This is a genomic window from Sphingobium phenoxybenzoativorans, assembly GCF_018286635.1.
Taxonomy (GTDB): Bacteria; Pseudomonadota; Alphaproteobacteria; order Sphingomonadales; family Sphingomonadaceae; genus Sphingobium; species Sphingobium phenoxybenzoativorans.
The window spans coordinates 1,871,792-1,983,732 of record NZ_CP073910.1 but is presented as its reverse complement, the minus strand read 5'-3'; the positions used below and the strand labels follow the sequence as shown (position 1 = coordinate 1,983,732).

Genomic DNA, 111,941 nt, shown 5'->3' with positions numbered 1-111,941 from the left:
GCGCCAATCGCTTTTGCCGCGATGTTCCCGCTGTTCTTTGCGGTGATGGCGACGCTGGGCATCGGCAACGGCGCGGTGTTTCAGCTGGTGCCGCAGCGCTTTCGCCATCAGGTCGGCATCATGACCGGCCTCGTCGGCTTTGGCGGCGGCCTTGGCGGGTTCTACCTCGCCTCCTCGCTCGGCCTTGCCAAGCAGTGGACAGGCAGCGCCTCGTCCGGTTTCCTCATCTTTGCCGCGCTGGCGCTGATCGCGCTTGCCGGCCTCACCTCGGTCAAAAAGCGCTGGCGCACGACCTGGGGTGCCGCCATCCAGGGAGTACGCATCTGATGTCATCGAAACAGAAACTCGTCGTCATCGGCAACGGCATGGCTGGGTGCCGCGCGGTGGAGGAAATTCTCTCCCGTGCGCCCGATGCCCATGCCATCACCATCTTCGGCGCCGAACCGCGGGTGAACTACAACCGCATCATGCTGTCGCCAGTGCTGGCAGGCGAAAAGGCATTTGAAGACATCGTCATCAACGATGCCGCCTGGTATGCCGACAACGTCCTAGGTCGGGAAGCAGCTGTGGGACAAGGCCAGCAGGTCTCGTTGCGCCGATCATGACCGGCGCAAATGTCTTTTTGATCCAGATGGCTTCCATCGTCAAGGAATGCGCTCTCGGCCATAGCAAACACAGGATCCAGCGGCCGCATCGGTCGTGGTCCTAACCGTCCTTAAAATGAGATGCGGATGCCAGATGGAAGGCCCGAACATTATCTACAGGGTCGCAGTTGCGCCCTCACGGCACAGCAGAGAGGGGTCCTTCCATCTGGTGTCCGCCCGTTCGAGGAACGGGCGGTACTCGGTTCCCGTCTTGATGACGGCGTGCGCGACGCGCGCCATCTTGGCGGTGAGTGCAGTCATTGCCTTGCGGCGGCGATCGGGGTCGTTGGCGTGTCCTTCCATGTATCGGCCCAGCTTATCGCGAAAGCTGTTGTCGCGTTGGCGAGCGGCGACTTGTGCGGCCATCCAGAAAGTGCGGCGCAACCGAGCATTACCATACTTGGAAAGCTTGGTCCGACCGCGGAATGTGCCGGACTGGCAGGTGGCCAGATCGAGCCCGCAGAACTTGAGGAACTGGCGATGGTGGGCAAACCGTCGAAGGTCCCCGGCCTCGGCGAGGATGGTCAGCGCGTTGATCGGGCCGATGCCAGGGATCATACGAAGCAGCTGGTAGTCACGGTTCTCGCTGAGCATGGCATGGGCGGCTCGCTCGATCTCGTCACGTTGGCGGATCAGACTGCGCGCTTGCGCGATGACCATGCGAAACATGGCAATCGCCACAGAATCCTCATCGACCGGCAGTGCGACGGATGCGCAGGCGGTCTCGTAAATATCGTTGATTAATCGAGCCTTGGAGACCTTGCGACCGACCAGTGACCACGCCTCGCGCGTGAATGCTTCCTGGCCAAGCGCTGTCATGCTCCCGGGCGTCGGAAACCGCTCGAGCAAGGCAAGAAACCAATCAGACCTGCTGTTGCCGGCGAAGCGCTCGATCTCTGGGAAGTAGAGCGGCAGGTAATGGGTCAGGATCCGGTGCCAGGTCTGGGTCTTGGCTTTGGAGATGGCCTCGTGTGTCTTCGACATCTCCTGCAGATCGTTAATCCCGGCGGCAAGCGGATCGACGTAGCGCTGGGTGGCGCCAATCCGCAGCATATGCAGGATCACCTGCGCGTCCTTGGAGTCGTTCTTGTCCCAGCCATTATGTAGAGCCTCTCGGGTCCGGGCCAAGGCTACGGACGAGATCAGGCGCAGCTCGAAACCTGCTGTGAGCAAGCGGTGCGCCAAGGTGCGGTGATAGTTACCGGTCGCCTCGAAGCCGACGACAATCGGTCTGCCAATATCAGCCAGAACGGACGCAAGGCGGTCGTAATCGGTCTTCGTCGCCATCACTGTCATACGCCGTCGCCGCCCGCCCTCCGGGCGTTCGATGAGGACCTCCTGGCGGTGCTTGGACATATCGATGGCTACCAGCACGGCATCGGCGGGTGTAGAACTGAGCTTGGTCATGGTCGGTCTGCCTCCAAAGTGTTGAGTCGACAACTTCACTTTAGAGACCTGATGACCGGTCATGACCGCCTTGATGAAGCCTGCGGGCGCTACGCGCCCTTGTCTCCATCAAGGCGAGCGCTGCCTTCGAGAGGCAGCTTCCCAATGTGCTACGGCATCGAATTGGTCAGCGGCGATCCGGTGACTGCGATTGACCGCGCGGCCAAGGTGGTGACCGCGAAGTCGGGCAAGCAAGTCAGCTATGACAAGCTGCTGATCGCTACGGGGTCCGATCCGTTCATCATCCCCGTGCCGGGCAAGGACCTGCCCGGCGTGGTCACCTTCCGCGATCTGGATGACGTCGACCGGATGCTCGATGCCGCCAAAGCTGCTGAAAAAGCGGGCGGCGGCGATGCCGTGGTGATCGGCGGCGGCTTGCTTGGCCTCGAAGCGGCGCATGGTCTGGCCTTGCGCGGCATGAAGGTGACCGTGATCCACCTGATGCCAACACTGATGGAGCGCCAGCTGGATGAAGCGGCGGGCTACCTGCTCAAGAGCGAACTGGAGCGGCGCGGCCAGACCATCCTGACCCACGCCGATACCGGCGAAATCTATGGCAATGGCAAGGTCGAGGGTGTGCGTCTGAAGGACGGGCGCGAAATCCCTTGTTCGATCGTAGTCATGGCGGTCGGTATCCGCCCCGCGACCGCGCTGGCACGCGAGGCCGGACTTGAGGTCAATCGCGGCATTCTGGTTGACGACCACATGGTCACTTCCGATCCCGATGTGCTCTCGGTCGGCGAATGCGTCGAGCATGACGGCATGGTCTATGGCCTGGTCGCGCCGCTGTGGGACATGTGCCGCAGCCTGGCCGATGGCCTGCTGGAAACCCCCAATCCCTATCGCGGATCGGTCACTTCAACCAAGCTCAAAGTATCTGGCATCGATGTGTTCTCCGCCGGCGATTTCGCGGGCGGAGAAGGCTGCGAGGACATCGTGCTGCGCGATGCGACGCGCGGCGTCTACAAGCGGGTGATCGTCAAGGACGACAAGGTCATCGGCGCGGTGCTCTATGGCGATACCGCCGATGGTTCGTGGTATTTCGACCTGCTGAAGCGCGAGGAAGACATTGCCGGGGTCCGCGATGCGCTGATCTTCGGGCAGGCTTTCGCCTCGGGCGGAGGTGCCTCCGCAAACCCTCTTGACGCCGTTGCATCGCTTTCGGACGAAGCCGAAATCTGCGGCTGCAACGGCGTTTCCAAAGGCAAGGTCGTCGCCTGCATCAATGGTGGCGCTCAGGATCTCGACGCGGTGCGGGCGGGATGCAAGGCCTCGGCGAGCTGCGGCCAATGCACCGGTCTTGTCGAAAACCTGCTGGCGCTGACGCTGGGTGATGGTTTTTCCGGCGAACGCCAGAACAAGCCGATGTGCAAGTGCACCAGCTTCACCCACGAGGACGTGCGCCAGCACATCCGCGATATGGAGCTGAAATCGATCCCGCAGGTCATGCAGGAAATGTCGTGGTCGACGCCCGATGGCTGTTCGTCCTGCCGCCCTGCCCTCAACTACTATCTGCTGAGCCAGTGGCCGGCGGAGCACGAGGAAGACCCGCAGAGCCGCTTCGTCAACGAACGCATGCATGCCAACATCCAGAAGGACGGCACCTTCTCGGTCGTGCCGCGCATGTGGGGCGGCGTCACCACGCCCGATGAACTGCGCGCCATCGCCGATGCCGCCGACAAGTTCGGGGCAAGGATGGTCAAGGTCACCGGCGGCCAGCGGCTCGACCTGTTTGGCATAAAGGGCGAAGACTTGCCCGCGATCTGGGCGGACCTGAACGCGGCCGGGATGGTCTCGGGCCACGCCTATGGCAAGGCGCTGCGCACGGTGAAGACCTGTGTGGGATCGGAATGGTGCCGCTTTGGCACCCAGGATTCCACCGGCCTTGGCATCAAGCTGGAACAGATGACCTGGGGTTCGTGGATGCCGCACAAGTTCAAGATCGCGGTTTCGGGCTGCCCGAGGAACTGCGCAGAGGCCACGATCAAGGACTTCGGCGTAATCTGCGTCGATTCGGGCTATGAACTGCACATCGGCGGCAATGGCGGCATCCACCTGCGCGGCACAGATCTGCTGTGCAAGGTTACGACCGAGCAGGAGGCGATGGATTACTGCGCTGCCTTCATCCAGCTCTACCGCGAAGAAGCCCGCTATCTCGATCGCACCGCCCCCTGGGTGGAACGGGTCGGGCTGGACTATGTGAAGCAGCGCATTGTCGAGGACGCGGTGGGGCGCGAGGCACTGCGCTCGCGCTTCCTGTTCGCCCAGACGTTCCTGCAAGTCGATCCCTGGGCCGAGCGCGCCGAGGGCAAGGAGGCTCATTTGCACAAGCACATTGCCGAAATCCGTCCCTTCGCCGTGGTGGGAGCCTGAACCATGCCAGATGCATTGAATGGCAGGTGGCTCGACATCGGCCCGGTGGACCAGTTGCCCTCACTGGGTGCCCGCACGCTTCCGGTGCGGGGCGGCAAGGACATCGCCATTTTCCACACCGCCAACGGCGAGGTCTATGCCCTGCTCAACGAATGTCCACACAAGCAGGGACCGCTGAGCCACGGCATCGTCCATGACACGACCGTCACCTGCCCGCTGCACAACTGGCGGATCAGCCTCAAGACCGGCCAAGCGCTGGGCGAGGACGAAGGCTGCGTACCGACCATCCCGGTAAAGATCGACAATGGCCGCATCTTCATCGGCCGCAGGGAAGCCTTGCAGGGGATGGCATGATCGAGGCCGCGACAGACGGTGTCCGCACGACCTGCGCCTATTGCGGCGTGGGCTGCGGCATCGTGGCGACGCGACAAGGGGACCGGGCGGCGCGCATCCAGGGCGATGCCGCGCATCCCGCCAATCATGGCCGGCTCTGTTCCAAGGGCACCCATCTTGGCGAGACGATCGGCCTCGAAGGGCGGCTGCTCCACCCCGAAATCGGGGGCAAGCGGGCGAGCTGGAACAAGGCGATTGCCCATGTCGCGCGGAAATTCGCCGACACCATCGCCGAGCACGGACCGGACAGCGTGGCCTTCTATGTCTCGGGCCAGCTGCTGACCGAGGATTATTACGTCGCCAACAAGCTGATGAAGGGCTTCATCGGTTCGGCGAATATCGACACCAATTCGCGCCTGTGCATGTCGAGCGCGGTGGCCGGGCACATCCGTGCCTTCGGCGAAGATGTGGTGCCCGCCAGCTATGAGGATTTCGACGTAGCCCAGCTGATCGTGCTGGTCGGCTCCAATACCGCCTGGTGCCATCCGGTGGTCTATCAGCGGATCATGGCCGCACGCGCCGCGAACGGCACGAAGATCGTCGTCATCGATCCGCGCCGCACCGAAACCTGTCAGGATGCGGACCTGCATCTGCCGCTGAAGCCGGGCAGCGACGTGGCCCTGATGAACGGACTGCTCGCCCATTGCCGCGCGGCGGGGATTGTCGACGAAGCCTTCCTGTCCGCCTCTGTCTCCACGCCGGAGGGTTTCTGGGATGCGCTGGAAGGCTGCACGCCCGAAGCCACGGCCGAGGCCTGCGACCTGCCGCTGGAAAGCCTGCGCGCCTTCTTCGACCTCTTCGCCGCCAATCCGCGCACGATCACCCTGTTCAGCCAGGGCATCAACCAGTCGATCCGCGGCACCGATCAGGTCAATGCGATCATCAATGTCCATCTTGCCACCGGCCGCATCGGCAAGCCGGGGGCCGCGCCCTTCTCGATCACCGGCCAGCCCAACGCCATGGGCGGGCGCGAGGTCGGCGGGCTGGCCTCGACGCTAGCCTCTCACATGGATTTTGCCCCGGAAAACCGCGATACCGTGAAGCGTTTCTGGTCCTCCCCCGCGATCTCGCCCAAGCCGGGGCTGAAGGCGGTCGACCTGTTCCGCTCGATCCGCGAAGGCCGGGTCAAGGCGCTGTGGGTGATGGCGACCAATCCCGCCGTCTCGCTGCCCGATGCCGGTCTTGTGCGTGATGCGCTGGCCACCTGCCCCTTCGTCGCCGTGTCGGATTGCATCGCCGATACCGACACCACCCGCTTCGCTCATGTGAAGCTGCCCGCCACTGGCTGGAGCGAGAAGGACGGCACCGTCACCAACAGCGACCGCTGGATCAGCCGCCAGCGCGCCATCTTCCCGCCGGCGGGCGAGGCGCGGCACGACTGGTGGATCATCGCGCAGGTAGCGCAGGCCATGGGCTGGCGCGATGCCTTCGCCTATGACAGCGCCGCCGATGTCTATCGCGAACACGCCCGGCTTTCCGCCTATGAAAACCACGGCAAGCGCCTGTTCGATCTGAGCCACCACGCCGCGATCACCAACGCCGCCTATGATGCGATGGAGCCGGCGCGCTGGGGCGGCGCCCCCTTTGCCGATGGCCGCTTCTCCACGCCGGACCGCAAGGCGCGGCTGGTGCCGGTTACGCAGATCGCGCTGCAGAACACGCTGCCGCACTATCCGATGACGCTGAACAACGGCCGCTACCGCGATCAGTGGCATACCATGACGCGCACCGGCCTGTCGCCGCGCCTGTCGCAGCACCTGCGTGAGCCGATGGCCGAGATCCACCCGATGGACGCCCGCGCGCTGGGCATCGCGGATGGCGATCTGGTGACGGTTTCCACCCCCAGCGGCAGCAGCGTGTTTCGCGCCACGCTCAGCGACGGGCAGCGGCGCGGCGAGGTGTTCACTCCGATCCACTGGACCGACCGCCAGTCCACCGGCGGTCGCACCGGCCTGCTGCCGCGCCCGCTGGTCGATCCGCATTCCGGCCAGCCCGGCTTCAAGAACACCCCCGCACGGGTGGAAAAATTCGCCCCCGAATGGCGCGGTTTCGTTATCGCAAGCGCACTGCCCGACGCGATCCCTGCCGCCTATGCCACCAGGGTCCGCGTGCAGCAGGGCTGGCTGGTCGAGGTTGCGGGCGATGGCGATCCGGCAGCGCTGGCCAAGGCCCTGCTGCCCAGGGGTGAGCGCATCGAAAGCATGGACGCCGCGCGCGGCACGCTGCGCGTGGCGGTGCTGGACCAGGGCAAGCTGCGCGCCGCGCTCTATGTCACGCGCAGCGGCGGCCTGCCCCCGCGCGAATGGCTGGTCGCCCAGCTTTCGCTGTTCGAGGCCTCGACCATGGAACTGCTGGCGGGCCGGCCCGCCTCCCCGGCGCCCGATCGCGGGCCGATCGTCTGCGTCTGTTTTGATGTGGGCATGAACACGATCATCGAAGCGATCGCCAGCCAGTCGCTGGTAACGGTCGAACAGATCGGCGCCGCGCTCAATGCCGGGACGAACTGTGGTTCGTGCCGACCCGCGATCGCGCGACTTCTGGCGGACAGCCCCGCAACCGGCGAGCCCGTGCCCGCCTGATGCCATCCAAAAGGACAATTTGTGAGCAAGCTTCATCTCGTGATGGGCGGCCGCGTGGCCGATCCGCAGGGCCTCGATTTCGAGGATATCGATGCAATCGATGTGGTCGGCATTTATCCCAACTATGCAAGTGCCGAATCAGCGTGGAGGGGAGCGGCCCAACGCACGGTCGATGACGCGGCAATGCGCTACGTCGTCGTTCACCTGCATCGGTTGATCGAACCTGCCGCATCAGGCTAGAGGCATCCAATGAAACGTGCGGTGGTCATAAGGCATCTGGCATTCGAAGATCTCGGAGCGTTTACCGCTCCGTTAAGGGATGCCGATTATTCCGTTCACTACCAAGACGCCGGGGTTTGCACGCCTGACGCCGGACCCGAACCATGGGACTCTGCGAAAATCGATTTGCTGATCGTCCTCGGCGGTCCTATCGGCGCATATGAGGAACATCTCTACCCCTGGCTTACCGATGAGATCGACGGGATCGCCTCGCGATTGCGCAAACGGCTGCCCACAATGGGTATCTGCCTTGGCGCGCAGCTCATTGCGCGTGCGCTTGGCGCCAAGGTTTATCCGAGCGGAATCAAGGAAATCGGGATCGGCAATATCACACTGACCGACGCCGGCCTTGCCAGTTGCCTCGCTCCCTTCGCGGATGCTCCTGCAACACTTCACTGGCATGGCGACACCTTTGACCTTCCCGAAGGCGCTTCACTTCTGGCTTCGACCGACCTGTGCCGAAATCAGGCTTTCTCCGTTGGCCCCAATATCATCGGCTTCCAGTTCCATCCGGAAGCCGATGGCACGACATTCGAGCGTTGGCTAATCGGTCATGCCTGCGAACTCTCAGTCGCGGGCATCGACATCCGAGAACTTCGGGCCACGATGGCAGTCGTGTCACGCGAACTCACCGACAAGGCCAAAACACTTCTCGAATGCTGGCTGCGCGGCCTGCATGAGCAGTGACCCGATATTGAGGCGTCTGAACTCCGATGCTCGTCAACGAGCCGCAGGAATGGCATACGCCCGTTTCGACAATTGGGACCGGTCGGGGCCTGTTCATGTCGTTGCCGAGACTGACTTGCGAAGCTCAGGATTTTGCGCTCTATCGCATCGGCCATGACCGTATCCCTCGTTTCCCGAACTGATTGGACCCGCGATGAAATCGCGGCCCTCTACGAACTGCCGTTTACAGAGCTGGTTTTTCAGGCCGCCGAGATTCATCGCGCCTGTCACCCGGCGAACGAGGTCCAGCTTTCCACACTGCTTTCGATCAAGACCGGCGGGTGTCAGGAGGATTGCGGCTATTGTTCGCAGTCGGTGAAAGCAGGCAGCGGTGTCAAGGCGACCAAGCTATTGGAGGTGCAAGCCGTCCTCCAGCGCGCCGCACAAGCGGCCGACCAGGGTTCCACCCGCTTTTGCATGGGCGCTGCCTGGCGCGATCCCAAGGACCGCGACATGCCTGCCATTATCGAGATGGTTAAAGGCGTGCGCGCGCTTGGCATGGAAACCTGCATGACGCTGGGCATGCTTACACCCCGACAGGCCGACATGCTAAGCGAAGCGGGGCTCGACTACTATAATCACAACATCGACACCTCGCCTGAACGCTATGACCAGGTCATCACCACGCGCACGATGAAGGACCGGCTCGATACGCTGGCCAACGTCCGTATGGCCGGCATCAGCGTCTGCTCAGGCGGTATCGTGGGCATGGGCGAGACCCGTGAAGACCGAGTGGGCTTCATCCACACCCTCGCGACTTTGCCCGATCACCCGCAGTCAATACCGATCAACGCACTGGTCCCGGTGAAAGGCACGGTGCTGGGTGACATGCTGGCAGATACCCCACTGGCGAAAATTGACGATGTCGAATTCGTGCGAACAGTCGCTGCGGCGCGTATCACCATGCCTCACTCCATGGTGATGCCTCACTCCATGGTGCGCCTTTCCGCAGGGCGTGAATCCATGTCAGATATGACGCAGGCAATGTGCTTCCTCGCCGGAGCGAATTCAATCTTTACCGGCGACAAGCTGCTTACCGCGCCCAATGCAGGCGATGACAGGGACACAGAAATGCTATCGCGTCTGGGCTTGAAGGCAATGGCTCCCCTGAAGGGCGGCGTCGAAGAAAGAAGAACACCGGCCAGCTCGTCGTAGTTCAATCCTCTGTTGCCCGGGACCGCCCGTCCACGAGCTTGACCGCATAGAGCTCCATCTTGTGGTCGACGAGCCGGTAGCCCAACCGTTCTGCAATCAGACGCTGCAGTGCCTCGAGTTCCGGGTCCACGAATTCGACGACCTGACCTGTTTCAACGTCCACCAGATGATCATGATGAGCATCGGGCGAAGGTTCATAGCGAGCCTTTCCGTCACCGAAATCGTGCCGTTCAATGATCCCGGCCTCTTCGAACAGCCGGATTGTTCGGTAAACCGTTGCGATGGAAATACCAGGATCGATTACTGAGGCACGCCTGTGCACGGTATCGACATTCGGATGATCGACCGCATCGGACAGTACGCGCGCAATGACGCGGCGCTGCTCGGTCACCCGCAAGCCACGCTCGATGCATAGCGCCTCAAGATCAATCCTCGAGCCCATTGTGAAGCGTCCCGGGTTTCCCGGAGGCTCCTATCTGTGAGAAGGAGCTATAATGAGCAACGCAAGGAACAAGTTTTCACCTGAGGTCCGCGAACGCGCGGTTCGGATGGTTGGTGAGCACCGTGCCGATTACGGTTCGGAATGGGCGGCAATGACCTCCATCGCTGGGAAGATCGGCTGCACTGCGGAAACGCTGCGTCGGTGGTGCCGTGAGGAGGCGAGCCGACGAACGGGGCCAGCGGCGCAAGCCGCTAGCGAACGGGAACGGCTCAAGCTTCTCGAACGCGAGGTGAAGGAGCTTCGCCGTGCCAACGAGATCCTGCGCAAGGCGTCGGCATATTTTGCGCAGGCGGAGCTCGACCGCCACGGCAAATGGTGATGTCGTTCATCGACGCTCATCACGAGGAACTGGGTATCGAGCCGATCTGCCGCGAACTGCGGGTCGCCCCATCGTCCTACCACGAGCACGCCGCAAGGCTTGCCGACCCTGACAAGCGCTCGGCGCGTACCCGGCGCGATGACGAGATCAAAGAGCAGATCAAGCGGGTCCACGATGCCAGCTTCGGCCTCTACGGCACCCGCAAAGTCTGGCACCAGCTGCGCCGCGATGGGATCGACGTCGCCAAGTGCACCGTGGAGCGGCTGATGCGCGCGATGGGCTTGGCAGGGATAAGGCGCGGTAAAGCCTGCGTTACCACCGTCAGTAATCCGAAGACACCGTGCCCGCTGGACAGGGTCAACCGTGCGTTCAAGGTCAAGCGGCCCAACGCGCTGTGGGTCGTCGACTTCACCTATGTTCATACCTGGACCGGCTTTGTCTACGTGGCCTTCGTGATCGACGCCTTCGCCCGGCGGATCGTAGGCTGGAAGGTCAGCACCAGCGCCACAGCAGGGTTCGTGCTGGATGCCCTGGAGCAGGCAATCCATGCGCGCAGGCCAAATGCCGAGGATGGCCTGATCCACCATAGCGACAGGGGTGTGCAATATCTGGCCATGAGCTACACCCAGCGGCTGTCCGAAGCCGAGCTGGTGCCCTCTGTGGGCAGTGTCGGTGACTCGTATGACAACGCCCTCGCCGAGACCATCAACGGGGACTGTCAGGATTTCCGTGTGTGGGCGGGCGGTTAAACATTACGCCGCCATGGCCTTGATGAAGCGTTCGCCGAACAGGACGGCGAACTGGGCCTTGGCCATGGACCACTCACGCGGCGGCATTTTCCACTCTTTCTCGGATCTGTTCAAGATCAGATAGAGCAACTTGGTCGCGGCCTCGTCGTTGGGAAAGTGTCCTCTGGCTCTGACCGCCCGCCGGAGCTGGGCATTCAGGGCCTCAATGGCATTCGTGGTGTAGACGATCCTGCGGACCTCGTCGGGGAAGGCGAAGAAGGGAATAACTTCACTCCACGCCCGCCGCCAGCTCTGGCCGATTGCAGGGTAGCGCCGCCCCCATTCGCTGTCCTCGAAGGCCGTGAGTGCTTCCTCGGCGGCCTTGGCGTCGACGGCGCGGTAAATGCCCTTCAGTGCCGTGGCCAGCGGCTTGCGGTCCTTCCAGGAGACGAAGTCCATTGAGTTGCGCAGCAGATGGACGATGCACGTTTGGACCACGGCTTCTGGGAACACGGCGGTGATTGCGTCAGGGAAGCCCTTGAGGCCATCGACAACGGCCAGCATGATGTCCTCGACGCCACGGTTCTTCAGCTCGTTCATGACGCGCAGCCAGAATTTGGCGCCTTCGTTCTGCTCGATCCACAGGCCCAGAACGACCTTGGTGCCATCGGCCAGCACACCCAGCGCGATGTGGATCGCCTTGTTGCGGACCATGCCCTCATCGCGGATCTTGACCCGAATGGCGTCGAAGAAAACCAGCGGATAGGCCGGATCGAGCGGGCGGGCCTGCCAGGCGGCGACCTCCTCGAGCACGGCGTCGGTGACGGTCGATATGAGGTCCGGCGAAACGTCGATGCCGTATAGCTCGCGCAGATGCCCGGTGATCTCCCGCGTGCTCATGCCGCGCGCGTACATCGACACGATCTTGTCGTCGAAGCCGGGGAACCGGCGCTGGTACTTGGCGATCAGTTGCGGATCAAAGCTGCCCTGCCGATCGCGGGGTACCTCGATCTCGATCTTGCCGGTGTCCGTGACCACCGTCTTGCGGCCATAGCCATTACGGTTGTTGCCGGCCTGGTCGCCGTGCCCAAGATGATGATCCATCTCAGCATTGAGGGCGCGTTCGGCCAGCGCCTTCTTCAGCGAATCCAGAAGGCCACCCTGCTGAAGGGCTGCCGTGGCATCGCCGCCAGCCAGAAGTTGATCCAGTAAATCAGCCGGAATTACCGGCTCCTTGCGTCGGGACATAGTGGGACTCCTTCTTGCCCATTATGCCCGCCCACACACGGAAATCCTGACAGTCCCCATCAACGGCCTCTACAAGGCCGAAGTCATCTGGCGGCAACGATCATGGCCAAACGCTTCAGCGGTGGAAATGGCAACCCTGCGCTGGGTAGATTGGTTCAACCATCACCGCCTGTTTGGCCCAATCGGACACATCCCGCCCGCCGAGGCCGAAGCCAATTACTATGCAGCCACCGACAACCTCAATATGGTTGCATGACCCAAATGAAACCGCCTCCGGGAAACCCGGGACGCTTCAGTAGCCGCAATGGGGCGGGCCATGGCTGACGCAGAGATTTTTCCCAGGAAAACGGAATACTTCCCCGAAGCGAAGGGCTGCACCAATGAGTGACCGGATCAAGGAAAAGGCCCGCCTCGCGCCCTCCGCCATATTGACTGTCGAACAGGTTCGCTCGGTCCGTCACTGGAACGAGCATCTGTTCAGCTTTTCGATCAGCCGCCCAGCCAGCTTCCGGTTTCGGTCAGGCGAATTTGTGATGATCGGACTGCAGGGTGAATCGCGACCACTGCTGCGCGCCTATTCAATTGCCAGCCCGTCTTACGCTGAGGAACTGGAGTTCCTCTCGATCAAGGTGCCCAATGGCCCCCTCACCTCGCGATTGCAGCGGATCGAACCGGGCGACGATGTCTTCCTCGGCCGCAAGCCGACAGGGACGCTGGTCGCTGACGCGCTTCTTCCCGGCAACCGCCTGTTCCTCCTATCCACCGGAACCGGTCTGGCTCCCTTCCTCAGCCTGATCCGCGATCCCGACATCTACGATCGGTTTGGGCAGGTGGTCGTTGTCCACAGTGTTCGACAGGTGAGCGATCTCGCATTCCGGGTCGATCTTGATTCCCACTTGGCGGGTGATCCGCTGGTGCAGGATCAGGCATTGGTTCAACTGAGCTACCTTCCCACAGTCACACGCGAGTCGTTTCGCACCCAGGGCCGCATCGCCACGCTGATGGAGGATGGCCGCCTGTTTGAGGGTGTGACCGGCCCTCGTCGGCTCGATCCCGCCACCGACCGCGTGATGATGTGCGGCAGCATGGCAATGATCCGGGATTTCTCAGCCCGGCTCGCTGCGCTGGGCTTTGCCGAAGGCTCGAACGCCAAACCGGGGCATTTCGTGATTGAGCGTGCTTTCGTCGACTGAAGCTGCATCCTGCCACACATGACAACCGAAAGCCGGCGGGCAGAATAGCACGCCCTGCCAGATCGCTTCTTACCGAGGCAGGATTGATCCGCCTGAAACGGATCACCAGTCCAGGATTTCAACAACTGCCTCGCCGCTACCACACGAACGGCCAGCGCCTTTTTCGAGAAGATCGATCGCCCACTGCACATGGACGGCCGCCATGTCCTCGTGCCCAGCATCCAGCAACAGCAGAACCTCGCGCATCAGCAGGATGGCCCGGTCACGGCTTGGGTCGCGATCGGTCACAGGGCACCGCTCAGACCAAACGCTTTGGGAGGGAACCGGGCCAGAAACGACCACAGCACTCTTGGCCTCGACCTGGCATCACGATCTTGCGCCAACAGCTTGTCCAGAAGAGGTGAACACATATCGGCCCTTTGCTCCAGCATTGTGCACCGCCCCTCCAGGCAGCCGACGGCACGTCTCCGCAAGGAGACGTGCCAGCCCTGGAACCGGGTGTTGGAAACCTGAAGATAGTCAGGCGCGAACGCCTTTGGGCCGGGTGGCCTTGGACATGCGCGTCCGCCACCCGGTAGCCTAAGCTGCCGGCTCTATCTTCAGAAGGTTTCCACGCCTCCGCCCGCGTCTCCGCGAGCAGGGTCATGGTAGGGCAAAAGCCCCAGGAATTGCAACCGCCACCCATGAATGGCGTTTGTCCGTGGAAGGCGGCGAACGACGCCTCGTCATTCCTGTTCAATCATCTGCGCGGAATCACGCCGAATCGGTCGACGGCAATGACCCTATGCTGCATCCTTTACACCGCCCCTACAAACCGCGTTGAATCAGCAGAATGCTACACCGAGTTCAGGCGGCGTGAACAAATTTAAGCCAGTATCTGGCGATGGCGAAATGGCCCCTTCCACGGAAGCTGACGGGATATGAACTCAACGCGTTCGAGGATAAAGAAACGCCCGATCAGAAACCGGCATTCCAAGTTTTTGGTAAAAGCCAACCGCATCAGGTGCAGAGACAAGCAGCAACGTTGCTTCTTCGCCAGCCAGAACTCGCGTTTCCTCGATCAGTTGCCTGCCGATTCCGCGACCTTTGAAAGCAGCATCGACAGCCAAGTCAGAGAGATAAGTGGCATAAGACCAATCAGTGAGTGAGCGAGCTATTCCCACCAGTCGCCCTGTCTCGGCTATCCTTGCAGTAACAATCAGATTAGCATTGTCGAGCATCCGCTGAAGGCGGCGAACGTCGTTCGCAGGCCTCCTTGAAGCAAGGCCAGATTTATCAAGTAAATCGGCAAACTCCGAAACCATTACGCGTTCGCGCTCATATCGAAATTGCATTTCGCCGCCCTGCTGTACTGTATTTTATGATTCACGGAAACGCTGTGGAAACGGGCTGTCATTAGCAGAAATTGTCCACGCCGCCTAATCTGCTTCTCGAAAGAGGAGATCAGGACTGATCCCAAGCCCATTGGCGATCCTCTCGATATTATCGACCGAGACATTACGCTCGCCGCGTTCAACGCCGCCGTAGTATGTCCGATCCATTTCGATTTCGAGCGCGAAATCCTGCTGGCTGAGGCCGCGCGCCATACGAAACCGGCGAACATTCGTCGCCAGAATGTTTCGAAGCAATCCGGGATGGGTGCGTTTCACTCCGCATAAATCTGCCCAAGATGGTTTTAAGGCGACGGGTTTTAAGTATCATTTAACCCGAACCGCATAAAACAGCGGTGCAACAACAGCCTTACTATTGCAGGGCCTGTATGGCCAACCTCGCGTTCAAAAACGCGGTGCACGCTTTGTAACAGGCCGCGCTCTGTAAATCAACTTGGGCATGATCACCATGTCACCGAAGCACATCAACTAGGGAAAGTGAAAACCTATCGTTTAGCAAACGCTTAAACACATGATGATATGGCCGTTTCAGAGCCGTCTCGTCTCAATCGGGCGTCAAATTCACGGGAACAGGAACAGACTTGCTCGGCTTGCGAAACACCATCCTCGAAATGATCGCCACAGGCGCCGACCTTCAGGGGACGGTTGACCGACTGTGCGCTGAAATCGAGGCATTAACGCCCGGCGTCATCTGCTCGGTACTCACCGTTGATCCTGAAGGTTTCCTCCACCCCCTTTCCGCGCCGAGCCTGCCTGATGAATATTGCGCAGCGCTCGACGGCTTGCTGATCGGTCCGGAAGTGGGCTCGTGCGGCAGTGCCGCTTACCTTCGCGAACCCGTGACCGTTACCGATATCGCCAGCGATCCACGCTGGGCAGATTTTCGGAACGCTGCGCTCCCCCTTGGTCTGCTGGCCTGCTGGTCGACACCCATATTCGGTGAAGCAGGCCGAGTCATCGGCACGTTCGCGCTCTATTACCGGGAAGCGCGATCGCCGACCGAAGGCGAACGGGCCCTTGTGGATGCGTGCATCCATCTCTGTTCCATTGCGCTTGAACGCCATGGACGGGTTCTGGAGCGCGAGCGGCGGGCAAATATCGATCTGTTGACCGGACTGGGAAACCGGACAGCGTTCAGCACGGCGCTTTCAGAGCTATCGTGTGATGCACCCGGAGCATGGGCGCTGCTCATCCTCGATCTGGACAATCTCAAAGTCATCAATGATGGCTTCGGACATCATGCTGGTGACTCGCTGATCCGGGCAGCAGCAGTCCGCGCCGAAGCCGCCGCGTCACCCGACAAGGCATTTCGCATCGGCGGCGATGAATTCGCAATCCTCGCCCAGTCACCAGAAGCGTTGCGCGATCTCGACCTGTTTGCGGCAAAAATCCTCGAAAGCCTGACCGAGCCTCTGAACTGCAACGGCCACATGGTCGTGCCCAAAGCCACCATCGGCTGCGCCGTGCTGGCACCTGGCGACCGCACCGCCGATACTGTACGGCAAAATGCGGATTTTGCGCTCTATCACGCCAAGGAGACCGGGCGCGGCGGGTTCGTTCGCTACTGGCCAGGCATCGACACCCGTATCATCCATCGCATTTCCGCCATTCGCGATGTCGATGCAGCGTTGCGCGAAGGCCGGATCGAGGCACATTACCAACCGATCGTCCGTATCGACACAGGCGAGGTCGTCGCGATGGAAGCTCTGTGCCGTATACGGATGGGCAATGGCGGCCTTCTTGCCGCGGCCGCCTTCCGTGAAGCCACGGCCGATGTCCATATCGCCATGGAAATGACCGGGCGCATGCTTGAGATTGTTACTGGCGATTTGCGGCGCTGGACCGACTGGTCGGTTCCCGTCGAGCATATCGGGCTCAATGTCTCACTGGCCGATTTCCATGGCGGTAAACTCGACCAGCAGATTTCTTCTGCCCTCGCCGGACACGGGTTGCCGCTCGAACATCTGGTGATCGAGATAACGGAGAGCGCCTATCCGGCCCTTCGGGACAAGGCTGTCCTTGAGGCTATCGAAACGCTGCGGGCAAAAGGTCTGCGCCTTGCGCTCGACGATTTCGGAACCGGCGGGGGACTACTCATGCCCCTGCTGACGATGCCGGTCGACATGATCAAGATCGACAAAATACTGGTAGACAGGCTCGCGCCGGAAGGAGCTGGCGCGGCGGTTATCGGCGGACTGCTGCACACCGCCCAAAGACTCGGCATTGCTGTCGTTGCCGAGGGGATCGAGAGCGCGGTACAGGCAACCCATCTTGCCGAACTCGGTTGCAAGCTTGGCCAGGGCTATTTCTTCTCCAGGCCGCTCGATCGTGAAGCTGCGACAAGCCTGCTGCTATCCCGCAAGTCCAGCAATATTACCCCGCTCAAGCAGCGCCACTCTTGAACCAGCGATGGCTCCCGCGTCCCTCATTTCGTTCGACCTGAATTTGCGGTGCCGGTCGCGGATCAGCTCGGCGGTCGGCGAACGACCCCAAAGCCAAGCGTCCTTACCGCCGGAGTTGCGGTCTGCCCACCAGTGGCGCTCGCCTCTGCCGCAACGGGTGTAGCGGTCGGTTCGGCCTGAGTCCGCGCGGCAAAAAGATCCCGCCCAAACCGGCGCTGCATGTGGCGCGCTACGCTCTGCGCATAGCGCCGTTGCCGCCAGGCGGTCGGACTGTGATAAACCCCGACGGCCTCCCAGAAATCCCCGGTTGAATGCAACGCCGCCAGGAATATCCACCGGGCGGCATCGGCATTGAAACAAGGATCAAACCTCAACCAATGTCGCACCTGCCATTCAGGCCGCTCAATGAGCCCGGCCAATTTGGGCACCCACCAGCTGTTGATCTGCAGCGGCCCCAGATCATGGCTGCCATTGGTGTTGCGCACCTCGGCACCGATCCAACCGCCTTCCTGGTCACGCAGGCCCCAGAGCGTCTTTTCCAGCCAGGGCTTGTCGCCAGCAGCCTGTCGAATGCAGTGGGCGATACGGGTCTCGCCCTCTCCTTCGGCGCGGGCCTGTCCCGGGATTGCGGCAAGGAGGGCTATCCCCGCACACATTGGCAAGATCATGTTGACAATGCGGGAGCGGGAAATGCTGATCCAGTTGGGATTGGGCATATTGAGTATCCTTGGCTGAGAATTTCCCGATCATCGATCGGGGCCGTGGTCGGGCTGAGGTTGAGACTGGGGCTGGTGGTGAGGCTGATGCTGTTCGGGCCGCGCTTCGGGAACGGACTGGGCCGTGCGCCCAGGATCCCGCTCCGGTCCGGATCGGCGATCGAGCGCGGACTGCAGGATGCGATCAAGAATATCGGCAATCCCGCGCGCGCCTTCGGCCAGCCGCTCACCCAAACCTTCAGGTGAGCGGCCACGATCAAGTTGCCGCTCCAAGGCTCCGTCTCGTCGCTCCTGTCGCATACGTGTCTGCTCGTCGCGGGCCTGCGCCAGGCGATCGGCATGGCGGTCAGCATAGGAGCGCGCAGAATCCTTCTGCAGCCGCCCCAGCCCTTCGAGCGCCGAGGTCTTCTCGCCCGACCGCTGTTCCAGCTTTTCGATGAGACGCTTCTCGTCCTCGGTCCAGAGCTTCACCCCGAACCGGGCGCGGGTGATGGCGGTGTAGTAATTCTGGCCGTTGACGAGGGGGGAGCCGACCGGTGCCAGCACATAGACGCGGGCGTAGGTTTTCGACTGCGCCGAATAGACGGTTTCGGCATAGCCATGATCCCAGGTCTTGTGGCTAGCGAGGTCGATCGTCTGCACCTTGTCGGTGCGATCCCAGCGGATCGTCGCCTGTGCGCCCTCCAGCTTCTCGACCGTGCCGCGTTCGGCATTTTTGAGATCGAGCGTCTTGTTGGCCAGCCGCCACTGGATGCGGTCGCCTTCGGATAGCTCGCGTTCCTCGCGGTTGAACACATTGATGTGGCGGGCCTGCCCCAGCCTTGGATCCCAACGGATCACCCGGCCATGCTCATCGACAAGGCGTACAACCTGGCGGCCATTGGCCTCGCGCCCGACGCCTGCCACACGATATTCGGCATCGCGCGCAATCCCGGCGCCGGTGACGTCGCGCGCGAACGTCACCACCTGCCCGCCTGAATAGAAGCGAGCATAATGCTTCTCCTGATCGCTCATACCCGATGAGGTGAGCACTTGCAGTCGTGCATCCTCGGCGGCGATCGCGCCTTCGGATTTGAGGGTCTCGCGGATCGTGGCATTGACGAGCAGGCGGGTGGCATTTTCGAGCACGAGGATATTGGTGGAAGCCCGGCTCCCGGGGCTGAGGCGCGTCCATTCGGCGACCAGTCCGCGCGCAAGTGCTTCCGCATCCCCCCCGCTCACAACCTTGTCGAGGCGAGCAAGCGAGCCCGCATAGTCGCCCGAACGCGCCGCGGTGACGGCCCCCTTCATGGCTCTGGTTTCCTGGCGCATGGATTCGGTGAGTTGGGCGGTGGGAAGCCCGAGCTTCTGAAGCAGCCAGAACGGCTTGCCCTGCTCGATCGCGCCGGTCTGCTTGTTGTCACCCAGCAGGATCAGCCGAGCCCCGGTCTCGCGGCTGATCTCGAGCATACGCAGTGCCTGCCGGTTGCCCAGTTGCCCGGCCTCATCGAGCACCAGAACATGGCGGTCGGTAATGCCGTGCCCGCCCCCTGCCAGCAGACTGGCGACAGTACGCGCCTCGATCCCGGCGATCTGGCCAAGATTTGCGACGGCAGACGATGTTGGCGCCAACGCAATGAGCGTCGTCCCCGGTTCCGCCGCCTCATTCAAACTCTTCATCAGGGTCGATTTACCCGCACCGCCGACGCCGTGGATACCGGTCACGCGGTCGCGCGAGGTAGCGGCCGCCACCAGCGCTTGTTCCTGCGCCGGAGTGAGCCCTGCACCATCCAGAACCGCCAGAAGCCGATCTGACGAGGCGATCGGCCGGGCGTCATCAAGGGCAAGCGCCAGGTGCTGGACAATCGCCTGTTCGAGCCGGGCGCTGCGCCGCGTCGTGCGCCCCCGCGTCAATGTCTGGTCGCCGGTCTGCGCCCGGGTCGCGAGCAGCTTGCGCCGCTCCTCATGCCCTGCGATCAGCGGGCGGATATCAGAGAAGCGGACCTCCCCGACATGGGACGCGAGCGCATGACGGTACAGGGTCCCAAGGTTGCTGACGGCCTCGCGCGTTTCAGCCTGGCGGATGCCGAACAGGGCGGCCCGGCTGGCCGTCTGCCGTTCCGGTTCGATCGCCCGTTCTCCCCGCTCCCCGGCTCTGGCTGTGACTTGGGCAAGATCACGGGCATAGGGCGCCGCCCGCGCGCTCCATTGTTCGTGCAGAGCTTCAAGCCCGACCTTCGCCTTGGGACCTCTGGTCTGATAGAAGGACGCCCGTCGCGCAGCCTGGCCGGTCAGGCCATGTTCTTGCGCATGGGCATTGATCTGCTGCGCGCGCTGCGAGGTCTCATGGATAAAATCCTGCGGTACACCGGTAATCTCGAACAGGCCACGCCTGGGATCGAAGTCGATCTCGAACCCCTTCTCGCGCAGGGAATGTGCCAGGTCATTTCGATAGATCTGGCCCGCGACCATCTGCTCGCCGTACATGGCCCGGCTTTCGAGGCTGGCCATGGGTGCGCCCTCTTGCCCGTTGGTCATGTTGAGGACGACGACGTGGGTGTGGAGGTGGGGATCAAGCTCGCGGCTGGCATGTTCGGTGAACCGCGCGAAGAGCAGCCGCCCGGTGGTCTCGTGGACGATCTCACCATTTTCGCGGCGGCGCAGCGCGGCATGTTCTTCCATGTAGGAGAGCGCGGTGGTGACGGCCTGCTCGTGCGCAGCAATGATCCGCTCATCCCCCGCCACCAATGCCATGATCGACACCGACTTAGGGGCATTGACGGCAAAGTCCCATCCGGGGTGATGCTGGATTTCGCCGCCCACGCGGTGGCGACCGAGTTGCTGCCCGGCAACCTTACCGGCGAGCAGTTCCTGGAAGACAGCCGGGTCGACCTTGCCTGCAAGACCCAGCTCCGGGGCAAGCCTACCGCCCCATTCGCTGGGTTCCTCACCGCCCTTGGTGTAATAATCGCCCACCGTATAATAACGGGCGATATTGCCGGACGTACCTTTCAGGCGACGGGGATGGATCATGCCGGCCGGGCCTTCTTCGCGGGGCCATTCTCGCGGTCATAGACATCGATCTCGATGCGCTGGTTGCCCCGGCGCGGTGCCAGTGTGAAGTCCTGCGGCGACATGTTGGGCGTGTCCGGCTCGTTACCAGTCGCCCCCCCGGAAGATGGCTTCTCGCCTGCCACAGGCGACGGTTCTTCCAGAGGGGTTCGGGTAAAGAGGTCGGGCCGGTCCAAGGGCTTTTGCTTGGCTTTGGGCGCGGCTTTGGCAGCTCTTACCGGCATTTTCTGATCCGCACGCTGGCGTTCTTCGGCCTCGCGGGCATCCGAGTCCGCATGGACGGCGTCGATAATCGCCTTGCCATCGGTATCGCGCACCGGGGGTTCCGTCCGCTCGACAAAGGCTTCGGCGATGGTAGCCACCGTATTGAACCGATCGTCGAACCGCACCACCGGCAGATTGCGCCCGAACCGCAAATAACCCGACAAGTTGGGGAGATTGGTGACCTCGGTGTGCATGACCAGAGGGCGTGTAACCTGCATGCGCGAGAGGTTGACCCCATCGCGCATGTCGTTGACGCCGTAGCTCATACCCTCATTGGCCTCGACCTGTTCGACCTGGCCGAGGTTTTCCGAGACATGCTTGGCGGTGGGGGTGTCGTTGGCCCTGAGCGCCACCCAGGTCGAACAATAGCCGGTGATCGCGGCCGCATCCTGGATACCGTAGGTCGCTTCGAGCTGCGGGTAGGACTGGAACCCCAATATGCCGCAGCCGCCATATTTGCGGGCACGGGCGAGGAAGTCGGAGAGCGAGGGCAGTTTCTGCAAGGTCGGCAGTTCGTCGATGACGCAATAGAGGCGGCGTTTGCGGTCCGGCGTCAGACTCATGATCGCCGAAATCGCGATGTCGAGCCAGACCGTGATCAGGGGACGGAGCGAGGGCAGTTGGTCGGCCTTGACCGTGATGAACAGCCAGTTGTCGCCCTCCTCATTCTGCACCCATTCGCGGATCGACAGCCCCTTCCTCGTGTCATCCAGATAGGAGAAGCTGCGCATCACCGAAGCCAGTTCAGCCTGGATGCCCGCCGAGGTTCGTTCCCCTTCCATGCTGATGAATGCGGCGGCATCGGTGCCCGCAGCATAGGCGGCAAGGTCCTTCAGCTTGGAGCGCAGCAGCCGGTCCAATAGCACCGAGACCAGCATCTCGCCCTCGCGCGCAAGCTTGCGCAGCACCGCCACCAGCGTCCCGCGCGCAGCCTTGGCCCAGAAGGGATCGCCGGTCTTGTCGGGGATCGTCGATTCCGCGATCTGGTCGTAATGATATTCGCGCGGGACATCCCCCCAGGGCGACCAGCAAGCGGTGCGCTTGTCGAGCGGGTTGAGGATGATGTCCTTCCCCGGCCGGTAGAATTTTTCGACGAAGGTGCCGGCGGTGTCATAGATGATCGCCCGCTTACCCTCCTTGCGGATGCCCTCGAGCATCTTGACGATGAGGTTGGTCTTGCCGGTGCCGGGTGCTCCGCACAGCAGGATATGTTCGGGCTCGAAGGCATCGGGCACGGGGACGCCCCCGATGGAAAAACTCCCTCGTCGCTGCCGCCAGAGCGCCCGCTTGATCTGCCTGACCGTGCCGAAACGGGCACCGCGAATATATTCGTTGGAGCCGAGGCCCCTGCCCGTCCGGGTAAAGCTGAACCAGGCGAAGGCGAGCGCGGCGAGCGCGAACACACCGGAGAGCAGCGCGCCGTGGATCAGGTAAAGCTCGAAGCTGTGCAAGGTCTTCTTCGCCAGGCCCGAAGCCAGCAGCCAGTCCGCCGAGGTCCAGTATTGCTGCCCGGCTGGGGTCTTAAACAGGATCGGATCATTGGTGCCGGGTGCGGCATTCGACTTGAAACTGGCTTCGGCCAGCTTGGTGAGGACGAAGCGCTCATAGCCGGTGGACTTCTCCATCGCATACCAGCCTACCCCCATCACCCAGAGCACGAAGCAGGCGATCACGGTTTGGAAGAAGACCTGGGTGGTCATGCGGACATTGTGAACGATCGACTGGCCGCCCCTCGTCCAGGATCCCAATGTGTCGTTGCGGAAAATGCTCATGACTGCTGCTCCCTGGCCAGGCGGCGCACCCGGAGGCGGACGCAGATCCCCAGGACCAGGAGCGGCGTGAAGCCAAGGTCCCAGGGATGACGGGATATGGCGGCAGAACGTAGCCTTCCGGGCATGCCGCATCGGCTCTGCTGTCAGGAGCCCCGCTCACCGGTCCTGCTCTGGATCGAGCAGGCCCCGCTCGCGCAGGATAGCGCGCGCATCGCCCATCCCCCGTTCGAGTATCTCGGGTGAGCCTGCACCGATCGATGTGGCAAGCAGCGTCAGTATCTGGATGCTGATGCCAAGCACCTCGTCTTGCGAGGAATAGATATAGCGCCCGCGCGGGTCAGCGGCCTGCGCAAGGATGGAGCGAATGAAGGTTGAAAAGGAGAGATCGGCGCCCACCGCGCGGCGGTTGAGGCGGTCGTAGAGGGTGTCGTCCACCCGCACGCTAACTCTGTGCATGTCAGCTTCCCAAGGAGAAGCCCGACGATGAGAGTCATGAAGCAGTGACTTATTAGCGCGAACCGGCGGAAAACTCAAGAAAAATGGCTGTCTTCCATGGCACCCGCGCCACAATGGCGGAAAACCGCCACGCGGCGCGGGTCACGACATCGCTCGGAAGCCATGGGTGCCAGAAGGTGTGTCCGGCGGGTGCCATGGCACCCAACGCAACCCCATGATTTACGGCAGTTTATCGCCGCAGCACCCGTGCGTACGGTGCATTACAATACGGCCACGGCCGTGCGTCCTTTCTTGCGCAGCGACTTCATCGCTGCGTCGCCTCGCACCGGAAGGGGCGCGGCCCTTTCCCGGCACGGGGAAGGCTCTGTTCTTCCCGCCGGCGGCACGCAGGTGAGCTCATTCCAGCGCGGCAAAATTGTGCGCGATGACGTCATGGTGCCTCCTCGATTTGCGCCCCGATCCGGGGATTGCGAACGACTTCCTGTTCCCCGATATTGGGGGCGGCGGGCAGACCATCGACCAGGAAGATGGACATGCCCAAGATGACCGACAGAGAACGCCTCGCCGACCTCGAAGCGCGCCAGCGCAAGATGGTCGAAGAGGTGGAAAAGACCCGCCGCGCGCTGCGCGGCAAATATGCCGCGATCGTGCCCGAGCTAGCGGTGGAGACCCTCACCGAGCGCGAATTTCGCGATGTTCTGGCGGCCGCGATCCGAGTGGGAGGCGGTGCCGCGGTTGCCGCGCTCAAACCCCTGCCCGAGAGTAGCGACAATCCAAAACCGCCCGCGAAGCGGGTCCCTGCGACGAGCATGGCGTAGCCACGCGCAGGAGGCCGGAGCCGCTCTTGCGGCTGCGCATCGCCGCCGCGACGGACCCGGGCCGAAGGTCCGGGCTCCCGAGCGGGGGCGACCTCTACGCCAGCAAAAAAGGAGGACCGGCCGAGCCGAAGCCCGACCGGTCCCCCTCGCCTCACCTGCTCACGCCGCCGCTTGTCCCCCGTGCTGATCCTTCAGGGCGAAGAAATGCGCCGGCACACCCTTCGCCCTCACCTCACGGGCAAGATGAGACTGAAGCCCCGAACCTTCGCAAACGATCGCCTCGACCGGACGCAGCGCGAGGAGCTGTTCGTTGCGCGCGAACCCAGCCCGCTTGCCCAGGCGCCGGTCGAGCATGAAGGCGATGAGCATGGTACCGCTCCGTGCCGCCCAGGCCGCCGCGATCGCGTCGCACCCCTTGTCCTGCGCGGTCGTTGCCAGCACCATCGCCGGGATCCGCGCCTTCACCGCATCCAGCCGTTCGGTCAGCAGCGCATGATCTTCCCAGACCTGTCCGCCCGAAAAGATTACCACCGGGCCTTGCGGGCTGTGCGCTTCCGCCCGGCGTTGCCTGCGCGCTGCGAGGAAGTCCTGCGCCGCGATCACCGAGGCCGTGCGCTTGGAGGAGACCAGCGATCCGCGAGGGGAAGACCAGGGCCGCCCGGTTTCGGCAAGGTAGGTCTGGGCCGCATGGTCGCGCATGCAGGCAACCGCCTCGCGCGCTTCGTCGAGCGACTGGCAGAGGAGCTGGGCTTCTTCGAGTTCCCCCATCATCACCTCGCTCCCGTCAGCGCTGCGGATCAGCTCCTTGATCTTGAGCGTCGCCTTGTCGGCCTCGCCATCGAGTTGGCCCGCGACCTTGTGGAAGCTGTGGACGATCCCCCAGGCGAGCCGTCCGGCGATGCTTTCCATCCGGGTATCGCGGAGCACGTCGAACATCGTGCGCACCAGCATCTCTGTCGCGAGCTGAGCTTCCGTCGCGTCGGGCATGTCCGAGGTCAGCTCCTCCTCGCCGAACCCGATCCGGCTGACATCCTGCCCTGCCTCGAAGGCCGCGCTGAAGCTGTCGCTGGTCGTCATCGTCTCGGCCGCGATGAGGTCGGCGATTTCTGAAAAGTCACGGATCGTGCGGGTTACCTTGGTCATGTCTGCCTCCTTGAATTGAATGAAAAGAGGCATTTTCAAAGGCACGGGCTGTGAGCGCCGGGGTCAAGGATCGGGCGCAGCCCGACCGCGCAGCGGCGATGGGGGGCACGATTTTCTTTGGCGGCCACCAAGGCGAGAGAGGAAGCGCCGACGCTCGCTCCGCCAAAGAAAATGGTGGGGCCCCGTCGTCCTTGAGGCCGGTGCTGTCCCCGTGCCATACTTGGACTTGTTGTAGAGAGAATTATACACCACCCTCGCCCCACGCACCCAAGGGACAACGCGGGCTCGATGCCCGTGTTGTCCCTTTTTCGCGACGGGAGAGAGGGCCCGCAGCGCCAGGAACTCGTCCACTGACCACGTCGCCGCTGATGCAAACGGTGGGGTCGGCGAGTTTCCCTCACAGCACAAAAATGGGCCGGAACGCGGGGGGATGCGTCCGGCCCGATTGTGTCGATGGTTGTGCGGAAAGAAGGATCAGGCTCGCATTCGCCGCACGGCGGTATCGGCCACCTGATCGACCTTGCGGAAGGCATGAATCGGGACATTGGCCTGCCGCAGCATCTGATAGAGATTGGCCTGCAATCCCGACCCCTCGCACAGCAGGGCCTCGACCGGCTGCAGCTCGGCGAGCTTGCGATTACGGGTAAAGGCAGTCTTGCGGCCGTTGCCGTAAAGCCCATAGGCGACCAGCGGCACATTGTTCTCCGCGCGCGCCGCCCAGGCCGCCGCGATCGCATCCGCCCCCTTGCGCTGGCCGGTCGTGACCAATGTCATGTGCGGAATGCGCGCCTTGATCTCGTCGAGCTTGGCCCAGAGCGTTTCCCAGTCGTGCCATTGGGCAGGCCCCGAAAAGACCACCACAGGTCCGCGCGGCAGATGCTTCTCACGGGCGGAGAGTTCCCGCGCCCGCAGGAAATCGAGCGCGGCGATCTGGCTGGCACTCGACGCCGAAGACGCCTTGCTGCCGCGCGCCGGCGACCAGGGCCAGCCCGACTGCACCCGGTACATCTCGGCCGCATAGTCGCGCATGCATTCGATCGCTTCCCGCTGTTCGGCGGTCGACTGACAGAGGAGTTGCTTCTCCTCCAGTTCGTTGTTGTAGATCTCGCTCATGTCGGGATTGCGCGCCAGATCGCCGACTTCCATCGCCAGCGAGTCTTCGCGCCGCTCGAGTTTGCCGGCGACGAAGTGGAAGCTGTTGACGAAGCCCCAGGCGATTTCTGCAGCGAGCGGTTCGAGCCGCGTGTCGGCGAACAGGTCGAAGATGGTGGCAATAATGCCGCCGCATTCGGCCTGTGCGGCGAAAGGCTCGGGCATCTCATATTCGCCGGGCTGTTCACCCGGCTCGACGATGGAGAGGGCGAGCGGATCGCCGAACGCGGCCTGGAATTCAGGGGTGGCGGTCATTTCGGCATAGAGGGTCTTGAGGTCGGCGAAGCGCCCGACGCTGGGGGATTTGACGGTGCTGGTCACGGTGACGGCCTTTCAGAATCTGGGAGAAGAAAAGAAAAAGGCCGGAGGCGCATGCGCACCCCCGGCCCTTCCCGGCTTGCCGTTGCGGATCAGAACGGCAGGTCTTCGCCTTCCTCGGCTCCCGCGCCCATCAGCGCGCCATCGGCGCCTGCGGTGCTGCCGCCAAAGCCTTCCTGCGTGCGCTCGTCATACGAACGCTGCGAGGTGCCGAACCCGCCCGCGAACTCGGCGCGAACGGTCTCGCGCCGCCAGGCGATGGTATAGCCGCCATCCTCGGTGGGGAAGAGCGCGACGGGCAGCGGCTCGGGCAGGCCCGGATCGTCAACCGAGCCCGCCAGGAAGGCTTCGCCGGTCTTCTTCGAGAAGGCCTCCCACAGCGCCCCGATCTGCACCCAGCGCCGGGCGACGTTGAGCGCGAGGATCTCATAGACCGGCGCGCGGTCGCTCGTGCTGTCGACCTTGCGCAGGCCGATGCGCGGCAGGTCGATGGTGCGCGTGGCGATCGAGCCCGTGAGGCGGCCGTTGACGTTGCGGATTTCACCAATGTTCATGATCTTCACTCCTAGACGATGTCGCTCTCGAACCATTTCTTCGCGACACCCTCTTCGAACCTCCTCTTCTCTGGTGTCCCGCCGTCGCGGCCCGCACCGAGCATCGACTGGCGCGCTCCCCTTTCCGCCTGCGCCACTCCCCATCGCCCGCCCGCGCGGGCCGCGATTGGCTGGCGTCCGAACATCGTCATGGCTATGATGCGGGCATGGACTCGACGACGCTCCGCACCGTGGCCGAACTCGCGCGCAAGCGTGCCGCGCGCGGCTGCTCCGGGGCGCAAGGCGATGGCATGATGCGGCTGGGCGCTGCGCGCGCCCTCAACCAGCTCGCTGCCGACCTTGAAGCGAGCGCGACCGCATGCGAGCACCGCCCCTCCTCCCGCCGCTCCCGCGCCTGAACCGGTCGCCGCACCGCGTTGCTCTCCTCTGCGAAGTCGTCCAGCTCCCGCCGCTCCCGCGCCTGAACCGGTCGCCGCACAGCACCGCCATCCGGTCCCACAACCGACACACGAGCCTTCCCGCGGCAGGAATATAAGTCCCGCCAGGGAGCGAGACCCGCGACAGCGGGGCTCGAGGCGCAGCCCGTTAGCCCGGTGCCCGCGAAGCGGGCAGCCGCCACACGCCGAGATCTCCCCTTCGGCACCACATTCCCCATCGTGCAACGGCCGTGCTCACCTCAGGCCTACGCCCAGGCGACTGGACGAGTGGCGTCGGCGAAGACGGAAAGTCCATCGAAAGCCTTGTGGCTGACCTGACCGCAGAAGCGGTTCGGATTTCGGAGCCGGGACTCAAACGGGTTCCTGCACCCTTTCCTGCCGATCACCCCCATGGTGACCTGCTGCGCCGCAAGGGTTTGACGACCTGGATCGATTTGCACGATGCGGCATTGGCATTCGGCGATTCGGGACCGGCCAACTGCGTGCAGAGCATGTGGCGCCTCCGGCCCATCATTGACCTTCTCGCGGCCTTGGGTTGAGTCGGCGGCTACGCTGCCCGCACTCATCTGGTGCCGCGCGTTTATGCGCTGAAGTGGTCGATCGACGCTAACGAGGAGCAGGTATGATTGGACAAGACTCCTGCTCGCGCCACGCGCGCCGAAGTTGGCGAAGCGACGGCGCGAAGCGCTCGGAAAGGAGGTTCCCCTCGATGATCCGGTCGGATCGAAAGTTGCGGAACGCACCGCGCAGTTCGCACCAGCCGACGATGAGGCGTACCCGCTCGAAATAGCCGATATGGATCGGCCAGACGATCCGTTCGCTCGTCCGGCCCTGTTCGTCGCCATAGACGATGGCGAGCTTGCGCCGTTCGGGGATCGCACGGCGCAGGGCCTGCATGTCGATGGTGTCGGGCACCATATCCCGCACGCAGCCCGCCGCGAGCAGCCCGGAACTGTCGGTCAGATGCCGCATGTCGCCGGGCAGGACCGCATCGAGCTTGGCAAGAAGGTCGCGAGCGCCACGGACGAGCGCCGGGTCCCCCCGCTCCATCACCCATTGCGCGCCGAGCAGCGCGGCTTCCAGTTCGTCCGCTGTCAGCATCAGCGGGGGAAGATCGTAGCCCGCCTCCAGGACATAGCCGACCCCGGCCTCGCCGCGCACCGGCACGCCGCTGGCGACAAGGTCGGCCATGTCGCGGTAGATGGTGCGCGGATCGCGCTCCAGCTCGTCGGCCAGTTCCCGCGCGGTCAGGGGCCGCCGGGCGCCGCGCAGGATCTGGATGATCTGGAACAGGCGGTCGGCCCGGCGCATTGCGTCTCCCGTCAGGTCGCCATGGCGTGCGCCATCAGTCCTTCAGCAACGGCCACGCCCTTCATCGCCCCCATGCCATCATACCATGCGGAAATCGAGGGCGTCGCTGGGCGTGCCTGCGCAAGCACCAATTGCGACAGACAGGAGAAGACCGCGAGATCGGCGATGGTGGGCGTTGGGCCGGCGACATGAGCGGACTTGCTCAGCCGCTCCTCAAGGATGGGCGCTAGGCCGGCGAGCGTTTCGTGCCCTTTCGCAACCTCCGCTTTGTTTCCTTGTTCCCTCAGAAACACGGTGTTGAACACGATGTCGCGGGTCGCGGGCGCAAGCCTGCATTGCGTCCAGTCCAGCCAGCGGTCTACCTCGGCGCGTGCCCACGGGTCGCCGGGATACCAGTCGTCGAGGCCATGCCTGTTGCACAGGTAACGCAGGATCGCGTTGCTTTCAGCCAGCGCCAGGTCGCCGTCGACCAGCACGGGCACCTGCCCGTTGGGGTTGAGCGCGAGGAAGGCGTCACTGCGATGCTCGCCCGCCATCATGTTCACCTCGCGCAGATCGTGGGGCAGATCACACTGGGCCAGCAGCGCGATCACGCGGCGCGCATAGAACGACCAGGGATTCATGTGGAGCGTGTACATTGGCGTTGTCCTTTTGTCGGATTGGGCATCCCTGGATTAGCGCAAGGCTCCTGACAGCATTATGTCAGGATGATCGAGCTGCGTCGAGCTTGACCCTTGCCCTTCCTCATCGCAGGCGGGCATGGAATGCGAATGGAAACGATACGACATACCGCGCCGCTGTGGCGCTGGTCGGGCAGTAGCGGCGGAAACTGGTTCTTTATCACTATCGACGGCGAAGCGGGCGAGATGCTTTCGGCGACCAGGCTGATGCGGCGGCTCGAAACCGGGACCGTGCGCGGCTTCGGTTCGATGAGGGTATTCGCCCGGATCGGCGAAAGCCGTTGGAGCACATCCGTCTTCCCGCAGAAGGAGGGCGGCTGGCTGCTGCCCGTGAAGGCCTCGATCCGGTGCGCCGAAGAGATCGGCGAAGGGGACAGGGTGGAATTGGCCTTGGAATTCTGACACGCGGATTATCCGGCTACCGGCAAGCCGGACGAGACGCCCTGCACGATGCCTCTCCCGATCCAGTCACCGAGCATGGCTCCGGCTTCGGCGGCCGCCTGATCGGCCGGCAGTTCCTCCGCCAACGCGGCGCAGATCTCTCCGAACGAGGAACCGGCCCGCATCGCGGCGAGGTGGTTGCCGTCGCGCGCCGGAACTTGGGCAAACACGGGTTCCAGCCCCTCGCGCCAGACGATGCAATGCATCGGAGATTCTGGCAGAGGAGCATTGGCCGGCGGTTCCTCACGCTCCAGCGCCCGCCACAGGGCGCCGCAGTCGCGCGACACCGCTCGCACATGGAGCGAGGGCATGAAGGCGAGCCGCATCGTCGCCCAATCCTCCTCGCCGAAATCGCTCGTCGCTTCGGCAAAGCCGGCCGCGTCCATCGGCGGGCAATCGGGCGCGGTGAAGGCCAGATGCATCGCCCATTCAAGCCAGGCGAGATCGGCCACGTCGGGATCGGCGGCGAACAGTTCCTCCAGCGTTTCGACGAAGCCCTCGCCGATCAGGTCCAAGGTCCAGCCCTGCGGCGGATGGAGGATCAGGCGGTGCGCGGCGGCCTGCGCGAAGGCCTCGTCGCCAACCCATAGCGCCGTCTTTGGGGAGGTTTCGCGCAGGGCATCGATCAGCCGGGTGCGATAGGCGTTGCGATAGATCGCAAGCCCCTCGCCCATGCGCGCATCCCAATGCCGCGGCAGCGGGCGCTCCTCGTCGAGCACATGGCCCATGAACTCCTGCTGGAGCGCGGCGAGGCTCATGCCGCCCGCCTTTCCGTCTGGGCGGCGATGTCCCGCGCGACGTCCAGTTCCGCCAGCAGTACGGGAAGCGGCGGGATCGCATCGTCCCGCTCGATCATGGTGGCGACCGGCCCCGTCATGGCGATGGCCTCGGCATAGAGCGCCCAGACATCGTCGCAGACTTCCCGATCATGCGTGTCGATCAGGATGGCGCCCGGCGTGTGGCCGGCAAGATGGATCTGGCGCACGCGCTCCATCGGTATGCCGGCGAGAAAGTCATCCGCGGCAAAGCCGTGGTTTCGCGCGCTGACATAGACGTTGTTCACGTCGAGCAGCAGATGGCAGCCGGTGCGGCGGCAGACTTCGGAGAGGAACTCCCATTCGGCCATCTCGTCATCGGGAAAGCTGCAATAGCTGGAGGGGTTCTCCAGCAACAGTTCCCGCCCCAGTGCATCCTGCGCGCGAGCGAGGTTGGCGCAGACCACGTCGAGTGCTTCCGCCGTATAGGGAAGCGGCAGCAAGTCGTGGCTGTTGTGGGCGCTGGTGCGCGTCCAGCACAGGTGGTCGGACATCCATAGCGGCTCGATCCGCTCTGCCAGCGCCTTCAACCGGGCAAGGTAGTCCCAATCTACCCCCTGCGCCGAACCTACGGACAGCGAAACCCCATGCATCGCTACCGGATAGCGCTCACGCACGGCATCAAGCACCGCGAGCGGGCGGCCGCCGTCGACCATGTAGTTTTCCGAGATGATCTCGATGAAATCGACCGGCACATCGCCTGCCATGAAGGCGGAATAATGGGGACGGCGAAGGCCGAGCCCGAAGCCGTGAAAGGAAGGGATCCCGCTCATGCGATACTCCGTGGCAGCGGGCCGGCTCCAGCTGGAACCGGCCCGCTCTGCTTAGCCGAGGTCGCCGATGGTGCCGCCGCGCGTCAGGCACTGCCCCGCCGCCATAGCCTTGAAGCCCTGCCCCTTGCAGCTGTTCATGCCCTTGCATTCGTGCGTGGTGGTCTTGCAGTCAGCGCTGCCCTTGCAACTGTTGACGCCATAACAATGGACGGCATCGTCCTTGCCGATGGCGCGGCCGGTGCTGCCGGCGGGCGGCTCGGCCGCAAAGGCGCTGGCGGCCGAAAGCGCGAGCGCGGCGGCGGCCGAAGCGATGCTGGCGGTCTTGCGGGTGATCGTCATGGAATGTCCTTTCAAGCGAATGGTCTTGCCCGCTGGGCATGACAGGGTTCGCCGGAACGCCGTGCGAGGTTACATCGCCCGAAAATTCATGGACGTGTAACCATTGCCCCGATTTTCGCGAACCACAGGGCAGCCATGGCCAGGCCGTGGCGCAACGCCATGACGAAAGGACGTTCACGATGAACAGAAACGCATCGCTGGCAATCGCCGGTATCGCCCTGTCGGCGGGCATCGCCGCCAGCCTTGCCGCCACTCCTGCCGATGCCGCCAAGCCCGAAATGGAAAAATGCTATGGCGTGGCCAAGGCCGGGAAGAACGAATGCGCCGCCGGACCGGGCACAAGCTGCGCCGGCACCGCAACCCGCGATTACCAGGGCAACGCCTGGAAGTTGGTGCCCAAGGGCAGCTGCGTCCGCACCCAAACGCCGAAGGGGCCAGGCTCGCTGACGCCGATCAACCGCTGATCCTTCGGGAGGGTAACGCCATGCGCCGTCTGATCGACTGGCACGACCGGATCGTTCGCCTGCTTTCCGGCCGCATCCCGGGAGCTGTCGCTCTGCTCGCCACGCGCATCGCGCTTGCCGGCATCTTCTGGCGATCGGGCCGCAGCAAGGTGGTCGAAGGAACCTGGCTGGAGATCAGCGACGCCACGCGTTTCCTCTTCGCCGAGGACTATAAGGGCGTACCGTTGCCGCCCGAACTGGCAGCGCCGCTGGCGGCATGGTCTGAGCACCTGTTCCCGATATTGCTGGTCCTGGGGCTGGCGACGCGGCTTTCGGCGCTGGCGCTGCTGGGCATGACGATGGTGATCCAGATCTTCGTGTTTCCCGAAGCCTGGTGGAGTGTCCACAGCATCTGGGTGGCGCTGTGCCTTGTCCTGATCGCGCGGGGCGGCGGGCTCTTTTCGCTTGATGCGGCAGCTGGCAGGATGATCCCTCGAGCGAGCAAATCCGCATGATGGCCGACGAGCAGACCCTTTCCCGCCTGATGGCCGCCGCGCAGGCCGGCGACCGGCAGGCCTATGCGGTGCTGCTCGCCGAGGCGCGGCGCTGGCTGCTGCGCTACCTTGCGCGCAAGGTGCCGCCCGCCCACCTCGACGATCTCGTGCAGGAAGTGCTGGTCTCGCTCCACGCCAAGCGCGCCAGTTATGATCCGGGCCGGCCCTTTCTGCCCTGGCTTGCCGCGATCGCACGCTATCGCTGGGTGGATCACCTGCGCCGCAGCTACCGGCGAGCGGAAGTCGAACTGGGCGAGTCCGACGCCGCGCATGAAGGCGACGCCGATGCCGTCATGGCGCGGATCAGCCTCGATCGGCTGTTCGACAGCCTGCCACGCGCACAGGCGCGGGCTATCGAGCTGGTGAAGATCGAAGGCCATTCGATCAGCGAGGCCGCCGCCCGCTGCGGGCAGAGCGAGCCCTCGGTAAAGGTGAATATCCATCGCGGCCTCAAGAGGCTGGCCGCGCTGATCGAGAAAGCGGACTGACATGAAGCACGACAGCAACAGTCTCATCGATGCGCTGGTGGACGAGCTCGTTCCCGTGCGTCCGCTGCGCCGCGCCGAAGGCGGCGCGCTGGTTCTGGCGGCCACAGTGCTGACCGGGCTGTTGGTTCTGGCCATCAACGGGATTGCCGGCAATGTGCTGGCTGGCGCCGTCTCGCCGATGTTCCTGCTGGCGAACGGCCTTCTTCTGCTGTTGGGTGTGGCGGCCAGCGCGAGCACGATCGCCATGGCAAGCCCGCGCGTGGGCAACCGGCATGACGGTACCGGCTGGGCCCTGGCCATGGCGGCCGTCTTTCCCGCGGTTACCCTGGCGCTGCTCGCGGCCCACCGTGCGGACCTGCCCCATCTGCTCGACGTCGCCGCGGGCTGGCACTGCCTGGCCGAAGCGCTGCTATCCTCGCTTGTCGTGGCAGGCGCACTCCTGCTGTGGCTCAGGCGCGGGGCGCCGGTTTCACCGCGAACCGCTGGGATACACCTCGGGGTCGCCGCGACCGCGCTGGGAACCGCCGTCTATGGGCTGTCCTGCCCGGCGGAAACCATCTACCACCTCGGCATCTGGCACGCGCTTCCGGTGTTGGTGGGCGGCCTGATCGGTCGTATTGTAGTTCCGCAGCTACTACGTTGGTGAACTTGGACAGGCTGATCGACGATTGCCTCCACCGGTTATCGCCCCTCGCCTGAACCGTCCACTGCTCAGCGCAGCTATCAAGCTCCACCCCCTGCGGAACCTCAGTCCACATCGGAAATTACACCGCGAGCGCGGACGCAAATGAAGGTTCGACAGGTCGGCATAGGGAGAAGATGCATCGACATCCTCATCTTTAGGGCTTATATACGCTACCAAATTATGATTATGGTCGTATATATGAGGCCTTGAAGTGAAGTCGACTGTCGCTGAAACTCTGCCGATGCGTGTCAGGCGCTCCCTTGCCAAGCTAGGGGCGGACATTGCGCTCGCCCGGCGCAAGCGCAGCCTCACGGTTCAGATGATGGCGGAGCGTCTGGGCGTCGCCAAGAGCACATATCTCAAGATCGAAAAGGGCGATCCTTCGGTGGCACTCGGCACTTATGCCATGGCCTTTTTCGTGCTCGGCTTCAACGACGTGCTCGGCGACGTGCTCGATGCGCGCCACGACGAGCAGGGACTGCTGCTCGACCAGCAGCGCATCCCGAAGCGCGTGCGTCCGCCCAAGACCGCGAGACCCCTGTGAACCGCACCATCCGTATATTCATGGGCGACGAGGCCCGTCCCGTCGGCGTTCTGCGTTATGATCAGCAGGGCGCCCGCGAAAGCGCCTCGTTCGAATATGACGAGGCCTGGCTTACCAGCCCGGACAGGTTCGCCATCGAGCCGGGGCTGCGACTCGTCGCGGGTCCACAGTTTCATCGCAAGCAGGGCAACGGCTCGGTCTTCCATCCCGCCATAGCGGACACCGAGCCCGATGGATGGGGGCGACGCGTGATCCAGCGCGATCACGCCAAGCGCCGGCAGGAGGCAAGGCGGCGCGGCGCGCCTGTCGCCGGACAGGCGCTCAATTCGCTCGACTATCTGCTCGCGGTCGATGACGTCAGCCGTGTCGGCGCGCTGCGGCTCCAGGATGAAGACGGGGTCTTTCAGCGGGCACAGGAGGACGGGCGACGAACGACGCCGCCCCTGATCGAAATCGGACAACTGCTTGCTGCCAGCCATGCGGTCGAGCGCGGTACGGAAACCGAAGCCGACCTTGCCTATTTGCGCGGGCGTGGAACTTCTCTCGGAGGCCTGCGCCCAAAGTGCACGGTGCTCGACGAGGATGGCCGGCTGGCTATCGGCAAGTTTCCGAGCATCAGCGACGAACGTGCGGTGACCAAGGGTGAGGTGCTGGCCATGCGTCTGGCTCGCCGCGCTGGCATCGATGCTGCGCACGCGCGCATCATCGACAGCGACGGGACACCCGTTGCGTTGATCCGGCGGTTCGACCGTCCTGCGACAGGCGGGCGGCTCATGTATATTTCAGCAGCGACAATGCTGGGGGCTGAGCCCGGCGATCATGGCGAACATGCCTATACGGAAATCGTCGATGCGTTGCGCCAGAACGGCGCGGCACCGCAGGCTGACAGCGAGGAGCTGTGGCGCCGGATGGCATTCTCGATCCTCATCACCAACGTCGACGATCATCTGCTCAACCATGGCTTCCTGCATGTCGAGCGCGGACTATGGCGGCTGGCGCCAGCGTTCGACATCAATCCGTTCCCGGAGCGCCTGCGCGAGCTCAAGACCTGGATATCGGAAGACACCGGGCCGGAAGCGACGATCGAAGCGCTCCTCTCGGTGATACCCTATTTCAGGATAGCGGCGGATCAGGCGCGTGCCATTCTCGCCGAAGTCGAGGCCGCGGTCGCGGCCTGGCGCGAAGAAGGCGCCCGGCTTGGCATCAGCGCGGCCGAACTGGATGATTTTGCCGACGCGTTCGAGCACGAGGAGCGCGAAGCCGCACAAAAAGCGATCGGAAGAGAGAATTGAAATTGATGGCCGAGGATTGTTCTCCATTCGTTCCATTGCTAGTGTGCAGGCCTCATATTAGGCTGCGCAATGTCTGACGGAACGGCAATCGAATGGACGGATGCAACGTGGAATCCGGTTACGGGCTGCACGAAGATCACACGCGGTTGCGATAATTGCTACGCTGCCCGTTTTGCGGAGCGCTGGCGGGGAGTACCCGGCCACCCGTTCGAGAACGGCTTCGACCTGACGTTGCGGCCAGAGCGGGTGGGACAGCCGCTGCGCTGGAAGCGTCCGCGCATGATCTTCGTGAATTCCATGAGCGACCTCTTTCACAAAAAGGTGCCGCGCCATTTCATCGACAGCGTGTTCGACACCATGGAAGCGGCGCACTGGCACACGTTCCAGGTCCTGACCAAGCGCAGTTCGCCGATGCGCAATTACCTGCGCGCGCGATATGGCGAAGAGCGCGGCCCCAGCCACATCTGGTGCGGCGTGTCGGTCGAAGACGCCAGCGGCGTCCCCCGGATAACCCATCTGCGCGACAGCCCCGCCGGAGTCCGGTTCCTTTCAGTCGAGCCGCTCATCGGGGCTGTCGGCGAGATGGATCTGACTGGCATCGACTGGGTCATCGCCGGCGGCGAATCCGGCCCCGGCGCCAGGCCGATTCATCTCGAATGGGTCCGCGAAGTGCGCGATCAGTGCCTCGCGCAAAATGTCGCCTTCTTCTTCAAGCAATGGGGCGGGCTGCGGCCCAAGTCCGGAGGCCGGGAACTTGACGGTCAGGAATGGAACCAGTTCCCCGAAACGCGGTTGGAGGCGCTGTAATGCCGGACATTGCGGTTGTCGGCCCCTGGGCCCGGGAGAAGCTGGATGCCCTCGCCCGCTATCTCGACTTCTACACCAAGGTTCTCAAGAACCAGCCCTGGCGCACGATCTATGTCGATGCCTTCGCGGGCGGCGGCCAGGCGCGGATCCGCAAGGATGCCGCGCCGGCCAGCGAGGTCATCCCGCTGTTCGAGCTGGATACCGAGGCGGACGCGGACCAGGCCGAGCTGATCGACGGCTCGCCCCGGATCGCGCTCAACGTCGCCAATCCGTTCTCGCGCTATGTCTTCATCGAAAACGATCCGAAGCGATGCGCGGAACTGGAGGCGGTCAGGCGAGAGTTCGAGGGATCCCGTGAAATCGATATCCTTCCCATGGGCGCTGCCGAAGGCATCGAGTGGGTAGCGGCCAAGCCGATCTCCCGATCGAGCCATCGCGGCGTCGCTTTCCTCGATCCCTTCGGCGCGCATCTGGAATGGGCCAGCGTCGAGAAACTTGCCGACACGGGCATTTTCGAGGTGGTCGTCAATTTCGCGCTGAGCATGGCGATCCAGCGGATGTTGCCCAATTCGGGCGAAATCCCCGACGCCTGGGCGAAGACGCTGGATGCCTATTTCGGATCGCGTGCATGGTTTGACGAGGTGTACCGCGAACGCAGTCGCGGCCTTTTCAACAGCGGGGGCTACGAGAAGCGCGAGGATTATGCCGAGCGTCTGCTGCAGCTCTACCGGGCACGGCTCAAATCCGCGTTCGGTCACGTTTCCACCCCGCGGCTGATCCGCAATTCGAAAGGCGCGCCGCTCTATTATCTGCTCTGGGCGGGGCCGCATTCCAAAGGGCTGCAGGGCGCCGACTATATCCTGAGCATGGGCGAGAATCTCGGCCCCAAGCGACGAAAGTCCGCCGCTTCGTGACGAGGAAGCACTACGACTGGCGCCTTGGCGAAGCGCTGCCGATCCTCGGCGACCACAGCGTCGCCAAGCACGAGATCTTCGAGCAGTATCTCGGCATCTACGTCGAACGGCTGACGCGCACGTTCAGCCAGACGATGTTGAACCTGACGATAGTCGACGGGTTTTGCGGCGGCGGCCTCTATCGGCACCGCGGCGGCGATGCCGAGGGCTCCCCCTTGCGGTTGCTCCGCGCGGTCGAGGAGGCAGACAAGACCCTCAATGCCGCGCGGATCAAGGGATTTGAGGTTCGCGCCGATTTCGTTTTCGTCGACGAGAATGCCGATCACATCGCCTTCCTGCGCGATCTCTCCTGATCAAGCGTGGCTATGGCTCGCGCCTCGGCACGGACATCTTCCTGCAGTGTTCGACCTTCGAGGAGGCATGCCCGGACATTGTCGCGCGGATACGGGCCAAGGGAACCGCGCAGCGCTCGTTGTTCTTCCTCGACCAGTATGGCTGGAGTGATGTCCGTTTCACGACGATCCGGTCGATCCTGAACGAGATCAAGAACCCGGAAATCCTGCTGACTTTCGCCGTCGATGCGCTGATCGACTTCCTGACCGAAAAGCGCGCGGAATCGGAAGCCCTGCTCGGCCTCGACCTTCAGCGGGAAGATGTCCGTGCGCTTCTCGAACTCAAGAATGGGGACGGCTGGCGATTTCTGATCCAGAACGGGCTCTACCGCCATGTCCAGTCCCGCACGGGCGCTCTGTTCTATACGCCCTTCTTCATCCACTCTGTGGAGAGCCATCGGTCTTATTGGCTCCTCCACCTTTCGGGCCACCGCCAGGCGCGGGACGAAATGGGCAAGCTCCATTGGCGGATCAATAACCACTTCCAGCATCATGGTGGCGCGGGGTTCCATGCCCTCGGGTTCAATCCGGCGAAGGATCTGCGGCAGGATCTGATGCAGTTCATGTTCGATGACGACGCGCGTGCCAGGTCCGAGGCGGCCGTGATCGATCAACTGCCGCGCATGATCCATGCGGCTAATCAGGGCGACCTGGGTGGACTCGTGGTTGAGCAGCTCTTCGCCGGCAACTGCAACGACACGCCCGTCACCTCCGAAATCCTGTCCAGCCAGTTGCGGCTGCTGCGCGACGAAGGCGAACTCATGATCGTCTCCAACGAGGGCAAGGAGAAGCCGCGGGCCAAAACCATCGCCTGGGACGATCGGCTGATCCTGCCCCGTCAGCGCAGCATGTTCAGCAGGCTGGGATGACCATGTCGGACTCTTCGGCGATCACTGGCAACGAGGTTGAAGACGACGTCCGGCTATATCGCGCCTATCGGGAGGCCCGTGCCGGACTGCCGCTGATCGGACGCTTCATGCCCTATCGTTGGTACGAATTGCCGGACAAATTGAACGCGGTCTGGATGCCCTACGCGCAGATGCTGGATGAGTTCTCGACCGAGCTGGCGAATACACTGAACGATCTCACCAACCATGTGCAGCGCCTCAAAGCCTGGGCCATTGTCATCGAAAGGATGGATGACGATGCGAAGATGGCGGCCACCCATGAATTCATAGACATTCTGGCGACCAACGCAGTGAACCTGCCCTACGCGATCAAGTCGCGCTTGGCCTTTGCTGCGGCTCATCTGTGCCACCAAGCCAATATGACCCGCGATTTTGCGTCATGGCAGGACGATCTGCCGCTCGATGTCGAGATCGATCTGAACACGAGCGGCATTTACGGCCGGGGTTGGGGCAAGACATACAATCGCTTCAAGCGGGCGGTCGAAGCGATTGGCGCCAAAGCGTTTCGGGATGCGACGGGGGATTTTCGCAACGCCTATAATCACCGGTTTTCGCCGCGTTTTGTCATCGGCATGACCGGCATGGTCACGCGCAACAGGAATGAGAAAACCGGCGGGTTCTGCTATGGGTTCGGCGGCCGGGAGCCGCTGGCCTTGGCGGATATTATCGGCCTCCTCACTACCGAATGCCAGCATTGCTACACGGCGTTCGAGGCGCTGCAATCACTGGTCGAGGAGCAGATCGGCGCGATCAGGGAATTCGATGCAACAGCAAATTCGTTCGGGTAGGCCCACTCTCAAGGCATCTATTGCCACCGGCGAATACCTGATCAGGCATGCCCCATGATCTCGGGCAGCGCTGCCAACCGCACGGGGCGATGCGATCCCAGATCGCCGAGCAAGCGGCCTTCGACGCCCGGCGTGTGCGTTGGGGTTTTCGAGCATCCGGTTGCGATAGGCCGCGATGACGCGCTCGTCGGCCTCGCGCCAACCGATTTCTGATTGCTCAAGCGCATCGAACCAGACGTGAAGATGCTCGCCGTAAGTCCGCTCGGTTTCCGACGCCTGCGCGCGGCCACTGAGTTCGGCATGTTCAAGCAGATAGGCGGAGGCGTGTTAGATGATCGCCATGTCAGCGTCGAACAGGATCGGGGAGCCGACCGGGATACCCGGTGCATCCGCCGTGGCTCGGATGATCGATACCATATCGTCAAGTCCTAGCTTCGCCAGCGATAACCCTACTTCATCTAGGGGCCTGGAACCGGGATCGTTCGGTAGATTGATGTTCTTACAGGATGCATGGAACGCATCGGGTCGGGGTTTGGGCAGATCATGCCTATCGCAAGACATTACGCTTGACCCTGTAGCTGCTACAGCCTGTAGACGCGCCTCCATGCTATGAGCAGCGTGGCCATTGGTCGCCGCCGCGTTCTGAAAAGGAGAAAGAGAACAGGTGCGACGCAGTGTCATCGTTTCAGGTCTGTCGCTGTTGGCGCTCGGCATGAGCAGCGTGCCGGCGCGCGCACAGACGGCGGCGCAAGCCGAGGATCACGGTCAGGACGAGGCCGAGGAAGGCGAGGACATCGTCGTCCAGGCGACCCGCACCGGACGCCGCGTGCAGGACGAGCCGATCCGCGTCGAGGTCATCAACCGCGAGGAGATCGAAGAGAAGCTCCTGATGACGCCGGGCAACATCGCCATGCTCGTCGCCGAGACGCCGGGCGTCCGGACCCAGGTCACATCCCCCTCGCTCGGCGCCGCGAACATCCGCATGCAGGGCATGAAGGGGCGCTACACCCAGCTCCTCTCCGATGGCCTCCCGCTCTACGGCGGGCAGGCACCGGCCATCGGCCTGCTTCAGATCCCGCCCACCGATCTCGGCCAAGTCGAGGTCATCAAGGGCAGCGCCTCGGCGCTGTATGGCCCGTCCGCTCTCGGCGGCGTCATCAACCTCGTCTCGCGCCGTCCGGGCGATGCGCTCGAAGGCGATCTCGTGCTGAACGCGACGAGCCGCGACGGGCAGGATGTCACCGCCTATGCCTCGACCCCGCTCGGCGGCGACTGGAGCACCTCGGTCACCGGCGGGTTCAACCGCCAGAGCCGGCAGGACTTGGACGGCGATAGCTGGGTTGACATGCCTACCTATGAACGCTGGACCGTGCGGCCGCGTCTGTTCTGGACTGGCGCAGACGGCGCGAGTGTTTATCTGACCGCCGGCGCGATGACCGAGCAGCGCCAAGGCGGCACGTTGCCGGGCGGCGCCGCGCCCGATGGCCAGCCATTCCCGCAGACGCTGGACAGCACGCGCTTCGACGGCGGGCTGGTTGCCGAGATTCCCGTCGCGCCGGGCACGCTGCACCTGCGCGCCTCGGGCATGACCCAGCGCGACGATCGCCGCTTCGGCGCCACCATCGAGCAGAACCGGCGCCGGACCTTCTTCGGCGAGGCCTCCTTCTCGGGCCGTTCGGGCACGACCTCCTGGCTCGCCGGCGCCGCCTTCCAGGCCGATCTATTCCGTTCACGGACCTTCCCGGATTTCAACTACAGCTACACCGTCCCGGCGCTTTTCGCGCAAGTGGAGTACGACGTCGCGCGCGATGTCACGCTGGCGGGCAGCGCCAGGTGGGACGCCCACAGCGAGTATGGCTCGCGCGTAAGCCCGCGGCTGTCGCTGCTCTATCGGCCCGGCCCGTGGACCGTGAGGGCTTCGCTCGGCCGCGGCTTCTACGCGCCGACGCCGTTCGTCGAGGAGATCGAGGAAGCAGGCCTCTCGCGGCTCGCGCCGATCGGCAACCTGAGGGCCGAGACCGCCGACACCGCCTCGCTCGATCTCGGCTATGCCCGCGGTTCGATCGAAGCGAGCGTCACCTTCTTCGCCTCCAACATCGACAACGCCGTGCAGCTCACGACCATCGCTCCCGACCGCGTCGCGCTGGTCAACGCCGACGGCCTCACCCGCACGCGGGGCGCCGAGCTGTTCCTGCGCTATCGATGGCGGGCGTTCACGGTCACCGGCAGCTATGTCTATGTCGACGCCAGCGAGCCCGATCCCGACCGCATGGGTCGCCGGACGGTGCCGATCACGCCGCGCCACAGCGCCGGGCTCGTCGCCATGTGGGAGAAGCACGGGCGGGGCAGGTTCGGCCTGGAGGCCTATTACACTGGCCGCCAGCAGCTCGACGACAACCCCTATCGCACCCGGAGCCGGCCCTATTTCGAACTGGGCGCGATGGGCGAGCTTGTGCTGGGAAGGGTCAGCCTGTTCCTCAACGCCGAGAACCTGCTCGACATCCGCCAGACCAAGTACGATCCGCTGCTCCTGCCGCAGCGGGCGCCCGACGGACGCTGGACGGTCGATGCATGGGCGCCAACCGATGGGTTCACGGTTAATGGCGGGATACGCCTGCGGTTTGGCGGAGAGTGAGCCCGCGCTCGGGCGCGCGGTTGCCGCGCATTTCGCCGAGCGCTTGTCGCACGATCTGCCACCCGCCGCTGACGCCGAGTCCGGCGAGGATCGCCGCGACGGTGATGTCAGGCCACCCTGTGCCGGTTCCGAACACGCCGGCCGCTGCAGCGACCACGGCAAGGTTGCCGATAACGTCGTTGCGCGAGCAGATCCACACCGAGCGCCGATTGGCGTCGCCTTCGCGGTAGCGCCAGAGCATGGCGGCGCAGGCGAGGTTCGCGAGCAGCGCAACCGTGCCGATGATGCCCATCGTCTCGGCTTTCGGAAGCGTTCCGGCGATCGCCATCCCCACCGTGCTCGCCAGTATCCACAGCCCCAGCAGAAGCAGCGATGCGCCCTTCGCGAGCGCCGCTCGTGCGCGCCATTTGAGCGCCAGCCCGGCGACGCCCAGGCTGATCGCATAGTTGGCGGCATCGCCGAGAAAGTCGAGTGCATCGGCTTTGAGCGACGCTGAGTGGGCAATCACACCCGCCATGATCTCGACGCCGAACATGGCCACGTTGATCGCCAACGCGATCCAGAGCACGCGCCGCCATACCTTGTCCTGGGTCGGCGCCGTTGTTTCGTGGCCTCCGCAGCATCCGCCAGCCATGTCGTCACCTCGCTTTGCTCGTCGTGACGTCCTATCTACGGCCTGTAGCAACTACAGGGTCAAGGCGATGGCGTTCACGATCGGCAATCTCGGCAAGGCGACGAACACCAAGGTGGAGACGATCCGCTACTATGAGCGGATCGGCCTGCTCGCGAAGCCCGATCGAACCGGCGGCAACTATCGCGCCTACGGCCAGGACGCGCTGGCGCGGCTCAGCTTCATTCGCCGCGCGCGCGATCTCGGTTTCTCGCTCGACCAAGTGCGCGAGCTGCTCAGCCTCTCCTCGCAGGACCAGCGCGACTGTCGCTCGGTCGATGCTATTGCTAATTCGCATCTTGCTGAAATCGATCGCAAGCTCGCGGACCTGGCGGCCCTGCGCCGCGAACTCAGCGCCGTGATCGCTTTGTGCGACGGCGGCACGATTGCGGAGTGCCAGATTCTCGACGCACTCGCTCCAAGATGAAGTAGTAGGTCGGCCGCCGCCAGCTTTCTGGGTTAGCGCGTCGTCCGGCCTGCTACTTCATCCACTCCGGCATGGAAGACATTCGGCGAGCCTGGACCTAAGGAGCAGCTCGACCTGGAAAAAGCGATCGACGGCAGGGGGCCGTTAGTCAGGCAGTTTTCGAGAAGATCCGCATAAGGCGGCCAATGCTTGAAGCGCCGCGGTTCATAACGAACCACGGCGTACGGAACCCGATGGGTATCCATCCACGCCTGAAATATCGGAATGAAGGACAGGGTTTGCGGCTTTTTCGGCATCTGGGCAATCAGTACCATGTCCGGGGTTTCGCCGCGCTCGACGAGTTCGATGACCATCGCGGTGGAATCGACGCCGGCGCGCCAGGCGGCAACGACCGGCGGGCGCGAAAGCACAGCGCGTAATCGCGCATTCTGTTGAGGGCTTGCCATGAGCCACTCCGAAACAGGATTGAGAAGGTCGTAGACCGAGCCGGGTCAATCCGGCCCAGTCAGATTCCGAACCAAGACGGGGCGGTCAGGCAACCAGCGCGAGAAGCCGCTCCGTCGACTCGGGCCAGCGGCTGGTCGCGCGAAACGGTTGGACCGGATCGCCCGTACTGACGATGAATTGATCCCGGCCGCTGCTTCGTCGCCGTTGGACTGCAACCCTGTAGGCATTCTCGAACGTCGAGAGGTGTCTGAGCCGGGGTGACAAGGCCGATGGCAGATATCGGTCAGTCATGGTGATACTCCCGTTGACGAGGGTTATGGCAAGGATCGGGGATCGGCCGTGCACCGAACATCGGCAGGCCTTGCGTCGGCGGCTCATCCCGGTCGAACAACATCCACGCAGCGCCAGCCATGGCGGCCGCGCGCAGGATCGCCCAGAATTCGGGTGAGATGCTTTCCGGCCGCTCAGCCTCGTCCTCACAAACCCCGGTATGGACGAAAAAGCCGAACTGGTAGGGCTCGATCACAAGGTCAAGATGCTCCACGACCAGACGTCCCCCGACGTCGCGGGGCGCAGTGAGGATCAGCGCGTCGATGGCTTCGCGCTCCGCCTCGGGCAGATGCACTGTGGAGTAGATATGCAGCGAGGTCCGGCGCATGGCAGGGTTCCTTCCATTGGCAATGGGGTGGTAGATAGCTTGCCTCGCTCGTCAGGCAGACATGACCGCATCTTCGCCCGGCACATAGGAGAGGGTCATTTGGCCGCGTTCGGCGAGGATCGTCACGCGGCGCCCTTCGGGAACAAGCCAGCTCACCTCGTCGAGGAGAACATCGCGGATACGCTCGAGGATCGCGGTCTCTTCCCCGAGCAGCAGTTCATTGGCGACATGGCGTGCGCGCTTCTCGAAATTGCTGTGCTGGGTGTCCCAGCTGTCGTCTCCGCTATCGTCGCCCGGCGTGAAGCACGCATCCTCGATCAGCGAAGCCAGTTCATGCGGCGTAATGGCGCTGTCCTGCGTCAGCAGGATCACCGTCTGGTCGAGATCGCTGTACCAGCCATCATCCGGTGCGATCAGAACGTCGGCCGTAAAGCTATGGCGATTATCGTCTCCGGTCGCACTTGCTGACGGCTTGACCGCAACGTCGAGGGTGATGCGGGTGACCCGGCCCGATTCAATGCCGGGAGGAGGGCTCTCGCCGCCGCGATAGACATAGATGCCGGCATCGCTCTCAACGTTGAACGAGATATCCGAGACACGCGGCAGCGCGTCATACCATCCATAGCCTTCGAACCCGGCGACTTCGCGAACGAGAGTCCCGCCAAGCGGCAGCCCCTCGCACAGGATACGGCCCGCACATTGTTCGATAGGAGGCTCCTCGCATGGAACCAGTATCATGGCAGTACCGGCGACAGGATCACCGAGCAGTGTGCCGTCGGAATCGGCAGTGCGTGGCACCCAGCCCGATAGCCAGGGCGCAGCTTCGGGGAGGATCACGCCCAAGGCATGGGCGCGCTGCCATTGCTCATGGGCAAGGCGATGGCTGCCGCTGACGGCGATAGCTCTGTAGATCGCCGCTTCGGCGGCTTCGCGTAGCGTGTCGAGGACGGCATTCTGCACCATTTCCTTGCGCGCCGGCAGGACGAGCTGCAATGCGGGGGCGTCCACGATATCGACCCGGACATACCAGCACCCGTCCCCGCCAACCTCGCTCACGCTGGGCATCGGGCACGGCACGGTAAGCCCGTGGAAGTTGATGGAGACTTCGGTTGACGAACGGTAGTTCCGTCCCCGGAAGATACCGATCCGGCAGCCGTCCCACTGCTCGGTCCGGTATGCCTCGGCGAGAAAATCCCGCTGGGCGCACGGCTCTCCCTGGAAGTGGACGGGAAGCGGATAAAATGTTGCCGCCGTGGCCGCAGCAGCAGGCAGGGCGCTGGCCCACGCCGCAGGCATATCGATAAGAATCTCGGTGCCGCGCGCAATGGAACAGGGTTCGATTTCCAGCGGGGTTGCCCTTTCCCAGGCATCGGGGGCGATGGTCACGCACCAGCCTTTGCCTGCTGCCGGCGAGAAGGAGCGGATTTCGACGGGGTGACCGGCAAGGCTGAACACGCCCATGCCGGCAGGATCCTCGCGGTCCGCGATCGCGCTGTCCCAGCCGGAATCGCCCAGCGTCACGAGCTTGGCGGGATCGTCGATGCCGCTGCCATCGTCGCGCATGACCAGAACCTGCCGGTCAGCCAGCTCGAAACTGTCGATATCGACACGCGTCGCACCGGCCCGGCGGCAATTTTGCAGAATCTCGTTCAAAACGTCGGCGACACTATTATTATAGAGGCTTGTGATTTTTCCGAGGATGGACTGGCCGACGGCAGTCTGGATGGTGGCGGGAAGGGACATGAGCGCACTCCGGATGGGGCGGTTGGATCATTCCGCTCGCCTCATCCGATCTCCCCGCCTCCCCTTTGTCACGCAGTCACCAGGCCGCTCAGCCTTCAAGCCGCATGCGCATCGATGAGCTCCTCGAACCTCCGGCGTACTGAAGCGGCATCGGGGAAGTGATTGTCGAGGCCGTGACGGCTCAGGATGCCTGCCCGCGCCGCTGCAACGGCCTTCGCCTCATCCAGCGTCGGCAGCCGTGGCGGCTTGCCCTTCACGAAGCGCAGGCCGGGCGGCATTGCCGCCTCGATCGCACGGCGCTCTACGGCATCGGCTTTGGCCTGCACTATATCCCGGTGCAGCGACGGCGTGAGCAGGCGCGGCGCTACGTCGGCAAGCCAGCGCCCAGGCTGGAACGAGAAGGTCGAAGCCGCCTCCATGCCGACGAGATGACGATAGAGATCGCGATTGTCGTCGGCATCGGAAGCGGCGGCAAGATCGTGGGCGGATGCAAGGACGCAAAAGGCGCAGGACAATCGTGTCGCGCCGAAGCGGCAATAGGCCTCATGCAGCGGCAGGTCGTGGTGGGCATGAACCGCAAAAACATCATCGGCTGTCCAGTCCACGCCGGGATACCAGTTGATCATTCGGGTGCCTGCGGCGTTCCCCGGCTTGGCGAAGCGCACGTCTAGCCTCGATATTGGCGTATCCCGGCGGCCATGGCTTTCGGCGCGGCGCAGGCCGATCACTGAAACGACCTTCTCGCCCCTGAACCGCCGGGCAAGCGCCGGTCCGATCACCTGCGCCTTTAGTTCCGAGGTGCAGAAGCGCTTGTTGGCCTGACTCCAGGGACCGATCAGATGATAAAGTTCGAGATTCTCGTAACGCCGGCATCCATTGGCGAAGCGCTGCTCCCAGCGCGCGACCATGTCGCCGGCACCGCGGCGCACGACGACGAGCGGAAGGCCGAGACGCCGGGCGATCACGGCGACGGTCGCGGGCGTCGAGCGCCATTCGGCGCGGCCGAGATCGGCGTGGATTGCGATACGCCGTGCGCGAGGATGGCCCATATGATCCAGCAAGGCGATGACGGTCTGTGCCGACGCCGTGGAGTCCTTGCCGCCCGACAGATTGAAGGCGAACCAGGCGCCGCACGCGATCGCATCGATGATCAGATCATCGACGGCGACGTCAAGGTCCCTGCCACCCAAGGGGCGCACTGACGAGAGCGGAAGGCCCACGTGTGTTTCTCCAATGCAGGCTTTTGCGGTCAGTTTGCTGCCAGGAGAATGGCGAGCGCCTTGCGCATGACCTCCTCGCCGCCGGTGTTGACGATCACGGCGGCGGGATTGGTGACGGTAACCGCCCGCGTGACAAGGTCGAGCGGGCGCTTGCGCAGCGGATACTGGAATATCTGGCCGCGCTCGATCGTGATGAGATTGGTGCGAAGCAACCGCTTCAGCCGGCGATATTCGAGTTCGTGCGCCAGTAGGTCTCCGACTTCAGCCTCGAGATCATGTTCGAGAGTGAGGCCCTGGAACGGGCGGATCGGACGATGCGCCTTGAGCCAGGCATTGACCTCAGCCTCGGTCCAGCGCCCTGTCTGGCGGTAGAAATCGCAGCCCCCCTGCCCCTGATTGCGGGCGTCGAATGCGTGCTCGCCATCGATCCATATCTCCGCCGAAAAGGCGTTGGTCTCCTCCGACAATTTGGGATTGTGATTGATCCGGCGCAGTTCGATTTTCATGGAGTCCTCCCGTCACCTCCCGATTTCCGGGCACGCACACCGCCCTCCCCCTCCCCTTCGAGGTAAACGGCCAGCACGAAGAGGTGCTGATCGCAATGGTCCAAGATCTCGCCGAAGTCCTGGCGAAGGAAGGTCTCGCCGTGAGGGTACGTGTCGCTGCAAGCGCCGCCAAACGGTTGGAACGGGAGGGATCGCTGGCGGCGCGGACCTGGACCTGACGTAGGTGCCCGGACTTCAGCATTCTTCGCTACGGTGCAACCTGCATTCCAGCGCTACTCGGCTCCTTTCATGGGAACCGGGGCCCAATCCTCGAACCGGGCGGCCAGGTCGTCTCCTGGAACGACGCGCGCCTTCGTGTCGACAAAGCCGACGCGTATCTCCGCCCCGTCCGACTTGCGTATGATGGTCATCGGCGGCGTCCTGCCTTGGCCGACCCACCGGTCCGACCACTGGCGCATCGCGAGAAATGGAAGGCGAAGCGCCTCGCCCATTTCGGTCAGGAGATATTCCTTCCGCGGGCGGCTTCCATCCGCCTTGTAGTCCTGCCGGGTCATCAGTCCCGAGGCGACGAGGCGTTTGAGCCGGTCGGCAAGCACGGTCCGCGGTATGCCGATCTCGGTGTGGAAATCATCATAGCGCCGTACTCCGAAAAGTGCGCTGCGCAGGATGAGCAATGACCAGCGATCCCCCAGGAAATCGAAGCTTGCCGCGAGCGTGCAGTGACTGATGTGAATCGGGGACTGACGACGAAACGGGGGTGTGGCCATGCCTTGGAGAATATCTGAGTTGCAAAAACAAATCCAGCTTCTATGCCTAAGTGTGAAATTTGGACTCAGTATCGGGCCATAGCGAGGAGGCGCGCAGCGATGAGGGACATGAATCTGGCCATTCTCTGGCCAACGGTGGCCATGGCCGCGATGATATTCTCGGTCTGGTGCATTCTTTTGCGGCAGCGCTTTGCTCATATCGCAGCCAATAAGCCGACCGTTGCCGACTTCGCCAACGGGGAAGCCGTTGGCCGCTACTTTCGTCCCGTCGAACGGCCCGCACAAAACCTCGCCAATCTGTTCGAGATGCCCGTGCTCTATTTTACCCTGGTGCCCCTGCTGATCATGACAGGCAGCGCGTCGGGCATACAGGTTGCGCTGGCGTGGGTCTTTGTCGCCCTTCGGCTGGCGCATACTGTCATCCATATCGGCCCCAATACGATCAGGACCCGTGCTCGCGTCTACATCGCCTCGAGCATTGCGTTGTTCGCGATGTGGCTTGGCTTCGCCATTGATCTTCTGGTCCGCACCGGAGCCTCGACATGAGCGCCCCGATCGAACGAGCAGATGGATACCATGTCCTCATCATCCATGAAGTCGATGACTACGAGACGTGGAAGGCCATCTTCGACGATGCCGCGACGATCCGGCGGGAGGCGGGCGAGATAGCTTATCAGATTCTGGCCTATGACACGGATGCGAGGCACGTCGTCCACTTTTCGCGCTGGACCTCACTGGACGCGGCACGAGCCTTCTTCGAATCCCCGAGGCTGGTCGAGATCAGGCGCGTCGCGGGCGTTCGCGCGCCGGAATTCCTCTACCTCAACGCGATCGAGGCAAAAATCCTCTGATGCGCGTGAACGAGTCAATCTTTCTTCCGGGAGTGCGGCGATGATTTCCCATGTCTTTATCGGCACGAATGACCATGACCGGGCGAGCGACTTCTATGCCACAATCATGCGTGAACTGGGGTGGCGCCGCCGGCATTCCGAAGTCCCTTCGCATCTGGTGATCTGGAACCCGGCGGAGTCGACCCGCCCGCTTTTCGCACTTGGTCCGCCTTTCGACGGGCAAGCGGCCGATCCAGGCAACGGCGGCATGGTGGCCCTGCTGGCGCCTGATCGCGCCACGGTCGACCGCACCTACGCAATCGCAATAGCAGCCGGCGCAACGAGCGAGGGCGCCCCGGGTTTACGACCACAGTATCACGCCCATTACTACGGTGCCTATTTCCGGGATCTCGACGGCAACAAGATATGCATTGTCTGTCATCAGGCCGACAATTCTTGACGATCACGCGGAGGCATATCGCATGACCACTTCTCCCCCGGTGCCACGCCGCGCCATGGACATCGCGCCACGCGCGAAGCCTTCCAATTACCCGCCGCAATTTGCTGCGCGCGTATCCGGTCGGATCAAGCGCCAGCTTGGCGATGCGTTTGGCCTGTCGCGCTTTGGCGTGAACCTCACGGTGCTGCCGCCGGGCGCGCAGTCCGCCCTGCTGCATAGGCACACAGAGCAGGAGGAGTTCATCTACATCCTCTCCGGTCATCCCATTCTGCGAACCGACGCTGGCGAAGTGCCACTGGAACCGGGCATGTGCGCGGGGTTCCCGGCGGGCGGCATGGCCCATCATCTGGTCAACCCTACCGGGGAGGACGTCCAATATCTTGAAGTGGGCGACCGGAGTGCCACCGACCAGGGCGAATATCCCGAGGATGACCTCGCCGCAGCATGGTCCGAAGGCGGCTGGCGCTTCACCCGCAAGGATGGAACCCCGTGGTGAGCGAAGTCATACGAACCGTTCGGCTCACGGGCGTAGCCTCACACCCTGAATCCGGTGCTCAGGACACATGGCTGTGCCGGTGGTGCAGGTCAGGGTAATGAGCGTGGCGATGAACCATCGGTGCGTGCCGATGCCAGTGGCTGTGCGGCTCACCCGGCGCGACGTCCGGCGGATGCTCATGCTGGTGATGGCTGTCATGGACATGGCGATGCTCATGCTCGAGCGCCTCGTGCACATGCTCATGCCCGTGCGATTCGGTCAGGTGCAGCCAAATCCCGATCGCCATCAGGATCCCAGCGATGACAAGCGGCACGGTGACGGCTTCGCCGAACATCGCCACCGCCAGAAGCGCGCCGAGGAACGGGGCGGTCGAGAAATAGGCGCCTGACCGGGCCGTGCCGAGGTGTCGGAGCGCCAGCACGAACATCACGAGGCTGACGCCATATCCGAGAAAGCCGATTAGCGCTGCGCCGGCGACCACCGGCATCGCCGGCATCGACGCGCCAAGCATCATCGCCAGCGCGAGGTTGACGGTCCCTGCCGCCAACCCTTTCAGCATAGCGATCTGGACCGGGTCGGCGCTGCTAAGCTTTCGCGTGAGGTTGTTGTCGATCCCCCAAGCGAGACAGGCGCCGGCAATCGCCAGCATGCCAAGGCCCCCACCCGCAGGACCACCACGCCAGGACAACAACACCGCGCCTGACAGGATTGCCGCGGCTCCGACTAGCAGGCGCCGGTCGACATTCTCCCGAAACACCAGCCACGCGATCCCAAGGGTCGCGAGACCTTCGAGATTGAGAAGCAGGGAAGCGGTGGATGCGGGTGTCGTCGCAAGCCCTGCCATGAGCAGGACCGGCGCGATGGCGCCGCCTGACAGGATGACAAGCGCCAGCCAGGGCAGATCGGCTCGGCCGAGCGGCGCTTCCGCTTCGCCGTGACCGGCGGCTTTCCGCACGAGATGGACAAGCGCAAGGCCGAGGCCTGACCCCAGATATAGCAGGCTTGCAAGAAGCCAGGGGTTCACGCCGTTCCCGAGCACCAGTTTGGCGAACGGCGTGCAGGCGCCAAACAGCACCGCCGACAGCATCGCCAGACCTATCCCTGGCGTCAGCATCTTTGGACGATCGTTCACTCTATGATATCCTGCGCGATGGTCACTCGATCATAGCGCATCGCGGCCATCGGCGACATCATGGCGCCGCCGGCAACAACGAAACCCTATGCGACGTTACCAAGGGAATATCGTCAGGCCGTCGATTTCGCCGGCATCGCAGTCGAACAACAGATAGTCGCAGCCCTGCTCGCGTCCGAACCGCATGGCGGCGAGCACTTCCTTGGGTATCTGCTGGCGGTCTGGTTCCTCTGGCATGCGAGTCGGGATGAACCAGCCATAATGCGTCGAGGCGACGGCGAGTGGACGGCTGGATGGTTCGAGCACGGCCCAAGCGTTGAGCAGATCGGCGGTCTTCATGCACACATGCACGGTGCCGAGCACGAGATAGCGCCCGAATTCCATGTGATCGCCTTTCATATTGCACAGAGCCGCGCCGGTCCGTCGCCATCAAGGAGACGACCCGGCGCCGCGTCGATGGGGTTAGTTGACGCGTTCGAGCAGCTTGCGCGCCTTGCCTTCCAGCTCCAGCCTCGTGTCCTGGTTGGTCTTCGTCCGGGCATGGGCGGTAATGCCCTGCACGAAATCATAGAGGCTTTCCGGTGGATGGCCTTCCTCGACCAGCACCGCCGTAATGATCTTCGAGGTTTCGGCCTTGGAGAAGCCGCGCTTCCTCAGGAAATCCTCGCGGTCATCGTCCTTGCGGGCAACGATCCGCTCGCGGGCTTGTTTGATCCCGTGGATGAAGCTCTGCGGTGAGGAGTCGGCGAAATGCTCGAGCGCGGGCGCGGCCTCATGCGCGAAGCGGTTGGCCGCGAATTTCGAGTGACGGATATTGATTTCCTCGAAATTTTCGACACCCCACAAATTGCGATTCATACACACGGCGCGCAAATAGAATGTCGCGATTCCCAAAGACTTGGAACCGACTTCTGAGTTCCAACAGTAAAATCCGCGGAAGTAGAGATCGGGTTCGCCATTGGGGAGCTTGCCCGCCTCGATCGGATGGGTGTCATCGACGAGGAACAAAAACACGTCACGGTCCGAGGCATAAAGGGTGGTCGTCTCCAGGCTGACATCGACATGCGGATTGTAGACCATGCTGCCCCAGTCCAAAACGCCTGGGACCTTCCAGCGGGTATCGCCGACACCATTGCCCGCGATCCGCATCACCGCGCTCACAAGCTCGTGATCCCAGATTCGGCCGTAGTCGGGTCCCGTCACTGCGCGCAGTTCGGTGCGGCAATCGTCGGTCTGGAGCAGTTTGACCTGCTCGCCGCGATGGGACAGCAATCCGTGCTGCATATTGATGCCAGCAAGCGCGGCGGGGAGCGTGCGCAGATAGGATGCCGGCGCGCCGACCAGACTGGCGAGTTGGCCGAACGACCAGTTGGTCGGCGCGACGGGCCGTTCATCACCGGGTATGATCAGCGACAGGCGTTCAGGATCGTCGCTGCGCGCCTCGACCCGTACCGACTTGCTTTCGACCACGCGGGTGGTCGCGTGGTCGGCGCGCCTACGGACGCTTGCATGCAGATCCGATAGCGACAGGAACCGTTCGTCGTCAGGCCTGGAGAACCATTCGGACGAGACACGGCTAACATTGCGGCCACGGGAAATATCGACCCGGTAGCCGCTGCTGACTGGGCGGTCGCGAGAGGAACCGGCGGGCGCCGGATGGTCGAGGACATCGTGGTCGATTACGCGGGCAAGACTGGCCATGAAGATGCTCCTGGGAACTGAGGTGGAAGAGCCGGTGCATCGCCGCATCCGCGCTCACCCTCTCCCACCCCCTTCCTTCCAGCGCCGCGATCTCTCAGGACGCGATAGGTTGCCATTCATAGAGCAAATGGGCGTCTGGTTCGTGCTCGTTACCGACTGCGATCCGCACCAGGCGTCCGTCGCAGGCAAAGTTGGCGGCGCGCGGAAAGTCGCAATAGCTGCGCCCCTCGAACACGAAATCCTTCGAGCGGATCTGGATGACCCTGCGGGCCGTGCCCAGTGCCCGATGCTTGTAGGGGGCGTGCAGCAGGGTCAGGCTGTCTCCGGGCTTCAGACGCTTCTTAAAGCTCGCCAGGGACACCAGATTGTCGACGGAATTGGCTTTGCCGCGCCGGGCCGCGAGCGCCGCCCAATAGGCAGGGACGATGCGCACTTCGTTGTAGAACGAGACCGCCATGAAGTCCTGGTAGAAGTTGGAACGGGCGTAACCGAAACGCTCGATCTGATCGCGCACCCTAACGATGAAGGCCTCCTGCGCCTCCCGGGTGGTCAAATCGTCCGGTGCATCGAGCACCTCGGCAATGATCTTGCGTCCGCCGGAAAATCGCTCGCTGCGAATGGCAAAGCGGACTTCGGGGAAGTGGCTGGCGAGATGCCGCTCGATCCGGCGGCACAGCACCGGCAAATCGTCGTCGGGGCAATAAAGATCGCCCTGATAGTGAAAATTGCCGCGTTCGTCGTGATCGGTCTGGCTGTACAGGCGTGCCGAAGGCTCCGCCGGTGCGGATAAGGTCATGGTACTGTCCTTGTGTCTGAAGGGTCAGGCCGCGCGCACGGCAGCCCAGGCGTGATAGCCGAGGCGTGTATCGCCATTGGCGACCTCGGCCTGCCAATCGGCGAGCGGATGTTCTGGAAACTCGTCCCAATGCCCCTGCCCAGGTGGCAGGGCATCGTTCGGAACGCTACTCAGCGCCCGTTCGAGCATCTGCGCGGTGTTGTCGAAGACGATGCGATCAGCAAAGATCGCACAGGCGCCACCGCCGAACTCACCAATCCGTGGTTTTGAGCAACTGCAAGCCCATTCGAACCCGATGGGAGCATCATGCAGTGTGGTCTGACAGCAACGCTGGATGAGTGCGGCCAGCGGGTCAGGTTGGAAATCGGTCGTGCTATAGAAAATGACCGTGCTGATCTGTGGCTGCTCCTGAGAATTTCCGCCTTCGAAGTCGACACCGAAGTTCGGAAAATCCGGATCGGGGAAGATCGCGAAGAAGCCACTCCAGAGTTTATCGGGCGATACGGGCGGGAACGCCGCGAGGAATTCCGGCGTCGGCTCTGTCGGCGTGTCGCCGGCCTCGAGGTCATAGCTCGCCTGGAACGCCTCCTCGATCAGCGCCATTTCCTCATGGGTGCAGGTGAACGCGAAGCTGCCCTGGACGTAGCTGTCAGCCATGGACCGCCTCCTCGGCAGGAGCGACGGCAGCATCGCCATCATCGACGATCGTGAATGGCGGCGGCACGAATTCGGCCTGCTCGAACCAGGCCCAGACTGCTTCCATGGAGCCGAGTTCGCGGATCATGCTCCGGGCAAGGACGATCTCGTCATTCTCGGTCATGTCGAACTGCACGGCGGCTCCGGCGCCGGTGAAGACCACGCGCTCGGGTCCGAAAACCCCGCCACAACTGCCGGAGTACCGAACATAGGCAATGCCCTGTTCTTCGCAAAACTCTTCGGTCGATTCGAAGGTGCCGCCCGGCAGTTCATAGGCGAATGCCTCCAGGGCCGAGCCCTCGTGAAGCGACGAGAAATCAAGCGGCTCGCCCTCCCAATCGGCGCGGCCGCCGTCGCTGGCGATGGCCTCGATAAGGCCGAGAATATGGGAACGGCGAATGGTGCCGCCGATCATGATCGACGCACTGGCTCTGTCAGCCATGATTCTTCTCCTGGTCCGGAAGTTGAGGAAGCCGAGCGATCAATGCTCGGCGGCCGCGCCGATCAGATGGCGCAACTTGGACCAGGCGAGATCCTCGCCCGCGCGCAGGCCTCGATTGAGGCCCTGGCCGTAAAGCCGGTAGGCGGCCGCTGTGACTTCAGGAGTGGCGGAGGCCGGAAACAGGGTGATGAATTGGCCTTCATCGTCGAGCAGCTCAAAGACATCACCGCCGGACGACAATTTGGTCATCGCGATGCGCGCCGGGCTGTTCAACGCCTCAAGGTCGGCATTGAAGCTTTCGACGAACAGAGGGTCGAGAATGGGGTCGTTCTGTGCCATGGAGGCCTCCAGGAAAAACGCCCGATCATCCGGGCGCACTCTCCCTCCCCCACTTTCTCCATGGCACATGGACCAATGCGGTCGTACAAACCCGGGCCAATGGACAGGCTGTCAGCCAGGTTGCGGTTCAGATCCGGCAGTTCAGGGTTCAGCGTTTTCGGACAAATTCGGCTCGCAGCACCAGGCCCTTGATGCCATCATATCTGCAATCGATTTCCTGGGGATCGCCGGTGAGCCGGATCGACTTGATGAGCGTACCGCGCCGCAGCGTTTGCCCCGCCCCCTTGACCTCGAGATCCTTGATCAGCGTGACCTGATCGCCATCGGCCAGCACATTGCCCACGGCATCGCGCACCTCGACCCGTTCGGCCTCGGCGCGGCGCGTAGCCAGTTCGGCCGCCGGCATCCATTCGCCGGATTCGTCGTCATAGACATAGTCTTCGTCGTTCACTTGGCTCTCCAGACTGTGAGTTACGCTCTGCGACTGCCTGCGCGATCCGCGGCAAGGGCAATCGGGATAAGAATTGCGGCGATGACCGTCCCCAGGCCGAGGCTGGCGCTCGCAAGGACAAAGTGGCCAAGCGCAGCTACAACGGCACCGCCCAGGAATGCGAAGCCGAACAACAGCGGCGCGACCATATTCGCCGCTTTACGCCCCAGGCACAGATCAGCCAGTCCTTCACCAAGCCGGACCAGTTGGTGCGTCGCCGACATGGCTTGGGCGACAAGGTCATCGGAACCATCGAGCGTGCAGTGCGCCATGCCGATGGCGGCGGAAAGCAGGAAGCCCGGCCAAAGGACAACATCCGATAGGTTGAGATAAAAGGCGGTGGCAAGCAGGCAAGCCACGATTACGACAACGGCAGTCCGGGGGTTCCGGCCGCTGCGGTGAACGATGCGCGTTCCCGCCATAGCGCCGGACACCACGCCAATGACCAGCAGGCCAATCTGGGCGGCCCTGCCCCAACCATTTGCCAGGTTCACCGCGAACATCGTGGCAAAGGTTTCGGGCGAAGCGACGAAAATCCCGCCGAGAAGGATAAATCCGGTCGCGTCAATAAATCCCGCCAGAAAAGCCAGACCGAGAGCGAGCCTGAACATGCGGCGATCCGCGACCCGACCCACTTGGAGGCGTAAATGCCTCGATTTTGGCGATCCGGCCATGTCAGGCTTCTCCAACGACCTTTGCCGCGGCGGCAATCGCTTTGGCGTAGTTCGGCGCATAAGTAAGCTTGCCCGAAGATCGGCCAAGGCGCGCACGCTTGAGCATGCTGAACGGCTGCGGCCTGATACCCGACAGGATAACCCGAGCGCCCGCGATGCGGGCCTGCTCTACGAACTTTTCGAGCGCCTGCACCCCGCTGGTATCGAGTAGCGGTACGAGACGCATGCGCAGAATGATCGCCTTGGGCGGCTCGCCGACGCGGCGCAGCGTGTCGAGCAGTTCTCCGGCCACACCGAAGAAGAACGGCCCGTTGATTCGGAAGACCTCGACGCCGGGCGGCAAGGCATCGCGCTGGTGCATGTCCTCGGCATCAAGCTCGGGATCATTCGTCACGCCGGCATCGACCTCCACCGCCTCGGCCATGCGCGCCATGAACAACAAGGAGGCAAGCGTGACCCCAACCCCGATCGCAACCGTCAAATCGACCAACACCGTCAGGCCGAAGGTCAACAGCAATACGGCCCGATCGCTTCCCGGCATGCGCAACAGGGCAAGGAAGCGTTCATACTCGCTCATGCCCCAGGCGACCATAAACAGGATCGCGGCGAGCGCCGCCATCGGCACAAAGGCCATGAGATCGGTGGCGAAGAAAACGAAGATCAACAGGAAAGCGGCATGCATCATGCCCGCGATCGGTGTCCGCGCGCCGGACCGGATATTGGTCGCAGTGCGAGCAATGGCGCCGGTCGCGGGCAGGCCGCCGAACAGCGCGGATGCGACATTGGCGATGCCTTGCCCGATCAGTTCCTGATTGGACCGGTGACGTGTTCCCGCCATGCCATCGGCCACGACCGCCGAGAGCAGCGCCTCGATCCCTGCGAGAAAGGCTATGGTGAAGGCCGAGGGCAGAACCTCATTCACCTTGGCGAGGGAAAATGCTGGAAGCGACGGCATCGGCAGTCCGGCGGGCAGATGCGGGAAGCGCGAGCCGATCGTATCGACCGGCAGCTTCAAGAGCGCCACGACGACGGAACTCAAGACGACCGCGATGAGGAAACCAGGCAATTTCGGCGCGTAACGGCGAAGCCCGACAATGATAGCTAGCGCCCCCGTCCCGACAGCACCCGTCGTCCCCTGGATGGTCGAAATGGCGCCGAAATAGGCCTGCCATTTGGGGAGGAAATCCGCAGGCACCGAATTGATCGCCAGCCCGAGAAAGTCCTTCACCTGGCTCGAGGCGATGATCACCGCGATCCCGGCGGTAAAGCCGGTGACCACCGGATGCGGGATATATTTGATCATCTGCCCGAGGCGGGCGGCCCCGGCCACGATCAGGATTGCACCGGCAAGCAATGTTGCGATCAGCAACCCGTCATAGCCATGCTGGGCAATGACGTTGAAGACGACGACGACGAAGGCGCCCGTGGGCCCGCCCACTTGCACCCGCGATCCGCCAAGCGCCGAGATCAGGAAACCGGCGACAACGGCGGTCACCAGCCCCTTGTCGGGCGATGCGCCGCTCGCAATGCCAAGCGCCATGGCGAGCGGCAGGGCAACGATGGCGACAGTCAGTCCGGCAATGGCGTCGGCGCGGAACGTCGTCGCCGAATAGCCTTCGCGCAGTGCCGTGATGAGCTTGGGCGTATAGGACGTCGTCGTCACCGCTCGGCGTCCTCGGAGGCTGCCTGCTCGATGGGAGCCTTGTCGTAGAGCATCGACGGCACAGGTTTGCGCGATCGGCTGCTGGCAGTTTCACGCAGCCGCACGCCGCGTCCCACGCCGGTGCTCGGCGCATTTTCGCCAAGCAGTTCGATGCCAGCGCTCTCGAACGCGGTGATCACCTTGACCAGCGTGTCGACCACGCCGCGCACCTGCCCATCGGAGGATTCCATCCGCTGGATCGTGGGCAGCGACAGCCCCGCCAGTTCGGCCAGCTGGCGCTGGTCCAGCCCAAGAAGGGCACGCGCGGCCCGCATCTGCTGCGAAGTGATCATGCGAACTCCATGATGTTTAATACATCAAATAGCAGTCTTATCAAATCAGAAGGCTATTTGTATATATGACTTATGCCATCCGCTGAATCAGGTACTGTGGGGAGCGATCCCGCTGTCGGCGAAGCGCATTCGCGCTTGCCCGTCAGCAGGGTGACGGCCCAATTGAGCCCGATTTCGCAGGCTCTGCAGAACTTCCGGGTCGTGCTGACACTCCACGAGGCCGATGGTTCGCTTTACGAAGCCGCACTTACCCCGATTGAAGCTTCGATCCTGGTTTCTGAAATTGCCAACGCCCTGGCGGAAGGCGACCGGCAGATCGTCGCTTCGACCAGAGGTTCAGGCGATGAGCGATGACGATCGCAACACGAACGAGCGGCAGCGATATCGGCCGCGCCGAAAACGCCGAGACGAGACGGCTCCATCCCCGGCGCCCATGCTCGCACCCGAGAAGCCGCACCGCCGCAAGCTTTCGCTCAGGTTCGGGTCGTCCCCGGACGATCGTGAAAGCTGATCTGTTTCAATTCAAATTCCGACGTTGAGAGGACAATGCCATGATGCTCACCCCGAGCTTTCCCGAAATCGCTGTCAAATCGGGCGGTGCCCTGCATCGCAACCTCAACACGCCCCAACTCGTCGAAATAGCACTGCGCCGCAGTGAAGGCCGCATGTCCGAGCATGGCGCTCTGGTAGTCGAGACAGGCAAGCACACGGGCCGCTCCGCCCAGGACAAGTTCATCGTCAGGGACGCCGAGACCGAAACGGCGGTCTGGTGGGGCGCGACCAACAAACCGATGAGCGGCGAAGCCTTCGCCAACCTGCGCGAGGATTTCTTCAAGCATCTCGCCTCGCTCGACACGGTGTTCGTGCAGGATCTGTTTGGCGGCTCGCAGGCGGAATATCGCGTCGGGGTGCGGGTGGTCACCGAACTCGCCTGGCACTCCGCTTTCGTGCGCACCATGCTCGTTCGTCCCAGCACCGACGAGCTGGCGGCCTTCGGCGCTGACTATATGATCATCGACCTGCCAAGCTTCCGCGCCGATCCCGAGCGTCACGGCTGCCGTTCGGAGACGGTCGTCGCAGTCGATTTCACGCAGCGCCTGATCCTGATCGGCGGCACCGGCTATGCCGGCGAGATGAAGAAGGCCGTTTTTTCGGTTCTCAATTACGTCCTGCCCGAAAAAGGCGTCATGCCGATGCACTGCTCGGCCAACATAGGCCCTGACGGCGATACCGCGATCTTCTTCGGGCTTTCGGGAACCGGCAAGACCACGCTCTCGGCCGATGCCTCGCGCACGCTGATCGGTGACGACGAACATGGCTGGTCGGATACCGCCGTCTTCAATTTCGAAGGCGGTTGTTATGCCAAGATGATCCGACTCTCGGCCGAGGCCGAGCCGGAAATCCATGCCACCACGCAGCGCTTCGGGACAATACTCGAAAATGTCGTGATGGATCCGGAAACCCGCGCGCTCGATCTCGACGACGCCTCGCTCGCCGAGAATAGCCGCGGCGCCTATCCGATCCACTTCATCCCCAACGCTTCGGGCGAAAACATGGGGCCGGTCCCCAAGAACATCATCATGCTGACAGCCGACGCCTTCGGCGTGCTACCCCCGATCGCCAGGCTCACACCCGAACAGGCGATGTATCACTTCCTATCGGGCTACACGGCGCGCGTGGCCGGTACGGAGATTGGCGTGACCGAGCCCGAGGCGACCTTCTCGACCTGCTTCGGCGCACCCTTCATGCCGCGTCACCCCAGCGTCTACGGCAATCTGCTGCGTGAGCGCATCGCGAGCGGCGGAGTCGATTGCTGGCTGGTCAATACTGGCTGGACTGGCGGTCAGTATGGCACGGGCTCACGCATGCCGATCAAGGTGACGCGGGCATTGCTGAACGCCGCCTTGTCCGGAACGCTCAAGAAATCCGACTTCCGCACCGATCCGAATTTCGGCTTTGAAGTCCCCGTCGCGGTGAACGGCGTCGACAGGGGGATACTCGATCCTCGCTCCACCTGGGTCGACCGCGATGCATATGACCTGACCGCGCGTTCCCTCGCCGACCGCTTCCGGCGCAATTTCATGCAGTTTGCCGCGCATGTCGATGATGCCATCCGGGCCGCAGCCCCGCCCGGCATGCTCGATGCCTGATTTCATGGTGACGCCCTTCGACCGGATACCGGTCAGTCCCGATCCGATACCCGCGCATGAGGCTGGCGACCTGACGGGGAGCCCTGTGCTCCCCGCCTCAGGTTGGAAGGCCATGTTGCGCGGCCTGTGCGGTCGATGCCCGCGGTGCAACGAAGCGAAACTGTTTCTCCGCTTCCTCAAACCCATCCAGTCCTGCCCGCATTGCGGACAGGACTGGATGCATCACCAGGCGGACGATTTTCCTGCCTATGTCTCGATCTTCCTGACCGGCCATTTGATGGCGCCGCTGATCATCGCTTTGCTTCGGGATGCGCAACTGTCCGTGCCCGCACTGATGATGATCATTCTGCCGTTGGCGATGATCCTGATGATCGGGTTGCTCCAGGCGCGATCATCGCCCTACAGTGGTGGTTCGGCATGCACGGGTTCCGCAAAGAACGGCCCGACATGACGCAGAGTGAGGCGGATACGTGATCGAATTTCGTCCGCTTGTCTCGTCCGACATCGGTGAGGCTGTGAAGCTTTGGGAGGCGTGCGAGCTAACCCGGCCATGGAACGATCCGGTCGCGGATGCCGAGCGTGCGCTCGGTGGACCGTGTTCGACCATCATCGGAGCTTTCGCGGCCGGGCATCTGATCGGAACCGCCATGACCGGATGGGATGGCCATCGCGGGTGGATCTACTACCTCGGGGTCGACAAGGATTTCCGGCGCTGGGGCATCGGGCGCAAGCTGATCCTGCATTGCGAGGAATGGCTCGGGCAGTTCGGTGCGCCCAAGATCCAGCTGATGGTGCGGAGCGAGAACGACGCCGCTGCACGCTTCTACGAGGCCATCGGCTACGAAGAGGACAGCTTTCGCCTATTCTACCGCAGACTTGGCCGATCACGGTCGCAAAGCATCCGACCGGCGGTGATACGGGGCACCAAATCGGGTAAGTCCTGACCTGTCCCAAGCCCCGCCGTCGCACCTCCAGAGAACGCCCCACAGGTCATTGCCATGCTTTCATCCAGTTCTCCTCGGCTCACGCCGCGCAACAGCGAATTCTATCTGCAGCGCCTCAAGGAATGCCTGGCAGAAGCCGAGGAAACCTCCCTGCCCCAGGTACGGGAACGCTGTTTGCGCGCCGCAGCGGCCTGGCAGGAAATGTACGAGAAAGCTTCGACGTTCGACAGACGCTGAGCTTGATTGCCATGCCGCCACACCGCTCAGTAGGCGGCCGGAATCGGAAAGGCCTTGCGCAGCATGATCCGGGTAGACAGCAGTGCCGTCTCGAACGTGCGGCCCATGGCACCGGTGTTCCCGAAGGAGTCCCGGCTCTGCTTCGTGCCTGTGAGGAGATCGAGCAGCAGATCCTCGTCCTGGGAAGCGCCCCCGCCGCGGCCCACGCGCATTGGGCGGCGCAAGACGACCTCATAGAGGTGCATCAGGCTATCGAGCACCGGCGCCATGATGTCGAAACCTTCGAACGCGAGCTCGCTGAACAAGTGAGGCTGGACTGCGAGCCCCGTATCGCGGGCCTCGCGCCAGCGCCGGGCGGAGGACAGAATGAGACCCAGAACGGAGATCGCGCCATGTTCAATGGGCGCTGATAGAGTGGTCATCGGGCGCTCTCCGGGCGACTCATCCACTATTGCGAATGGCTCGCAATTATTGCCAAGTGGCCCGGAGGAAGGCAAGCGATTTGAGCTGGACAGCGACGTATCAGCGGCAGCGGGTTCCGCAAGCCTCACGCTCGCCCCTCCACCAAAGCTGACGATATGGCCGCGAGAACAATTTCAGCCCGGTCCATCGGCACAAACGTTCGCGTCGAATAGGCGATGACCTCGGTAAAGCAGCCCCGCGCCTTCAGCCATTCGCGGTCCAGCGGGTTCTGCCCGCGCAGTTCAAGGCGGCGACTGTTGTTAACGAAGACCGACACCAGGCGCACGCCCTCCAGGCCCGGCACGGACACGCCCTCGTCGTTACGCGCCGCCACGATCAGTTCGGACGGGGTCAAGCGGACAGAAGCGGCGAGCCCGAACTCGGCTTCGAGGTTTTCGACGGCGGCGGGCATGACGATACGGCCGAGCAGAGCCTCCCCCGACGCATCGCCGATCCGCCAGACCCGCACATCGTCAGCGGGGAGTTTGTGCCACACGGGCAGCAGCAGGCCGGTCGCCACGCTGATCGTTTCGACGTCGAGCCTCGCGGAAGCTTCGGCCACTTCGGTTTCCCAAGCTTTGCGAAAATCCTCGCGCTCGATCGGCTTCCAATGGCTGGTCCAGAGCGTGCCCATCGACATGCGGTCGGTGCCGGTCGGACGGACGAGCTGGCACATCGGCACCGGCTTGCCCTCATCATCGGTGACCGACCAGGACGGCACACGCAGTGCCACCCGGCCCGAACGGCCATTGCGCAGGAAGGCGATGTCGTCGGTGCCCTCCCAGATATGCACCAACCGGTTCCACGAGGTCGTCCAGGGGCGCATATGCAGTTCGAGGCGAAGCAGCCGGGTCTCGGCGCCTGTCAGGGGATCGGTGCGCAAGACCTGGTCGGACAGCGGCACGATCCGCTCGGCCCGGATGGTCTCGACGCCGAGATCGAGCGTGCCCGCCTCGCGCGCGGCATCGACGCGGGCCTGGATCAGGCCGATATATTCCTCGAAGATCGCATTTTGCGTCGCGATCCGAAGCGCCAGGATACGATTGAGCCAGCGCTGGATTGGCGGCAGCCGCTCGAGCAGGCCGCCGCCCTGATCCTCGACCAGCTTTAGCCCTGTCATCGCCTGGAAATAATCGAGGTTCGTGCTGGATAGCTTGCCGGCGTGGAGCAGGTGATACCACTGCGTCAGCGCCTCGCGGGCATAGTCGCTTTCCAGATTGTCGGCGGGGTCAAACAGGTTTTGCCCGCCAGTCTGGCGTTGACCGCGGGTCAGGGCGCCGAGGCTGTCGAGCCGCCGCGCGATGGTGCTGATGAAGCGGCGCTCTCCCTTGCAGTCGGTGGTGACCGGGCGGAACACTGGCGGGCTCGCCTGATTGGTACGATGGGTGCGGCCCAGCCCCTGGATCGCGGTTGCCGCCTTCCAGCCCGGTTCGAGCAGGAAGTGGATGCGACGGCGGTCGGCGCTGCCGCAGTTCAGATCCGCATGGTAGGAACGCCCGGTCCCGCCCGCATCGGAGAAGGCGAGAATCGTCTTGCGCCCCGCCATGAAATCGTCGCTGTCGGCCTTGCGGGCACCCACGCTGCGGGATTCGAGCTTCTGGTTGCCGCGTGGATCGAGCACGAGGCGCTTGGTCCGCCCGGTGACTTCGGCGACCGCATCGCTGCCGAAATGCGCAATCAGCGCGTCGAGCGCGGCGGGGATCGGCGGCATGCCGCAGAGCTGTTCGACGAGGGCATCGCGCGCGGCGAGCGCCTCCTGGCAATGAACCGGCTTACCGTCATCGCCCATCATCATTTCCGAGCGCATCGTCCCGTCGCTCGCCCGAAAGGCACGCATCTGCCGCGTGGGAAAGGCGTTCTTGAGGTAATCGATGAGTCCGTCGAGAGGCGAGGTGTCCACGAGCAGTTGCGCCCGCTCCTGAGGGGAAAGAGCGGCAAGCCTGCGACCGAGGACCGCTTCGCCAGTACTGACCAGTTGCACGACTGCCGCGTGGCCCGCCGCCAGTTCCGCTTCGATCGCGCGGATCAGGCTCGGCATCTTCATCGATAGAAGGACGCCTGAATAGAAGCGCTGTTTCGAGCTCTCGAACCGAGACAGCGCCGATCCTTTCGCCTGCGCGTTGAGCGTCTCGCCCGACATGCGATCGACGATGTTCGCCGCTTTCAGCGCCTCCTCGAGCCGCCCGTGTATAATGCTCCACGCATCGCTATAGGTGTCATAGATGGTGATCTGGTCCGGGGTCAGCCGATGTTCGAGCGCCTCATATTCAACGCCGGCGAAGCTCAGGGCCCGGGCGGTGTAAAGTCCCATGGCCTTGAGATCGCGGGCGACGATTTCCATCGCGGCGATACCGCCATTGTCCATCGCCGCCATGAACGCCGCGCGGTCGCGGAACGCCGTGCCCGGTCCCCATAGCCCCAGGCGCGCGGCATAACAGAGGTTGGCAGGATCGGTGGCGCCCGTCGCCGAGACATAGAGCACCCGCGCTCGTGGCAGGGCATGTTGCAGACGCACGCCTGCCAGGCCCTGTTCGGAACCCCTGGCTGCGCCGAATTCGGTCTCGGTGCCGGCGGCGTTGGCGAGCGCATGGGCCTCGTCGAACACCAGCATGCCATCGAAATCCTCACCCAGCCAGGCGCGGATCTGCTGGAGCCGCGAGGCCTCGTCGTGCCGAGACGAGCGCAGCGTCGCATAGGTCAGGAACAGGATGCCGCTGTCCATGCTGATGGGGCTGCCCAGCGGGAAAGCGTCGAGCGGTTGGATGTCGATGGGAAGGCCGCCGAGTGCCGCCCAGTCGCGCCGCGCGTCCTCGACGAGGCCAGAGGCGACCGAGATCCACACCGCCTTGCGGCGGCCCCGGTTCCACTGGTCGAGGATGCAGGCGGCGACCTCGCGCCCCTTGCCGACGCCGGTGCCGTCGCCGATGAAATAGCCGGTGCGGTAGACATGACCGCCCGGCGTCTCACCCAGTTGGTCGCCAGCATCGTTGGGGAGGAAGGTTCCGGGAAGATCGCGCTCGAAGGCCTCGCCAGCATGGATCACTGTTTCGAGCTGGGCATCGGATAGGGCCGCAATTGCGCGCTGCTGCAACAAGGGGTGATAGCTCGGCGCCGGCGGCAAGACCGAGGCCATCGCGACCGATTCAACCAGTTGGTCGGGATGGGGCTTGGCGCCGGAAATTTCGATACGTGAAAGCCGCCAGGGGACATAGATGCCGACGGGATCGCCTGCGGGCAGCGGCATGTCGCGGACGCTATAGTCGAGCGGACACGGCACATCGTCGACGCGCGGTTCGCGCTTGGGCGTAACCAGGCGCGAACCTGCCAGACCCGCGAACAGTGCCGATGGCGAGGGCTTGGGAGCAAGCCGCACATGCGGCTGCGCCATAGCAGGCGCGGGCGGCGGCGATTGTGAGGGATCGAGGCGATCCGGCAGGCCGAGCACAATCGGCAATGCCGCCTCGATGCTGTCGACCGTATGGCGCGCCGTCTGGCCCGCCCAGCCCTTGTCGTAGACGATCAGCCGCACCGCAATGCTGGTGCCGTGCTTGGCGTAGGGATTGCCGAGGATGGTGATTTCGGCGCGCGGCGGCACCACCTCGGCAACCGCCGTGTATCCGGTCGCCGCACTGCCGTCGGAGGCGAAGCCCGGCGACATGATCGCGACGCAGCGGCCGCCATGGGCGAGCCGGAGCAGCGCCGAGCGCAGATGGCGCGCACCGGCATGACGATCCCGGCCCCGCCCCTCGCTGCGGCTGAAGGGCGGGTTGATCAGGACCACGCTCGGGGCGACGCCAGTTGCCAGCTTGTCGTGGATGAACTCGGCGTCATGAGTGGTGACGTCATGACGCAGTGCGAGTGCGAGCAGCGCGGCACGCTGATTGTCGCGTTCGTTGAGCAGCAGGCGCGCTCCCGCCCTCGCGGCATGGGCTGCCAGCATCCCGGTCCCGGCCGAGGGTTCAAGGATGCTATCAGATGCTGCGATCATGGCGGCCCGCGCAGCAAGCCAGGCGAGCGCCAGCGGCGTGCTGAACTGCTGGAGATCGACCTGCCGTTCGGAGCGGTAGGTCTGGGTCGGTAGGCTATTCTGGAAGGCGACCAGCCCCGCGAAGGTGGTCTGTGGATGCTCGCCCTGCCAGTCGGCGCGGCCGAGCAGCAACACCTGCGCCGTCTCCAGCGCGTCATAGGCGTCGCGCAACGACCAGGCCCCATTGGCATCGGACGCGCCGAATGTCTCCGTCATCAGCCGAGTGAGAAACTGGCGGGTAATGGTGTTGGAACGGACGAGCGCCTCCGCGACGATCGTGGCCACCGAAAACAGCTTTTCGGCCTTGGTGGCGCCAGCGTCGAAGAGCGGCTCGGCGAGTTTGAGAAGCGGCATGTTCATAGCAGGTGATCCTCGCGAAATCGGGCGGCCTTCCGCCCCGTCGCCAATCGCCCTCCCCCTTGCTCCCCGTTGGGCGAGCACAAGGAAACGGGGCCACGGCAGGCGCGCCGCGGCCCCGTCGGGAGGATTGGCTTGTCGGTCAGGCTGCGGCGGCGAGCGATCCTGTGCCGTTATCATCCAAAGGTTCGGCCACCGGATCGGCATCAAGATCGACGACGATGTCGGACTCGTCCGCCGCCTCGCCGTCCGGCTCGATCATCGGGCTCGCGGCGTCATCGAGCGGTACGAACCGCATGGCATCGGGCAGCCAGCTCAGCGCCCGTTCCTTGGTCTCGGCCTCGACGAGGATGTCGCCCGCGAAGAGCTTCTCCGCCGACGCGGCGAGATCGTGCTTCTTCGACGCGCCGTAGCGGTGCCGCAGTTCGACGCCGCCGACCGTCTCGAACAGGTCGAGAATCGCGGGCTTGGTGATCCGGTCGAAGTAGTTCTTCGCGCTCGGCCGCCACCAGACCGCAACATCGATCGCAAGCTTGTCGCCCAGATGATCGATGAAGGCGCTGCCCGTCTTGCCGGCAGGCACGGCATCGAAGGTTCTTGCGACCGCCCAGCCCAGCCAGGCGGCGCGCGCTTCGTCGGACAGCGCACAGAACGCATCGTAACGGTCTCGCACATCGTCGTGGTCGATCCAGCTGCGGTCGAGCCCGCCGTCGAGCTTGGCCCATTCCTCCGCCGCCAGCGTGCCGCTCTCGAAATTGGCGACACGCGGACTGGGCGAACGGGCGCGGAGGTCACTGGCGAGATCCATGCTGCCATAATGCCGGGTCGCCGCGTCCGCCATGATGAAGGTCCCGACATCGAGCGCAAAACGCGGATCGCTGGCGACATGGACCGCGAGGAGCTCGGTCTTCATCATCGCCAGTTCGTCGGCCAGACGCTGACTGACGACGGGCTTGGCCGGACCATCGGTCTCGTCGGTCTGGTCGAACCCATTGTCGCCATCCTCACCATCGCCGTCTTCATCATTGTCGTCAGGCGTCTCGACCGGTGCGACATAGAGCTGCTCGTGGATGCGGGGCTGGCCGTCACGGCCGATCACGAGATAGGCAAGCGCGGAGGCCTTCTGTTCGTCGGTAAGCACGGGCGTGCGCGACTGGATCGCATCGTATTCGGCCTCGAGCGCCTGGACCCGGGCTTCGTCGTCTTCGGTGTAGCCCTCGCCGGTCTCTTCGATCGCTTCGAGCTCGTCCTGGATCGCCTCGCAGCGCGCTTCCTCTTCGTCGGTCAGCGGCGGAAGATCGCCCTGCACCTGCCGCAGGCCATAGGTCTCGGTGTAGGGGATGTGGGACGCAACAACCGTGCGGATCTGGGCATAGCCCTCGCGCTCGCGGATCGCTTCGGCGGCGGCGGCGAGCTGTTCCTCGGCGAGGTGATCGAGAATGTCGCCGTCGATCCACATCTCACTGGCATCGTCGGAGAACAGATCGGCATCGATCCGGCCGCCGGCGGCGACATAGGCGTCACGCCCGACCAACAGTGCCTTCGGGTCGCTGCCGCGATAACCTCCGGAAGCGAGCTGGCGACGGATCTCGCCGACGTTCGCGCGATAGTAGCCCTGACCGAGCTGCTCGAACACCGAAGCCTGGCGCGCGGTGTCGGATGTGCTGGCATAGGCCATGGCTATGTCGAGCGTGATCGCGCCTTCGCGCAGCGCCTCGAACACCGGTTCGGCGAGATTGGCGAGCCGCAGGCGACCGAGCACGAAGCGCTCGGTGAGCCCGAACCGCTTGGCGATGTCGGCGGGCGTCTTGTTCTCGGTGTCGATGATGTCCTGGAATGCCCGGCAGGCATCAGCCGGATTCATCGCCAATTTGAAAAAATTCTCCGACAGGCTGATCTCAACCGCATCGTTGGCGTCGGCGAGGACCTTGACCGGCAGCTCGTAGTCGGCGGGCAGTTCGCCCTTCTCGATCGCGCGATGGACGGCATCGAGGCGGCGACCGCCGGCGGTGATGCGATACTGCCCCTTCTTGCGCGCGACCGGCAGCCCGATGAGATTCTGGAGCACGCCGTGCGCGACGATGCTTGCTTCGAGCTGGGCATCGGCCTCGGCGTCGCTGGTCTTGCGTACATTGCTCGGCGACTTGGCGAGCTTGCCGGCCGGTACAAGGATGATAGGCTGGGACATGGATATTCTCCGCGCGGACGAGGCCCGACCATTCAGGCCGCTTGCCGCATCCAGTCCCCCACCCCCTTTCCTTCCCCACGCAGGACGTCGTTCCAGTCGTTGAAGCCCCGGGGCGGCCAGAGCACATCGATCGTCCGGCCCGGCATCGCATAGGCGTCCATGGCCTTGGCGGCGCCGATCCGCCCGCCGCGGTCGTCGTCGGGAAGCAGGATCAGGCGGGAGACGGTGTCGGGAATGGCAATATGGGCGAGGCGTTCGTTGCCGAGCGTCGCCCAGACCGGGATGTCGAGCAGGAGGATCGCCGAGAGGGCGGTTTCGATGCCTTCGGCAAGGCCCAACGTCTCGGTTGCCGGCGCGAGCATGACCGCGCCTTGACCGGGACGCCCCAGCATTCGCCGGGGGTTGGCGAGGTCGCGCGCGCGGCGCGGTTGATGCGGATCCAGGAATGTCCGCTGGAGCGCGACAAGGTGCTGTCGTTCATGCAGCGCCGCGATCATTGCTGGCCGGAACACAGCTAGTTTGCCTCGGCCCAGAGGTGCGCGCGAATGATAGCGCAAGGTCGGAGGCAATAGAGCAATGGCGCGTCGCTGCAAGTAGTGTTCGGCAGGTGTTCCAACCAGCGAGCGCGCGTCGTCCCAAAGATCTACTGCCCGTTGCCGCAACCATGCGGGGCTGAGCGTAGCGTTGAGCGAACGTGCTTCTGACGGACCGCTCAGAGCGGTGTTGTGATCAAGCCGATGGATCGCGCGGATCACGTCGATCGTCTCGCAGCCCGCAAAACATTTGAAGAGCAATGCCTTCTCGCCCACGCGAACTGAGAGGCTGGGCGTATGATCGTCATGCGCGGGACAGTGGCACATCGCGCCGTTTGGCGACCACAAGCCGCCGAGGCGTTTGACCAGATCGGATGCCTGGGCTTCGAGATCGATATTGCGATGTAAGCAGGGGGGTGCAGGCATGATGCCTCCTTGGAAACACCACCCAGTGCCACCTCCCCTTCGCGCCGTGGCGATCTGCGTTCCCATTTTCGAGAATGTGCACCGAACTGCTTCGGCAGGCGTTGCGATTTCAGGGACGGCCGTCTAATCTGGCAGCGCCGGGGCAATGCAACCTCCCGGTCAGGCGTCACCGCCCAAGCGTTGCCTTGTTTGTCCGCGCTCGCGCGGATGGAAAGGCATGGGGACGAGTGACTGAATTTTCCGGATCGACTGTTTCGACCAACCGGCCTGATTTCGGCGAGTTGCTCCGCGTGTTCACGCGCATCGGGTTCCTGAGCTTCGGGGGGCCTGCCGGCCAGATCGCGCTCATGCACCGCGAACTGGTGGATGAGCGCCAATGGGTCAGCGAGGACCAATATCTCCATGCCCTGAACTTCTGCCACCTGCTTCCCGGCCCTGAGGCACAGCAGCTTGCCACCTGGATCGGCTGGAAACTGCACGGACTACGCGGTGGGCTCGCCGCCGGGCTGCTATTCGTCGTTCCCGGCGCGCTGGTGATGCTGGCCCTGTCGATGCTCTATGCATTCGCTGCGAACCTTGACTGGTTTGCGGCTCTGTTCCTCGGAATCAAGGCCGCTGTCCTGGCGATCGTCGTGCAGGCGCTTCTGCGCATAGCAGGACGATCGCTCAATACCGGCTTCAAGAAGGCGCTGGCAGTAGTCGCCTTCGCCGCCCTCTTCTTCCTCGACCTGCCTTTTCCGTTGGTCGTCCTTGGAGCGGGAGGGATCGGTATGCTGGTCGCCGCGTCTAGACCCGATTGGCTGGGAATCAAGCTTGGCGGCGCAACACCGGTTTCCGGGCCTCGCCCGTGGGGCCTGACCATGCGGACGATCGCGATCTGGGGCGCCATCTGGGCGGCGCCGATGGCTGTGGTCCTTGTAACGCTTGGGCGCGGCCATGTGCTGTGGGAGATCGGCAGCTTTTTCTCCCAACTCGCTGTCGTCACCTTCGGCGGAGCCTATGCGGTCCTTGCCTACATGGCGCAGCAAGCCGTGCAGAGTTACGGCTGGCTCTCGCCGGGTGAAATGGCCGACGGCCTCGGGCTTGCCGAGACCACCCCAGGACCGCTCATCATGGTGACGCAGTTCGTCGGCTACCTTGCCGCTTTCCGCGCCCCGGAACCGTTCACTCCGCTGGTCGCGGGCCTGCTCGGCGCGGCACTGACCACCTGGGTGACGTTCGCTCCCTGCTTTCTGTGGATTTTCACCTTCGCCCCCTGGATCGAGCGGATGGAGAACGCAAAGCGCCTAAAGGGCGGTCTCGCGGCACTAACCGCCGCCGTCGTCGGGGTTATCGCCAACCTCACGGTCTGGTTCTTCATCCATGTCCTGTTCGCCCGCGTCAGCGAAGTCGAGACCGGCCCCTTTCGGCTCTACGTTCCGGACTGGACGAGCCTCGACTGGCGGGCAGGCCTGCTTGCGGCCTTGTCCGCCGTCCTCCTCTTTCGGTTCAAATGGAATGTCATCAAAGTGCTTGGCATCACCGCCATTGGCGGACTGCTGCTTGGCCGAATCGCCTGAAAGGAAATGCCCGATGAGTGAAGTTTCACGCCGCACGGCGATGGGAAGTCTTGCCGCTGGAGCGGCCGGTCTTGCCATCGCCAATACAGCAGCAGCCAGTGAGGCCCAGACCATGACACCCCCAGCCCCTTCGCCCGCATTCGCCGGCCAGCACCAGCCCAAGGCGCTGCGTTTCGATCCAGCCAAACTCGACGGTCTGTCCGAGCGGCTGATCCGCTCCCATTGGGAGAATAACTATCAGGGCTCGATCCGCGCGCTCAACATGATCGAGGGACGGCTCGCCATCGCCATGGCCGACAATGACTTCCCGGCGGTCGCTTATGGCGGCCTCAAGCGTGAGGAGCTTCATCGCACCGGATCGGTGGTGCTTCATGAACTCTATTTCGACGCGCTGGGCGGCAACGGGCAGGCCGCGGGGAGCATCCGCCAGGCACTGGCCGCGTCGCACGGTTCGCTCGAGGCATGGGAGGCGGAGTTCCGCCGCACCGCGATGGCGCTGGCAGGTGGTTCGGGCTGGTGCATCCTGGCCTGGAACCACCACACGGCGTCGTTGCACAATTACTGGTGTTGGGATCATACCAACGGCCCTGCAACCGGCACCCCGCTGCTTGTGCTCGATATGTATGAGCACGCATTCCACATGGACTACGGTGCCGCTGTCGCGAAATATGTCGATGCAATCATGCGCAACCTCGACTGGGAAGTCATCGATAGCCGCTACCGTGCGATCGTGAGTGCGAAGGGTTAGCCCGCCATGAAATGGGTCACACGTGAACGCCCCAAGATCGACCGGATCGCATGTCCTTGGCTGATTTTGCGCTGCATCGATGCCGAGGCAGAGTTTCTCTATGTTCCTGCCAAGGAGGTTCTTTCTGTCGCGGCCAAGGAGGGAGCGACACCCTACGATATCCCGGACGTCGAGTTCAGCCACGTCGGCGAGCTATGCAGTTTCGATGCATTTCTCGCCAAATATGCGCTCGATAATCCTGCGCTACGGCAACTTGCGGTCATCGTGCGCGGGGCCGATACGTCCCGGCTTGACCTCGCCCCGCAGTCGGCCGGCCTGTTCGCCATCTCGCTCGGGCTGTCAGCCCGCTACTCCGACGATCACGAGATGCTGAGCCACAGTCTTGTCATCTACGATGCGCTCTATGCCTGGTGTCAGTCCTGTCAGGGCGAAACCCACAACTGGCCGCCTACGTGAACCTAGGAGTTTTCGTCGGTTTTCCGCCAGCGAGCTCCATGCGTGGTAAGTTGGTCGAAACTGAATCCGGCCCATTCGAGATCGCCGTCGAGATGGGCATCGTCGGCAATCATGTAGCGGACCGTCAGGCTGTTGCCGTGCTGAACCAGAAATTGCCGGTTGACCATCCGGGCTGCGTCCGCGGGCATGGCCGAGTTGGTGAACCCGGGCGGCCCACCGGCGACGATGAAAGCGCCGCAATGGCGATCGAGCGTCAGCCACCAGGTCCTCAGATTGTTGAAGAAGGCGCCGAAAGCGGCCTGCTGTTCGGGCACCAAAATCAGCAGCGTCGGGCTGGTCGAGGTGCGCAGGGGGATCGGTGACTGGCAGACCATCACGTTGATGGCGGCCGCATCCTCCGGGATGGTCGTGTCCATCGCGCCATCGCGAAAGAGGGCATGTGCGTTGTCGGCGGCTGCGGCGATCCATTCGTGCATCTCGCGCTCCTCTTCGCTCAGATCAGCGTCGAGCGCGCCGGCCTTGAAGCGCGAGGATTCCGCCTCGATGAAGCGCAGTGTCTCGAGATTGCGCCGCTGGAGGTGGCGGGCAAAGCCGTAAATCGGGATCTTGTCCGTCTCGTCGAGGCGCGCGCAGGCGCCGTCGGTGATCTTCTGCCAGGTCGGGCTGTTGGAGAAGGGCGTCTCGATCACCCGATTGATCGGACCTTCGATCGAGCCGGCTACGCCCTCCGCGACGAAATCGTGCATCGACTCCTCGTAGCCGATACGGTCGATGGACTTGCGATCGGTGGCGAGAATATCCCCGTGCCGTTCGAGGATGCGGACCTTGTTCGGATCGTCCGGGCACGCAAAGCGCCGCAGGTAGAATTGCGGGACATAGTGATGCCTCTTGGGGTGGCCTTCGCTCATTCCGCCGCCGCCTCGCGGGACGCCGGCGCCTCGGCCGAACGCGTCTTGTCATCAATGTCGAAGCCGTCGATCGACAGGCCGACGATCATGTTGATGAACGCCTTGGCCTCCGCGATGATCGCCTCGGCCTCCTTAGTGTTGCTGAACGAGCCCTGGTGGACGACGGCGTTGCGGACCGCGTTGATCGTCGCGGCCGATTTGATGAGGGCCTTGGCGGTCGGGCTCGTCTTGGGCGTTGCGAAATAGACCGGCACGAACAGGCGCTCGACCTTCAACGGCAGGCCGTTGGCCCAACGGAGGAACTGGTCGACGGTCGCGGCGTCGAACTGTGTCTTTTGCGACCATTCGGTCCGCACCGCGTAATTCGCGGCGATTTCGGCCGCGGTGGCGCAGCGCACGATCGCGGCCGAAGGTTCGTCGCGGGTGTGAAGTCCGGAAAGCTTGGTCCATTGGGATTGGAGCTTTTCGAGATCAGTGCGCTCGTTATACGGCTTCTTCGACGTCTTGCGATGCGCATCGCTTTTCGACTTGCTCATGCGCCCCCCGTTCAACTTGTTCCGCTCTTGAACGCCCTACAGTATTTCAGCGGCAGCGGCGAGGCGATGGCATGGCGCTTGAGGAGAAGGACGATTGAGCTCGAATACAGATCAGTTGCCGCGCGTCTTTCAGGCCAATCTCGCCCGTCTGTTCGACCGCATCATTCTACCCGGGCTTGACGCGCTGGCCGTCCATCCCCGGCTCGAGCGCGGCGAGGCGGCGACGCTGGACGCGTTTCTCGACCGTGCCGCGGCCCAGGTCGACAACTACACCGCGAACGAGGCGGCGAAGGCCTATGTCTTGACGCTGGCGGCCATGTTCGAGCGCCAGTTGAGCGTGTGGGCGCGCGCCCGCCAGACCGAAGGCCGGGGCCACTTCTCGCGGATTCGCGGCTTTGAAGCGCTCCTGACCGCCTGCGCGGATCAGGCGGGGATTGACCTGCAGCGGGATCGGTTGGGGTCGGACCTCAGCCAGATGTTCCTGGTCGCCAATGTCGTGCGGCATGGTGACGGCCGCTCCTGCGAGGCCCTCCGGGCCGCGGCGCCGGAGCTTTGGGAGACGGACGCGCCGGATTATCTCGATCTCCTGCCAGGCGAGGCGGTGGTCAGCGAGCATCTCAGGATGCGAAGACGCGACCTGATTCGCTACATCCGCGCGGCCACATGCTTCTGGGGCCTCGCCGACCGGTTGCCGATGGCGGTAGCCGATCCACCCTATCGAGAGGACTGAGGTATGTCGGACGAAGATAGCGATGGATACGCCGATCCCGACGCGCCGCGCTACCGCGACGTCGCCGAAATAGGCCGGGCGGACCTTTACCTATCGCTGATGACGTTGGCCGGGTCTTCCGAGAACCCGATGCTGGTCATGCAAGCCAGCCAGCTCTGCCTAGTCGACAATATGCTGAACGGCATCGAGCAGGAGGTGATGGCCCACCAGCTCGATGATGATCCGCCGCGCGGGAAGATCGCGCTGATCCAGTCGCTCTCGCCGATGTGGATCTTCACCGCCTATGAGTTGCTGCGGACCTGGCGCCAGCGCTGCGAGGAAGTGATCAAGCTGGCCGAGAACGCCGGCTTCAATCTCAAGGCCACCAACCTCGAACGCGATCTCGGCTACCGGCACTATGATCGCGAGCTACGCGCCAAACAGCTCCGCGATGCGGAAGAGCGACCGGAATTGGTCGAGCAGATGCGCATCGACCTGCGTCGGACCGAAATGGGCTTCACCCAACTGGAATTCATCAGGGTGGCGATCGCGAAGCATGAGGTGAGCAAGAAGGGCAACAAGAAGCCCATCGCCTTTGCGCCGGGCCTGGCGTTGATAAACCGGCATTGCGGCTCAATGGAGTATGAGATGAGCAATGGCGGCGCGATCATCGGCTTTGTCACGCGTCGCGACCTCGCCGAGACGATCCGCTTCATCCCCGAGGCACCCAACCCCAGCGACGAGGATTTGGAGAGTTTTCGGCAATATATGAATCCACCCGATGTCGAGCCGCCGGCGAAGTGAACCTGGGCACGGAGAGCCAAGCCGGCGAAATCAGCCCTGTTGCGACCGCGCCCGATGCCGGAGCAAATACACGCTGATGGCCGACGCCACCGTTACGACCAGCTCGGCCTCGGCGAACTGCGGATCGCGGCCTTCCTGGAGGTGCCGGCCCTCCTGCGAGGTGAAGCCCCAGAGCTTATGTAGCGCGGCGTCGAGTGGCGGCGGCAAGGGCAGCCGATTGATGATGGGACCAAGCGTGTCCGAGCTGCCGGAAACCTCGCGCGCGACGCACTCCAGGGCCGCCATCGCGTGCTGGATCGCGCCAGTGGTGTCGGCGTGGGGCCGCCGCGAGATGTCGCGCAGCGCCTCATGGACTTCGTTGGCGGCGGTCGGCGTCCCTGCGGCGCGCATCGTCTCGACGGCATCGCGCGTTGAGAGGGCGAAGGCTTCTGACCCGCGCGCCATGATCTTGCCGTCCTCGATCTGCCAGCCAATACCGTTTTCGCGGAAGAGCTGGTTGAGCCGGCGCGTAAAGTCGTCTTGCCGGGTTCCCGTATAATCGTGCTTGCCGATCTCCGTGTGGAGCCGCTCGGCGATGTCATAGACCTTGAACCAAGGCGCCTCGCTCATGAGGTCGTCGACCTCGCGCGCGACATTCTCCGGGCCCCAGTTATGCGCGTAGTCCGGCCGCTTCAGTAGCACGGCGCAGACGAGTTCGCGCAATGCCTTGCCGCCAAAGTCCGCGGCATAGGCGAGCTGCGTGAGGCCGACGCGGAGAACGTCAGGCGCATCCTCGCGGATTGTGATCTCCGCGTCTGGCGCGTTGTAGTTGAAGCGTTCTGAAAAGGAGTTCCCTGCGTCCGTCATCGACATCGCATAGCATGGGCATACCGGACTGACATTCGAGAAACGAGCGGCTCGGCGGCCGCCGCTCGTTTCAGCGGAATGCACCGAAATCAGCCGCTTCTTGGAGGCGGTCATCTGGCCATCACAGCGTCTATGCTGCCCGCAACCATCCCCACTCATCCCGCCGGATTTCCTCAAATCTGACAGCGAGTTCAGCACTAGGAGCTTCGCACAAAGTTCTATAGGATCGCACGAAGGCCGACCAATTTTCCAAATGCGGTTGCGGAGCAAATCTCTCCCTCATTCGGGAGGGGGCCGATAATTGCCCGCCTCCGGCGACTCTGATTTCTTTCCACGGATCGGAACACCGCCGAAAATATTGCAACAAATCGTCCTTTCCCGCAGCGCCCTTCCCCGCTTGCGCAACTTTGCGGCGCTCTGACCAGCGTCACCCGATAAACATCTGTCCTACATATAACCATATGGGATAATTCATTGACCTTCCAATGCTGGGAGGCATGCATGAATATCGACCATCTGATCGACGAGGTGATCGCTCGCGAGGGCGGTTATTGCGAGCATCCCGCCGACCGCGGCGGTCCCACAAAGTTTGGCATTACGCAGGCCGTCGCCCGCGCAGAGGGCTATGGCGGCGACATGCGCGACCTTCCTCGCTCGACCGCCGCCCGCATCTATCGCGCGCTGTATTGGGATCGTCCGGCCTTCGCCTTTGTCGCGGAAATCGCGCCCTTTGTCGCCGCCGAGCTTTTCGATACAGGCGTCAATATGGGGCCGGGCGTCGCGGCGGGATTTCTTCAACGCACGCTCAATGCGCTTAACCGCAACGGCCGGGATTATGCCGATCTCTCCATAGACCAGAAGGTGGGCGCGCGGACGCTGGCGGCGCTGACCGCTTTCCTGAAGCTGCGCGGGCCGCGCGGAGAGACGGTGCTTCTAAAGGCGATGGAGGCGCTGCAGGGCGAACGCTATATCGATCTGGCCGAACGCCGCCCGGCCAATGAAGCCTTTCTCTACGGATGGCTTGCCAACCGTATCGGTTAACATCCCCCCTTTCCCGAAAGGCAAGCACATGTCCCTTCTCGAAGGCATTATCGGTCCCGTCGCCAAGCTGATCGACAAGATCATACCCGATCCCGAAGCGCGCGACCGCGCGAAGCTAGAACTGCTGAAACTGGAGGGCAGCCAGGAGATGGAGGCCATCCGCACGCAATTGTCCGCGATCATGGCGGAGGCGCAATCCGCCGACCCATGGACCAGCCGCGCCCGGCCCGCCTTCCTCTATGTCATGTACGCGCTTCTGCTCTGGGCGATACCTATGGGCCTGATCGCGGGCGCGCGGCCGGACATGGCCGAGGCGATCGCGCGGGGCATGAACGCTTATCTGGCGGGCATACCGGAGCCTCTCTACGCGCTCTTTGGCACTGGGTATCTGGGCTATACGGCGGCGCGGGCCTGGGGGAAGGCCAAGGGGCTGGAACGGTAGGCGCCGGTTCGCGACTTGGCCTTTCCACGCCACATCCGTTCTTGTCGAGCGAAGTCGAGACACAGAAGCGCTGCGCAAAGTCCGCCGACTTCCATCAGGACGAACGAAGATTGATTTCCGAGGTAAGACGGAGCGGGTTTAATGGGGTGCTCCTGCGAAGGCAGGAGTCCAGTTCAGAGCGGGGGCCTGGACTCCTGCCTTCGCAGGAGCACATCGCCTTTCCGGTCAATCAGAATGACAGTCACCCCTTACTCCGCCGCTTCCGCCCCCGGTTCGGCCAGATCCGGGAGCGCCCGCAGCCCCTCCGGCGATCCCGGCATGCGGGCCAGCGCGTCGACCGGCTCGATCATCTCGATCTCCTTGCCGCCGGTTTCGACATTCAGGTCGCGAAACTTGCGCCCAGTGACCAACACCCGCGTTTCGAAGCTGGCGGAGAAGGCGTTGTAATCCGCCACGGCACCGTTGAGGCGGTTGCCGAGCTTGCGCAGCGCCCCGGCGGCCACGGCCATGCGCTCATAGAGTTCCTTGCCCAGCGCGCCGATGCGCTTCGCCTCGTCGGCCATCTTCTCCTGCCGCCACACCGCAGCGACGGTGCGGGCGATGGCGATGAGGTTGGTCGGCGTCGCCAGCAGCACCCTGCGGGAAAAGGCGAAGTCCCAGAGCGAAGGCTCCTGCTCCAGCGCTGCCGACAGGAAATGTTCGCCCGGCACGAACATGATCACATAATCGGGCACCTCGTCGAACTGATCGGCATAGGATTTGCGGCCCAGCGTATCGACATGCGCCTTCATCGCGGCAGCATGAGCGGCCATGTGGCGGCGGCGCTCCTCCTCACTGTCCGCGCCATAGGCGTCCTGATAGGAATTGAGCGAGACTTTCGCGTCGATCACCAGCGCCCGGCCGCCGGGCACGCGGATGATCGCGTCCGGCCGCAGGCGGCCATCCTCGCCCTCCACGCTGACCTCGGTCTGGAAATCGGCATGTTCGGACAGGCCGCAGCTTTCCAGCACATTGCGAAGCTGCTGTTCGCCCCACCGGCCCCGCGCCTTGGGGGCAGCGCGCAGCGAATTGACCAGCCGCTGCGCCTCGCTGCGCACCGCCTCCTGCCCCACCCGCATCGATTCGATCAGGCCGGTGAGATTGCCATAGGCTTCGGTGCGCTGCTGCTCGATCTGGCTGATCTTCTGGTCGTAAAGTTTGATGGTCTCGTTGACGGGCTGCAGCAGCGCCTTCAACTGCGCCTCGCTCTTTTCATGCGCCTGGCCGAACCGCTGATCGGCGCGCTCCAGAAACTGACGCTGCGCCTCGCCCAGCAATTTGCCGCCAATCTCGCTGAACTGCGCGGAAAGCTGCTCCTTCGCCTCCGTCAGCGCCTTGATCTGCGCTTCGAACGCTTCGGTGCGCGCACGCTGGTCGGAATGGAGCGCCGCCAGTTCGCGCAGGGCAGCCTCCCGCTCCGCCTGCACGATATCGAGCCGGTCGCGCAGACCGGCGGCCTGCCCGGCGCGTTCCTGCTCTACAGCTATATCTTTAAACGCCGCATTACGCTGTTCGGTCGTCTTTTCGAGCCGGTCAGCAAGGTCCGCCTTCTCGGCGATGAGCGCGGCCGACCCTCTGCCGCCCAGGAACCACCCGATTCCCAGCGCGACGAATACGGCAAGGACGATCAACGCAAGGGTTACAGGGTCCATCCGGGCAAGCTCTCAAAAACAGGAACGAAATGAGAACTTACCGGCGCAGCGCTTCGCTGGCAAGGTCAGAGCTGAACATCAATCCCATCTGGATAGCGCACACCCGTTCGCCATGAGCTTCGCCGAAGGGGGCTGCACTTCTTTTCAAGTGAAGGACAGCCCGTCGACAAGCTCAGGGCAAACGGCTGATACTGATATTGACCAGCCCGAAAGATCAGGCCGCCTTGCGGGCCTTGGTCAGCTTCTTGAGCAGCATCTCGCGCTTCAGGCGGGACAGATGATCGATAAAGAGCACACCCTCCAGATGATCCATCTCATGCTGAAGGCAGGTGGCGAGAAGCCCATCGATCCGCTCCTCGCGGATGCGTCCGTCGCGGTCCATCCAGCTTGCCCGGATGCTCGCCGGGCGCTCAACCTCCGCAAACTGTTCCGGGACGGACAGGCAGCCCTCATTATAAACGGACAGGTCCTGCGACCCTTCCAGTATCTGGGGGTTGATGAACACCATCGGATGTTTGACGGGATCGCCCCCCTCCTCCTCCGGCTCCTGCAGGTCGATGACCAGCAGGCGCTTGGGCACGCCCACCTGAATCGCGGCAAGGCCGATGCCCGGCGCGTCGTACATGGTGTCGAACATGTCGTCGATCAGGCGCTGAAGATCATCGTCGATCGCCTCAACGGGCGTCGAGATGGTGCGGAGTCGAGGGTCCGGTGTCTCGATGATAGGAAGAATAGCCATATATCACCGGAAAATATGGGAAAGGCGGCGGAATATCAAGTCATCCGGTCGCGCTTTGTTCCGGTCACACTGATCGACGGAGCGCATCGTTCAGCCAAGCGGCCGCCGGGCGCGGAGCGCCTGCGCCAGCGTGCCCTCATCCAGATAATCCAGCTCCCCGCCCACGGGCAGGCCATGGGCGAGCTGGGTCAGGCGGATGGGATAGCCCTCCAGCCGTTCGGCGATGTAATGGGCGGTCGTCTGCCCCTCGAGCGTGGCGTTCATCGCCAGCACCACCTCGTCAATGCCGCCAGCCGACACCCGGCCGATCAGCGAATCGATGGCCAGATCCTCCGGCCGCACGCCATCCAGCGCGGACAGGCACCCGCCCAGCACATGGAAGCGGCCGGGGAACAGCCGGGATTTGTCCAGCGCCCACAGATCCGACACATCTTCCACCACGCACAGCGCCCGGCTGTCCCGGCGCGGATCGGTGCAGACGCCGCATGGGTCGACCGTATCGACATTTCCGCAGATATGGCAGGTCGAGAGCCGGTCATTCACCGCCTCCAACGCGCGCAGCAGCGGAGCCATCGCCGCCTCCCGCTTCTTCAGCAGGTGCAGCACCGCCCGCCGCGCGGACCGGGGACCAAGACCGGGAAGCCGGGAGAGCGCCTGTGTCAGCGCATCGATTTCGGGGGACGCCATATCCTGCACATAAGGTCTTGCGCTCCGCCCCCGCAAGGTCTTGAGAGGGCGGCATGCGGATAGTGTATATGGGAACCCCGGATTTTGCGGTGCCGGCGCTGGAACGACTGGCGGCGGCGGGGCATGATGTCGTGGCTGTCTATAGCCAGCCGCCACGCCCCGCGGGCCGGGGCAAGGCGCTGCGCCCCTCCCCCGTCCATGCGAGGGCGGAGGAGATGGGAATAGAGGTGCGCACGCCCGTCAGCCTGAAGGAAGCGGAAGTCCAGGCCGCCTTTGCCGCGCTGAACGCCGATGTCGCCGTGGTCGCCGCCTATGGCCTGATCCTGCCCCGCGCGATCCTGGACGCGCCGCGCCATGGCTGCCTTAATATCCATGCTTCCCTGCTTCCGCGCTGGCGAGGCGCTGCGCCGATCCAGCGGGCGATACTGGCCGGGGACAATGTGACCGGCGTCACCATCATGGACATGGAGGCGGGCCTCGACACCGGGCCGATGCGCGCCAAGCATGTGACCCCGGTCGAGGGCAAGACGGCGGGCGCGCTGACGGCAGAACTCGCTGTGGCGGGGGCGGAACTGATGCTGGACGTGCTCGACGCCCTCGACGAACATCCGCCCGTGGTCCAACCGCAGGAGGGCGTCACCTATGCAGCGAAGATCGACAAGGCGGAAACCCGCATCGACTTCTCCCAAGATGCGCATCAGGTCGAACGTCAGGTGCGGGCGTTCAATCCGGCTCCGGGCGCCTTCTTCGCATATGGCGGCGAGCGGTTCCGCATCCTCGCCGCACATTGCGAGGATGCGAGCGGACCTGCCGGGACGTTGCTGGACAACAGCCTGTTGCTGGGCTGCGGACGTCACAGCATTCGCCCCACGCTTATCCAGCGCGCGGGCAAGGCAGCGATGAGCGCAGGCGAATTGCTGCGCGGGTTCGATATGCCGGCAGGAACGCGGGTGGATGGCTGAGTGACGCGATTCGCCTTCACGGTGGAATTTGACGGCCGCCCCTTCATGGGCTGGCAGCGGCAGGCGCATGGCCCGTCGGTCCAGCAGGCGATGGAGGATGCGATCCATGCCATAACGGGCGAGAACGCCATCATCCATGCCGCCGGGCGCACGGATGCGGGCGTCCACGGGCGGGCGATGCGCGCCCATGCCGACATTGAAAAGCCGATCACGCCCTTTCGCCTAATGGAAGCCATCAACGCCACCATTCGCCCGCACCCGGTGGCTATCCTGGGCTGTGAAGCCGTCGCCGACGACTGGCATGCCCGTTTTTCCTGCATCGGGCGCGCCTATGAATATCGTATCGTCAATCGCCGTGCGCCGCTGACATTCGACTCCGGCCTGGCCTGGCGGGTGACGCAGACGCTGGACGTCGCGGCGATGCATGACGCGGCGCAGAGTCTGGTGGGCTTGCACGACTTCACGACATTCCGGTCGGCGCATTGCCAGTCGGCCAGTCCCGTCAAGACGCTGGACCGGCTGGATGTCCGGCGGGAGGGCGAAAGCGTGATTGTCGACGCCGCCGCCCGCTCATTCCTCCATCATCAGGTGCGGTCGATGGTCGGGTGCCTCGCTCTGGTCGGAACCGGGAAGTGGACCGGCATGGACCTGTCGCGCGCGCTGGCGGCGAAGGATCGCGCGGAACTGGGGCTGAACGCGCCGCCGGATGGCCTTTATTTCATGAGCGCGCGTTACGACAAATAGAGTTCGGCCCGATTGAGATGACGGGCGCGCGCCAGCGAAAACAGGATTCCAGATCAGACGGCGGAACTGGGCTCCTGCTTTCGCAGGAGCACGCAGCGCTTTCTGGCCGCACAGAGCCAATACTGATGGACCTGAAAAAAGGGGATGGGGGAGAGCGCGTGACGCGGCTCGATCCCCCATGCCGCAGCCTCGCCATGCCGGTCTTACCGGCGGCTCCGCTCCAAATACTTTTTATAGTTCGGCGCGGCAGCAGCAACCGGCCTTTAGTATAATCTGAGCCCAAAAAAAAGGGCCGATCCGAAGATCAGCCCGAAAAGTTTTAGGAGAGGATGCCTGAAAGGCACATTCTCTTTGCGGGATGTCCGTTTCTACCGCAATTGCGAAGATCAGTAATACGATTGCAACAAACGCAATCGTCGTTGCGATTGCGTAACACTGTATCCTCAGCCGAGGTTGAAAACTCGCCCCAACGCCCTGTCCAGCATCAGCAATTGCCACAGCAGACGGCCATGATCCGACATGCCGGATTTGTGATCAGCCGCAGCCTTTGCAACGGCTTTCAGGTCGAACCAACCCGTCCGCGCCAGCGCAGACCCTCCTGCGATGCCAGCCGCCTCCTTCGCCAGCGCGCCCCTGAACCAGTCGCTGATCGGTGTGACGAAGCCCATTTTGGGGCGATAGAGAATATCCTGCGGCAGATAGGCCTCCATCGCCTTCTTCATCAGATATTTGCCGCTGTTGCCGTGGATTCGCATGTTGACTGGCAACCGCCCCGCAAATTCCATCAGGCGGTGATCCAGCAACGGCTCACGCGCCTCCAGCCCCACCGCCATGCTCATCCGGTCGGTCTTGGTCAGGATATCGCCGGGAAGCCATATCTTCATGTCCGCATATTGCGCGCGATCCAGCGGCTCTTGCGCCGGCGCGTCGCGCATCGCCCGCACATAGCGGTCCTCGGCGCGATGACCGGCAAGGGCGGCCTTCATGGAGTCGCTGTAGAGACGCTGGCGCATGGCGTGGGGGGTGACGCCGACGGACGCCGCATAAGCCTCCGCCCCATCCTGCCCCAGTTCGATGAAGGTCGATTTTGCCCGCAGGAAACGTGGCGCCCAGTCGGCCTTTGGATACCAGCGGCCCAGCCTTCCAAACACAGGCTGTCGCACGGAGGCGGGAATCAGGGAGCGGACCCGCTCTCCCTGATACTGGAACAGATGGCGGCGATATCCGGCGAACGCCTCGTCAGCGCCGTCGCCGGACAGAGCGACCGTCACCTCCTCCCGCGCCAGTTCGCACACCCGGAAGGTCGGCAGCGCAGAGGCATCGGCGAAAGGCTCGTCAAAATGGTGGGCCAGGCGGTCGATCAGGCCGAAATCGTCCGGCGAGACAATGCGCGTGCGATGGTCGGTGGCGAAGCGCCGGGCGATGCGGTCGGCATAGGCCGTCTCGTCGAGCGAGGCGACGTCGAAGCCGATCGTGCAGGTCTTGACCGCGCGCGGGCTGGCCTCCGCCATCAGGGCGACGACGCTGCTGCTGTCAACGCCGCCCGAAAGGAATGCGCCCAACGGCACGTCCGCGACCATGCGCGAATGGACAGCGGCGCGCATCAGGGAGACCAACTCCTCCTCCAGCGCCGGTTCGCGCGCATTGCTCCGGTCGGCGAAGCTCATGTCCCAATAGCGCTGCGGCGCTGACATGCCCTTGCCGCGCACCAGGCGAAGCGTCTCCCCCGCACCCAATTTCCTGACCCCGGCGACAAAGCAGGCGTCATCGGGGACGTAGCCATAGGCCATATAATCCTCGACCGCGCGGACGTCCGGCTCCCGGCGCAGCAGCGGGTGGACGAGCAGGCCCTTCAGTTCCGACGCGAACAGCAGGCTGCCGTCCGACACCTGCGCATAATAAAGGGGCTTCACGCCGAGCCGGTCGCGCACCAGCCAGAGCGACTGCGCATGCCGATCGAACAAAGCGAAGGCGAACATGCCGTCGAAGCGCTTCACGCATTCCTCGCCCCATTGGCGGTAGCCATGCAGGATGACTTCGGTATCGCTGTTGGTGCGGAAGCGATGCCCCTTCGCCTCCAATTCCTTGCGCAAGGCGGCGAAATTGTAGATTTCGCCATTGAAGGTGACGGCCAGGCTTTCATCCTCCGTCAGCATCGGCTGCGCGCCGCCGCCAAGGTCAATGATCGACAGGCGGCGATGGCCGAGGCCCACGCCGGGCGCGGTCCAAACGCCCGCCCCGTCCGGCCCGCGATGCGCGATGGCGTCAGTCATCAGCCTGACGCGCGCAGGGTCGACCGGTTTCGCCGTTTCAAGATGGAAGATGCCCGCAATGCCGCACATATGGAGGGGCCTTAGCGGATGCCTGCGCTTGCGTCAGCCAGTTCCTTTATGGACCCCAGATCGCGCAGGAATGCGGCTATCGCGGCGTCTGCGGGCGCGCCGTCCGCCTGCTCCGCCGACACCAGGATCGCGACGGCGCGCTGGTCGCCACCCAGCAGCCGCGCCTTCAGCGTCTCCAGCTTCACCTTGCCCGCGCTGCCCGTGACCACGCCGTTCAGCGCATAGAAGCTGACGACATGGCGGACGACCGGCCCCGGCGCGGTAATCTGCTCGCCGCGCGCATCGGCCGGCGCGCGCGCGGGCGAGGACCAGACCCATTGCCCCTGCGGATCGACCGCGCCCTGCCCGAAGCCGACAAGCTCACGCTTCTCCTCCTGCCGGTCGAACACGGCAATGGCGAGGTCGACCATGGCGCCATGCGAATCGTGGTAGCGGCCAAGCGCCAGATGGTCCGCTCCGTCGAAGCGCGGCGTCCATGGGAAAGCCTGTGGCGCATCCGTCCTCTGCCAGCCCGGCACTTGCGGCAATGCGAGATTTGACGGCACGGGTTCGGCGCGCGCAGCCGTGGCGTAGGACCAGAGGGGCGCGAATGCAGCGAGGGCAAGCGCGGCGGGCGCGATATAGGCAAGCGGTCCCGCGCCTGGAACGCGCGATTGCAGCATTGCGGGATCGAACACCGCATCGCCGGGCTTCCGATCAAAGAAGGGCCAGGCGATGGCCATGGTGACGGTCATGATCAGGGCGAAGAATACCCAGCCATAGACGACATGATCAAACCCCACCGCCGCGTCCACCGTGGTCAGGTGCGCGACGTAAATGGTGGCGAAGGCGCGGACGCCATTGGCGAGGATCGACAAGAGCTGCGCGCCCATCGTGAAGGCGACCCGGCGGCCCCAGGATTGGAAGCAGACATTGCAGACCAGCACTGCATAGGCGGTCATGGCGATCAGGAATTTCGCGCCGGAACAGGCCTCCGCCACTTCAAAATAGCCGGTGGGCGTCGAGATGAAGATGCCGTCGAGATGCGCGGGCACGCCAGCGATTCCCAACAGACCCGCCGCCAGCTTTGCCGTCAGCAACTGCAGCGTGGGAACCACTTCCTCGCCAAAGGGAATCAGAAAGAAGCCATAGAAGATCGGGAAGGCGAGCGCCCGCGAGACATTCGCGCCCAGAATGGCGATGGCGGCCCCCTGCAGCATGATCACCACGCCAAGATGCCGGAACAGCGCGACGCTGGCGGCGTCGCCAGCCAGCCAGCACAGCGCCCCCGCTCCAAGCCATAGCAGGCCCGGCCACCAGGCGACCGGGTTGAGCCTGCGCAGGCCGCCAAGCCGCTGCTGCACCAGCCAGGCGATCAGGAACGGGATGAAAAGGCAATGGCCATAGGTGGACGCTCCCCACCAGATCGCCGCCATGTCCGTTACGTCGCGGACGAACAGAAGGATGATGGCGAGGGAAACGAAGCCAAGCGCAAAAATATGTCCGCGCCAACCATCGAGTTGCTCTCCGATGGACGACGTGCGTGGCATGGGGAATGCGCGGTTCATCCGCGGATCAATGCGGGCAGGCCCGAAAGCGTGGCGCTCCAGTCATAGCGTTCGACCATACGGGCACGCGCCGCCCGGCCCAGTTCCGCCGCCTTGGCGGGATCGGAAAGCAGCTTGAGGACGAGCGACGCCTCCTGCCCCGCATTGGAGGCGACCAGCAGATGCCGGTCCCATTGCACATCTATCCCCTCCGACGCCTGCGCCGAGGCGACGACCGGGCGTGCCATGGCCATCGCCTCCAGCACCTTGTTCTGGATGCCGCGCGCAATGCGCAGGGGCGCAACCACGACATCGGCGGCGGCAAGCCAACCCCTGACATCTGGAACGCCGCCGGTCACGACCACGCCGGGAAGCGCCCCCAGCGCCTCGACCACCGGCGTCGGGCTGCGGCCGACAATCGCGAAACGGGCGTCGGGATAGGCCTCCCGAATGACCGGCATGCTGATCTTGGCGAAGCTGTCCACCGCCTCGATATTCGGGCGGTAATCCATCTGGCCGGTAAAAACGAGCAACGGCCCCGCCCCGCGCTCATCGGCAGACAGATGCTCAAACTGCGCATCAGGCGAAAAATAGTCGAGCGCCACGCCATTTTCGAGCGGCCGCACCTTGTCCGCGCCCAGACCGCTGACGGCGCGAAACAGCGCAGCTTCCGCCTCGCTTACAAAGGTGCTGACATCGGCCCGCGCGGCAACCGCCTTCTCGAAATCGAGCAATACCCTGCCCTCGCGCCGGTTGATCCAGCCGAGCGGTCCGCCCTGTCCTTCTCCATAGGCGGTATATTTGGCCGAATCGAGATCGACGAAATCCATGACGAAGCGCTGGCCCGCGGTGAGGACCGGCACGAAATGCGCCATCTGCGCCGAATAGGCGACCACAGCCGATATGGGGCGCGTCGCAAGGATCATGCGCGCCCAGTCATGCATGGCGGGATGATCGAACAGGGCGACCAGCATCGGCTGGCCATTGGCCAAGCCCTTCAGTCCCGCGAGCATCCGGCTGTTATTGCGCGGGATGACCTTGTGGCTTTCCGCCATGTCGCCAAGTTCGGTGGCGAACCCCATGTCCCGCGCGTCGTCGGCAAAACAGCCGACATGGACCGGCGCGATATCGCACAGCCGGCGCAGCAGATTATGCGAGCGGATCTTGTCGCCGCGATCAGGGGGGAAGGGAACGCGATGACAGAGGAACAGGATCTCGCCGATCCCGCCGTCTTTCATCCCAGCCCCCGCGCCAGCCAGGGGCCGACCAGATTGGCGACGGGGAGGGGCAGTTTCTTCCACATCTCCACCTTCCGCCGATATTGCGGAGAGAGCGGATTAACGTCCCGAAGGGCCTGCCCGTCGGCCGCACGTAGCGCATAGCTGAGCGGCACGCCTTCAAAACCCCATGTCTTTTTCCATGCGGCGGGTCCGGTGCCGACCTTCGACCGGCCGAAGTCGAAAATCCTGCATCCCCGCTCCCGCGCGGAGGTCATCAGGCGGAAATAGAGATATTCATTGGACCGCTCGGCGCGCGCCGCCAGCGCCGCGCCCTGCCAATAGGGCATGACCGCATCGCCATGATAGAGGCTGAGCACCGAGGATAGCGGCGTCCCGTCCTTGCTGACCAGCGCGATGTCCGCATCCGGCCCAAAGGCGTCCAGCACCTCATCGAACAGCGCGCGGGGAAAGACGGGCGTCCCCAGGCGATGCACACTCTCGCAGTAGAGGCGGTAGTGGATGTCCCGCAGGCGGCGGTCAGAACCCATCTCGAACGTCAGATCATTGCCCATGCCCCGGCGCACCTCTGCGCGATGCTTGCGCGGTATGGACAGAAGCTGCGCCTCGTCATCCGCCTCCAGCGGCTTGGAGAAACCCAGATGGGCGTCGGCCTTCACCGTCCACCCTTCAGGCGCAGGCCCGCCGCGCAGTTCCGCCGTCGAACAGCCATGCGCCTCCGCCAGCCGCCAGCACGTATCGGCCAGAGCCGCCTCGGCGCGCGGATTGAGCGCCAATATGCCGCCATCCACGGCGAATCCGCTGGAAACCAGCGCCCGGCCGAACAGAGCGGAGCGGATCAGGACAAGCGGCAGGACGCCGGCGATCCCGCCGACGACATCGCGCGCGACCAGCAGGATGGCGCGCTGACCATTGGCGCGCGCCACCGCCGCGATCCATGCGGGCCGGTGAAAGGGCGTGGAGTCCGGCCGGGTTTTCAGCCAAGCCTCAACCTCCGCCACGGCCATGCGATCCGTCAGCCGGATTTCCTCGACGCTGACCGCCGCCGGATCAAAGCTGGCGTTCATGCCGCCTGCTCCACCAGCGCGGCGGATGTCAGGCGAGCGGCCTCAGCCTCCACAAGTTCGTCGATGCGCCCCCAGGCGAACTCGCGCGCCAGCCTGCGGAGTTTTGGAGCCATGAGACGCAGATTGGTGTAGTGGCGGACTTTCGAACGCAGCGGCGCATCCTCTACGCGGGGCTGATCCGGATCGATTTCCCAGGGGTGGAAATAAATGATCGCCGGGCGCTCGAAATCGCCATTGACCTGCCTAACGGCCCAGCGGGAAAAGGCATAGGGAAACAAGCGGAAAAACCCGCCGCCGCCCGCCGCCAGCGTGCGTCCCATGAAGCGGGCCGTGGTTACTGGCAGTTCGACCAGTGGGCTGCCCTCGACCGGATGCCAGGCGAAACGGGGCGAGTCCGGCCAGCCATAATGGTCATGCTTTACCGGCGCGACGGAGCTGGAATAGACATAGCCTTCCTCGGCCAGAATCGGGTGCGCCCAGGGCGTGCGCGTGTCGATGGAAAAGCTCGGCGCGCGATAACCCGTCACGCGGCATCCCGCCGCATTCTCAAGCAGGTTGCGGGCTTTTCTCAGATCAGCCCTGAAGCGGAATGGCGTCAAGGTGAATACCCGTTGATGGTCATAGCCGTGGCTCGCCACCTCATGCCCATTTTCCGCGATGCGGCGGATCAGCGCGGGATAGCGTTCCGCCACCCAGCCCAGCGTGAAGAAAGTCGCCTTTACCCCCGCATCATCCAGCAATTCCAGAACAGCGTCGGTATTGCGCTCCACGCGATGCGGCAGTCCGGCCCAGTCGCCGCGCGCGATCGTATTTTCGAACGCGCCGACCTGGAACCAGTCCTCCACATCGACAGAAAGGGCATTGCGCATCGCTGTCCTCCGCCCCGCCGGGCTGCCCCTGTTAGGCTGCCCGGTCGTGCGCGTGAAGCGCAACGTCATCCTCGCGCTCAACCCATTCGACCAGCAGCGTCAGAACCTGGCGCAAGGCGGCGTCCTGATCTGCGGCCCGCTGCTCCGAAACGGCAAGCCGCTTCTCCACGGCATTCAGCCGCTCGAACAGGGCGCTGAGGTCTCCGGCGCCGCTCCGGTCCGCCAGCGCCGCGCGCAACTCGTCCAGTTCCGCCTTGATGCGATGCAGATCGAGCAGGTCGGCCGACGAGGGCGCTGGCGCGGCAACCGCTTCGGCGGGCGGGCTGTCGGGCACGGCGCGGACCGGCGCAGCCACGGGTGCGGAAACGGGTGCGGCCTGCGGCGCTGCCTCCGCCACTTCGCCCTCATGGCTCATGTCGGCGACCACGGCATCGACGACTGGGGTATCGATAAGATCAAGGCGATCGATCGCACCGAGCAGGAGTACGCGGCTGACCACGGCATTCACCCGGCGCGGAATGCCGCCGGTCGCGGCATGGATGGCGGCGCAAGCTTCCGGCGTGAAGCGCGGATTGCCCTGCCATCCGACCAGCCCCAGACGATGTTCGATATAGGGCTGAACTTCATCCGCAAGCATCGGATCGAGATGATGGGTGGCGATGACGCGCTGGCGCAACTGTTCAAGGCCCGGCGACGCCATCAGGTCGCGAAATTCCGGCTGGCCGAGCAGGAAAATCTGCAGCAGCGCCTGCCCGCCAAGCTGGAAATTGCTCAGCATCCGCAATTCCTCAATTGCGGAGACCGGCAGATTCTGCGCCTCATCGACGATCAGCAGCGTGCGGCGGCCGGCGCGGGCCTGATTATGGAGGAAACCCTCGATCCGGTTCAGGATTTCGGCCTTGGCCACGCCGTCCGCCTGCACGCCGAATGCCTGGGCGGCGAGGCGGAGCATATCGTCGCCCTCCACCTGGGTGGACACGATCTTGACGGCGGTGAGACGCGCCGGATCAATCGACGCCATGACATGGCCGACCAGCGTGGTCTTGCCCGCGCCGATATCGCCAGTGATGACGATGAAGCCCTCGCCCTGCGCCAGACCATAACCGAGGTAGGACAAGGCCTTGCGATGCGTCGCGCTCTCGAAATAGAAATGCGGATCGGGCGTGAGCTGGAACGGCCGCCCCTTCAATCCGTAGAACTGATCGTACATCTCGTACCTCTTTCGAACGCTTAGAACTGGTAACGCAGGCTGATCTGGGCGAGCGCGCTGATGATGCTCTCAATGCCCTTGGGGTCCACCCCGTCGACGCCGACCGAGGCCGTGCCGGTCAGACGGCGGGTGAAGTCGCGATAATAGCTGGCATAGGCCCCGGCATTCAGCACATCGAGCACGCCATCCACGCCGGAGTCATAATAGTTGGCATAGATGGTGCCGTTCACGCCCGACCGTTGATCGATCTTCCGGCCCGCGATGAGATTGACGTAATAATTCTCATCCGTCGCGCCGTTGACCTCGTCGAACACGCCGCCAGCCGGGGCGATGAACTTGCGGCGGGCGTAACCCGCGGCGACGCCCCAGTTCCACGCGCCGCGCTCGGCCGAATATTGCGCGTTGACGCCGCGATGGCGGAAGTTGGCCGCGCTGATGGCCGAAAGCGCGTCGTTGAAGCACTGGCCACCGCCCTGCACGCCGAATACGCAGGTGCTGAGATCGCCGGTGAACGGATTGCGCTGGACGTTGAAGCTGGTGCCGAGACCGACGAGCGATCCGTTCATCATGCGGCCGAAACTGTCGATGCCATCGAACACGGAAATGCTGACCGAACTGTCGCGATCCGGCTGCCAGGTGAAATTGCCAGTGAAGCGCCAGGAGCCGTAACGCTCTCCGATCCGCGCCTCCAGCGAGGTGCGGCGGCTGGGCCGCCAGAGCACGCCGACATCCCAGATCAGCCCGTCAAAGTCATAGGATAGCTGGCGCGGCGAGGATTTGTCCGTGACCAGACGGCCGGACGGCGAAATAACGGGATTGTCATTGGCGTCGCGCAGCACATCGCGCTGGCCAATCTCCAGATCCTCATATCCCACGCCGCCGACAATCGCCGTGGTCGGAGAAACCGGCAGGGTCAGGTCCAGACGCGCCCATTTATCCTCAAACAACTGGTCGAGCGGATCGGCGTCCTCCCGGTCATAGCCGACGCTGACGGTCCAGCCGACCGGCAGCGGGCCGGGCTGCATGCCGGCCGACGCATTGGCGCTCTGGTACAGGCTGCTGTCATAGGAGCGCAGCCGCTGTCCGCCCGGCAGGGCAGGGCCGCTATCGTCCTCAACCTTCGTATATCCCAAGCGATAGGCGGCGTTGATCGTCAGGTCGCCCGCAGTCGTGGTGAGCGTGGGACCGACATAGCCGGAATAAATCTTCGCAATGGCGTCCGCGCCCGCGAGCGCTCCATTGCCCGCGCCGACAAAGTCGCTGCGCGTACGGGTGGCGATTCCGCCCGCCTCAAGATGCAAAATATCCTGGATGGGATCGATCCGGGCGCGGGCGATGCCGCTGATAATATCCTGATCGCCGACATTACCGCCCCAGCCGAACTGATGTTCGTAGCGGATATTGGCCTGCCCCTCCGCATCGCGGGTGGTGACGCGGGCATCCACACCGACCGCCGCGCTGCTATAGGCCAGGACATCGCCGTCACCGCCCTTGATGTCGGTCAGGACGGTCTGGTTAACCTCCAGATATGGTTCGATTTCAAGCCGCTTCTCGCGCGCGGATGCCGGCATGACGGCGCCCGCCAGCACGATCGCCGTCGTGGCTTTCAGGAAAGTCGAGCGGCTCATTGTCACTCGCCCTTGCCGTAATAAGCGCCGAAGCGGCGGCCGCTCGCGGAGAATTTGACGCTGTTGAGAAGCAACTGAACCTGCGGACATGCCTTCAGCAGCCCGGCTGCATCGCGCAGAGCGCTTTCCGAGGTCTTGTCCGCCCGCACGATCAGCAGCGCCAAGCCGACATGAGCCGCAATCACCGAGGCGGGCGAGGCAGCGAGCAATGGCGGGGAATCGAACAGGATGATCTGGTTGGGCCGCCCGGCAGCCAGCCGGTCGAGGACAAGCTCCATGCGGGAGGAGGCGAGATATTCCGTGTCATTATTCGTCTGCCGCCCGGCGGGCAGCACGGCCAGGCCGGGAATATCGGTGCGGATCACGCAATCCTCGATTGCAATCGTGGGGTCGGCCAGCGCATCCATGAAGCCCGCCCCGCCCTGCAAGCCGAGCGTCGTCAACACGCTGGGATTGGCGAAGTCGGCATCGACCAGAAGGACTTCCATGTCCTTTTCCGCGGCCAGTGACAGCGCCAGATTGACGGCGCAGAAGGTCTTGCCGTCGCCGGGTAGCGCCGAGCAAATGAGGACGCGATTGTCCCCCGCCGCAACGCTGGAGAGGATCTGCCGCTTCACGATGCGGAATTCCTCGCCAATCCCGGTCACCGGTCCATCGGGGAGGACATAACCGGCCTCAGTCAGAGCCAGTCGGTCGATCGTTTCCACCGGTCCAGTCCAGGGGCGCGCGACCGGTGCACCTGCCTCAGCCAGAGGCGGCGGCGGAGGCAGCGATCCCGCGTCGATCGGCGGAGCGATCCGCCCGCGCAGAGCGTCGTCGAAATCATAGATGCCGGACGCCCGCTCAAGCAGCGACGCCTTGTCCGGGAAAGGTCCTGTGGGCTTGTTCATCTCTTGGGTCCCCTCAGGCCATGCCGCGCTGGACAAATTCGACCGCGATCAGCAGCACGCAGCATCCCGCCAGCGCCCCGCTGGCCCCCGCGAACCAGCGCAAATGCTGACGCCGGGTTTCGCTTTGCGCCGCGGTCAGCGTTTCGGTGATTGCGCCGATGACCGGAATGCCCGCCGCTTTCTCCAGCCGCGCAACGGTCGGATAGGTCGTGCGCAACTGACCAATGGCGAAAGCAACGCCTGCGCCGCCGAAAATCCCGGCAATCAGGACGCCGACCAGAAGCAGCGGCCGGTTGGGCGATGCCGGTACGGACGACATGCTGGGCGGATCGATGACGCGGAACTTGACGGCGTCGGTCTCCGACTGGACATCGCCGCGCAGGCGCACATCCTCACGGTCGGCGACCAGCTTGTCATATTGCGCCTTGATCGCCTGATAGTCGCGGTCCAGCCGCTCCTGCTCTGCGGCGACACCAGGCTCATCAACCTGCTTGGCGATCATAGTGTTGAGGTCCGACTGAAGCTGCGCCTTGCGCGTGGACAACGCGGCGGCGGTCGCCGCCTTCTCCGCCTGCATCGACTTCAGCGACATATAGGCCGGGTTCGGCGTGCCGCCGGCGGACACGGAAGCGCCCCCCTGCCCACGCAGCGCAGCGATCTGCCGCTGCAGCGCCACGACGTCGGGATGATTTTCCGTCCAGCCCCGCGCGCGCGCTGCGGAAAGGTCTGCCTGAGCGGATGCGAGCGCGCTGAGGCCGCCCGTCCCGGCGCCGCCGCCCGCAATCATCGCGGGCGTGGCCGCAAGCTGTCCGTTCACCGATGCAAGCGCGCTCTGGGCGGCGACGAGTTGCGGGTCGATCTGGTTCATCTCGGTCCGCGCGGCGTTCATGCGATCATTGATCGATCCGACGCCCGGCAACAGGCCGATATATTTTTGCTCGAAGGCGACGCGGCGCTGTTCGGCCTCCTGAAGCTGGCGGCCGCGCTGCTCGACCTGCGAGTTCAGGAAGCCAAGGCTCTGCTTGGTTTCGTCACGGTCGTTGAGGATGTCTGCCTGCTGGAACAGCTCGACAAGCTTCTGCGCAACCTGGCTCGCGACACGGGCATTGCCGCCGTCCGACAGGCTGCTGTCGGACATGGCGACGGTGATGTCGAACAGATTGTCCTGATCAGCGACGATCTTGATCTTCTGGCGCAGCATGGAGACCTTGCCGGCAATCTCACGATCCGTGGTTACGGTCTGAGCGAGATCGGTCGAGCGGACGACCTTCTCCAGATTGGCGGCGCTGGTCAGCGTCTGGCGGACGCGGTCCACATCCTGCTGCTGCTCAATGGGGGAAACGCCCATCTGGTTGGGCAGGATCGAGCGCGCCTCGACATAGACCTTGGCCTTGGACTCATAGCTGTTGGGGATCAGCGCGACCACGAGCCAGCCGAGCATGCAGATGCCCCAGGCCGTCGCCAGCGCAAGCCAGCGGCGGTTCCATATGCCGTGCAGGGCGATCTGTAGTTCGTCGTAAAGACCGGACATAAGCGCGGGTTTTCCCTGATATCTTTTTTAGAACATGCTTTCCGGGATGATGATCACGTCACCAGGGGCCAGCAGGACGTTCGCCTTCGTATCGCCCCGCTTGATGAGGTCGTTGATGCGGACCGCATATTCCTTCTGCTTGCCGCCAGCCTTGTCGTAACGGACCAGACGGGCGCGATTCCCGGCCGCATATTCGGACAGCCCACCCACCGCAATCATCGCGTCAAGCAGTGTCATATTGGCACGGTAGGGAATGGAGGCCGGCTTCTCCGTCGCGCCCACGATGCGGACCTGCTGACTGAAGGTGCCGGAGAAGTTGTCGACGATCACTGAGACCAGCGGATTTTCGATATATTTGCTGAGCGACGCCTTGATATCCTCGGCCAAAACGGCGGGCGTCTTGCCCACGGCGGGCAGGTCGGCGATCAGCGGCGTGGTGATGCGGCCGTCAGGACGGACCTGAACCTTCGCGCCCAGTTCCGGGTTGCGCCATACGAAAATGGTGAGTTGATCGAGCGGGCCGATGACATATTCCTCGCTCGGTCCCGCCTGGTTGGACACGAAAGATGCCGGGGGAAGTTCCGGCCCCTTGCCGCCCGCACAGCCCGACAGGACCATCGCTGGCAGTGCAGCTCCCAGAAAAACCTTGGAAATCCGCGCGAACGCCATCTGTATCACCCTCAATTGCCCGGCCGTGCAAACCGGCCCGGCGCGCGCGGCGACGGGCACGGGACGCACAACATCCCGCGCCCTCTTTGGCGATAAAGGGTGAAAATACCGTTAGGATTAGCCTATTGCGCCGCCGCGGATCAGCCGACGAGCAGTTCCCGCGGCGGCGGATGGCCCAGGAAAGCCGCGGGACTGGCGCTCGCGCCATAGGCTCCGGCAAGGAAAATTGCCACCAGATCACCTACTTTTACCGGCGGCAAGGCAACCTTGTCCCCCAGCCGGTCGAGCGGCGTGCAAAGGCAACCGACGACGCTGACAGGCTCGTCGGAAGGTTCGCGGCCGAAACGGTTGGCGATGGCGATTGGATAGTTGCGCCGGACAACGGTGCCGAAATTCCCGCTGGCCGCCAGTTGATGGTGGAGACCGCCGTCCACGACCACGAAAGTCTCCCCCTGGCTCTGCTTCACGTCAATGACGCGGGTCAGATAAACCCCCGCCTCGCCGACCAGCCAGCGGCCAAGCTCCAGCGCAAATTCGGAGGATTTCAGGATGTCGGCCCGCTTTTCCAGCGCGTCGTCCAGCGCGACGCCGATCGGGCGGATGTCCAGCCGCTCGTCTCCGGGGAAATAGGCGATACCGAAGCCGCCGCCCAGATTGACGAGCGGCGGCGATGCGCCCACGTCGTCCGAAAGCCGGGCCGCGAGATCAATGGTGGCCGCCTGCGTTTCGATAAGCGCCATAGGATCAAGCGCCTGCGATCCGGCGAAGATATGCCAACCGCGCCAGTCCGCCCCGGCATCGATAACGCGCCTCGCCAGTGCTGCTGCCCGGTCGGCATCGACGCCGAAGGGTTTGGCCCCGCCGCCCATGCGCATACCCGATCCGCGCAAGTCGAAATCAGGATTCACGCGCACCGCAAGACGCGGCGTTTTCCCAAGCCGCGCGGCAATGGCGAGCGCCCGGTCCGCCTCCCCTTCCGATTCCAGATTGAGGGTGATGCCCGCCGAAATGGCGGCGGTCAGTTCATCGTCGCGCTTGCCCGGCCCGGCAAAGCTGATCCGGTCAGGCGCCATGCCAGCGTTCAATGCGTAGCCCAGTTCTCCGCCCGAGGCGATGTCGAACCCGTCGACGAGCGGGACCATACGCTCCAGAAGCGGCGCAAAGGCATTGGCCTTGATCGCATAATGGATCGACAGGGCGGGCGGCATGGCGTCACGCAACCGGCGCACCTGGGCCGCGACAATATCGATGTCGTAGACGAAAAGCGGCGTGTCCCCCGCCTCGTCCACCAGGGACGCCGCGCCGCAGCCGCCGATGAGCAGCATGTTCTCCTCGGCAGCGAACCAGGGCGGAACAGGTCCCATCGGCTTCATGCGACGGCCTCCGCCATCAAGGCAGCCCGGTCGATCTTGCCATTGGCGTTATGGGGAAAATCCTTCCGCACGACTATCTCCGCCGGCTGCATGAAATTGGGTAGTTCAGCCTTCAGCGTGGCGCGTACCCGTTCCTCCAGTTCGTTGCCATCCTTCTTTGCAGAGGGGCGGAGCAAGAGCTTGACCGCCTGCCCCAGCCGGGCATCGGGAACGCCCAGCGCCACTGCCTCGGCCACGCCTTGCACGGCGACCGCCGCCTCCTCTATTTCCGTGGGACTGATCCGGTTGCCGGCGGACTTGATCATCGCATCATCCCGGCCGACGAAATAGAGCAGGCCGTCCGCCTCCCGCCGGACCGTGTCACCAGACCACACCGCCATGCCGCCATAATGCGATGCTGAAGGCGAGGGTCTGAAGCGTTGCGCCGTGCGGTCAGGGTCTTGCCAGTAGCCCTGCGCCACCAGGGGGCCGCAATGGACAAGTTCCCCCGGCTCGCCATCGTCCGTCAGGCTGCCGTCCGGCCGGACGACCAGGATTTCCGCGTGGGGAATGGCCGATCCCATGCTGTCGGGATGCGTGTCGACCAGCGCAGGCGGCAGATAGGTGGACCGGAATGCTTCGGTCAGGCCGTACATGGGATAGAGATCGGCATTGGGAAACAAGGCCCGAAGGCGCGCCACCAGCGGACGAGTCAACGCGCCACCGCTATTGGTGAGACGCCGGAGCCGGGCCGCGACCTCCGCCGGCCATTCCAGCTCGACAAGCTGCACCCAGAGCGGAGGCACGCCCGCCAGAGTCGTGATTTCCCTGCGCTCCACCGACCGGATGACATCACGCGGTGTGAGATAATCCAGCGGTACGACGCACCCTCCAGCATACCAGGTGGATAGCAACTGGTTCTGACCATAGTCGAAGCTGAACGGCAGAACGCACAAGGTCCGGTCGTTGGGCGTCAGTTTCAGATAATCCGCGACCGAGACGGCACCCAGCCACAGATTGGCGTGGCTGAGCATCACGCCCTTGGGACGTCCCGTGGAACCGGACGTGTAGAGAATAGCCGCCAGCGCATCAGGATCGGCATCAGACGGCGGGAGGACCTTGCCGCCCGTAAGCGCGCAGGCCGTATCGTCCTCGCTATGCGCTTCGCAACCGGCCGGCATGTCGCCCGGTTCCAGCGTGGCGAGGCGCGCGCCGGTTCCGATCAACAGCCGCGCTCCGCTGTCCGCCAGGATATGCGCGACCTGCGCCCGTTTGAGCAAGGGATTAACGGGAACATGGACAAGGCCCGCGCGCGGCGCGGCCAGCGGCATCAGCGCGGCGACCACGCCCTTGGCGACCCAGCTCGCCACACGGTCCCCCGCCTCAAATCCAAACCCCTTCAGCCATGCGGCGAGACGCCCCAGGCTTTCCTCCAGTTCGGCATAATCCAGCGCGCCAGCGCGTCCATCAAGCGCGGGCCGCGACGGATCGCCATTGCGGAGCACATGGTCGATTGGCAGAATTGGAGGGTCGATTAACCCCATGTCCAGAAATTCCCCCTAGTTCAGAACATCTTTTGCGGGAGATAGTCCTTTGCGGGGTCAAGGGGAATATCGAAGTCCAATCCCCTTTCCGTCGACGGCAACCCGTTCGGCGCTCACTGCGTTGCGCGCCGCGAAGATCCCGGCGCTCAGCCGCAAAGCCCAGCCGCATCTGTTCAACCGCATCGCATGGCTGGAACCGCTGCACCGCCTGTGTATGCCGGACAGCGCGCCGCACATCCTGACCGCTGCGGACGGCAAGGCCCGGGCCTGGCTGTTTCTGGCGGAAAGCGGAAAGAACAAGCGGGTCGCCATTGCGAACTGGTACAGCTTCGCCTTTGAGCCAGTATTTGCGGGAAATCCGTCACCGGAACAGAAACTGCGCCTGATGGAAGGCATCGCCCGCGATCTCCTCCCCGATGCGGCGCAACTGGACGTCTATCCCGTGACGGCGGACGATGGCGCGAGTGCTTTATTCCTCAAGGCGTTTCGCAAGGCCGGATGGATAGCGGTGGAGCGCCCGATGGGCGTCAATCACTATCTGACCGTGGATAATCGGGATTTTGAGACCTATTGGGCGGGACGTCCGGGGAAGCTGCGCAGCACGGTGCGGCGAAAATTGCGATCAACCAGTCTTACGTTCGAAATCCATCACAAGCTCACCAACCGGCTGTGGGACGATTATATCACTGTCTACCAGCGGAGTTGGAAGCAATCGGAACCGAACCTGGATTTCCTGCGCCTGATTGCGGAGCAGGAGGGCAAGGCGGGGACATTGCGGCTGGGCTTCGCCCGCGAGGACGGCTTTCCCATCGCAGTGCAGTTCTGGACGATAGAGAATGGCGTCGCCCTGATCCACAAGCTCGCCCATGATCAGGGCGCGGACGAGATGTCGCCCGGCACCCTGCTGAGCCACCATATGTTTCGATCCGCCATTGACGAGGATAAGGCCGCGATCATCGATTATGGCACGGGGGATAACCCCTATAAGACGGAGTGGATGGAGCGGCAGCGCCCCCTCTACCGCGTCGACTGCTTCAATCCCCGTTTCTCATCCGCATGGCTTCCCGCTGCAAAAACAGCCATTTCGAAGCTTGTAGGCTAGGCGCGCAGGCGATAGAGGCTGGCACCATGCGGACGAAACCGGAACAGGCGCAGACTGGCGACATGACCGTGGAAGATACCGTGCGTGCGGTTCTGCGCGACGTACTTGCGATAGAACAGGATAGGGTCGATGCTTTCGACCGCGACACGCCCCTGTTCGGAGCGCTGCCGGAACTGGATTCCATGGCGGTCGCTGGCCTGCTCACGGAAATGGAGGACCGCCTCGGCATCCTGATCGAGGATGACGATATTGACGGGGAAACCTTCGAGACCTTCGGTACGCTGGTGGATTTCGCGGAGAGCAAAGTTCTTGTGTGAACTTCGGGCGGCAAGAGCTTAGAATTATTGCCTTCCAGATCTCCGTTCAGGTTGAGCGAAACAAAGCGCCTCACTGCGTTCGGCAGAACCCTTCGATTTCGCTCAGGGTGAACGGGGTTTGATCATCTTCGATCTGGCACACCCTCCACCGCAAGCTTTCCAGCAGCCTTATTCCGCCGCCAATGCCTCGTAATCCGCCTCCGCCAGAAATTTCTCCGCGTCCAGCGCCGACATGCAGCCCATGCCCGCGGCCGTCACAGCCTGACGATAGATTTTGTCGGTGACGTCGCCTGCCGCGAACACGCCGGGAACGGCAGTGCGCGTGGTGCCTTTCTCCACAACCAGATAGCCCTCATCCATCGGCAAAAGCCCCTCGAACAGTTCCGTCGAAGGCTTGTGACCGATCGCGACGAAAGCGCCATCCGTGGCGATGTGAGATTTGTCGCCCGTCACGGTATCGATCAGGTCGACCCCGACAAGACCGGCGGGGTCGCCACCGCCGACAAAACGCTCGACCCGCTTGTTCCACAGAACGCTGATCTTCGGGTTGGCGAACAATCGTTCCTGCAGGATTTTTTCGGCGCGCAGCGAATCGCCGCGATGGATCAGGGTCACGTCATGGCTGTGGTTGGTGAGGTAGAGCGCCTCCTCCACTGCGGTATTTCCGCCGCCGATAACCACCACCTTCTTGCCGCGATAAAAGAAGCCATCGCAGGTTGCGCAGGCGCTGACGCCCTTGCCGCCCAGCGCTTCCTCGCCCTCGACGCCCAACCACTTGGCCTGCGCCCCGGTAGCGATCACGAGGACGTCGCCCGAATAGATGGTGCCGCCGTCCCCGGTCAGGCGGAAAGGCCGCTGGGACAGATCGACACTGACAATCTGGTCGTACATCATCTGCGCGCCGACATGTTCGGCCTGCGCCTGCATCTGCTCCATCAGCCAGGGTCCCTGGATGACATCACGGAAGCCAGGATAGTTTTCCACGTCCGTCGTGATGGTCAATTGCCCGCCCGGCTGCATGCCCTGAACGACGATCGGCGCCATGCCGGCGCGCGCGGCGTAGATGGCGGCGCTGAGGCCCGCCGGTCCCGATCCCAAAATCAGCATGCGGGTGGAGTGGGTGGCGGTCATGGCATCCTTCCGGCGGAAATTCGATTCGTTGGCAGATGGAGATAATGGGTCGCATCATCGGCGCAAGGCGGTGGGCGCTGCAGTTTTGCTTGTGTCTTCGATAGCGCGAATGCGGCGCGGTTTTCAGTCGAGCACGTTGGGAAGCGCCTCGAACCCCCGGCGCAGCGCCGCTGACCAGCCTTGCGAGATCATCGCAAATTCCTCGTCATCGGGTTCGATCCGGCGACGGACGCGGAATTTGAAGGCCTCCGTGTCGATAACGGCGAGATCCAGAGGCATGCCGACCGACAGGTTGGAGCGCAGCGTCGAATCCATCGATACGCACACCGCTTTCACGGCATCATCGATCGTTGTTTCCGGCTTGATGATGCGATCGAGGATAGGCTTGCCATATTTATGCTCGCCAATCTGGAAGAAGGGCGTGTCGGCCGTCGCCTCGATGAAGTTACCGGCGGAATAGACGAGATAAAGGCGCGGTTTTCCGCCCTTCCGCTGCCCGGCGATCAGGATAGAGGCGTCGGCCCCCGCCCCCTGCATCTCTATGGTGTCGCGATAGCGGTGCTGCATTTCCTGCATGGCCTCGCCCACAATCTGGGCAACCCTGTGCATGGTCTTGCAGTTCAGGATCGTTTCGGTGTCTGGCGTGTCATGCGATATCTTGATCTGGCGGGAGAGGCAGGTTTTCACCTCCTGCGTAATCGACAGATTGCCTGAACACATCAGCGCAATGGCGCGATCGCCCGGCACTTCATAAGTGAACATCTTCCGAAAGCGGGCGATATTGTCCATGCCCGCATTGGTGCGGGTGTCGGACAATAATACGAGTCCCTGATCGACCCGCACGGCCACGCAATAGGTCATCGCCCCCCGGCTCCCATAGTCATAAGCTCAAATCCCGGCACTTATTCCCTGGCGCGCGCAGGCAGAGTCCATTGTTGTTGCTGCTGTTTCTGCAGTTGCTGCTCGCGCTCGTCATCGCTGGCCTGCGCGATGCGGACGTCCGCGTCAATGCCGATCGTACCCGCGGCCATTGCCGATCCGCGGACAGGCGCTGCGTCATCCGCGTCAAGTCCGGAAGCAAGGCGAACATAGCTGTCCGTCACGCACACGCGATTTGAGGTGTCGAAACCCACCCAGCCAAGCCCAGGCACCATCGCCTCCGCCCATGCATGGGTTTCGTGCAGCGCCTCCCCGTCTTGAGTCGCGAGATAGCCGGCGACATAGCGGGCGGGCACACCCAGCGACCGGGCGGCGGAAATGAAGATCTGGGCATGGTCCTGGCATACGCCGCCGCCGATCATCAACGCTTCCCCGGCCGTCGTCTCCGGCCTGGTGATGCCCGGCCGGTAGGCGACGGCGTCGCGAACGGCGGCGGACAGGGCATGAAGGCGGTCCAGCGGGTCGCCATCCCGCACCGAACCGGCCAGCTCCCGTATCGCTGCGCTCGGCTCCGTCAGCGCCGTCTCCCGAAGATAGATGCGCGGATTGAAATGTTCGTCGAGGCCGGAAATGATGCCGTTCGTGTCACTGGTTTCGACCATGCCGGTCGCGACGACATTGACCCCGGTCATATGCCGGTGCCGTATCCACAGCGCCTCAAGATCGCCATAGCCATTTGGCGCAAAGCCAAAAACGGGATCGTCATTCACCGTCACCTGCCATTCCAGCACCCTCTGCCCATGGTGCCGGCGCGGCATAAGCTTCAGGAGCATGGCCACGCGGCTGGAGCCTGCGCCATAGCTGTAAGAGGTTTGGTGACGGACGATGAGCTTCATGGCTTATCCGAAATGATAGGCCTGCGCGATTTCCAGACCCAGCCGGTTGGTCATGGTCAGGCCGTTTTGCACGGTTTCGTGCAGGCCACGGCGGAATATCTCGCCGCTGTCCAAACTTTCCAGACTGCTTACCATCTCCTGCACCGTATCGTCGCAGGTCGCGCGGGCGTCATGCCAGCCGGACAGCCGGTTGAGGCGATAGGCGAGCTGGTCGTAGCAGAAGGCGACGCTGCGCGGGAAAAGGCGATTGAGCATCAGAAAATCGGTGATCTGCCACGGCGTATAGGCGCCGCCATAGACATGGTGGTAGGCCCGGCTTCCCGACAGGGCATGCAGCACGGACGTCCATTGATAATGGTCGCGCGTCCCGCCCACCACCTCGGTCTCCGGCAACAGGACATAATATTTGACGTCGAGCAGGCGCAGGGTCATCTGCGCCCGTTCGAGCGCGCCGCCCGCGCGCAGGAAATCATGTCCCTCATTACGCAACTGACCGCTCTCGGCCGCGCCCCGGAAGGTCATGGAGCGGGTCTTTACCCAGTCGATCAGGCCGGGAAGCTGCTGCCGGGCCTCCGCAACGTCATAGCTGTCTAGCTTGCGCCACCCTTCATTCAACGCCTCCCACATATCCTGGGTCAGCATGGTGCGCGCCGACTTCCCATTCGCGCGCGCCTTGGCGAGACAGGAACGGATCGATGAGGGATTGTCGAGGTCCAGCATCAGATAGGCGACCACGTCGGTTTCCTTGACGTGGCTGTCCTCCGGGAAATTGGCCTCCGCGCCCGTAGCGCGAACGACGGATCGCCATTCGTCCCGATGATGCGCGCCAGGCAGGATCGCCATGCGTTGCCCCATGGTCAGCAGGCGGGCGGTGGATTCGGCGCGCTCCATGTAGCGGGCCATCCAGTAGAGATTTTCGGCGGTACGGCTCAGCATCGCATCAATCCTGCATGACCCAGGTGTCCTTGACACCGCCGCCCTGGCTGGAGTTCACGACCAGCGACCCTTCCGTCAGCGCGACGCGGGTCAGGCCGCCCGGCACCAGCCGCAACTGCTTGCCGACCAGGCAATAGGGCCGGAAGTCCGCATGCCGCTCCACAATGCTGGAGGGGCCAAGCGTCGGAACGGTCGAGAGGTCGAGCGTTGGCTGCGCGATAAACTCCGCCGGATTGGCCCTTATCCGCTCCGCATAGGCGGCCACCTCCTCGGCGGTCGCTTTCGGCCCGATCAACATGCCGTATCCGCCGGAACCATGCACCTCCTTGGCGACAAGATCGGCAAGATTTTCCAGCACATAGGCGCATTCGTCCGGCTTTGCGCACTGCCACGTCTTGATGTTCGACAGGATGGGCTGCTCACCGAGATAGAAGCGGATCATCTCCGGCACATAGACATAGACCGCCTTGTCGTCGGCAATGCCCGATCCGGGGGCCGAACAGAGCGTCACGCCACCATTGCGATATACGTTGAAGATACCCGGAACGCCCAGAAGGCTGTCGGGCCGGAAAGTCAGGGGATCGATATATTCATCGTCGATCCGGCGGTAGATGACATCCACGGCCGTGGGGCCGGAGGTCGTCTTCATCCAGACCCTGCCCTCGTCCACGAAAAGGTCCGCTGGCTCGACCAGTTCGACACCCATGAGATCGGCGAGGAAGCTATGCTCATAATAGGCGCTGTTGAGCGCGCCCGGCGTCAGCACGACCACAACCGGATCGCCCTTGCAGGCCGGCGGCGCGACTTCCTTCAGGCTCTTGAGCAATTCGGCCGGATAATCATCCACCGGCGCAACCACGCCCTGCCCGAACAGCTCCGGGAACATCCGCGTCATGATTTCGCGGTTTTCCAGCATGTAGGACACGCCCGACGGCGTGCGACAATTATCTTCCAGCACCTCAAAACTGTCAGGGCCGGTGCGCACGATGTCTATGCCCACAATATGGCTGTAAACCTTGCCGGGCGGCGAGAAGCCGACCATTTCCGGCCTGTAGGCGCTGTTCTGGTAAATGATGTCGGCGGGCATGATCCCGGCCCGGACAATCTCTCCGCGGTGATATACGTCATGCAGGAAGGCGTTGAGCGCCCGCGCCCGCTGCCGGATGCCCTTGTCCAGCACCCGCCATTCCTGCGCCGTGAATATGCGGGGAAGCAGATCGAAGGGGATCAGCCGTTCCGGGTCGCCCCCTTCGCCATAAACCGCAAAGGTGATGCCGATCCGCCGGAAGATAGCCTCCGCCTCCTCCAGTCGCCGGTTCAGCCCAGAAATGCCCGTCCGTTCGACCCAGTTCTGCACCTCCGCATAGCAGGGGCGGACCGAACCGGCCTGATCGAGCATTTCGTAGAAGGTCAATGGCGTCTCCCTCTTGGATCGGGGCGTTGGCGTTGTGCGCCGCAACATTACTGCAAGTGGTTGCGCGGATTGCAAGCGGAAAAAGCGCAGATGACCGCCGCAATCGATTTTGCCCGGTTCAAGCGACTCCAGAGCCGAAGATGAACCCGTGCAGGGCCGCGCCGGCGACCATCATTAGTCCGGCCAGGCTTCCGGTTTCACGATGCCCGATAACTCGCCCATTTCCGCCAAAAACATAAATTTTTGGGGAAAGCGGCCTCCAAGGAAGCGTTTCGGCCCAGAATCGACCGATGATTGTCAAGAGATTTCAGATACAAGTCGCTTTTCTGTAGATAAGTCGCCGACAGGATGGAAATCGCTGTCTCAAAATGGGACAATAGCTCGACTCGCTGACCCCCGGCAGCGATGGAGAGGACAGAGAGGTGGCTGAAAATCGCTCTCGGCGCGAGGCGTCCCTGAAGGGAATTTCCCCGCCGGAAAAGGTGGAAAACGACTTCTACCTGATCGATACATATGCTCCCACGCCGGCCTTCACGGTCGATGGCATCCCCCCCATGCCAGGCGAGAACTGGCAGGAATATCATGCGCGCGCCCTGGCGTGGATCACCATAGAGGCAAGCACCATCCCCGCCAATTCCAGCTATCTGTCACGGAAACAGTTTCTGGCCCGGCTTGTGGCTGTCCCTATCGCCCTGTTCCTGGCTTTCCGCTGACAGCGGTTCTGCGCCGACCCTTCCCGGCTCACCTGTGCGCCCGTAACTGTTCCGACAGGCTTTTTGCCGCGAGGACGTAGGCCGGGCCGCCGCAAACCGTCCACGCCTGTGGCAAACGCAGACGCGGTATGCCGGCCAAGGCAGGATGATGAAGCATTTCCGTACCCTGATCCGCGATCCGGTCACTATTGGTTTCGACGATCAGATAATCGGGACGCGCGGCCACCATTTCTTCCACCGACATACGGGAGAGAACCGGCCTGCCCATCGCCGTCGCCAGATTGCGCAGACCCACCCGCTGCATCAGATCATCGATCAATGTGCCGGTCCCGGTGAGATAGCCGCGCCGCTGATAATATGCGGCGATGGGCGCTCCCTTGATCCGCCTCAAACCCTTAAGCTCGGCATCCATGCGGCCTATCATGGCCTCACCCCGTTCCGGATGGCCGACCGCCGCAGCGACCTGGCGGATCTGGGTCACGATCGCCGGGTAGTTCTCCGCCGGATTGAGGTTGATAGTGCGGTAGTTCCGCTTTTTCACCTGCGGCCCAATGGCGTGGAATGGACTGGAGATAATCAGATCCGGCTCTAGCGCCAGCACGTCCTCCGACGCCCCGCGCGACATTGCGAAATGATCGGCGCGCTCCGCCTCCGCCGACATGTCCCTGTCCCGCGCGAACTGCGTAAGCGCAAGTATTTGCGAGGGGTCGGCGAGGGCGATCAAGAGCTGATCCGCGCACATGTTGAGCGAAAGAATGCGGCGCGGACGCGATTCTGCATTCGCCGCGCCGGAAAGGCTGGCGAAAAGCACAGACAGAAGGCAAAGGCGCAGGATGGCACCCATCTCTCATTCATTCTCCACGCTGTTGCGGTGACGCCATGACCGGAACCGGCCCGCCGCACAAGACATCGAAGAATGAACGCGCCACGCGGAGGCCCCGCGGCATACCGCGCGCGCTGCTGCTGGGGTTGTTGCTGGCATGCTGCGCGGCGGCGACGCTGCTGTCCATCGGGATCGGGACCGCGCCGCTTTCCTTCTCGCGCATTGCCGCTGCACTGACCGGCGACGGGGACCCCGTGGCGCGGATCATCCTGTTCGATCTGCGCATGCCGCGCGCCTTGTTGGGACTTTCCGTTGGAGCGATGCTGGGTGTTGCCGGTGCCGCCCTGCAAGGATATCTGCGTAATCCCTTGGCCGAACCGTCGGTGGTGGGCGTATCGAACGCCGCGGCCCTGGGCGCAGTGATCGCCCTCTATTTCGGCTTCGCCGCACTGCATCAGGCCATATTGCCGGTGATGGCGGTGATAGGCGCATTCGCCGCCCTGGGCGCGCTGTTCCTGCTTTCCGGCGCTTCGGAAAGCCCGCTTACGCTCATTCTTGCCGGCATTGCCATCGCTACGCTGGCGGGCGCGGGCATCAGCCTTACGCTCAATCTGTCGCCCAATCCCTTCGCCGCCATGGAAATCGCAACCTGGCTCCTGGGATCGCTGGAGGACCGGTCGATCAATCATGTGCTTATAGCCCTGCCCTGTATCGCCGCTGGCGTGGCGCTCCTGCTGTGGAATGGGCGGGCGCTGGACGCGTTGACGCTGGGCGAGGACGGCGCACAGGCGCTGGGCGTCGACCTTGGCCGGATGCGCTTGCGGTTGATGCTGGGAGTCGCATGTGGTGTGGGCGGCGCAGTCGCCGTATCCGGTTCGATAGGCTTTGTCGGCCTGATCGTTCCCCACATCGTCCGTCCGCTGACCGACCGTTCACCCAGCGCGGTGCTCCTGCCCTCCGCGCTGGGCGGCGCGGCGCTGCTGACTTTCGCCGATGTGCTCGTACGCTTGATCCCCACCAACAATGAATTGAAACTGGGCGTCGTCACCGCCTTTCTGGGAGTGCCGGTGTTCCTGATCCATCTGATGCGGGAACGGCGGTTATGGTGAAGATCGCCATAGAAGGCCTCCGGATTTCGCTGGGCAAGCATCCGGCGCTGCGCGGCATCGACGCGTCGCTTGATGGCGGCACGCTGATCGGCATCATTGGTCCCAACGGAGCCGGAAAATCCACCTTGGCGCGGGCCATTCTGGGTCTGGTGAAGCCGGAACAGGGCCGGGTCCTGATCGACGAAGCGGACGCCAGCGCCCTGCCCCGTGCGACCATTGCACGCACCATCGCCCATCTGCCGCAGGGGCAGACATTGCATTGGCCGCTGGACGTGGAGCGGCTGGTCGCCCTTGGCCGCCTGCCTCATCTCGCCCCCTTTTCCCATATTTCCGGCGCGGATCAGGCTGCCATCGACAAGGCAATCGCGCTAACCGACGTGGAAGCGCTCCGTCACCGGACCGCGACCGAATTGTCAGGCGGAGAGCGCGCCCGCGTGCTGCTTGCGCGGGCCCTGGCGGTGGAAGCGCCGGTCCTTATCGCCGACGAACCGCTCGCCTCCCTGGACCCCGGCCATCAGTTGGAGGTTATGGAGTTGCTCCGCGCCCAGGCGATGGGCGGGACTCTGGTCATCGCGGTTCTGCACGACCTGACGCTTGCCGCGCGGTTCTGTGATCGCATCCTTCTTCTCAACAAGGGTGAAATCGCCGCGGACGGCGATCCGTCGGATGTGTTGAACGCAGGCAATCTGGCCACTGTCTATGGCGTCCGGGCATGGCTGGGACAGGCGGATGGCGCGCCGGTGGTGATCCCGTTGAGCAGAAATCCCTGACCGGAGGGAACGGTACGGTTCACGTAGGGTTAATGCATCGCAGCAAGGGTTGACCTCTCCCCTCCAGCCTGTTGACGATCCGCGCCATGAAACTTCGCCCTCTTTTTGCCTGCCTGACGATCGGCCTTCTTGCCGGAAAAGCGTCTGCCGACACCGCGCCGTTCGACCTGGTGGGGCCATCGCTGCAGGTGTCGGTCACGCGCGCTGGCGCGACCCTCCCCATCTCTCAGGTGCCTGACCTGTCGGCGGGCGACCAACTGACGATCAAGGCCGATTTCACCAAGGATCAGTCCGCGCATTATCTACTGGTCGCGGCGTTCCTGCGCGGGGCGACCAATCCGCCGCCAAAGGATTGGGTCTTTGGCGCAGAGACATGGAAGCGCAAAGCCAAGGACAATATGCTGAAGATCACCGTGCCGGAGGGCGCACGGCAGATCGTGCTCTTTCTGGCGCCGGAGACCGGGGGCGATTTTGACGCGCTGGTCAATGCCGTGCGCGGCCGGCCGGGGGAGTTCGTACGGGCGTCGCAGGATCTCAATCAGGCATCGCTTGATCGCTCCCGCCTCGACGCCTTCCTGAACGGCATCCGGCTGCAGGATTCGGAACGCCCGGCGCAACTCGAAACCGTTTCGCCCCTTCTCGCCCGCAGCCTGGCCATCAAGTTCAACGCGGAATGCCTGGAAAAGCCGGCGAACCTTCAGGCCGCCTGCCTGACGCAGGACCGTGAGGCTCTGGTGCTCAGCGACATGCACAGCACCTCCCTTACCGAAGCGCTGACCGGCGCGCCGACCGATCTGGCGCTGCAATTGGCGGCAACGCCCCAGGGCGGCATGGGCTATTACAGCCCCTATATCGGCGCGGTGCGCGATCTGGCCAAGATATTGGGCGCGTTCCGTACCGCCGACTATCAATATATTCCGGCGCTGGCGCTGAGCCGCAATGACGGCATGGCGCTCCTCCTCAACGCCGCGCCGTCCTTCCGCAAGCCGCAATCGGTGCTTGTAACGGCCCTTCCCGCTATCGAGGCCCCGCATGTTCCCCCCTTGCGCGCGGCGATGGGGGAAAGGATCGCATGCCTGACCCGGCCGGACATGGTGCTGCCCGTGGAGGGCGCGCCGTTGATCTACTCGACCCAATATGCGCGCAGCATGACCTTCCGCGTCAAGACGAAGGACGGGAAAACCGTCGATATCCCGGTCACGGCGCGCGCGGACAAAGGCGGCTTCACCATCGACAGCGGGGCGCTCAATCCGCTCGATTTCGATCAAACGGTGGATGGCGTTCTGCACGGCCTTTGGGGCTTCCGGCCTTTCGAGGGGCCAAGCTTTCGCCTTCAAAATCCCGGCGGACAAAGCTGGCGGGCGGCCTCCGGCAATCCCGCCCTCACCGCGGGACGCGCCGCCACTCTCCGCGTTGAAGGGGCGGGCAGCGCCTGCGTCGAACGGGTGGCGATCCGCCAATCGTCTGGCAAGGAGCAGGCGATCGTCTGGAAAGCCACGGACGCCAGCAGCATGGCGGTGGAGGTGCCGCCGCTGGCCGATGCGGGCACCTCCACCTTGCTTATCAAGCAGTTCGGCGTCTCCGCGCCCTCAACCATTGCATTGCAATCCAACGCCCCCCAGCGGCCGGGCGTCACGCTGCTTTCCAAAAGCATACAGTCCAACGGCGCAAACGATGCCATTTCCATAAGTCTGGCGGGCACGGACGGCATTCCGGGTGATGCCGCGCTCAGCTTCTCCATCAAGGCGAACGCGACCACCAAATTCACGGCGAAAGACAGGATCGAAGTCGCCACGGCCGATGGGTCAGCATCAGTGATGCTGGACGGAGGAAAGGGGCTGCGGCTGGAAAATACGCAGATCGCCCACGCCCGGCTCGACCCAGCCAAAGATTTGGGACCATCCGCCTTTGGCCTTCTCCGCTTCCGCCTGGTCCGGGATGACAGCGCCGGAGACTGGCAGCCGCTGGGTAAACTGATTCGGCTTCCCAGCCTGAAGTCTCTGACTTGTCAGGGCGCAGATGGCGGATGCGCGCTTTCGGGGTCCGGCCTTTTCCTGATCGCCAGCCTGTCCGACGATGCCCAGTTCACGCATGCGACCCAAGTCGCGGAGGGCTTTACGGGCAGCAGCATCGAGGCTCCACGGCCCAAAGACGGGCGGCTATATCTGAAGCTTCGCGACGACCCGGATATGCCGGTGACAGCGACAATCCCCGGCCAGCCCGGAAACACGGCCACGCCGGGGGGCTAGGCCGGATAGGAAACGCCCCGGAAAAAGCGCCGCAATGGCTGGAAAAAGCGGCAAAGCGACAGGAATGGACGTCGAAATCGATCATTCCGCGAAATGTTTCTCGACGCGCGCGGCAGCTATTGGCATGGCGCGTCCTGCTAAAAGGAGATTCGCACATGAATACCAACGAACTGGCGGAAGCCG

General features: G+C 63.6%; 115 protein-coding genes, 4 pseudogenes and 1 other annotated feature (2 of these 120 running past the window's edge). Of the genes and pseudogenes, 54 read left to right on the top strand and 65 right to left on the bottom strand.

All coding sequences use genetic code 11. From position 1 onward, the window contains the following. Positions 1–327 carry the final stretch of an MFS transporter gene (locus tag KFK14_RS09650; protein WP_066764424.1) on the top strand. 897 nt of this gene lie to the left of the window's left edge, so only the last 327 of its 1,224 coding nucleotides appear in the window; the start codon falls outside the window, past its left edge; the stop codon is at positions 325–327. Beyond that, positions 327–545, top strand: a pseudogene (locus tag KFK14_RS09645) (FAD-dependent oxidoreductase); the annotation flags it as partial. The gene KFK14_RS09650 and the pseudogene KFK14_RS09645, both read left to right, overlap by 1 nt. Positions 546–754: 209 nt before the next feature. On the opposite strand, the pseudogene KFK14_RS09640 reads toward KFK14_RS09645, so the two are convergent. Continuing rightward, positions 755–2,051 (bottom strand): annotated as a pseudogene (locus tag KFK14_RS09640) (IS110 family RNA-guided transposase). Between KFK14_RS09640 and nirB the strand changes: the two are divergent. The 6 genes from nirB (at position 1,989) to bioB (ending at position 9,595) form a co-directional block, all read left to right on the top strand. Beyond that, positions 1,989–4,463 carry a nitrite reductase large subunit NirB gene (gene nirB / locus KFK14_RS09635; RefSeq protein ID WP_246524981.1) on the top strand — a complete coding sequence of 825 codons (2,475 nt, stop codon included), beginning with the start codon at positions 1,989–1,991 and terminating at the stop codon, positions 4,461–4,463. The pseudogene KFK14_RS09640 and the gene nirB overlap by 63 nt on opposite strands. Positions 4,464–4,466: 3 nt before the next feature. After that, on the top strand, positions 4,467–4,817 hold the full coding sequence (gene nirD, locus KFK14_RS09630) for a nitrite reductase small subunit NirD (protein WP_197421493.1): 351 nt from the start codon (positions 4,467–4,469) through the stop codon (positions 4,815–4,817). Further along, the gene (locus KFK14_RS09625; protein ID WP_066764414.1) at positions 4,814–7,435 is read left to right on the top strand and encodes a nitrate reductase; all 2,622 of its coding nucleotides are present in this window, start codon (positions 4,814–4,816) and stop codon (positions 7,433–7,435) included. Before nirD ends, KFK14_RS09625 begins: the two co-directional genes overlap by 4 nt. A 21-nt stretch (positions 7,436–7,456) precedes the next feature. Next, positions 7,457–7,675 (top strand): DUF4170 domain-containing protein, encoded by a 219-nt coding sequence (locus KFK14_RS09620; RefSeq protein ID WP_066764412.1) that lies wholly within the window; start codon positions 7,457–7,459, stop codon positions 7,673–7,675. A 9-nt stretch (positions 7,676–7,684) separates the two neighbouring features. Then, positions 7,685–8,401 (top strand): glutamine amidotransferase, encoded by a 717-nt coding sequence (locus KFK14_RS09615; protein ID WP_066764409.1) that lies wholly within the window; start codon positions 7,685–7,687, stop codon positions 8,399–8,401. Positions 8,402–8,554: 153 nt separating this feature from the next. Beyond that, positions 8,555–9,595: a biotin synthase BioB gene (gene bioB, locus KFK14_RS09610; RefSeq protein ID WP_066764407.1), complete on the top strand. Its 1,041-nt coding sequence runs from the start codon at positions 8,555–8,557 to the stop codon at positions 9,593–9,595. Position 9,596: 1 nt separating this feature from the next. On the opposite strand, the gene KFK14_RS09605 is transcribed toward bioB, so the two are convergent. Beyond that, positions 9,597–10,037, bottom strand: coding sequence for a Fur family transcriptional regulator (locus KFK14_RS09605; RefSeq protein WP_066764405.1), 441 nt, complete (start codon positions 10,035–10,037; stop codon positions 9,597–9,599). A gap of 52 nt (positions 10,038–10,089) precedes the next feature. Between KFK14_RS09605 and KFK14_RS09600 the strand changes: the two are divergent. Continuing rightward, a pseudogene (locus KFK14_RS09600) lies at positions 10,090–11,129 on the top strand (IS3 family transposase); the annotation flags it as partial. Beyond that, positions 10,371–10,485, top strand: a sequence feature (AL1L pseudoknot). Its footprint overlaps the pseudogene before it by 115 nt. Before the next feature lie 39 nt (positions 11,130–11,168). Here KFK14_RS09600 and KFK14_RS09595 read toward each other — a convergent pair. Beyond that, on the bottom strand, positions 11,169–12,392 hold the full coding sequence (locus tag KFK14_RS09595; protein WP_066768497.1) for an IS256 family transposase: 1,224 nt from the start codon (positions 12,390–12,392) through the stop codon (positions 11,169–11,171). Between the two features lie 46 nt (positions 12,393–12,438). Between KFK14_RS09595 and KFK14_RS09590 the strand changes: the two are divergent. Both KFK14_RS09590 and KFK14_RS09585 read left to right on the top strand, forming a co-directional pair. After that, positions 12,439–12,648, top strand: a pseudogene (locus KFK14_RS09590) (IS3 family transposase); the annotation flags it as partial. 124 nt (positions 12,649–12,772) lie between these two features. Next, the gene (locus tag KFK14_RS09585; protein ID WP_212610680.1) at positions 12,773–13,585 is read left to right on the top strand and encodes a ferredoxin--NADP reductase; all 813 of its coding nucleotides are present in this window, start codon (positions 12,773–12,775) and stop codon (positions 13,583–13,585) included. Between the two features lie 102 nt (positions 13,586–13,687). Here KFK14_RS09585 and KFK14_RS09580 read toward each other — a convergent pair whose 3' ends face one another. From KFK14_RS09580 to KFK14_RS09570, 3 genes are all read right to left on the bottom strand, one after another. After that, positions 13,688–13,873, bottom strand: coding sequence for a hypothetical protein (locus tag KFK14_RS09580; RefSeq protein WP_066765546.1), 186 nt, complete (start codon positions 13,871–13,873; stop codon positions 13,688–13,690). Positions 13,874–14,511: 638 nt separating this feature from the next. Then, positions 14,512–14,919: a GNAT family N-acetyltransferase gene (locus KFK14_RS09575; RefSeq protein WP_082733466.1), complete on the bottom strand. Its 408-nt coding sequence runs from the start codon at positions 14,917–14,919 to the stop codon at positions 14,512–14,514. Between the two features lie 84 nt (positions 14,920–15,003). Then, positions 15,004–15,234, bottom strand: coding sequence for a helix-turn-helix domain-containing protein (locus KFK14_RS09570; protein WP_066765545.1), 231 nt, complete (start codon positions 15,232–15,234; stop codon positions 15,004–15,006). A 323-nt stretch (positions 15,235–15,557) separates the two neighbouring features. Between KFK14_RS09570 and KFK14_RS09565 the strand changes: the two genes are divergently transcribed. After that, positions 15,558–17,378: a putative bifunctional diguanylate cyclase/phosphodiesterase gene (locus tag KFK14_RS09565; RefSeq protein ID WP_197421528.1), complete on the top strand. Its 1,821-nt coding sequence runs from the start codon at positions 15,558–15,560 to the stop codon at positions 17,376–17,378. Between the two features lie 62 nt (positions 17,379–17,440). On the opposite strand, the gene KFK14_RS09560 is transcribed toward KFK14_RS09565, so the two are convergent. From KFK14_RS09560 to KFK14_RS09545, 4 genes are all read right to left on the bottom strand, one after another. Beyond that, positions 17,441–18,094: a lytic transglycosylase domain-containing protein gene (locus tag KFK14_RS09560; protein ID WP_066765543.1), complete on the bottom strand. Its 654-nt coding sequence runs from the start codon at positions 18,092–18,094 to the stop codon at positions 17,441–17,443. A gap of 30 nt (positions 18,095–18,124) precedes the next feature. Continuing rightward, positions 18,125–21,106 (bottom strand): MobF family relaxase, encoded by a 2,982-nt coding sequence (gene mobF / locus KFK14_RS09555; protein WP_066765540.1) that lies wholly within the window; start codon positions 21,104–21,106, stop codon positions 18,125–18,127. Beyond that, the gene (locus tag KFK14_RS09550; protein WP_066765538.1) at positions 21,103–23,181 is read right to left on the bottom strand and encodes a type IV secretion system DNA-binding domain-containing protein; all 2,079 of its coding nucleotides are present in this window, start codon (positions 23,179–23,181) and stop codon (positions 21,103–21,105) included. Before KFK14_RS09550 ends, mobF begins: the two co-directional genes overlap by 4 nt. Positions 23,182–23,337: 156 nt before the next feature. Then, positions 23,338–23,637: a CopG family transcriptional regulator gene (locus KFK14_RS09545; protein WP_066765536.1), complete on the bottom strand. Its 300-nt coding sequence runs from the start codon at positions 23,635–23,637 to the stop codon at positions 23,338–23,340. A gap of 533 nt (positions 23,638–24,170) precedes the next feature. Between KFK14_RS09545 and KFK14_RS09540 the strand changes: the two genes are divergently transcribed. Beyond that, complete coding sequence (locus KFK14_RS09540; RefSeq protein ID WP_066765534.1) at positions 24,171–24,455, top strand: hypothetical protein; 285 nt, start codon at positions 24,171–24,173, stop codon at positions 24,453–24,455. 159 nt (positions 24,456–24,614) lie between these two features. On the opposite strand, the gene KFK14_RS09535 is transcribed toward KFK14_RS09540, so the two are convergent. From KFK14_RS09535 to KFK14_RS09520, 4 genes are all read right to left on the bottom strand, one after another. Continuing rightward, entirely contained in the window at positions 24,615–25,598 is a 984-nt protein-coding gene (locus KFK14_RS09535; RefSeq protein ID WP_066765532.1) for a DUF2493 domain-containing protein, read from the bottom strand. A gap of 474 nt (positions 25,599–26,072) precedes the next feature. Beyond that, positions 26,073–27,071, bottom strand: a complete 999-nt coding sequence (locus KFK14_RS09530; RefSeq protein WP_066765531.1) for a DUF2493 domain-containing protein — start codon at positions 27,069–27,071, stop codon at positions 26,073–26,075. An 89-nt stretch (positions 27,072–27,160) separates the two neighbouring features. Beyond that, the gene (locus KFK14_RS09525) at positions 27,161–27,622 is read right to left on the bottom strand and encodes a DUF736 domain-containing protein (RefSeq protein WP_066765569.1); all 462 of its coding nucleotides are present in this window, start codon (positions 27,620–27,622) and stop codon (positions 27,161–27,163) included. A gap of 11 nt (positions 27,623–27,633) precedes the next feature. Continuing rightward, on the bottom strand, positions 27,634–27,990 hold the full coding sequence (locus KFK14_RS09520) for a hypothetical protein (protein WP_156448033.1): 357 nt from the start codon (positions 27,988–27,990) through the stop codon (positions 27,634–27,636). A 299-nt stretch (positions 27,991–28,289) separates the two neighbouring features. Here KFK14_RS09520 and KFK14_RS09515 point away from each other — a divergent pair, with 299 nt between their 5' ends. Next, complete coding sequence (locus tag KFK14_RS09515) at positions 28,290–28,598, top strand: DUF2461 family protein (RefSeq protein WP_066765528.1); 309 nt, start codon at positions 28,290–28,292, stop codon at positions 28,596–28,598. A 67-nt stretch (positions 28,599–28,665) separates the two neighbouring features. On the opposite strand, the gene KFK14_RS09510 is transcribed toward KFK14_RS09515, so the two are convergent. Then, positions 28,666–29,370 carry a helix-turn-helix transcriptional regulator gene (locus tag KFK14_RS09510; RefSeq protein WP_066765526.1) on the bottom strand — a complete coding sequence of 235 codons (705 nt, stop codon included), beginning with the start codon at positions 29,368–29,370 and terminating at the stop codon, positions 28,666–28,668. Positions 29,371–29,381: 11 nt separating this feature from the next. Further along, on the bottom strand, positions 29,382–30,008 hold the full coding sequence (locus KFK14_RS09505; RefSeq protein WP_066765520.1) for a glutathione S-transferase family protein: 627 nt from the start codon (positions 30,006–30,008) through the stop codon (positions 29,382–29,384). A 126-nt stretch (positions 30,009–30,134) separates the two neighbouring features. Here KFK14_RS09505 and KFK14_RS09500 point away from each other — a divergent pair, with 126 nt between their 5' ends. Next, a complete protein-coding gene (locus KFK14_RS09500) occupies positions 30,135–30,452 on the top strand; it encodes a DUF1905 domain-containing protein (protein ID WP_066765517.1) in 318 nt (105 codons plus the stop codon). A gap of 8 nt (positions 30,453–30,460) precedes the next feature. Here the strand turns inward: KFK14_RS09500 and KFK14_RS09495 are convergent, their stop codons facing one another. Genes KFK14_RS09495 through bufA2 form a run of 3 tightly spaced genes read right to left on the bottom strand, consistent with a single transcriptional unit; the run spans position 30,461 to position 32,418 of the window. Beyond that, entirely contained in the window at positions 30,461–31,249 is a 789-nt protein-coding gene (locus tag KFK14_RS09495) for an HvfC/BufC N-terminal domain-containing protein (protein WP_066765515.1), read from the bottom strand. Next, positions 31,246–32,079, bottom strand: a complete 834-nt coding sequence (gene bufB / locus KFK14_RS09490) for an MNIO family bufferin maturase (RefSeq protein WP_066765514.1) — start codon at positions 32,077–32,079, stop codon at positions 31,246–31,248. Before bufB ends, KFK14_RS09495 begins: the two co-directional genes overlap by 4 nt. A 51-nt stretch (positions 32,080–32,130) precedes the next feature. Next, the gene (gene bufA2, locus KFK14_RS09485; protein WP_066765512.1) at positions 32,131–32,418 is read right to left on the bottom strand and encodes a BufA2 family periplasmic bufferin-type metallophore; all 288 of its coding nucleotides are present in this window, start codon (positions 32,416–32,418) and stop codon (positions 32,131–32,133) included. Positions 32,419–32,597: 179 nt separating this feature from the next. On the opposite strand from bufA2, the gene KFK14_RS09480 reads away from it, so the two are divergent. The 12 genes from KFK14_RS09480 to KFK14_RS09425 all read left to right on the top strand — a co-directional run bounded on the left by KFK14_RS09480 (position 32,598) and on the right by KFK14_RS09425 (position 42,868). Continuing rightward, positions 32,598–32,882 carry a BufA1 family periplasmic bufferin-type metallophore gene (locus KFK14_RS09480; protein WP_066765510.1) on the top strand — a complete coding sequence of 95 codons (285 nt, stop codon included), beginning with the start codon at positions 32,598–32,600 and terminating at the stop codon, positions 32,880–32,882. Positions 32,883–32,902: 20 nt separating this feature from the next. Continuing rightward, complete coding sequence (locus KFK14_RS09475) at positions 32,903–33,376, top strand: DoxX family protein (RefSeq protein ID WP_066765508.1); 474 nt, start codon at positions 32,903–32,905, stop codon at positions 33,374–33,376. Continuing rightward, a complete protein-coding gene (locus KFK14_RS09470) occupies positions 33,373–33,903 on the top strand; it encodes a sigma-70 family RNA polymerase sigma factor (RefSeq protein ID WP_212610679.1) in 531 nt (176 codons plus the stop codon). The genes KFK14_RS09475 and KFK14_RS09470 overlap by 4 nt, the downstream gene beginning before the upstream one ends. A gap of 1 nt (position 33,904) precedes the next feature. After that, positions 33,905–34,549, top strand: coding sequence for an NrsF family protein (locus KFK14_RS09465; protein ID WP_066765504.1), 645 nt, complete (start codon positions 33,905–33,907; stop codon positions 34,547–34,549). A gap of 280 nt (positions 34,550–34,829) precedes the next feature. Beyond that, positions 34,830–35,132 carry a helix-turn-helix domain-containing protein gene (locus KFK14_RS09460; protein WP_212610678.1) on the top strand — a complete coding sequence of 101 codons (303 nt, stop codon included), beginning with the start codon at positions 34,830–34,832 and terminating at the stop codon, positions 35,130–35,132. Continuing rightward, positions 35,129–36,424: a type II toxin-antitoxin system HipA family toxin gene (locus KFK14_RS09455; protein ID WP_066765502.1), complete on the top strand. Its 1,296-nt coding sequence runs from the start codon at positions 35,129–35,131 to the stop codon at positions 36,422–36,424. Before KFK14_RS09460 ends, KFK14_RS09455 begins: the two co-directional genes overlap by 4 nt. 69 nt (positions 36,425–36,493) lie before the next feature. Beyond that, on the top strand, positions 36,494–37,231 hold the full coding sequence (locus KFK14_RS09450; RefSeq protein ID WP_066765501.1) for a DUF5131 family protein: 738 nt from the start codon (positions 36,494–36,496) through the stop codon (positions 37,229–37,231). After that, positions 37,231–38,145 (top strand): three-Cys-motif partner protein TcmP, encoded by a 915-nt coding sequence (locus tag KFK14_RS09445; protein ID WP_066765499.1) that lies wholly within the window; start codon positions 37,231–37,233, stop codon positions 38,143–38,145. Before KFK14_RS09450 ends, KFK14_RS09445 begins: the two co-directional genes overlap by 1 nt. After that, positions 38,142–38,498 (top strand): three-Cys-motif partner protein TcmP, encoded by a 357-nt coding sequence (gene tcmP, locus KFK14_RS24020; RefSeq protein WP_246524980.1) that lies wholly within the window; start codon positions 38,142–38,144, stop codon positions 38,496–38,498. Before KFK14_RS09445 ends, tcmP (KFK14_RS24020) begins: the two co-directional genes overlap by 4 nt. Continuing rightward, on the top strand, positions 38,495–39,406 hold the full coding sequence (gene tcmP, locus KFK14_RS09440) for a three-Cys-motif partner protein TcmP (RefSeq protein ID WP_343227813.1): 912 nt from the start codon (positions 38,495–38,497) through the stop codon (positions 39,404–39,406). The genes tcmP (KFK14_RS24020) and tcmP (KFK14_RS09440) overlap by 4 nt, the downstream gene beginning before the upstream one ends. Next, complete coding sequence (locus KFK14_RS09435; RefSeq protein ID WP_066765495.1) at positions 39,403–40,233, top strand: hypothetical protein; 831 nt, start codon at positions 39,403–39,405, stop codon at positions 40,231–40,233. The genes tcmP (KFK14_RS09440) and KFK14_RS09435 overlap by 4 nt, the downstream gene beginning before the upstream one ends. Before the next feature lie 664 nt (positions 40,234–40,897). After that, complete coding sequence (locus KFK14_RS09425; protein ID WP_231736595.1) at positions 40,898–42,868, top strand: TonB-dependent receptor plug domain-containing protein; 1,971 nt, start codon at positions 40,898–40,900, stop codon at positions 42,866–42,868. Here the strand turns inward: KFK14_RS09425 and KFK14_RS09420 are convergent. Beyond that, complete coding sequence (locus KFK14_RS09420; RefSeq protein ID WP_066765491.1) at positions 42,831–43,502, bottom strand: cation efflux transmembrane domain-containing protein; 672 nt, start codon at positions 43,500–43,502, stop codon at positions 42,831–42,833. The genes KFK14_RS09425 and KFK14_RS09420 overlap by 38 nt on opposite strands. A gap of 67 nt (positions 43,503–43,569) precedes the next feature. Here KFK14_RS09420 and KFK14_RS09415 point away from each other — a divergent pair, with 67 nt between their 5' ends. Beyond that, the gene (locus tag KFK14_RS09415) at positions 43,570–43,965 is read left to right on the top strand and encodes a MerR family transcriptional regulator (RefSeq protein ID WP_066765489.1); all 396 of its coding nucleotides are present in this window, start codon (positions 43,570–43,572) and stop codon (positions 43,963–43,965) included. Between the two features lie 32 nt (positions 43,966–43,997). Here KFK14_RS09415 and KFK14_RS09410 read toward each other — a convergent pair whose 3' ends face one another. The 5 genes from KFK14_RS09410 to KFK14_RS09390 all read right to left on the bottom strand — a co-directional run bounded on the left by KFK14_RS09410 (position 43,998) and on the right by KFK14_RS09390 (position 48,539). Then, positions 43,998–44,411, bottom strand: a complete 414-nt coding sequence (locus tag KFK14_RS09410) for a hypothetical protein (RefSeq protein WP_066765487.1) — start codon at positions 44,409–44,411, stop codon at positions 43,998–44,000. A 284-nt stretch (positions 44,412–44,695) separates the two neighbouring features. Then, positions 44,696–45,070: a DUF5983 family protein gene (locus tag KFK14_RS09405; protein WP_066765485.1), complete on the bottom strand. Its 375-nt coding sequence runs from the start codon at positions 45,068–45,070 to the stop codon at positions 44,696–44,698. 51 nt (positions 45,071–45,121) lie between these two features. Beyond that, positions 45,122–46,813: an ATP-binding protein gene (locus KFK14_RS09400; protein ID WP_066765483.1), complete on the bottom strand. Its 1,692-nt coding sequence runs from the start codon at positions 46,811–46,813 to the stop codon at positions 45,122–45,124. 95 nt (positions 46,814–46,908) lie between these two features. Next, positions 46,909–48,033 (bottom strand): phosphoadenosine phosphosulfate reductase domain-containing protein, encoded by a 1,125-nt coding sequence (locus tag KFK14_RS09395; RefSeq protein ID WP_082733464.1) that lies wholly within the window; start codon positions 48,031–48,033, stop codon positions 46,909–46,911. Positions 48,034–48,062: 29 nt separating this feature from the next. Next, positions 48,063–48,539, bottom strand: coding sequence for a hypothetical protein (locus tag KFK14_RS09390; protein WP_066765479.1), 477 nt, complete (start codon positions 48,537–48,539; stop codon positions 48,063–48,065). Positions 48,540–48,634: 95 nt separating this feature from the next. Here KFK14_RS09390 and KFK14_RS24210 point away from each other — a divergent pair, with 95 nt between their 5' ends. Beyond that, on the top strand, positions 48,635–48,757 hold the full coding sequence (locus KFK14_RS24210; protein ID WP_269454141.1) for a hypothetical protein: 123 nt from the start codon (positions 48,635–48,637) through the stop codon (positions 48,755–48,757). A gap of 54 nt (positions 48,758–48,811) precedes the next feature. Here the strand turns inward: KFK14_RS24210 and KFK14_RS09385 are convergent, their stop codons facing one another. Beyond that, positions 48,812–49,306 carry a winged helix-turn-helix transcriptional regulator gene (locus KFK14_RS09385; RefSeq protein ID WP_197421525.1) on the bottom strand — a complete coding sequence of 165 codons (495 nt, stop codon included), beginning with the start codon at positions 49,304–49,306 and terminating at the stop codon, positions 48,812–48,814. Positions 49,307–49,405: 99 nt separating this feature from the next. Between KFK14_RS09385 and KFK14_RS09380 the strand changes: the two genes are divergently transcribed. From KFK14_RS09380 to KFK14_RS09365, 4 genes are read left to right on the top strand one after another with little or no spacing between them, the layout of a single operon-like run. Further along, complete coding sequence (locus KFK14_RS09380) at positions 49,406–49,852, top strand: MAPEG family protein (protein ID WP_197421524.1); 447 nt, start codon at positions 49,406–49,408, stop codon at positions 49,850–49,852. After that, positions 49,849–50,157, top strand: a complete 309-nt coding sequence (locus KFK14_RS09375) for an antibiotic biosynthesis monooxygenase (protein WP_066765473.1) — start codon at positions 49,849–49,851, stop codon at positions 50,155–50,157. Before KFK14_RS09380 ends, KFK14_RS09375 begins: the two co-directional genes overlap by 4 nt. Positions 50,158–50,197: 40 nt before the next feature. Further along, positions 50,198–50,596 carry a VOC family protein gene (locus KFK14_RS09370; protein ID WP_066765472.1) on the top strand — a complete coding sequence of 133 codons (399 nt, stop codon included), beginning with the start codon at positions 50,198–50,200 and terminating at the stop codon, positions 50,594–50,596. A gap of 22 nt (positions 50,597–50,618) precedes the next feature. Further along, the gene (locus KFK14_RS09365) at positions 50,619–51,092 is read left to right on the top strand and encodes a cupin domain-containing protein (protein WP_066765471.1); all 474 of its coding nucleotides are present in this window, start codon (positions 50,619–50,621) and stop codon (positions 51,090–51,092) included. Positions 51,093–51,150: 58 nt separating this feature from the next. Here the strand turns inward: KFK14_RS09365 and KFK14_RS09360 are convergent, their stop codons facing one another. The 11 genes from KFK14_RS09360 to KFK14_RS09310 all read right to left on the bottom strand — a co-directional run bounded on the left by KFK14_RS09360 (position 51,151) and on the right by KFK14_RS09310 (position 59,357). Further along, entirely contained in the window at positions 51,151–52,224 is a 1,074-nt protein-coding gene (locus KFK14_RS09360; RefSeq protein WP_231736594.1) for a DMT family transporter, read from the bottom strand. Between the two features lie 96 nt (positions 52,225–52,320). Beyond that, entirely contained in the window at positions 52,321–52,608 is a 288-nt protein-coding gene (locus tag KFK14_RS09355; protein WP_066765468.1) for a DUF5983 family protein, read from the bottom strand. Positions 52,609–52,686: 78 nt separating this feature from the next. After that, entirely contained in the window at positions 52,687–53,973 is a 1,287-nt protein-coding gene (locus tag KFK14_RS09350) for a DUF932 domain-containing protein (RefSeq protein ID WP_343227805.1), read from the bottom strand. 46 nt (positions 53,974–54,019) lie between these two features. Next, entirely contained in the window at positions 54,020–54,721 is a 702-nt protein-coding gene (locus KFK14_RS09345; protein ID WP_066765466.1) for a hypothetical protein, read from the bottom strand. A gap of 24 nt (positions 54,722–54,745) precedes the next feature. Beyond that, positions 54,746–55,378: a hypothetical protein gene (locus KFK14_RS09340; protein ID WP_066765464.1), complete on the bottom strand. Its 633-nt coding sequence runs from the start codon at positions 55,376–55,378 to the stop codon at positions 54,746–54,748. Then, a complete protein-coding gene (locus tag KFK14_RS09335) occupies positions 55,371–55,859 on the bottom strand; it encodes a hypothetical protein (RefSeq protein ID WP_066765459.1) in 489 nt (162 codons plus the stop codon). The genes KFK14_RS09340 and KFK14_RS09335 overlap by 8 nt, the downstream gene beginning before the upstream one ends. A gap of 39 nt (positions 55,860–55,898) precedes the next feature. Beyond that, positions 55,899–56,198 carry a hypothetical protein gene (locus KFK14_RS09330; protein WP_066765565.1) on the bottom strand — a complete coding sequence of 100 codons (300 nt, stop codon included), beginning with the start codon at positions 56,196–56,198 and terminating at the stop codon, positions 55,899–55,901. 148 nt (positions 56,199–56,346) lie between these two features. Continuing rightward, complete coding sequence (locus tag KFK14_RS09325) at positions 56,347–56,604, bottom strand: alkylphosphonate utilization protein (protein ID WP_066765563.1); 258 nt, start codon at positions 56,602–56,604, stop codon at positions 56,347–56,349. A 65-nt stretch (positions 56,605–56,669) separates the two neighbouring features. Then, positions 56,670–57,299 carry a DUF1275 family protein gene (locus KFK14_RS09320; protein ID WP_212610677.1) on the bottom strand — a complete coding sequence of 210 codons (630 nt, stop codon included), beginning with the start codon at positions 57,297–57,299 and terminating at the stop codon, positions 56,670–56,672. A 64-nt stretch (positions 57,300–57,363) separates the two neighbouring features. Next, a complete protein-coding gene (locus KFK14_RS09315) occupies positions 57,364–59,025 on the bottom strand; it encodes a SulP family inorganic anion transporter (RefSeq protein ID WP_066765457.1) in 1,662 nt (553 codons plus the stop codon). Further along, positions 59,022–59,357 (bottom strand): helix-turn-helix domain-containing protein, encoded by a 336-nt coding sequence (locus KFK14_RS09310; protein ID WP_066765455.1) that lies wholly within the window; start codon positions 59,355–59,357, stop codon positions 59,022–59,024. The genes KFK14_RS09315 and KFK14_RS09310 overlap by 4 nt, the downstream gene beginning before the upstream one ends. A 162-nt stretch (positions 59,358–59,519) precedes the next feature. Here KFK14_RS09310 and KFK14_RS09305 point away from each other — a divergent pair, with 162 nt between their 5' ends. The 5 genes from KFK14_RS09305 (at position 59,520) to KFK14_RS09285 (ending at position 62,688) form a co-directional block, all read left to right on the top strand. Continuing rightward, positions 59,520–59,711, top strand: a complete 192-nt coding sequence (locus KFK14_RS09305; protein WP_164975554.1) for a hypothetical protein — start codon at positions 59,520–59,522, stop codon at positions 59,709–59,711. A gap of 197 nt (positions 59,712–59,908) precedes the next feature. Beyond that, entirely contained in the window at positions 59,909–61,507 is a 1,599-nt protein-coding gene (locus tag KFK14_RS09300; protein WP_066765451.1) for a phosphoenolpyruvate carboxykinase, read from the top strand. Next, a complete protein-coding gene (locus KFK14_RS09295; protein WP_331711435.1) occupies positions 61,500–61,958 on the top strand; it encodes a DUF983 domain-containing protein in 459 nt (152 codons plus the stop codon). The genes KFK14_RS09300 and KFK14_RS09295 overlap by 8 nt, the downstream gene beginning before the upstream one ends. Positions 61,959–61,977: 19 nt before the next feature. Beyond that, a complete protein-coding gene (locus tag KFK14_RS09290; RefSeq protein ID WP_082733461.1) occupies positions 61,978–62,451 on the top strand; it encodes a GNAT family acetyltransferase in 474 nt (157 codons plus the stop codon). Positions 62,452–62,505: 54 nt separating this feature from the next. After that, positions 62,506–62,688: a hypothetical protein gene (locus KFK14_RS09285; protein WP_066765449.1), complete on the top strand. Its 183-nt coding sequence runs from the start codon at positions 62,506–62,508 to the stop codon at positions 62,686–62,688. Positions 62,689–62,714: 26 nt separating this feature from the next. Here the strand turns inward: KFK14_RS09285 and KFK14_RS09280 are convergent, their stop codons facing one another. The 4 genes from KFK14_RS09280 to KFK14_RS09265 all read right to left on the bottom strand — a co-directional run bounded on the left by KFK14_RS09280 (position 62,715) and on the right by KFK14_RS09265 (position 70,681). Beyond that, positions 62,715–63,110 carry a hypothetical protein gene (locus tag KFK14_RS09280; RefSeq protein WP_066765447.1) on the bottom strand — a complete coding sequence of 132 codons (396 nt, stop codon included), beginning with the start codon at positions 63,108–63,110 and terminating at the stop codon, positions 62,715–62,717. A 125-nt stretch (positions 63,111–63,235) separates the two neighbouring features. Further along, entirely contained in the window at positions 63,236–67,537 is a 4,302-nt protein-coding gene (locus KFK14_RS09275; protein WP_066765444.1) for a strawberry notch family protein, read from the bottom strand. Between the two features lie 139 nt (positions 67,538–67,676). Next, entirely contained in the window at positions 67,677–69,722 is a 2,046-nt protein-coding gene (locus tag KFK14_RS09270; RefSeq protein ID WP_212610676.1) for a ParB/RepB/Spo0J family partition protein, read from the bottom strand. Between the two features lie 32 nt (positions 69,723–69,754). After that, complete coding sequence (locus KFK14_RS09265) at positions 69,755–70,681, bottom strand: DUF7146 domain-containing protein (protein WP_066765442.1); 927 nt, start codon at positions 70,679–70,681, stop codon at positions 69,755–69,757. A 227-nt stretch (positions 70,682–70,908) separates the two neighbouring features. Between KFK14_RS09265 and chrA the strand changes: the two genes are divergently transcribed. Genes chrA through KFK14_RS09250 form a run of 3 tightly spaced genes read left to right on the top strand, consistent with a single transcriptional unit; the run spans position 70,909 to position 73,444 of the window. Continuing rightward, positions 70,909–72,240 carry a chromate efflux transporter gene (gene chrA, locus KFK14_RS09260; protein WP_156448030.1) on the top strand — a complete coding sequence of 444 codons (1,332 nt, stop codon included), beginning with the start codon at positions 70,909–70,911 and terminating at the stop codon, positions 72,238–72,240. A 13-nt stretch (positions 72,241–72,253) separates the two neighbouring features. Continuing rightward, positions 72,254–72,988, top strand: coding sequence for a superoxide dismutase (locus tag KFK14_RS09255; protein ID WP_082733459.1), 735 nt, complete (start codon positions 72,254–72,256; stop codon positions 72,986–72,988). A gap of 6 nt (positions 72,989–72,994) precedes the next feature. After that, complete coding sequence (locus KFK14_RS09250; protein WP_066765438.1) at positions 72,995–73,444, top strand: chromate resistance protein ChrB domain-containing protein; 450 nt, start codon at positions 72,995–72,997, stop codon at positions 73,442–73,444. A gap of 2 nt (positions 73,445–73,446) precedes the next feature. Here the strand turns inward: KFK14_RS09250 and KFK14_RS09245 are convergent, their stop codons facing one another. Beyond that, the gene (locus tag KFK14_RS09245; RefSeq protein ID WP_066765436.1) at positions 73,447–74,352 is read right to left on the bottom strand and encodes a DUF4238 domain-containing protein; all 906 of its coding nucleotides are present in this window, start codon (positions 74,350–74,352) and stop codon (positions 73,447–73,449) included. Further along, positions 74,349–74,888 (bottom strand): hypothetical protein, encoded by a 540-nt coding sequence (locus KFK14_RS09240; protein WP_066765435.1) that lies wholly within the window; start codon positions 74,886–74,888, stop codon positions 74,349–74,351. The genes KFK14_RS09245 and KFK14_RS09240 overlap by 4 nt, the downstream gene beginning before the upstream one ends. A gap of 94 nt (positions 74,889–74,982) precedes the next feature. On the opposite strand from KFK14_RS09240, the gene KFK14_RS09235 reads away from it, so the two are divergent. Both KFK14_RS09235 and KFK14_RS09230 read left to right on the top strand, forming a co-directional pair. After that, positions 74,983–75,618 (top strand): hypothetical protein, encoded by a 636-nt coding sequence (locus tag KFK14_RS09235; RefSeq protein ID WP_066765433.1) that lies wholly within the window; start codon positions 74,983–74,985, stop codon positions 75,616–75,618. A 99-nt stretch (positions 75,619–75,717) separates the two neighbouring features. After that, a complete protein-coding gene (locus tag KFK14_RS09230) occupies positions 75,718–76,401 on the top strand; it encodes a hypothetical protein (RefSeq protein ID WP_246524979.1) in 684 nt (227 codons plus the stop codon). 30 nt (positions 76,402–76,431) lie between these two features. Here KFK14_RS09230 and KFK14_RS09225 read toward each other — a convergent pair whose 3' ends face one another. Further along, positions 76,432–77,361: an AbiJ-NTD4 domain-containing protein gene (locus KFK14_RS09225; RefSeq protein WP_066765429.1), complete on the bottom strand. Its 930-nt coding sequence runs from the start codon at positions 77,359–77,361 to the stop codon at positions 76,432–76,434. A 387-nt stretch (positions 77,362–77,748) separates the two neighbouring features. Between KFK14_RS09225 and KFK14_RS09220 the strand changes: the two genes are divergently transcribed. Then, positions 77,749–78,288 (top strand): glycoside hydrolase family 108 protein, encoded by a 540-nt coding sequence (locus KFK14_RS09220; protein WP_212610675.1) that lies wholly within the window; start codon positions 77,749–77,751, stop codon positions 78,286–78,288. A 28-nt stretch (positions 78,289–78,316) separates the two neighbouring features. Further along, a complete protein-coding gene (locus KFK14_RS09215; protein WP_212610674.1) occupies positions 78,317–78,730 on the top strand; it encodes a holin family protein in 414 nt (137 codons plus the stop codon). Between the two features lie 248 nt (positions 78,731–78,978). On the opposite strand, the gene KFK14_RS09210 is transcribed toward KFK14_RS09215, so the two are convergent. From KFK14_RS09210 to recR, 3 genes are all read right to left on the bottom strand, one after another. Beyond that, positions 78,979–80,421: a DNA recombination protein RmuC gene (locus KFK14_RS09210; protein ID WP_212610673.1), complete on the bottom strand. Its 1,443-nt coding sequence runs from the start codon at positions 80,419–80,421 to the stop codon at positions 78,979–78,981. A 214-nt stretch (positions 80,422–80,635) separates the two neighbouring features. Beyond that, positions 80,636–81,160: a peptide deformylase gene (gene def / locus KFK14_RS09205; RefSeq protein ID WP_070151156.1), complete on the bottom strand. Its 525-nt coding sequence runs from the start codon at positions 81,158–81,160 to the stop codon at positions 80,636–80,638. Between the two features lie 90 nt (positions 81,161–81,250). Then, entirely contained in the window at positions 81,251–81,847 is a 597-nt protein-coding gene (recR, locus tag KFK14_RS09200; RefSeq protein WP_212610672.1) for a recombination mediator RecR, read from the bottom strand. A 53-nt stretch (positions 81,848–81,900) separates the two neighbouring features. Here recR and fmt point away from each other — a divergent pair, with 53 nt between their 5' ends. Both fmt and truA read left to right on the top strand, forming a co-directional pair. Next, a complete protein-coding gene (gene fmt, locus KFK14_RS09195; RefSeq protein ID WP_212610671.1) occupies positions 81,901–82,809 on the top strand; it encodes a methionyl-tRNA formyltransferase in 909 nt (302 codons plus the stop codon). Further along, positions 82,810–83,553 carry a tRNA pseudouridine(38-40) synthase TruA gene (gene truA, locus KFK14_RS09190; protein ID WP_212610670.1) on the top strand — a complete coding sequence of 248 codons (744 nt, stop codon included), beginning with the start codon at positions 82,810–82,812 and terminating at the stop codon, positions 83,551–83,553. 443 nt (positions 83,554–83,996) lie between these two features. On the opposite strand, the gene KFK14_RS09185 is transcribed toward truA, so the two are convergent. The 12 genes from KFK14_RS09185 to KFK14_RS09130 form a co-directional block, all read right to left on the bottom strand. After that, entirely contained in the window at positions 83,997–85,895 is a 1,899-nt protein-coding gene (locus KFK14_RS09185) for an XrtA/PEP-CTERM system amidotransferase (protein ID WP_212610669.1), read from the bottom strand. Positions 85,896–85,906: 11 nt separating this feature from the next. After that, positions 85,907–87,442, bottom strand: a complete 1,536-nt coding sequence (gene xrtA, locus KFK14_RS09180; protein WP_246524978.1) for an exosortase A — start codon at positions 87,440–87,442, stop codon at positions 85,907–85,909. Further along, complete coding sequence (locus tag KFK14_RS09175; protein ID WP_212610668.1) at positions 87,439–88,659, bottom strand: TIGR03087 family PEP-CTERM/XrtA system glycosyltransferase; 1,221 nt, start codon at positions 88,657–88,659, stop codon at positions 87,439–87,441. Before KFK14_RS09175 ends, xrtA begins: the two co-directional genes overlap by 4 nt. Then, positions 88,656–89,726, bottom strand: a complete 1,071-nt coding sequence (locus tag KFK14_RS09170; protein ID WP_212610667.1) for a FemAB family XrtA/PEP-CTERM system-associated protein — start codon at positions 89,724–89,726, stop codon at positions 88,656–88,658. The genes KFK14_RS09175 and KFK14_RS09170 overlap by 4 nt, the downstream gene beginning before the upstream one ends. Next, entirely contained in the window at positions 89,723–90,595 is an 873-nt protein-coding gene (locus KFK14_RS09165) for an XrtA system polysaccharide deacetylase (protein WP_212610666.1), read from the bottom strand. The genes KFK14_RS09170 and KFK14_RS09165 overlap by 4 nt, the downstream gene beginning before the upstream one ends. 31 nt (positions 90,596–90,626) lie before the next feature. Continuing rightward, complete coding sequence (locus tag KFK14_RS09160) at positions 90,627–91,805, bottom strand: XrtA/PEP-CTERM system-associated ATPase (RefSeq protein WP_212610665.1); 1,179 nt, start codon at positions 91,803–91,805, stop codon at positions 90,627–90,629. 20 nt (positions 91,806–91,825) lie between these two features. After that, positions 91,826–93,433: a hypothetical protein gene (locus KFK14_RS09155; RefSeq protein ID WP_212610664.1), complete on the bottom strand. Its 1,608-nt coding sequence runs from the start codon at positions 93,431–93,433 to the stop codon at positions 91,826–91,828. Between the two features lie 2 nt (positions 93,434–93,435). Beyond that, positions 93,436–94,323, bottom strand: a complete 888-nt coding sequence (locus KFK14_RS09150; protein WP_212610663.1) for an AAA family ATPase — start codon at positions 94,321–94,323, stop codon at positions 93,436–93,438. A 13-nt stretch (positions 94,324–94,336) separates the two neighbouring features. Further along, positions 94,337–95,854, bottom strand: a complete 1,518-nt coding sequence (locus KFK14_RS09145; protein ID WP_212610662.1) for an XrtA system polysaccharide chain length determinant — start codon at positions 95,852–95,854, stop codon at positions 94,337–94,339. Between the two features lie 27 nt (positions 95,855–95,881). Continuing rightward, positions 95,882–96,523 (bottom strand): XrtA/PEP-CTERM system exopolysaccharide export protein, encoded by a 642-nt coding sequence (locus tag KFK14_RS09140; protein ID WP_070151134.1) that lies wholly within the window; start codon positions 96,521–96,523, stop codon positions 95,882–95,884. 140 nt (positions 96,524–96,663) lie between these two features. Continuing rightward, entirely contained in the window at positions 96,664–97,896 is a 1,233-nt protein-coding gene (locus tag KFK14_RS09135) for a pyridoxal-dependent decarboxylase, exosortase A system-associated (protein ID WP_212610661.1), read from the bottom strand. Beyond that, on the bottom strand, positions 97,893–99,419 hold the full coding sequence (locus KFK14_RS09130) for an acyl-CoA ligase (AMP-forming), exosortase A system-associated (protein WP_212610660.1): 1,527 nt from the start codon (positions 99,417–99,419) through the stop codon (positions 97,893–97,895). Before KFK14_RS09130 ends, KFK14_RS09135 begins: the two co-directional genes overlap by 4 nt. A gap of 121 nt (positions 99,420–99,540) precedes the next feature. Between KFK14_RS09130 and KFK14_RS09125 the strand changes: the two genes are divergently transcribed. Together KFK14_RS09125 and KFK14_RS09120 are read left to right on the top strand one after the other, a co-directional pair. Next, complete coding sequence (locus KFK14_RS09125; RefSeq protein ID WP_246524977.1) at positions 99,541–100,521, top strand: GNAT family N-acetyltransferase; 981 nt, start codon at positions 99,541–99,543, stop codon at positions 100,519–100,521. Between the two features lie 26 nt (positions 100,522–100,547). Then, complete coding sequence (locus KFK14_RS09120; RefSeq protein WP_070151126.1) at positions 100,548–100,838, top strand: acyl carrier protein; 291 nt, start codon at positions 100,548–100,550, stop codon at positions 100,836–100,838. Positions 100,839–101,006: 168 nt separating this feature from the next. Here the strand turns inward: KFK14_RS09120 and trxB are convergent, their stop codons facing one another. From trxB to KFK14_RS09095, 5 genes are all read right to left on the bottom strand, one after another. Further along, on the bottom strand, positions 101,007–101,969 hold the full coding sequence (trxB, locus tag KFK14_RS09115) for a thioredoxin-disulfide reductase (RefSeq protein WP_212610659.1): 963 nt from the start codon (positions 101,967–101,969) through the stop codon (positions 101,007–101,009). Positions 101,970–102,092: 123 nt separating this feature from the next. Continuing rightward, positions 102,093–102,830: a proteasome-type protease gene (locus KFK14_RS09110; RefSeq protein ID WP_212610658.1), complete on the bottom strand. Its 738-nt coding sequence runs from the start codon at positions 102,828–102,830 to the stop codon at positions 102,093–102,095. 41 nt (positions 102,831–102,871) lie between these two features. Beyond that, complete coding sequence (locus tag KFK14_RS09105) at positions 102,872–103,744, bottom strand: transglutaminase family protein (protein ID WP_212610657.1); 873 nt, start codon at positions 103,742–103,744, stop codon at positions 102,872–102,874. 3 nt (positions 103,745–103,747) lie between these two features. Then, positions 103,748–104,680, bottom strand: coding sequence for an alpha-E domain-containing protein (locus KFK14_RS09100; protein WP_070151118.1), 933 nt, complete (start codon positions 104,678–104,680; stop codon positions 103,748–103,750). Positions 104,681–104,684: 4 nt separating this feature from the next. Next, positions 104,685–106,079 (bottom strand): circularly permuted type 2 ATP-grasp protein, encoded by a 1,395-nt coding sequence (locus KFK14_RS09095; protein ID WP_425516683.1) that lies wholly within the window; start codon positions 106,077–106,079, stop codon positions 104,685–104,687. A 437-nt stretch (positions 106,080–106,516) separates the two neighbouring features. Between KFK14_RS09095 and KFK14_RS09090 the strand changes: the two genes are divergently transcribed. Beyond that, positions 106,517–106,807 (top strand): hypothetical protein, encoded by a 291-nt coding sequence (locus tag KFK14_RS09090; protein WP_212610656.1) that lies wholly within the window; start codon positions 106,517–106,519, stop codon positions 106,805–106,807. Positions 106,808–106,835: 28 nt separating this feature from the next. Here the strand turns inward: KFK14_RS09090 and KFK14_RS09085 are convergent, their stop codons facing one another. Beyond that, positions 106,836–107,651, bottom strand: a complete 816-nt coding sequence (locus KFK14_RS09085; RefSeq protein WP_212610655.1) for an ABC transporter substrate-binding protein — start codon at positions 107,649–107,651, stop codon at positions 106,836–106,838. A 35-nt stretch (positions 107,652–107,686) separates the two neighbouring features. On the opposite strand from KFK14_RS09085, the gene KFK14_RS09080 reads away from it, so the two are divergent. The 4 genes from KFK14_RS09080 to KFK14_RS09065 all read left to right on the top strand — a co-directional run. After that, entirely contained in the window at positions 107,687–108,739 is a 1,053-nt protein-coding gene (locus tag KFK14_RS09080) for a FecCD family ABC transporter permease (protein ID WP_212610654.1), read from the top strand. Then, positions 108,733–109,509, top strand: coding sequence for an ABC transporter ATP-binding protein (locus KFK14_RS09075; protein WP_212610653.1), 777 nt, complete (start codon positions 108,733–108,735; stop codon positions 109,507–109,509). Before KFK14_RS09080 ends, KFK14_RS09075 begins: the two co-directional genes overlap by 7 nt. Before the next feature lie 86 nt (positions 109,510–109,595). Next, positions 109,596–111,758 (top strand): hypothetical protein, encoded by a 2,163-nt coding sequence (locus KFK14_RS09070; RefSeq protein WP_212610652.1) that lies wholly within the window; start codon positions 109,596–109,598, stop codon positions 111,756–111,758. Between the two features lie 155 nt (positions 111,759–111,913). After that, a protein-coding gene (locus tag KFK14_RS09065; protein ID WP_070151108.1) for an HU family DNA-binding protein crosses the window boundary here: on the top strand, positions 111,914–111,941 show its beginning. The gene runs 248 nt beyond the window's last position; the window shows 28 of its 276 coding nt (coding positions 1–28); it begins with the start codon at positions 111,914–111,916; its stop codon lies beyond the right edge, outside the window.

Coding starts and splice junctions, on each gene's coding strand:
- KFK14_RS09465 (WP_066765504.1), top strand. CDS start 33,905: ATGAAGCACGACAGCAACAGTCTCATCGATGCGCTGGTGGACGAGCTC.
- KFK14_RS09220 (WP_212610675.1), top strand. CDS start 77,749: ATGAATATCGACCATCTGATCGACGAGGTGATCGCTCGCGAGGGCGGT.
- KFK14_RS09135 (WP_212610661.1), bottom strand. CDS start 97,896: ATGAAGCCGATGGGACCTGTTCCGCCCTGGTTCGCTGCCGAGGAGAAC.
- KFK14_RS09480 (WP_066765510.1), top strand. CDS start 32,598: ATGAACAGAAACGCATCGCTGGCAATCGCCGGTATCGCCCTGTCGGCG.
- KFK14_RS09460 (WP_212610678.1), top strand. CDS start 34,830: ATGCGTGTCAGGCGCTCCCTTGCCAAGCTAGGGGCGGACATTGCGCTC.
- KFK14_RS09540 (WP_066765534.1), top strand. CDS start 24,171: ATGCCCAAGATGACCGACAGAGAACGCCTCGCCGACCTCGAAGCGCGC.
- KFK14_RS09390 (WP_066765479.1), bottom strand. CDS start 48,539: ATGAAAATCGAACTGCGCCGGATCAATCACAATCCCAAATTGTCGGAG.
- KFK14_RS09170 (WP_212610667.1), bottom strand. CDS start 89,726: ATGAACGCCAGCTTTGATCCGGCGGCGGTCAGCGTCGAGGAAATCCGG.
- KFK14_RS09280 (WP_066765447.1), bottom strand. CDS start 63,110: ATGACCACTCTATCAGCGCCCATTGAACATGGCGCGATCTCCGTTCTG.
- KFK14_RS09595 (WP_066768497.1), bottom strand. CDS start 12,392: ATGTCCCGACGCAAGGAGCCGGTAATTCCGGCTGATTTACTGGATCAA.
- KFK14_RS09265 (WP_066765442.1), bottom strand. CDS start 70,681: ATGCCTGCACCCCCCTGCTTACATCGCAATATCGATCTCGAAGCCCAG.
- KFK14_RS09470 (WP_212610679.1), top strand. CDS start 33,373: ATGATGGCCGACGAGCAGACCCTTTCCCGCCTGATGGCCGCCGCGCAG.
- xrtA (WP_246524978.1), bottom strand. CDS start 87,442: ATGAACCGCGCATTCCCCATGCCACGCACGTCGTCCATCGGAGAGCAA.
- KFK14_RS09385 (WP_197421525.1), bottom strand. CDS start 49,306: ATGGCCACACCCCCGTTTCGTCGTCAGTCCCCGATTCACATCAGTCAC.
- bufA2 (WP_066765512.1), bottom strand. CDS start 32,418: ATGACGATCACCCGCAAGACCGCCAGCATCGCTTCGGCCGCCGCCGCG.
- KFK14_RS09250 (WP_066765438.1), top strand. CDS start 72,995: ATGAAATGGGTCACACGTGAACGCCCCAAGATCGACCGGATCGCATGT.
- KFK14_RS09120 (WP_070151126.1), top strand. CDS start 100,548: ATGCGGACGAAACCGGAACAGGCGCAGACTGGCGACATGACCGTGGAA.
- KFK14_RS09310 (WP_066765455.1), bottom strand. CDS start 59,357: ATGATCACTTCGCAGCAGATGCGGGCCGCGCGTGCCCTTCTTGGGCTG.
- KFK14_RS24210 (WP_269454141.1), top strand. CDS start 48,635: ATGGTCCAAGATCTCGCCGAAGTCCTGGCGAAGGAAGGTCTCGCCGTG.
- KFK14_RS09270 (WP_212610676.1), bottom strand. CDS start 69,722: ATGTCCCAGCCTATCATCCTTGTACCGGCCGGCAAGCTCGCCAAGTCG.
- KFK14_RS09245 (WP_066765436.1), bottom strand. CDS start 74,352: ATGAGCGAAGGCCACCCCAAGAGGCATCACTATGTCCCGCAATTCTAC.
- KFK14_RS09130 (WP_212610660.1), bottom strand. CDS start 99,419: ATGGGGTTAATCGACCCTCCAATTCTGCCAATCGACCATGTGCTCCGC.
- bioB (WP_066764407.1), top strand. CDS start 8,555: ATGACCGTATCCCTCGTTTCCCGAACTGATTGGACCCGCGATGAAATC.
- KFK14_RS09335 (WP_066765459.1), bottom strand. CDS start 55,859: ATGGCTGACAGAGCCAGTGCGTCGATCATGATCGGCGGCACCATTCGC.
- KFK14_RS09475 (WP_066765508.1), top strand. CDS start 32,903: ATGCGCCGTCTGATCGACTGGCACGACCGGATCGTTCGCCTGCTTTCC.
- mobF (WP_066765540.1), bottom strand. CDS start 21,106: ATGATCCATCCCCGTCGCCTGAAAGGTACGTCCGGCAATATCGCCCGT.
- KFK14_RS09355 (WP_066765468.1), bottom strand. CDS start 52,608: ATGGAATTCGGGCGCTATCTCGTGCTCGGCACCGTGCATGTGTGCATG.
- KFK14_RS09325 (WP_066765563.1), bottom strand. CDS start 56,604: ATGCCGGCGGCCGAACTGGCTACGCGCCGCGCCGAGGCCGAACGGGTC.
- KFK14_RS09365 (WP_066765471.1), top strand. CDS start 50,619: ATGACCACTTCTCCCCCGGTGCCACGCCGCGCCATGGACATCGCGCCA.
- nirD (WP_197421493.1), top strand. CDS start 4,467: ATGCCAGATGCATTGAATGGCAGGTGGCTCGACATCGGCCCGGTGGAC.
- KFK14_RS09445 (WP_066765499.1), top strand. CDS start 37,231: ATGCCGGACATTGCGGTTGTCGGCCCCTGGGCCCGGGAGAAGCTGGAT.
- KFK14_RS09110 (WP_212610658.1), bottom strand. CDS start 102,830: ATGACCTATTGCGTGGCCGTGCGGGTCGATCAGGGACTCGTATTATTG.
- KFK14_RS09550 (WP_066765538.1), bottom strand. CDS start 23,181: ATGAGCATTTTCCGCAACGACACATTGGGATCCTGGACGAGGGGCGGC.
- KFK14_RS09545 (WP_066765536.1), bottom strand. CDS start 23,637: ATGCACAGAGTTAGCGTGCGGGTGGACGACACCCTCTACGACCGCCTC.
- KFK14_RS09450 (WP_066765501.1), top strand. CDS start 36,494: ATGTCTGACGGAACGGCAATCGAATGGACGGATGCAACGTGGAATCCG.
- KFK14_RS09100 (WP_070151118.1), bottom strand. CDS start 104,680: ATGCTGAGCCGTACCGCCGAAAATCTCTACTGGATGGCCCGCTACATG.
- KFK14_RS09295 (WP_331711435.1), top strand. CDS start 61,500: ATGCCTGATTTCATGGTGACGCCCTTCGACCGGATACCGGTCAGTCCC.
- KFK14_RS09500 (WP_066765517.1), top strand. CDS start 30,135: ATGCGAATGGAAACGATACGACATACCGCGCCGCTGTGGCGCTGGTCG.
- KFK14_RS09525 (WP_066765569.1), bottom strand. CDS start 27,622: ATGAACATTGGTGAAATCCGCAACGTCAACGGCCGCCTCACGGGCTCG.
- KFK14_RS09415 (WP_066765489.1), top strand. CDS start 43,570: ATGGCGTTCACGATCGGCAATCTCGGCAAGGCGACGAACACCAAGGTG.
- KFK14_RS09175 (WP_212610668.1), bottom strand. CDS start 88,659: ATGAAAGACGGCGGGATCGGCGAGATCCTGTTCCTCTGTCATCGCGTT.
- KFK14_RS09615 (WP_066764409.1), top strand. CDS start 7,685: ATGAAACGTGCGGTGGTCATAAGGCATCTGGCATTCGAAGATCTCGGA.
- KFK14_RS09435 (WP_066765495.1), top strand. CDS start 39,403: ATGACCATGTCGGACTCTTCGGCGATCACTGGCAACGAGGTTGAAGAC.
- KFK14_RS09345 (WP_066765466.1), bottom strand. CDS start 54,721: ATGACCTTATCCGCACCGGCGGAGCCTTCGGCACGCCTGTACAGCCAG.
- KFK14_RS09505 (WP_066765520.1), bottom strand. CDS start 30,008: ATGTACACGCTCCACATGAATCCCTGGTCGTTCTATGCGCGCCGCGTG.
- KFK14_RS09495 (WP_066765515.1), bottom strand. CDS start 31,249: ATGAGCCTCGCCGCGCTCCAGCAGGAGTTCATGGGCCATGTGCTCGAC.
- KFK14_RS09585 (WP_212610680.1), top strand. CDS start 12,773: ATGAGTGACCGGATCAAGGAAAAGGCCCGCCTCGCGCCCTCCGCCATA.
- KFK14_RS09560 (WP_066765543.1), bottom strand. CDS start 18,094: ATGCCCAATCCCAACTGGATCAGCATTTCCCGCTCCCGCATTGTCAAC.
- KFK14_RS09075 (WP_212610653.1), top strand. CDS start 108,733: ATGGTGAAGATCGCCATAGAAGGCCTCCGGATTTCGCTGGGCAAGCAT.
- KFK14_RS09080 (WP_212610654.1), top strand. CDS start 107,687: ATGACCGGAACCGGCCCGCCGCACAAGACATCGAAGAATGAACGCGCC.
- KFK14_RS09105 (WP_212610657.1), bottom strand. CDS start 103,744: ATGAAGCTCATCGTCCGTCACCAAACCTCTTACAGCTATGGCGCAGGC.
- KFK14_RS09625 (WP_066764414.1), top strand. CDS start 4,814: ATGATCGAGGCCGCGACAGACGGTGTCCGCACGACCTGCGCCTATTGC.
- KFK14_RS09300 (WP_066765451.1), top strand. CDS start 59,909: ATGATGCTCACCCCGAGCTTTCCCGAAATCGCTGTCAAATCGGGCGGT.
- KFK14_RS09535 (WP_066765532.1), bottom strand. CDS start 25,598: ATGACCAAGGTAACCCGCACGATCCGTGACTTTTCAGAAATCGCCGAC.
- KFK14_RS09405 (WP_066765485.1), bottom strand. CDS start 45,070: ATGCGCCGGACCTCGCTGCATATCTACTCCACAGTGCATCTGCCCGAG.
- KFK14_RS09095 (WP_425516683.1), bottom strand. CDS start 106,079: ATGCTCGATCAGGCCGGTTCGGTCCGCCCCTGCTATGCGGAGGTGCAG.
- KFK14_RS09420 (WP_066765491.1), bottom strand. CDS start 43,502: ATGGCTGGCGGATGCTGCGGAGGCCACGAAACAACGGCGCCGACCCAG.
- fmt (WP_212610671.1), top strand. CDS start 81,901: ATGCGGATAGTGTATATGGGAACCCCGGATTTTGCGGTGCCGGCGCTG.
- recR (WP_212610672.1), bottom strand. CDS start 81,847: ATGGCGTCCCCCGAAATCGATGCGCTGACACAGGCGCTCTCCCGGCTT.
- KFK14_RS09240 (WP_066765435.1), bottom strand. CDS start 74,888: ATGAGCAAGTCGAAAAGCGATGCGCATCGCAAGACGTCGAAGAAGCCG.
- KFK14_RS09320 (WP_212610677.1), bottom strand. CDS start 57,299: ATGTTCAGGCTCGCTCTCGGTCTGGCTTTTCTGGCGGGATTTATTGAC.
- trxB (WP_212610659.1), bottom strand. CDS start 101,969: ATGACCGCCACCCACTCCACCCGCATGCTGATTTTGGGATCGGGACCG.
- KFK14_RS09380 (WP_197421524.1), top strand. CDS start 49,406: ATGAGGGACATGAATCTGGCCATTCTCTGGCCAACGGTGGCCATGGCC.
- KFK14_RS09225 (WP_066765429.1), bottom strand. CDS start 77,361: ATGACCGCCTCCAAGAAGCGGCTGATTTCGGTGCATTCCGCTGAAACG.
- KFK14_RS09150 (WP_212610663.1), bottom strand. CDS start 94,323: ATGAACAAGCCCACAGGACCTTTCCCGGACAAGGCGTCGCTGCTTGAG.
- KFK14_RS09275 (WP_066765444.1), bottom strand. CDS start 67,537: ATGAACATGCCGCTTCTCAAACTCGCCGAGCCGCTCTTCGACGCTGGC.
- KFK14_RS09210 (WP_212610673.1), bottom strand. CDS start 80,421: ATGGACCCTGTAACCCTTGCGTTGATCGTCCTTGCCGTATTCGTCGCG.
- KFK14_RS09145 (WP_212610662.1), bottom strand. CDS start 95,854: ATGTCCGGTCTTTACGACGAACTACAGATCGCCCTGCACGGCATATGG.
- KFK14_RS09160 (WP_212610665.1), bottom strand. CDS start 91,805: ATGTACGATCAGTTCTACGGATTGAAGGGGCGGCCGTTCCAGCTCACG.
- KFK14_RS09340 (WP_066765464.1), bottom strand. CDS start 55,378: ATGGCTGACAGCTACGTCCAGGGCAGCTTCGCGTTCACCTGCACCCAT.
- KFK14_RS09230 (WP_246524979.1), top strand. CDS start 75,718: ATGACGTTGGCCGGGTCTTCCGAGAACCCGATGCTGGTCATGCAAGCC.
- bufB (WP_066765514.1), bottom strand. CDS start 32,079: ATGAGCGGGATCCCTTCCTTTCACGGCTTCGGGCTCGGCCTTCGCCGT.
- KFK14_RS09370 (WP_066765472.1), top strand. CDS start 50,198: ATGATTTCCCATGTCTTTATCGGCACGAATGACCATGACCGGGCGAGC.
- KFK14_RS09185 (WP_212610669.1), bottom strand. CDS start 85,895: ATGTGCGGCATTGCGGGCATCTTCCATCTTGAAACGGCGAAACCGGTC.
- KFK14_RS09510 (WP_066765526.1), bottom strand. CDS start 29,370: ATGCGCCGGGCCGACCGCCTGTTCCAGATCATCCAGATCCTGCGCGGC.
- KFK14_RS09085 (WP_212610655.1), bottom strand. CDS start 107,651: ATGGGTGCCATCCTGCGCCTTTGCCTTCTGTCTGTGCTTTTCGCCAGC.
- KFK14_RS09070 (WP_212610652.1), top strand. CDS start 109,596: ATGAAACTTCGCCCTCTTTTTGCCTGCCTGACGATCGGCCTTCTTGCC.
- def (WP_070151156.1), bottom strand. CDS start 81,160: ATGGCTATTCTTCCTATCATCGAGACACCGGACCCTCGACTCCGCACC.
- KFK14_RS09410 (WP_066765487.1), bottom strand. CDS start 44,411: ATGGCAAGCCCTCAACAGAATGCGCGATTACGCGCTGTGCTTTCGCGC.
- KFK14_RS09330 (WP_066765565.1), bottom strand. CDS start 56,198: ATGGCACAGAACGACCCCATTCTCGACCCTCTGTTCGTCGAAAGCTTC.
- KFK14_RS09285 (WP_066765449.1), top strand. CDS start 62,506: ATGCTTTCATCCAGTTCTCCTCGGCTCACGCCGCGCAACAGCGAATTC.
- KFK14_RS09215 (WP_212610674.1), top strand. CDS start 78,317: ATGTCCCTTCTCGAAGGCATTATCGGTCCCGTCGCCAAGCTGATCGAC.
- KFK14_RS09255 (WP_082733459.1), top strand. CDS start 72,254: ATGAGTGAAGTTTCACGCCGCACGGCGATGGGAAGTCTTGCCGCTGGA.
- KFK14_RS09165 (WP_212610666.1), bottom strand. CDS start 90,595: ATGCGCAATGCCCTTTCTGTCGATGTGGAGGACTGGTTCCAGGTCGGC.
- KFK14_RS09400 (WP_066765483.1), bottom strand. CDS start 46,813: ATGTCCCTTCCCGCCACCATCCAGACTGCCGTCGGCCAGTCCATCCTC.
- KFK14_RS09350 (WP_343227805.1), bottom strand. CDS start 53,973: ATGCGGCGATGCACCGGCTCTTCCACCTCAGTTCCCAGGAGCATCTTC.
- KFK14_RS09155 (WP_212610664.1), bottom strand. CDS start 93,433: ATGAGCCGCTCGACTTTCCTGAAAGCCACGACGGCGATCGTGCTGGCG.
- KFK14_RS09575 (WP_082733466.1), bottom strand. CDS start 14,919: ATGCAATTTCGATATGAGCGCGAACGCGTAATGGTTTCGGAGTTTGCC.
- KFK14_RS09375 (WP_066765473.1), top strand. CDS start 49,849: ATGAGCGCCCCGATCGAACGAGCAGATGGATACCATGTCCTCATCATC.
- KFK14_RS09605 (WP_066764405.1), bottom strand. CDS start 10,037: ATGGGCTCGAGGATTGATCTTGAGGCGCTATGCATCGAGCGTGGCTTG.
- KFK14_RS09140 (WP_070151134.1), bottom strand. CDS start 96,523: ATGGCGTTCGCGCGGATTTCCAAGGTTTTTCTGGGAGCTGCACTGCCA.